General features: G+C 70.9%; 93 protein-coding genes and 14 pseudogenes (1 of these 107 running past the window's edge). 45 read left to right on the top strand and 62 right to left on the bottom strand.

Annotation, left to right across the window (positions count from 1 at the left end):
- Nucleotides 1-72: 72 nt before the first annotated feature.
- Together ACZ68P_RS27035 and ACZ68P_RS27030 are read left to right on the top strand one after the other, a co-directional pair.
- Nucleotides 73-225 (top strand): annotated as a pseudogene (locus ACZ68P_RS27035) (IS5/IS1182 family transposase); the annotation flags it as partial.
- 274 nt (nucleotides 226-499) lie between these two features.
- Nucleotides 500-1,102: an HD domain-containing protein gene (locus tag ACZ68P_RS27030; RefSeq protein ID WP_471010542.1), complete on the top strand. Its 603-nt coding sequence runs from the start codon at nucleotides 500-502 to the stop codon at nucleotides 1,100-1,102.
- A gap of 604 nt (nucleotides 1,103-1,706) precedes the next feature.
- Here the strand turns inward: ACZ68P_RS27030 and ACZ68P_RS27025 are convergent.
- Nucleotides 1,707-1,940 carry a hypothetical protein gene (locus ACZ68P_RS27025; RefSeq protein WP_471010540.1) on the bottom strand — a complete coding sequence of 78 codons (234 nt, stop codon included), beginning with the start codon at nucleotides 1,938-1,940 and terminating at the stop codon, nucleotides 1,707-1,709.
- 137 nt (nucleotides 1,941-2,077) lie between these two features.
- Here ACZ68P_RS27025 and ACZ68P_RS27020 point away from each other — a divergent pair, with 137 nt between their 5' ends.
- From ACZ68P_RS27020 to ACZ68P_RS27005, 4 genes and pseudogenes are all read left to right on the top strand, one after another.
- Nucleotides 2,078-2,941, top strand: coding sequence for an LLM class flavin-dependent oxidoreductase (locus ACZ68P_RS27020; protein WP_471010537.1), 864 nt, complete (start codon nucleotides 2,078-2,080; stop codon nucleotides 2,939-2,941).
- A gap of 75 nt (nucleotides 2,942-3,016) precedes the next feature.
- A pseudogene (locus ACZ68P_RS27015) lies at nucleotides 3,017-4,033 on the top strand (helicase associated domain-containing protein); the annotation flags it as partial.
- A gap of 302 nt (nucleotides 4,034-4,335) precedes the next feature.
- Nucleotides 4,336-5,511 (top strand): ATP-binding protein, encoded by a 1,176-nt coding sequence (locus ACZ68P_RS27010; RefSeq protein WP_471010534.1) that lies wholly within the window; start codon nucleotides 4,336-4,338, stop codon nucleotides 5,509-5,511.
- Between the two features lie 65 nt (nucleotides 5,512-5,576).
- On the top strand, nucleotides 5,577-5,819 hold the full coding sequence (locus ACZ68P_RS27005) for a hypothetical protein (RefSeq protein WP_471010531.1): 243 nt from the start codon (nucleotides 5,577-5,579) through the stop codon (nucleotides 5,817-5,819).
- A gap of 596 nt (nucleotides 5,820-6,415) precedes the next feature.
- Here ACZ68P_RS27005 and ACZ68P_RS27000 read toward each other — a convergent pair.
- A pseudogene (locus tag ACZ68P_RS27000) lies at nucleotides 6,416-6,625 on the bottom strand (helix-turn-helix domain-containing protein); the annotation flags it as partial.
- A gap of 93 nt (nucleotides 6,626-6,718) precedes the next feature.
- Here ACZ68P_RS27000 and ACZ68P_RS26995 point away from each other — a divergent pair.
- Nucleotides 6,719-7,270, top strand: a complete 552-nt coding sequence (locus ACZ68P_RS26995; protein ID WP_471010529.1) for a hypothetical protein — start codon at nucleotides 6,719-6,721, stop codon at nucleotides 7,268-7,270.
- A 258-nt stretch (nucleotides 7,271-7,528) separates the two neighbouring features.
- Here ACZ68P_RS26995 and ACZ68P_RS26990 read toward each other — a convergent pair whose 3' ends face one another.
- Nucleotides 7,529-7,894, bottom strand: coding sequence for a hypothetical protein (locus ACZ68P_RS26990; protein WP_471010526.1), 366 nt, complete (start codon nucleotides 7,892-7,894; stop codon nucleotides 7,529-7,531).
- A 171-nt stretch (nucleotides 7,895-8,065) separates the two neighbouring features.
- Nucleotides 8,066-8,323 (bottom strand): annotated as a pseudogene (locus ACZ68P_RS26985) (IS701 family transposase); the annotation flags it as partial.
- Here ACZ68P_RS26985 and ACZ68P_RS26980 point away from each other — a divergent pair.
- Both ACZ68P_RS26980 and ACZ68P_RS26975 read left to right on the top strand, forming a co-directional pair.
- Nucleotides 8,285-8,746 carry an SMI1/KNR4 family protein gene (locus tag ACZ68P_RS26980; protein ID WP_471010523.1) on the top strand — a complete coding sequence of 154 codons (462 nt, stop codon included), beginning with the start codon at nucleotides 8,285-8,287 and terminating at the stop codon, nucleotides 8,744-8,746. The pseudogene ACZ68P_RS26985 and the gene ACZ68P_RS26980 overlap by 39 nt on opposite strands.
- A gap of 268 nt (nucleotides 8,747-9,014) precedes the next feature.
- Complete coding sequence (locus ACZ68P_RS26975; protein ID WP_471010573.1) at nucleotides 9,015-9,317, top strand: hypothetical protein; 303 nt, start codon at nucleotides 9,015-9,017, stop codon at nucleotides 9,315-9,317.
- 71 nt (nucleotides 9,318-9,388) lie between these two features.
- Here the strand turns inward: ACZ68P_RS26975 and ACZ68P_RS26970 are convergent.
- A pseudogene (locus ACZ68P_RS26970) lies at nucleotides 9,389-9,541 on the bottom strand (transposase); the annotation flags it as partial.
- 5 nt (nucleotides 9,542-9,546) lie between these two features.
- On the opposite strand from ACZ68P_RS26970, the pseudogene ACZ68P_RS26965 reads away from it, so the two are divergent.
- Nucleotides 9,547-10,109 (top strand): annotated as a pseudogene (locus tag ACZ68P_RS26965) (IS5 family transposase); the annotation flags it as partial.
- On the opposite strand, the gene ACZ68P_RS26960 reads toward ACZ68P_RS26965, so the two are convergent.
- Nucleotides 10,106-10,441 carry a hypothetical protein gene (locus ACZ68P_RS26960; protein WP_471010520.1) on the bottom strand — a complete coding sequence of 112 codons (336 nt, stop codon included), beginning with the start codon at nucleotides 10,439-10,441 and terminating at the stop codon, nucleotides 10,106-10,108. The pseudogene ACZ68P_RS26965 and the gene ACZ68P_RS26960 sit on opposite strands and share 4 nt — an antisense overlap.
- Before the next feature lie 117 nt (nucleotides 10,442-10,558).
- Between ACZ68P_RS26960 and ACZ68P_RS26955 the strand changes: the two are divergent.
- Nucleotides 10,559-10,875: pseudogene (locus ACZ68P_RS26955) on the top strand (hypothetical protein); the annotation flags it as partial.
- Nucleotides 10,876-11,050: 175 nt separating this feature from the next.
- A complete protein-coding gene (locus tag ACZ68P_RS26950) occupies nucleotides 11,051-11,857 on the top strand; it encodes an SGNH/GDSL hydrolase family protein (RefSeq protein ID WP_471010517.1) in 807 nt (268 codons plus the stop codon).
- A gap of 318 nt (nucleotides 11,858-12,175) precedes the next feature.
- On the opposite strand, the gene ACZ68P_RS26945 is transcribed toward ACZ68P_RS26950, so the two are convergent.
- The 6 genes and pseudogenes from ACZ68P_RS26945 to ACZ68P_RS26920 form a co-directional block, all read right to left on the bottom strand.
- On the bottom strand, nucleotides 12,176-13,003 hold the full coding sequence (locus tag ACZ68P_RS26945) for a hypothetical protein (RefSeq protein WP_471010515.1): 828 nt from the start codon (nucleotides 13,001-13,003) through the stop codon (nucleotides 12,176-12,178).
- A gap of 516 nt (nucleotides 13,004-13,519) precedes the next feature.
- Complete coding sequence (locus tag ACZ68P_RS26940) at nucleotides 13,520-14,008, bottom strand: hypothetical protein (protein ID WP_471010513.1); 489 nt, start codon at nucleotides 14,006-14,008, stop codon at nucleotides 13,520-13,522.
- A gap of 316 nt (nucleotides 14,009-14,324) precedes the next feature.
- Nucleotides 14,325-14,819 (bottom strand): hypothetical protein, encoded by a 495-nt coding sequence (locus ACZ68P_RS26935; protein ID WP_471010512.1) that lies wholly within the window; start codon nucleotides 14,817-14,819, stop codon nucleotides 14,325-14,327.
- Between the two features lie 433 nt (nucleotides 14,820-15,252).
- Nucleotides 15,253-16,014 (bottom strand): metallophosphoesterase family protein, encoded by a 762-nt coding sequence (locus ACZ68P_RS26930; RefSeq protein WP_471010510.1) that lies wholly within the window; start codon nucleotides 16,012-16,014, stop codon nucleotides 15,253-15,255.
- A gap of 505 nt (nucleotides 16,015-16,519) precedes the next feature.
- The gene (locus ACZ68P_RS26925; protein WP_471010508.1) at nucleotides 16,520-17,248 is read right to left on the bottom strand and encodes a replication-relaxation family protein; all 729 of its coding nucleotides are present in this window, start codon (nucleotides 17,246-17,248) and stop codon (nucleotides 16,520-16,522) included.
- A gap of 328 nt (nucleotides 17,249-17,576) precedes the next feature.
- Nucleotides 17,577-17,792 (bottom strand): annotated as a pseudogene (locus ACZ68P_RS26920) (helix-turn-helix domain-containing protein); the annotation flags it as partial.
- A 239-nt stretch (nucleotides 17,793-18,031) separates the two neighbouring features.
- Here ACZ68P_RS26920 and ACZ68P_RS26915 point away from each other — a divergent pair.
- Complete coding sequence (locus tag ACZ68P_RS26915; RefSeq protein WP_471010506.1) at nucleotides 18,032-18,424, top strand: hypothetical protein; 393 nt, start codon at nucleotides 18,032-18,034, stop codon at nucleotides 18,422-18,424.
- Between the two features lie 342 nt (nucleotides 18,425-18,766).
- On the opposite strand, the gene ACZ68P_RS26910 is transcribed toward ACZ68P_RS26915, so the two are convergent.
- The 4 genes from ACZ68P_RS26910 to ACZ68P_RS26895 all read right to left on the bottom strand — a co-directional run bounded on the left by ACZ68P_RS26910 (nucleotide 18,767) and on the right by ACZ68P_RS26895 (nucleotide 22,112).
- The gene (locus ACZ68P_RS26910; RefSeq protein WP_471010503.1) at nucleotides 18,767-19,195 is read right to left on the bottom strand and encodes a DUF7674 family protein; all 429 of its coding nucleotides are present in this window, start codon (nucleotides 19,193-19,195) and stop codon (nucleotides 18,767-18,769) included.
- A 43-nt stretch (nucleotides 19,196-19,238) separates the two neighbouring features.
- Nucleotides 19,239-19,982 carry a 3-keto-5-aminohexanoate cleavage protein gene (locus tag ACZ68P_RS26905; protein ID WP_471010501.1) on the bottom strand — a complete coding sequence of 248 codons (744 nt, stop codon included), beginning with the start codon at nucleotides 19,980-19,982 and terminating at the stop codon, nucleotides 19,239-19,241.
- Between the two features lie 482 nt (nucleotides 19,983-20,464).
- Entirely contained in the window at nucleotides 20,465-21,019 is a 555-nt protein-coding gene (locus ACZ68P_RS26900; RefSeq protein ID WP_471010498.1) for a tellurite resistance TerB family protein, read from the bottom strand.
- 736 nt (nucleotides 21,020-21,755) lie between these two features.
- Nucleotides 21,756-22,112 (bottom strand): hypothetical protein, encoded by a 357-nt coding sequence (locus ACZ68P_RS26895; RefSeq protein WP_471010496.1) that lies wholly within the window; start codon nucleotides 22,110-22,112, stop codon nucleotides 21,756-21,758.
- Between the two features lie 211 nt (nucleotides 22,113-22,323).
- Here ACZ68P_RS26895 and ACZ68P_RS26890 point away from each other — a divergent pair, with 211 nt between their 5' ends.
- On the top strand, nucleotides 22,324-23,232 hold the full coding sequence (locus tag ACZ68P_RS26890; protein WP_471010494.1) for a hypothetical protein: 909 nt from the start codon (nucleotides 22,324-22,326) through the stop codon (nucleotides 23,230-23,232).
- A 228-nt stretch (nucleotides 23,233-23,460) separates the two neighbouring features.
- Here ACZ68P_RS26890 and ACZ68P_RS26885 read toward each other — a convergent pair whose 3' ends face one another.
- Complete coding sequence (locus ACZ68P_RS26885) at nucleotides 23,461-24,267, bottom strand: hypothetical protein (protein ID WP_471010491.1); 807 nt, start codon at nucleotides 24,265-24,267, stop codon at nucleotides 23,461-23,463.
- Nucleotides 24,268-24,282: 15 nt separating this feature from the next.
- Nucleotides 24,283-24,699, bottom strand: coding sequence for a hypothetical protein (locus ACZ68P_RS26880; RefSeq protein WP_471010490.1), 417 nt, complete (start codon nucleotides 24,697-24,699; stop codon nucleotides 24,283-24,285).
- A 234-nt stretch (nucleotides 24,700-24,933) separates the two neighbouring features.
- On the opposite strand from ACZ68P_RS26880, the gene ACZ68P_RS26875 reads away from it, so the two are divergent.
- Nucleotides 24,934-25,926 carry a hypothetical protein gene (locus ACZ68P_RS26875; RefSeq protein WP_471010488.1) on the top strand — a complete coding sequence of 331 codons (993 nt, stop codon included), beginning with the start codon at nucleotides 24,934-24,936 and terminating at the stop codon, nucleotides 25,924-25,926.
- 60 nt (nucleotides 25,927-25,986) lie between these two features.
- On the opposite strand, the gene ACZ68P_RS26870 is transcribed toward ACZ68P_RS26875, so the two are convergent.
- The gene (locus ACZ68P_RS26870) at nucleotides 25,987-26,469 is read right to left on the bottom strand and encodes a DUF6086 family protein (protein WP_471010485.1); all 483 of its coding nucleotides are present in this window, start codon (nucleotides 26,467-26,469) and stop codon (nucleotides 25,987-25,989) included.
- A 128-nt stretch (nucleotides 26,470-26,597) separates the two neighbouring features.
- On the opposite strand from ACZ68P_RS26870, the gene ACZ68P_RS26865 reads away from it, so the two are divergent.
- Nucleotides 26,598-26,936 (top strand): thioredoxin family protein, encoded by a 339-nt coding sequence (locus ACZ68P_RS26865; protein WP_471010483.1) that lies wholly within the window; start codon nucleotides 26,598-26,600, stop codon nucleotides 26,934-26,936.
- 334 nt (nucleotides 26,937-27,270) lie between these two features.
- Here the strand turns inward: ACZ68P_RS26865 and ACZ68P_RS26860 are convergent, their stop codons facing one another.
- The 5 genes from ACZ68P_RS26860 to ACZ68P_RS26840 form a co-directional block, all read right to left on the bottom strand.
- A complete protein-coding gene (locus ACZ68P_RS26860; protein ID WP_471010481.1) occupies nucleotides 27,271-27,756 on the bottom strand; it encodes a hypothetical protein in 486 nt (161 codons plus the stop codon).
- A gap of 26 nt (nucleotides 27,757-27,782) precedes the next feature.
- Entirely contained in the window at nucleotides 27,783-28,277 is a 495-nt protein-coding gene (locus ACZ68P_RS26855; RefSeq protein ID WP_471010479.1) for a hypothetical protein, read from the bottom strand.
- A 29-nt stretch (nucleotides 28,278-28,306) separates the two neighbouring features.
- Nucleotides 28,307-29,656, bottom strand: coding sequence for a hypothetical protein (locus ACZ68P_RS26850; RefSeq protein WP_471010477.1), 1,350 nt, complete (start codon nucleotides 29,654-29,656; stop codon nucleotides 28,307-28,309).
- 9 nt (nucleotides 29,657-29,665) lie between these two features.
- Complete coding sequence (locus ACZ68P_RS26845) at nucleotides 29,666-30,016, bottom strand: hypothetical protein (RefSeq protein WP_471010475.1); 351 nt, start codon at nucleotides 30,014-30,016, stop codon at nucleotides 29,666-29,668.
- A 186-nt stretch (nucleotides 30,017-30,202) separates the two neighbouring features.
- Nucleotides 30,203-30,526 (bottom strand): hypothetical protein, encoded by a 324-nt coding sequence (locus tag ACZ68P_RS26840; RefSeq protein ID WP_471010473.1) that lies wholly within the window; start codon nucleotides 30,524-30,526, stop codon nucleotides 30,203-30,205.
- A 277-nt stretch (nucleotides 30,527-30,803) separates the two neighbouring features.
- Here ACZ68P_RS26840 and ACZ68P_RS26835 point away from each other — a divergent pair, with 277 nt between their 5' ends.
- On the top strand, nucleotides 30,804-31,085 hold the full coding sequence (locus tag ACZ68P_RS26835; protein WP_471010470.1) for a hypothetical protein: 282 nt from the start codon (nucleotides 30,804-30,806) through the stop codon (nucleotides 31,083-31,085).
- 99 nt (nucleotides 31,086-31,184) lie between these two features.
- Here ACZ68P_RS26835 and ACZ68P_RS26830 read toward each other — a convergent pair.
- Nucleotides 31,185-31,535, bottom strand: a pseudogene (locus ACZ68P_RS26830) (dienelactone hydrolase family protein); the annotation flags it as partial.
- Between the two features lie 384 nt (nucleotides 31,536-31,919).
- On the opposite strand from ACZ68P_RS26830, the gene ACZ68P_RS26825 reads away from it, so the two are divergent.
- Together ACZ68P_RS26825 and ACZ68P_RS26820 are read left to right on the top strand one after the other, a co-directional pair.
- Nucleotides 31,920-32,099, top strand: coding sequence for a hypothetical protein (locus ACZ68P_RS26825; protein ID WP_471010467.1), 180 nt, complete (start codon nucleotides 31,920-31,922; stop codon nucleotides 32,097-32,099).
- A gap of 83 nt (nucleotides 32,100-32,182) precedes the next feature.
- A complete protein-coding gene (locus ACZ68P_RS26820; protein WP_471010464.1) occupies nucleotides 32,183-34,330 on the top strand; it encodes a WD40 repeat domain-containing serine/threonine protein kinase in 2,148 nt (715 codons plus the stop codon).
- Between the two features lie 186 nt (nucleotides 34,331-34,516).
- On the opposite strand, the gene ACZ68P_RS26815 is transcribed toward ACZ68P_RS26820, so the two are convergent.
- Entirely contained in the window at nucleotides 34,517-34,780 is a 264-nt protein-coding gene (locus ACZ68P_RS26815; protein WP_471010461.1) for a hypothetical protein, read from the bottom strand.
- On the opposite strand from ACZ68P_RS26815, the pseudogene ACZ68P_RS26810 reads away from it, so the two are divergent.
- Nucleotides 34,779-34,922, top strand: a pseudogene (locus tag ACZ68P_RS26810) (DNA methyltransferase); the annotation flags it as partial. The gene ACZ68P_RS26815 and the pseudogene ACZ68P_RS26810 sit on opposite strands and share 2 nt — an antisense overlap.
- A 46-nt stretch (nucleotides 34,923-34,968) precedes the next feature.
- A complete protein-coding gene (locus tag ACZ68P_RS26805; RefSeq protein ID WP_471010459.1) occupies nucleotides 34,969-35,511 on the top strand; it encodes a 2'-5' RNA ligase family protein in 543 nt (180 codons plus the stop codon).
- Between the two features lie 114 nt (nucleotides 35,512-35,625).
- Here ACZ68P_RS26805 and ACZ68P_RS26800 read toward each other — a convergent pair whose 3' ends face one another.
- Entirely contained in the window at nucleotides 35,626-36,252 is a 627-nt protein-coding gene (locus ACZ68P_RS26800) for a class I SAM-dependent methyltransferase (RefSeq protein ID WP_471010456.1), read from the bottom strand.
- A 415-nt stretch (nucleotides 36,253-36,667) separates the two neighbouring features.
- Here ACZ68P_RS26800 and ACZ68P_RS26795 point away from each other — a divergent pair, with 415 nt between their 5' ends.
- Nucleotides 36,668-36,853, top strand: coding sequence for a hypothetical protein (locus ACZ68P_RS26795; protein ID WP_365721752.1), 186 nt, complete (start codon nucleotides 36,668-36,670; stop codon nucleotides 36,851-36,853).
- Between the two features lie 568 nt (nucleotides 36,854-37,421).
- Here the strand turns inward: ACZ68P_RS26795 and ACZ68P_RS26790 are convergent.
- Nucleotides 37,422-38,093 carry a DUF4097 family beta strand repeat-containing protein gene (locus ACZ68P_RS26790; RefSeq protein ID WP_471010453.1) on the bottom strand — a complete coding sequence of 224 codons (672 nt, stop codon included), beginning with the start codon at nucleotides 38,091-38,093 and terminating at the stop codon, nucleotides 37,422-37,424.
- Nucleotides 38,094-38,485: 392 nt separating this feature from the next.
- Between ACZ68P_RS26790 and ACZ68P_RS26785 the strand changes: the two genes are divergently transcribed.
- A complete protein-coding gene (locus ACZ68P_RS26785) occupies nucleotides 38,486-38,848 on the top strand; it encodes an amphi-Trp domain-containing protein (protein WP_471010452.1) in 363 nt (120 codons plus the stop codon).
- A 214-nt stretch (nucleotides 38,849-39,062) separates the two neighbouring features.
- Nucleotides 39,063-39,575, top strand: coding sequence for a thermonuclease family protein (locus tag ACZ68P_RS26780; RefSeq protein WP_365722584.1), 513 nt, complete (start codon nucleotides 39,063-39,065; stop codon nucleotides 39,573-39,575).
- A gap of 108 nt (nucleotides 39,576-39,683) precedes the next feature.
- Here the strand turns inward: ACZ68P_RS26780 and ACZ68P_RS26775 are convergent, their stop codons facing one another.
- Nucleotides 39,684-39,881 carry a hypothetical protein gene (locus ACZ68P_RS26775; RefSeq protein WP_471010450.1) on the bottom strand — a complete coding sequence of 66 codons (198 nt, stop codon included), beginning with the start codon at nucleotides 39,879-39,881 and terminating at the stop codon, nucleotides 39,684-39,686.
- A 477-nt stretch (nucleotides 39,882-40,358) separates the two neighbouring features.
- Between ACZ68P_RS26775 and ACZ68P_RS26770 the strand changes: the two genes are divergently transcribed.
- Both ACZ68P_RS26770 and ACZ68P_RS26765 read left to right on the top strand, forming a co-directional pair.
- The gene (locus ACZ68P_RS26770) at nucleotides 40,359-41,600 is read left to right on the top strand and encodes a hypothetical protein (RefSeq protein WP_471010449.1); all 1,242 of its coding nucleotides are present in this window, start codon (nucleotides 40,359-40,361) and stop codon (nucleotides 41,598-41,600) included.
- Nucleotides 41,601-41,793: 193 nt separating this feature from the next.
- The gene (locus ACZ68P_RS26765) at nucleotides 41,794-42,156 is read left to right on the top strand and encodes a hypothetical protein (RefSeq protein WP_471010447.1); all 363 of its coding nucleotides are present in this window, start codon (nucleotides 41,794-41,796) and stop codon (nucleotides 42,154-42,156) included.
- Nucleotides 42,157-42,227: 71 nt separating this feature from the next.
- On the opposite strand, the gene ACZ68P_RS26760 is transcribed toward ACZ68P_RS26765, so the two are convergent.
- The 3 genes from ACZ68P_RS26760 to ACZ68P_RS26750 form a co-directional block, all read right to left on the bottom strand.
- On the bottom strand, nucleotides 42,228-42,533 hold the full coding sequence (locus tag ACZ68P_RS26760; RefSeq protein ID WP_471010445.1) for a hypothetical protein: 306 nt from the start codon (nucleotides 42,531-42,533) through the stop codon (nucleotides 42,228-42,230).
- A 55-nt stretch (nucleotides 42,534-42,588) separates the two neighbouring features.
- Nucleotides 42,589-43,011, bottom strand: coding sequence for a hypothetical protein (locus ACZ68P_RS26755; protein ID WP_471010443.1), 423 nt, complete (start codon nucleotides 43,009-43,011; stop codon nucleotides 42,589-42,591).
- 181 nt (nucleotides 43,012-43,192) lie between these two features.
- The gene (locus ACZ68P_RS26750; protein ID WP_471010440.1) at nucleotides 43,193-43,717 is read right to left on the bottom strand and encodes a GtrA domain-containing protein; all 525 of its coding nucleotides are present in this window, start codon (nucleotides 43,715-43,717) and stop codon (nucleotides 43,193-43,195) included.
- A gap of 448 nt (nucleotides 43,718-44,165) precedes the next feature.
- On the opposite strand from ACZ68P_RS26750, the gene ACZ68P_RS26745 reads away from it, so the two are divergent.
- Complete coding sequence (locus tag ACZ68P_RS26745; RefSeq protein ID WP_471010438.1) at nucleotides 44,166-45,206, top strand: vWA domain-containing protein; 1,041 nt, start codon at nucleotides 44,166-44,168, stop codon at nucleotides 45,204-45,206.
- Between the two features lie 303 nt (nucleotides 45,207-45,509).
- On the opposite strand, the gene ACZ68P_RS26740 is transcribed toward ACZ68P_RS26745, so the two are convergent.
- Nucleotides 45,510-45,929, bottom strand: coding sequence for a DUF5959 family protein (locus ACZ68P_RS26740; protein ID WP_471010435.1), 420 nt, complete (start codon nucleotides 45,927-45,929; stop codon nucleotides 45,510-45,512).
- Nucleotides 45,930-46,194: 265 nt separating this feature from the next.
- On the opposite strand from ACZ68P_RS26740, the gene ACZ68P_RS26735 reads away from it, so the two are divergent.
- On the top strand, nucleotides 46,195-46,932 hold the full coding sequence (locus ACZ68P_RS26735; protein ID WP_471010433.1) for a dienelactone hydrolase family protein: 738 nt from the start codon (nucleotides 46,195-46,197) through the stop codon (nucleotides 46,930-46,932).
- 351 nt (nucleotides 46,933-47,283) lie between these two features.
- Here the strand turns inward: ACZ68P_RS26735 and ACZ68P_RS26730 are convergent, their stop codons facing one another.
- Entirely contained in the window at nucleotides 47,284-47,967 is a 684-nt protein-coding gene (locus tag ACZ68P_RS26730) for a hypothetical protein (protein ID WP_471010430.1), read from the bottom strand.
- Between the two features lie 16 nt (nucleotides 47,968-47,983).
- Nucleotides 47,984-48,229 carry a hypothetical protein gene (locus tag ACZ68P_RS26725; RefSeq protein ID WP_471010428.1) on the bottom strand — a complete coding sequence of 82 codons (246 nt, stop codon included), beginning with the start codon at nucleotides 48,227-48,229 and terminating at the stop codon, nucleotides 47,984-47,986.
- 366 nt (nucleotides 48,230-48,595) lie between these two features.
- Between ACZ68P_RS26725 and ACZ68P_RS26720 the strand changes: the two genes are divergently transcribed.
- On the top strand, nucleotides 48,596-49,240 hold the full coding sequence (locus ACZ68P_RS26720; RefSeq protein ID WP_471010426.1) for a hypothetical protein: 645 nt from the start codon (nucleotides 48,596-48,598) through the stop codon (nucleotides 49,238-49,240).
- A gap of 53 nt (nucleotides 49,241-49,293) precedes the next feature.
- Nucleotides 49,294-49,981 (top strand): annotated as a pseudogene (locus ACZ68P_RS26715) (IS5 family transposase); the annotation flags it as partial.
- Between the two features lie 360 nt (nucleotides 49,982-50,341).
- Here ACZ68P_RS26715 and ACZ68P_RS26710 read toward each other — a convergent pair.
- From ACZ68P_RS26710 to ACZ68P_RS26685, 6 genes and pseudogenes are all read right to left on the bottom strand, one after another.
- Nucleotides 50,342-52,084 carry a serine/threonine-protein kinase gene (locus ACZ68P_RS26710; protein ID WP_471010424.1) on the bottom strand — a complete coding sequence of 581 codons (1,743 nt, stop codon included), beginning with the start codon at nucleotides 52,082-52,084 and terminating at the stop codon, nucleotides 50,342-50,344.
- 370 nt (nucleotides 52,085-52,454) lie between these two features.
- Nucleotides 52,455-52,919 (bottom strand): carboxymuconolactone decarboxylase family protein, encoded by a 465-nt coding sequence (locus tag ACZ68P_RS26705; RefSeq protein WP_471010568.1) that lies wholly within the window; start codon nucleotides 52,917-52,919, stop codon nucleotides 52,455-52,457.
- A gap of 304 nt (nucleotides 52,920-53,223) precedes the next feature.
- Nucleotides 53,224-54,423, bottom strand: a complete 1,200-nt coding sequence (locus tag ACZ68P_RS26700) for an NAD(P)/FAD-dependent oxidoreductase (protein ID WP_471010421.1) — start codon at nucleotides 54,421-54,423, stop codon at nucleotides 53,224-53,226.
- Nucleotides 54,424-54,581: 158 nt separating this feature from the next.
- Entirely contained in the window at nucleotides 54,582-55,526 is a 945-nt protein-coding gene (locus ACZ68P_RS26695; protein ID WP_471010418.1) for an RNA polymerase sigma-70 factor, read from the bottom strand.
- A gap of 350 nt (nucleotides 55,527-55,876) precedes the next feature.
- A complete protein-coding gene (locus ACZ68P_RS26690) occupies nucleotides 55,877-56,635 on the bottom strand; it encodes a MerR family transcriptional regulator (protein WP_471010565.1) in 759 nt (252 codons plus the stop codon).
- Nucleotides 56,636-56,866: 231 nt separating this feature from the next.
- Nucleotides 56,867-57,581 (bottom strand): annotated as a pseudogene (locus ACZ68P_RS26685) (DDE-type integrase/transposase/recombinase); the annotation flags it as partial.
- Between the two features lie 284 nt (nucleotides 57,582-57,865).
- On the opposite strand from ACZ68P_RS26685, the gene ACZ68P_RS26680 reads away from it, so the two are divergent.
- The gene (locus tag ACZ68P_RS26680) at nucleotides 57,866-58,876 is read left to right on the top strand and encodes a quinone oxidoreductase family protein (protein WP_471010416.1); all 1,011 of its coding nucleotides are present in this window, start codon (nucleotides 57,866-57,868) and stop codon (nucleotides 58,874-58,876) included.
- A gap of 952 nt (nucleotides 58,877-59,828) precedes the next feature.
- Here the strand turns inward: ACZ68P_RS26680 and ACZ68P_RS26675 are convergent.
- The 7 genes from ACZ68P_RS26675 to ACZ68P_RS26645 all read right to left on the bottom strand — a co-directional run bounded on the left by ACZ68P_RS26675 (nucleotide 59,829) and on the right by ACZ68P_RS26645 (nucleotide 67,060).
- Nucleotides 59,829-60,233, bottom strand: a complete 405-nt coding sequence (locus ACZ68P_RS26675) for an STAS domain-containing protein (protein WP_471010413.1) — start codon at nucleotides 60,231-60,233, stop codon at nucleotides 59,829-59,831.
- Nucleotides 60,230-61,471: a cobalamin B12-binding domain-containing protein gene (locus ACZ68P_RS26670; RefSeq protein WP_471010410.1), complete on the bottom strand. Its 1,242-nt coding sequence runs from the start codon at nucleotides 61,469-61,471 to the stop codon at nucleotides 60,230-60,232. Before ACZ68P_RS26670 ends, ACZ68P_RS26675 begins: the two co-directional genes overlap by 4 nt.
- On the bottom strand, nucleotides 61,468-63,285 hold the full coding sequence (locus ACZ68P_RS26665; RefSeq protein WP_471010408.1) for a PP2C family protein-serine/threonine phosphatase: 1,818 nt from the start codon (nucleotides 63,283-63,285) through the stop codon (nucleotides 61,468-61,470). Before ACZ68P_RS26665 ends, ACZ68P_RS26670 begins: the two co-directional genes overlap by 4 nt.
- Before the next feature lie 198 nt (nucleotides 63,286-63,483).
- The gene (locus tag ACZ68P_RS26660; protein ID WP_471010405.1) at nucleotides 63,484-64,884 is read right to left on the bottom strand and encodes an NAD(P)/FAD-dependent oxidoreductase; all 1,401 of its coding nucleotides are present in this window, start codon (nucleotides 64,882-64,884) and stop codon (nucleotides 63,484-63,486) included.
- Between the two features lie 9 nt (nucleotides 64,885-64,893).
- Entirely contained in the window at nucleotides 64,894-65,082 is a 189-nt protein-coding gene (locus tag ACZ68P_RS26655) for a ferredoxin (protein ID WP_471010562.1), read from the bottom strand.
- Nucleotides 65,083-65,267: 185 nt separating this feature from the next.
- A complete protein-coding gene (locus tag ACZ68P_RS26650; RefSeq protein WP_471010402.1) occupies nucleotides 65,268-66,242 on the bottom strand; it encodes a pyridoxamine 5'-phosphate oxidase family protein in 975 nt (324 codons plus the stop codon).
- Nucleotides 66,243-66,595: 353 nt separating this feature from the next.
- Nucleotides 66,596-67,060: a VOC family protein gene (locus ACZ68P_RS26645; RefSeq protein ID WP_471010401.1), complete on the bottom strand. Its 465-nt coding sequence runs from the start codon at nucleotides 67,058-67,060 to the stop codon at nucleotides 66,596-66,598.
- Between the two features lie 160 nt (nucleotides 67,061-67,220).
- On the opposite strand from ACZ68P_RS26645, the gene ACZ68P_RS26640 reads away from it, so the two are divergent.
- Nucleotides 67,221-67,796, top strand: a complete 576-nt coding sequence (locus tag ACZ68P_RS26640; protein ID WP_471010400.1) for a CGNR zinc finger domain-containing protein — start codon at nucleotides 67,221-67,223, stop codon at nucleotides 67,794-67,796.
- A 354-nt stretch (nucleotides 67,797-68,150) separates the two neighbouring features.
- Here the strand turns inward: ACZ68P_RS26640 and ACZ68P_RS26635 are convergent, their stop codons facing one another.
- The 7 genes and pseudogenes from ACZ68P_RS26635 to ACZ68P_RS26605 form a co-directional block, all read right to left on the bottom strand.
- Nucleotides 68,151-69,938, bottom strand: a complete 1,788-nt coding sequence (locus ACZ68P_RS26635) for an AMP-binding protein (RefSeq protein ID WP_471010397.1) — start codon at nucleotides 69,936-69,938, stop codon at nucleotides 68,151-68,153.
- Nucleotides 69,935-71,899, bottom strand: coding sequence for an FAD/NAD(P)-binding protein (locus ACZ68P_RS26630; RefSeq protein WP_471010394.1), 1,965 nt, complete (start codon nucleotides 71,897-71,899; stop codon nucleotides 69,935-69,937). Before ACZ68P_RS26630 ends, ACZ68P_RS26635 begins: the two co-directional genes overlap by 4 nt.
- Before the next feature lie 499 nt (nucleotides 71,900-72,398).
- A complete protein-coding gene (locus ACZ68P_RS26625) occupies nucleotides 72,399-73,682 on the bottom strand; it encodes a methylaspartate mutase (RefSeq protein ID WP_471010559.1) in 1,284 nt (427 codons plus the stop codon).
- A gap of 131 nt (nucleotides 73,683-73,813) precedes the next feature.
- Nucleotides 73,814-74,287, bottom strand: a complete 474-nt coding sequence (locus ACZ68P_RS26620) for a cobalamin B12-binding domain-containing protein (RefSeq protein WP_471010392.1) — start codon at nucleotides 74,285-74,287, stop codon at nucleotides 73,814-73,816.
- 98 nt (nucleotides 74,288-74,385) lie between these two features.
- Nucleotides 74,386-74,802, bottom strand: a complete 417-nt coding sequence (locus tag ACZ68P_RS26615) for a cupin domain-containing protein (protein WP_365720238.1) — start codon at nucleotides 74,800-74,802, stop codon at nucleotides 74,386-74,388.
- A gap of 1,608 nt (nucleotides 74,803-76,410) precedes the next feature.
- Nucleotides 76,411-77,157: a substrate-binding domain-containing protein gene (locus ACZ68P_RS26610; RefSeq protein ID WP_471010557.1), complete on the bottom strand. Its 747-nt coding sequence runs from the start codon at nucleotides 77,155-77,157 to the stop codon at nucleotides 76,411-76,413.
- 48 nt (nucleotides 77,158-77,205) lie between these two features.
- Nucleotides 77,206-77,391: pseudogene (locus ACZ68P_RS26605) on the bottom strand (LysR family transcriptional regulator); the annotation flags it as partial.
- A gap of 278 nt (nucleotides 77,392-77,669) precedes the next feature.
- On the opposite strand from ACZ68P_RS26605, the gene ACZ68P_RS26600 reads away from it, so the two are divergent.
- The 3 genes from ACZ68P_RS26600 to ACZ68P_RS26590 all read left to right on the top strand — a co-directional run bounded on the left by ACZ68P_RS26600 (nucleotide 77,670) and on the right by ACZ68P_RS26590 (nucleotide 82,102).
- Nucleotides 77,670-78,299: a CGNR zinc finger domain-containing protein gene (locus ACZ68P_RS26600; RefSeq protein ID WP_471010389.1), complete on the top strand. Its 630-nt coding sequence runs from the start codon at nucleotides 77,670-77,672 to the stop codon at nucleotides 78,297-78,299.
- A 1,788-nt stretch (nucleotides 78,300-80,087) separates the two neighbouring features.
- Nucleotides 80,088-81,452 (top strand): vanadium-dependent haloperoxidase, encoded by a 1,365-nt coding sequence (locus tag ACZ68P_RS26595; protein WP_471010387.1) that lies wholly within the window; start codon nucleotides 80,088-80,090, stop codon nucleotides 81,450-81,452.
- Between the two features lie 215 nt (nucleotides 81,453-81,667).
- Nucleotides 81,668-82,102, top strand: coding sequence for a VOC family protein (locus tag ACZ68P_RS26590; RefSeq protein WP_471010385.1), 435 nt, complete (start codon nucleotides 81,668-81,670; stop codon nucleotides 82,100-82,102).
- Nucleotides 82,103-82,442: 340 nt separating this feature from the next.
- On the opposite strand, the gene ACZ68P_RS26585 is transcribed toward ACZ68P_RS26590, so the two are convergent.
- Both ACZ68P_RS26585 and ACZ68P_RS26580 read right to left on the bottom strand, forming a co-directional pair.
- A complete protein-coding gene (locus ACZ68P_RS26585) occupies nucleotides 82,443-82,997 on the bottom strand; it encodes a hypothetical protein (protein ID WP_471010382.1) in 555 nt (184 codons plus the stop codon).
- A gap of 254 nt (nucleotides 82,998-83,251) precedes the next feature.
- Nucleotides 83,252-84,148: an alpha/beta fold hydrolase gene (locus ACZ68P_RS26580; protein ID WP_471010379.1), complete on the bottom strand. Its 897-nt coding sequence runs from the start codon at nucleotides 84,146-84,148 to the stop codon at nucleotides 83,252-83,254.
- A gap of 86 nt (nucleotides 84,149-84,234) precedes the next feature.
- Here ACZ68P_RS26580 and ACZ68P_RS26575 point away from each other — a divergent pair, with 86 nt between their 5' ends.
- The 7 genes from ACZ68P_RS26575 (at nucleotide 84,235) to ACZ68P_RS26545 (ending at nucleotide 90,129) form a co-directional block, all read left to right on the top strand.
- Complete coding sequence (locus tag ACZ68P_RS26575; RefSeq protein WP_471010376.1) at nucleotides 84,235-84,822, top strand: CGNR zinc finger domain-containing protein; 588 nt, start codon at nucleotides 84,235-84,237, stop codon at nucleotides 84,820-84,822.
- Between the two features lie 391 nt (nucleotides 84,823-85,213).
- On the top strand, nucleotides 85,214-86,455 hold the full coding sequence (locus ACZ68P_RS26570) for a globin domain-containing protein (RefSeq protein ID WP_471010375.1): 1,242 nt from the start codon (nucleotides 85,214-85,216) through the stop codon (nucleotides 86,453-86,455).
- A 196-nt stretch (nucleotides 86,456-86,651) separates the two neighbouring features.
- On the top strand, nucleotides 86,652-87,452 hold the full coding sequence (locus ACZ68P_RS26565; protein ID WP_471010373.1) for an SDR family oxidoreductase: 801 nt from the start codon (nucleotides 86,652-86,654) through the stop codon (nucleotides 87,450-87,452).
- 315 nt (nucleotides 87,453-87,767) lie between these two features.
- A complete protein-coding gene (locus ACZ68P_RS26560) occupies nucleotides 87,768-88,265 on the top strand; it encodes a DUF1877 family protein (RefSeq protein ID WP_471010372.1) in 498 nt (165 codons plus the stop codon).
- Between the two features lie 214 nt (nucleotides 88,266-88,479).
- A complete protein-coding gene (locus ACZ68P_RS26555; RefSeq protein WP_471010371.1) occupies nucleotides 88,480-89,418 on the top strand; it encodes an aldo/keto reductase in 939 nt (312 codons plus the stop codon).
- A gap of 23 nt (nucleotides 89,419-89,441) precedes the next feature.
- Entirely contained in the window at nucleotides 89,442-89,789 is a 348-nt protein-coding gene (locus ACZ68P_RS26550; protein WP_471010369.1) for a MerR family transcriptional regulator, read from the top strand.
- A gap of 175 nt (nucleotides 89,790-89,964) precedes the next feature.
- On the top strand, nucleotides 89,965-90,129 hold the full coding sequence (locus tag ACZ68P_RS26545) for a hypothetical protein (protein WP_471010368.1): 165 nt from the start codon (nucleotides 89,965-89,967) through the stop codon (nucleotides 90,127-90,129).
- A 158-nt stretch (nucleotides 90,130-90,287) separates the two neighbouring features.
- Here ACZ68P_RS26545 and ACZ68P_RS26540 read toward each other — a convergent pair.
- From ACZ68P_RS26540 to ACZ68P_RS26530, 3 genes and pseudogenes are all read right to left on the bottom strand, one after another.
- A pseudogene (locus ACZ68P_RS26540) lies at nucleotides 90,288-91,177 on the bottom strand (FAD-dependent oxidoreductase).
- An 89-nt stretch (nucleotides 91,178-91,266) separates the two neighbouring features.
- A complete protein-coding gene (locus tag ACZ68P_RS26535) occupies nucleotides 91,267-91,545 on the bottom strand; it encodes a GlsB/YeaQ/YmgE family stress response membrane protein (protein ID WP_365717136.1) in 279 nt (92 codons plus the stop codon).
- Between the two features lie 381 nt (nucleotides 91,546-91,926).
- A complete protein-coding gene (locus ACZ68P_RS26530; protein WP_471010367.1) occupies nucleotides 91,927-94,146 on the bottom strand; it encodes an MMPL family transporter in 2,220 nt (739 codons plus the stop codon).
- 279 nt (nucleotides 94,147-94,425) lie between these two features.
- On the opposite strand from ACZ68P_RS26530, the gene ACZ68P_RS26525 reads away from it, so the two are divergent.
- Both ACZ68P_RS26525 and ACZ68P_RS26520 read left to right on the top strand, forming a co-directional pair.
- A complete protein-coding gene (locus ACZ68P_RS26525; protein WP_471010364.1) occupies nucleotides 94,426-95,604 on the top strand; it encodes a sensor histidine kinase in 1,179 nt (392 codons plus the stop codon).
- Nucleotides 95,601-96,284, top strand: coding sequence for a response regulator (locus tag ACZ68P_RS26520; RefSeq protein ID WP_471010362.1), 684 nt, complete (start codon nucleotides 95,601-95,603; stop codon nucleotides 96,282-96,284). Before ACZ68P_RS26525 ends, ACZ68P_RS26520 begins: the two co-directional genes overlap by 4 nt.
- 33 nt (nucleotides 96,285-96,317) lie before the next feature.
- On the opposite strand, the gene ACZ68P_RS26515 is transcribed toward ACZ68P_RS26520, so the two are convergent.
- Nucleotides 96,318-97,748 (bottom strand): DUF2252 domain-containing protein, encoded by a 1,431-nt coding sequence (locus ACZ68P_RS26515; protein WP_471010359.1) that lies wholly within the window; start codon nucleotides 97,746-97,748, stop codon nucleotides 96,318-96,320.
- A gap of 202 nt (nucleotides 97,749-97,950) precedes the next feature.
- Here ACZ68P_RS26515 and ACZ68P_RS26510 point away from each other — a divergent pair, with 202 nt between their 5' ends.
- Nucleotides 97,951-98,319, top strand: coding sequence for a VOC family protein (locus ACZ68P_RS26510; protein ID WP_471010357.1), 369 nt, complete (start codon nucleotides 97,951-97,953; stop codon nucleotides 98,317-98,319).
- Nucleotides 98,320-98,489: 170 nt separating this feature from the next.
- Here ACZ68P_RS26510 and ACZ68P_RS26505 read toward each other — a convergent pair whose 3' ends face one another.
- Nucleotides 98,490-99,017, bottom strand: partial view of a bestrophin-like domain gene (locus ACZ68P_RS26505; RefSeq protein ID WP_471010354.1) — the 3' portion only. 234 nt of this gene lie beyond the right edge of the window; the window shows 528 of its 762 coding nt (coding positions 235-762); its start codon lies beyond the right edge, outside the window; its stop codon occupies nucleotides 98,490-98,492.

Here is a 99,017-nt window from a genome sequence, read left to right as displayed (position 1 = left end):
GGCCCGGTCGCCTGATTTCCATGCTGTGGGCAGGGCCCGGCCGGCAGGCCCGGCAACTGGAATGATCTTGCTGTGGCTGGTGTGATCACGACGTCCGAGCCGTCCTGGATAGCCCCGTTCTCCGGGCTGAGCCCTAGCGCCTTCGGCAAGTTGGTGACGGTGCTGCGGCGCCAGGGTGCGGACGCGGTTCGCAGGGGCCGGCCGTGGAGCCTTCCGCTGGAGGACGGCACGGAGGTGAAGCTCGGGGTCTTCCTGAGCAACAGCAAGAGCAGGCGCGCCAAACTCACCGCCGACAAACTCACCGCACTCGCCAACCACGGACTCGACTGGGCAGCCACAGACTGAGTTACTGAAGTGCAGGGGTGGGTAGCGGCCCGGCGTACTGCCCCCAGAGCCGCAGTCAAGCGGCCGCGGGCTCACCGCACTCGACTACGTCGGGACCGAGGTCCTGCCTTCGGAGCTCGCATGACCCGCGCCCGGGACCATTAGTGTCAGCAGGATGACTTCGATACGTTCCGACGTCCTGTCCCGCGCCCTTGACGCCCCAGCGGAGCCGTCCCTGAGGCCGCTGCCGCCCGCAGTGGCGGGACTGCTGCGCTCCCTTGCGGCCCCGCCACGGTTGGCGGCGCACCTGCGCGCGGTCCACGACGTCGCGGTCGAACTGACCGACTGGGTGATAGACCGGTACCCGGCCCTGGGAGTGGACCGCGACGCCGTTCTCTTCGGTGCGGCAACCCATGACGTGGGCAAGACCGTGCACCCAGAGGAGCTCTCCGGGCCGGGATCAGCTCACGAGGCATCCGGCCGAGACCTCCTTCTGCAGCACGGCTTCGCGCCCGGCCTGGCCAGGTTCGCCGCAACCCACGCAAGCTGGGACGGCCCCGACGTGACGATCGAGGACCTCCTCGTCAGCACCGCCGACAAGGTCTGGAAGGACAAACGCGTCCCCGACCTGGAGGACAAGCTCATGCAGACTCTGGCCGCCGCGACGGAACGCGAGCCCTGGGAGGAGTACCTCGCCCTCGATGACCTCCTCACCCGTCTCGGTGCGGACGCCGCCCATCGGCTGGCCTTCCAGGCGGCCTTCCCCGTCGACCAGTGACCCCTCCACACCCGGCCCTCAACCGCTGAAAGCTGCCTCCAGGCCGGCGCCGGTACGTCTGATGACCCTGGCCTCGGCTGCTGACGGTGGTGATCTAGGGAACGGCCGCACGGGAGCTGTTGCGCGCCTGGAAGGCCGAGGCTGCCGAGGGGCAGCACAAGCCGGGTGCTCAAGACGAGGAGGCGCAGGGGTCGTCCGACGGTTCGGGCTCTTCAGGGTGGAGCATGCAGCGAATACAGCGCCGGAGTCCCGGTTCACCGGATCCGGCGGCGGCCTTCACCCACGGCAAGGCGTCCATGGCGTGTACGCGTTCGTCTGTGGCGAAAGTGTTGATGGTCCGGTGGAGAACCTCGAGGGCGGGTTCGTCCGTGAGGCAGAGCCAGCCGATCGCCGCGGCCAGGCGTACTTCGGGCGCCTCTGTCCAGTCCTGCCACCGCTCACGGAGCCACCAGACGGTCGGCGGATGACCGGTGCGCTCAGCGCAGTCGGCGCACGCACATCGTCAGGTCGTCGGTGGGGTGCGCGCCGGCTCCGCCGTCGGGCGCAACGCGTGGCCGTTGCTCGCCCACCTCCACCTGCCAGTCTTGGTCGAATAGCTCCGCGACTATGGCGGGCCAGACGTTGTGAACCACAGGATCTGTCCGTTGCCGCGCAGCTCGTGGACCGCACTGCTGATCTGCGGCCACATGCCGTTGAGGGCTTCACCGAAGCCGTAGTGGATGAAGCCGGTCCTGTTCGGATCGGGCCATGGCGGGGTGGTGGTGTCCGTGAGCCAGTCCCGCATCTCCACAAGCTGGGTGCCACGGAACGCCGTGATGATCATCTGCGGGCTCGCCATCGTGTACGCCTGCGTGTCTGCCAGCGGGAATGGCGGCCGGGAGACACGTGTGGTGCTGCGCTTGGCGGCGGCTTGCTTGCAGCCGCTTGGCCAGGAATCCGATTGCTCCTTCGCGGCAGTCTGCGCATCCTGCTGGGATGCGCTTCTCTATTAACATCCCCAATTTCGGTGACTTCGCGGACCCCCGTAACGTGGCGACCGTGGCCGCCGCCGCCGAACAGGCTGGCTGGGACGGGCTCTTCCTCTGGGACCACGTACTGCATCGGCGACATCAGGGGCGCCCTTTCGCAGACCCCTGGATGCTGTTGACCGCGGCCGCGCTGGCGACCTCCCGGATCCGGCTGGGTACCCTGCTGACGCCGGTCCCCCGTTACCGTCCGCAGCAACTCGCCCGACAAGTGGCCACCCTGGACCACCTCAGCGGCGGCAGGGTGATCTTCGCAGCAGGTTTGGGCGGGCCGATAGAGGACGAGTACCACAGCTTCGGCGACACAGCCGAGCCACGCATCCTCGCCGAGCGGCTGGACGAGGGATTGGAGCTATTGAGGCGCTTTTGGTCCGGGGAGCCGGTGAACCACCACGGCCAGCACTACGAGGCCCGGGACGTGACACTGCTGCCCGCCGCCGTGCAGCGGCCCTGTCCTCCTGTGTGGATCGGCGGATTCTGGCCGCGTCGCCGGCCCATGCGGCGGGCAGCGCGGTGGGACGGGGCGGTGCCGCTCTTCGAGACGGCCCGGCATGGTCATCCGCCGGACGCGGCCGAAGTACGCGATCTGGTCGGATACGTTCGTAAGCACCGTGCGGCCGAGGCTGAACACCCCTTCGAGTTCGTACTCGGCGGCGCCACGCCCCCGGACGCGGCCAAGGCCAGGGACGTCGTCGGTCCGCTGCACGACGTCGGCGCCACCTGGTGGGACGAGCGACAGATCCAGACCGGACCTGACCTGGACCGCCTATCTCCAGTACTGCACCGCATCGAGGCAGGGCCGCCGCTGGTTTGATCAGCCGTTCGCGGGTGTGCCGGGATGTCAATTGGTCACCGGTGCGCGGCGTAGAGCGCGACATGGTAGTCGGCGGCCTCCCTGCTCCACTTCTCCACCCCGCGCGACGCCGCGACCATCGCCGCGTTCCTGCGCACACGGGTGTACCGGCCGGAGTCGCTGGTGTGGCTGGAGGGCTATCAGGCCCTCATTCGGTGGCGGGCGGAGAACGAGGTCACCGGTCTCTACGCCGTTCCGTATGACGTCGAGGTCGAGGTCGGCGTCACCAAGGACTTCCCGCTTGGCCGGTGGGTGCATCAGCAGCGGAAGGCGCTGCGGGCCGGGGAGCTGCGGGAGCGGCGCAACGTGCTGCTGGACGCCCCGGAGGCCGGGATGGTCTGGGAGCCGGGCGAGGAAGCGTGGGAGAACAAGCTCGCCGCGCTCAGGTCCTACCGGCGGGCAATGGGACACCTCGCGCCGCGTCAGGACGCCGTGTGGGGCGAGGGCGAGGCGATGGTGCCGGTCGGCCAGCACATGGCGAATCTGCGACGGAAGGGCGGTCTAGGGAAGGACGCGGAGCGGGCCGCCGTACGCGCGCAGCAGCTGGCCGCGGTCGACGAGGACTGGAACTGCCCGTGGCCGCTGCACTGGCAACGCCGCTACCGCGTCCTCGCCGACCTCGCCACCGACGAACCCGGCGGCGTCCTGCCGACCATCGCCCCCGGAGTGGCGTTCGACGGCGACGACATCGGACGGTGGCTACAGCGGCAGAAGAACCCGGGCACCTGGGCGCAGTTTCTCCCCGAGCAGCAGCAGCGGCTGTCCAAGCTGGGCGTACAACCCGACCAGGCCCCGGCCCCCGCCCCGGCAGCCGCACGTGCGACGAAGGGCCCGCGCAAAGCGCAGGCCGCGTTCCAGCGCGGCGCAGCAGCTCTGGCGCAGTACGTGGCCCGGGAGGGCCGCCTGCCCGCACGCTCCGCGGTCGAGGTGCTTCCCGACGGCGCCGAGCACCGTACCGGGATCTGGTACGGGAATCTGAAGACCCGACGAGACAAACTCACCGAGGAGCAGCTCGCCGCCCTCGCCGCCCACGGCGTGGACTGGGCGCAGTAGCGCGTCGCGTCCTGCCGGAAATCCGAGGGGAAAGGCACCTTAGGCCCAGCCGAGAACGCCCCCCGCGCGCCTCCGGCGGGACCTTCGCGCTGCTCCGCTCCCAGCAGCGGCCCCCCAGAGCGACGGCTGCGTCAAAGCCGCTGACGCGGCCGCCTGGGACCTCGCCGCGCAGGGTCTGACCTGCGGATTTACCCTCAGATACCTAGGATGGGCAGGCACCGTCGACGGCGTGGAAGCAGCTTCGGCTGCTTCGGCGACATCCGCTGACACACATGCTCAGGACGGCCCAGGGAGGGTGTTTCATGAGCGAGTCCGGCAACCCCAGTCAGCCCGAGAACCTGAATGAGTACAACGCCAGTCACATCCAGGTACTCGAGGCCCGCGAGGGGATACGCAGGCGCCCCGGCATGTACATCGGCTCGACCAGCGAGCGCGGCCTGAACCAGATGGTGTTCGAGGTAGTCACGTACGCCGTCGACGAGCACCTTGCCGGCCACGCCGACACCATCGACGTCACGATCACCTTGGACGGTGGCGTCCGCGTCGCCGACAACGGGCGGGGCCTGCCCGTCGAGGTGGAGGAGACCACGGGGATGTCGGCCGTCGAACGCGAGCTGACGGAGCTGTCCTTCCACTCCAGCCCCCACAGCGGCTACGGGGTGTGCGGCGGCATCAGCGGCCTGGGCCTCTGCGTGGTCAACGCGCTGTCGAGCCGGCTCACGGTCGAAGTCCACCGAGACGGCCACCGCTGGACCCAGGAGTACGAGAAGGGCACCCCGATCACTGCCTTGACGAGGCACGAGGAAAGCAGCGGCCACGGGACCACGATTACGTTCCTGCCCGACACAGGGATCTTCGAGACCACCCGGTACTCGTTCGCCGCACTGTCGCAGCGCCTGCAGGAACTGGCCTTCCTCAACGGCGGCCTGGCCATCTCACTCACCGACGAGCGTCCGGAGCGACCGGTCCGCTACCACCACACGGACGGCCTTCGGGCCTACGTCACCCACCTCACGCCCTACCCCCCGAGCCTCGTCCACTCCCCCGCCATCGCCTTCGAGTCAGAAAACCAGGACAAGACCATCTCCGTGCAGGTCGCCATGCAGTGGAACACCTGGTCCACGGGAGGATGCCACTCCTTCGCGAACAGCACCCGCACCCATGAAGGCGGCGCACACGAACAAGGCTTCCGTACCGCACTGACGGACCTCGTCAACGACTACGCACGGCGTCAAGGGCATCTGGGCACGGACGACGAAGACCTCACGATCGAGGCCATCCATCAGGGCCTGACTGCGGTCGTCTCCGTAAAACTCGCCCATCCCGTCTTCGAAGGCTCCACCAGAACCAAACTCGGCAACCCCGAAGCGGACGCCTACGTCCAAGAAGTCGTCCGCGAGCACCTCGCCGACTGGCTGCACCACCACCCCGACGAAGCCGCAGCCATCATCCGACACACCCTCAACGCCTCCACCTGACGTGCCAAGGAGCGACGAAGGATCCAGCCCGGGGGTAAGCCAACGCCACCATCCAGCAGCGCCTGGTGCCGGTCCGATTGTTCTACGACTTCCTCATGGAGGAGGGCCTGCGCGAGTCGAACCCGGTCGGCCGCGGACACTACACCCCTGGGTGCCAGCACCGCGGACTCGTGCCGCGGCTCACGAAGCTGCCATGGATCCCCAGTGAACAGCAGTGGCTGGGAATCCTGCAGGCCGCGCGAGAGGAGTCGGCCCGACACCACGCGACCTGGACCTGCTGGCGACAGCCCGCCTTCTGCCACTCGTAGACGTCCGACAGGGCGGGCAGGCACCGCACCGCGCTGATCTCGGCGACCTGGTCGGGCACCACCACGTGACGTTGAGCGGGTCTTTGCTGTCCCAGGTGGCGGTGAACCGGACTCCGGCCCACGGATGGCCCGGTCCGTCGGCGGAGAGGCGGTCGGCGAGCTGCCGGGCCGCGTCCGGCGTGAGCGGCGTGATGCGGCCGACGGCCCGCAGCCGGGCCGCGGGCGTCGAAGCGGCCCAGGACCAGGAGCTGCGGACGTTCTGGTGAGCTGGTGATGCCTCCGATGACTGCTTCGGTCGTCTCCCGCCGCCACTGGTGAAGTGTCGGTATCTGCAGCGTGCGCAATTCCGCGACACCGGTTGGCGTCGAGCATGGGTAGCGACAGCAGGTGTGCACCGGTTCGGGATGCGCTCAGGTCCGAAGCCGATGTACACGAGAACGGGGGACCCTGGCGTCGGTTCCGGGGCCTGTGAACCACACTGGGCTCAATGCACTCGCGAGGTGCTTCCCCGTCCGCGTACGGTCTGCCCATGACGAGGACCACGCCGACCAGACCTGTGCCCGTGGAGGCTGTGTTTCCAGAGCTCGCCGTCTATCGGCGAGCTGCCGCAACGTCAGATTGGTGCGCCAATATGCCGTGACCAGCAGAACCCTGTCCTCCAGCAGCAGACTCCACGGCCGACCCCGGTGAACCACATCTGCTCTATCGCGCCGCAACGCGGTCAGCAGCTTGCCGAAGCAGCGCGGGCTCAGCCCTGCGAACGGGGCTATCCAGGACGGCTCCGACGCCGTGATCACACTCGCCACTTCATGATCATCACTCAGACCGGCTCCATGCCTCGACAATCCCACAGCTACGCTGATCGGGGCAGTCCACAGTGAGCAAGACCGGGGGAAACCGTGAACCGACCGCTGCTGTTCCTCGACGTGGATGGGCCACTCAACCCCTACGCAGCCAAGCCGGAGAGACGTCCCGACGGCTACACCGCACTCCGAGTTCCCAGGAACGACGCCCACGAGGACGACCGGGGCCTCTCGTCCCGACGGCGCCCCCTGCGGGTCTGGCTCAACCCAGCGCACGGGCGAGCCCTACTCCAACTCGGCTTTGAGCTGTGCTGGGCCACCACATGGATGGACGACGCCAACCGGTGGATCGCACCGGTCCTCAGCCTTCCGGAACTTCCCTTCGTCGACTTCGGCGACGTCCTACTTCAAGAACGCCCCGATGGAGTTCACTGGAAGACCGGACCGCTGGTGAACTACGCACACGGCCGCCCTTTCGCCTGGGTGGACGACGAGCAGAGCGAGCTGGACCAGACGTACGTGACCGCCCACCACCAAGGGACCGGGCTCCTGCACCACGTCAACCCACGGATCGGCCTACGAGAGAACGACTTCCACACGCTCGCCGACTTCGCCCGGTCCCTGAGTACTTCACGAACCACCAGCTGAGCACCCCATCAGCTCTTCAGACTGCTCCGCACCCGGAGCCAAGATCTTTGCGGGACAGCCCTTAGCCAGACACGACACTGGCCCGCACAGCGTTTCGCCATACCCCGCCTACAGGGGCGACATCATGCCCACCCGCCAAACGACATCAATCTTCACCAGCGAAACGACACACAGAAACCACGACATCCCAGCTCAGCACCAGTGAAAACCAATGACGCGTACCTATGAACAACACACGACACCCATCACACAGATTTTTCAGCCACTCGCATATCCTGATGGAGTATCAAGCGGTTGCGGCTGTGGGTGGCGGGCCCGGGTGTCGTCGAGCTCTGCAGCTAGAACAGCCATCGCGCGCAGATGCGAGAAATACTTCGTCGCGTATGCGTCGTCACTGAAAATGGGAAGCACTTCCGCAAGTATCCGGGTTCGGGCCGTCAGGACCTCGCGGCGCCACTCGTCCAGCGGTCCCTCGATTGCTGAGGCGACACAACCGGACACCATCGTGTCCATCATCGCCATGCAGTGACCTCCGGGATCACGAGTGGTGAATCCGGGAGGAAACGGCCAGGGGCCGTACTCGGCGTACAGGCGTGACAGCCGATCTAGTTTCGTTTCCGTCATGTCTTCTATTCTGCTTCATAGCCACCGAGAATTGGACAGTCTCCCCGGGGCCTGGTCAAGCGCCCCTGCCGCTGGCAGAGCCGGCAGGGGCGCGGACCTAGGTCGCGGGGGAACGTCATTACCGAGGAGCCCTTGAAGAAGGGCTAGTACTCCAGCCGTAGATCGTGATCTTCATGGCTGGGTGGCCACTTGCCGCCGGTAGTGGCAGTCGCGGGCGCGGGCCTGGTGCCGTCGTCGCCAGTGTGACCAGCGCAGTCGGTACGCGAGGCCGTGGACCGGGCCGATCAGCGTTGTGAACAGGTGCTGGATCTCGTTGCCGGTCAAGGGAATCAGACCGTCGGGAGCGGGGCGGTCGCGGCGTTCGGTCGCTGCCGTGACGGCGAGGAAGGCGTGGGCGAGCATGGCGAGGGTGACCCATCGGTGCCAGGAGTGGAAAACCTCCTCGGGACCCCTCTTCCTGCCGATTTCAAGCGCCTCGTCGAGGAGTACCCCGGCTTCTGCCTCGACGACTTCCTGGGCGTCGGCATGTCCCCCGGGCAGGAACTCGCCTGGGCCCGAGCGAACCGCGAGAAGCGGCAGTGGTGGGACACCGAAGCGGCAGCTGCGCTGCGCCCTCCGGTACTGGCGCCGGGCAGCCTCATCTACTGGGGTGATTCACAGGAGGGGGACGAATTCCTGTGGAGCACCGTCGGCTCTGGCCCCGAGGACTGGCTGGTCACCGTCTGCTCGAGGAACGGGGCCTGGTGGCACTACGAGGGCGGGATGGTGCAGTTCCTGGCCGAAATCTGTGACGGCACGCTCGAACCATGGGCACTTCCTCCCGTCAGCCCAGAAGTCACCGATTGCGATTGAGTAATTCCCGCAAGCACTCATGACCAGGGAGGGGCCGGACACCTCTCAGCTGGCCCTCCGGTAGGAGGCGGGCCCGGCGAGACGGCGGCCGTACTGATCGTTTCAGAATGAGGTCGCGAGGCGGCGAAGGTGTATAGGGCGCCGCCGGTTGAGGCGAGGACCTACCGGGTCTGCCCCATGCAGTTCTGTCTCGCTGCCTGACCCACGACGGCAAGGCAGCCCCGTACAGGCTTGCCCGGCCAGCCTACGCACCGGACATAGTGTGCTCATGGATCGATTCGTGGGTCAGGGCCGCCTCGAATGGTGGGCCAATCACTCGATTTGCCTGGAGATGTACGACATCGACATCACCGACGCTGTCGACGTGGTCGGCCAGTGGCGAGCAACCGGGCGGCACGCCCACGCCCTTGACACGATCCAACGCGAGGGCTGGGACTTCCTCATGGAGATGGATCCCCACTTCTCCATTGCGTTTCCCGGTGAGGACCGCGGAGGGATCATGGTGCGAGTCGTCGAGGCAAGGGATGGAACCCTCACGCTCACGGAGACACCGGACTGGGACGGCTCGTGAACGTCACCTTCGACCTCACCTGGGGGCAGCTCGCAAGGGCAGGAGACCGACTTCCCTACCGTGCCACCGAGGAGATCCGCGCGTCGTTCGTAACGGATGCGGAGCCGCTTGAACTGGTGCAGCCAGGCGAAGGCGCGCTCGACCACCCAGCGCACATTGCCAAGCCCGGAGCCGTGCGCGACGCCGCGTCGGGCGATCGACGGCTTGATGCCGCGCTGCCGCAGCAGACGGCTTCCGGTCCGGCATGACTTGCTGGCGACGGCTTGCCGCGTGGCACGAGGCCAGTGCCTGGGACCGGCTCCACTCATGCCCGGGCCCTCGCCGGGGCCCAAATGCGGGCCCAGCCCGGTCGACCGCGCACGGCCTGGCAGCAAGCACCACGTCCTCGTCGACGGACAGGGCATCCCGCTCGCCGCGCTGACCGGCGGATACCGCAACGACGTCACCCAACTGATCCCACTGCTCCAGGCCGTGCCGCCCGTGCGGGGTAAGCGCGGCCGGCCCCGGCGCCGCCCGGACATGGTGCTCGCCGACCGCGGCTACGACCACGACAAGTACCGCCGGCTGGTCTGGGACCTCGGAGTGAAACCGCTGATCGCCCAACGCGGCACCGAGCACGGCTCCGGCCTGGGCACCCAGCGGTGGGTCGTGGAACGCGCGTTCGCCCACCTGCACTGGTTCCGCCGGCTGCGGATCCGCTGGGAGATGCGCGACGACATCCACGAAGCCTTCCTCAGCCTCGCCTGCAGTCTCATCTGTTGGCGACGGTTGAAGAGGCTGCCGACGTCCTAGCTCTCGCTGCCCGAGGAACCTCGAAAGCCACGATCTTCAACAACCGGGAAGGCCCGCTCGGCGCCCGCGGCCCATGCATCGATCTGAGCATGGGACGACCGGATGGCGTCGATCAGCGCCTCAAGCGCCGCGAGCTTCTCCTGGCTGACGTTCAGACTCAGATCCCGCATCGACACCTCGCGGTACGACATGCTCAGCTGCCACCAGAACCGCATGAGGAAGCGACACTCCTGCGGGTCGCGGTCGTCTGCCAGGCGATCATGGATGACCGCCTGGACGCGCCGCCTCTGTTCGTGCTCACGGAAGCCGTTGTTGAGGTCAGTCAGGGTCACGCCCGGACACTGGCAACCACACGGACCACCCCTCACGGGGCTATCAAGACGCCCGAGCAGACGTATTCCGTTAGGAGTTCTTAGCCTGGGCGGCCGTCCTGCCCTGAGAGGGCAGGGCGGCTGCGCAAGGCCCGCACCCTGGCCGTGGCCATCGATGAGTACGGCAGCACTGCCGGCGCGGCACGTTGGAGGACCTCGTCGAGGAAGTCGCGGGCGAGGTCCGCGACGAGCACGACCCGGCCGAGGCCCCCGACTTGATCGAGGTCCGGAGGAGGACGGCCGCAAGGTGTGGGAAGCGGACGGAAGCGTCCGCGTCGATGACTGGCCCAGATCGGTTTCGCCGTTCCCGAAGGCCCTTGCGAGACACCGACCGGCCTTCTCGCCAGCCCTCTCGAACGCATCCCCCTCGAGAGGACACCGTCACCGTGGACGGCTGACACCTCACCGTCCTGGACGTAGACCACCACCGCGCCGACCAGGTGACCACGCTTTGCGGGAAGGTGAGCCCACAGCCACCCCTATACTCAACAATGCGACTAGGTGCCTAATTGCCTAAAGATGGCCCTGCGCCACTTCCACCAGCAGCGTTGACGAGAGGCGGTCGGCCCCGTGTCCAGCAGTGGCTATCTGCGCTATGTCGCCCTGGGCGACAGTCATACCGAAGGGCTCGGGGACGGCGACGACGACCGTGGCCTTCGTGGCTGGGCGGACCGGCTCGCCGAGCAGGTCGCCCGCCACAGCCCCGGCCTGCTCTACGCCAACCTCGCGGTGCGCGGCCGTAAGGCCGGTCAGGTGCGCGCCGAACAACTGGCTCCGGCTCTCGCGATGCGGCCCGACCTCGCCACCGTGGTGGCTGGGGTCAACGACGTGTTGCGCCCGGGTTGCGACCTCGACGAGGTGGCCGACCATGTTGAAGCGATGTTCGCCGCCCTCACCGCGCAGGGCGCCACCGTCGCGACCCTCATGTTTCCCGATGTCGGGCGTATCACGCCACTGGCCCGCCCGATCGGTCACCGTGTTCTCGCACTCAACGCGCGCATCCGGGAGGCCGCCGACCGCCACGGCGTGGTGGTGGCGGAGACGGCCGCGTACGCGGCGGCGACCGATCCGCGGTTGTGGAGTGCTGACCGGCTGCACGCCGGCCCGCTGGGACACACGCGCATCGCGGCTGCCGTGGCCCAGGCGCTCGGTCTGCCGGGCAGCGACGACAAGTGGACCCTTCCCCTTCCGGCCGAGGGGACAGGCGCCTCTGTCTGGAGGACCGCGGGTGCCGAACTGCGCTGGGCCGGCACTTTCCTCGGCCCTTGGGTCGGCCGCCGCCTGCGTGGCCGCTCCTCCGGCGACGGCCGCCAGGCCAAGCGGCCGGCGCTGCTTCCGGTGGCCCCGTCCGATGGGAACATCTCCCCATCGGTGTGATGCTCGGGCTTACGACGACGCCACCGGCTCGTCGCGTTGAACTGGTGGACATCACCGGAGAGACCCGTCCGGCCGCTACCGTTCCTGGCCTGGAGCGTCTCCCGGATCAGTGCGGTCGGCCCGCCCGGCCGTATCGATACGCCGCCAGGGCTGTTGCGATCCCGGCCGGCGCCATCACGCAGGCAGCGACCCAGTGCCTGAGCTGCTGGCCTCGATTGGCCGCAGTGTGACCTGCTGGTCTACCTGGCGACGGCGAGGCCGTGCGCCAAAGACATGCTCGACGCGGAATCCGACCTGCTTGTGAGACGTGTAGTAGGGCTATTCGTCGAAGTGCCACCAGGGGAAATCGTAGGCCCGCAGGGGGGCCAGGGTTTCGCGGTGGCGGGCTCCGAAACCGATGGTCGCTTTGGCCTCATGGGCGCTAACGCTGGCCAGCAGCCCGGGGGCTGCATAGAACACGTTGCCTTCGTAGGTGGGCTTGTGGGGGCTGAGGGGGACTGCGTGCAGGAAGCTCCACAGCGGTTCGAGACGTTCGAGGGGCAGGACGAAGGTCCAGGCTTTGAAGGGTGCGTTGCCGCATGCTTGGTCGAGGGTGAACTGGAGAAGGAAGCGGCTGAGGGGTTCCACTTCGATGATCGTCTCCGGGTCGTCGTCGGAGTGCGGGTCCTCGGTGAGCCAGACAGGAGGGTCGGCGTCTTGAGGGCCGGTTTGAGGAGGCCAGGGGATGGACCAGTCCCTGCATCCCTGGTTCTCCACGGCGAAGACCAGCTGGCTGCCGTGCGGCCTTGTGACGTGCTGGGGGCGCAGGAGCATCGGGTGGCAGAAGCGGTAGAGGGCGGGACGTATGCGGGCCAGGTGATGGAAGGCGGCCAGTGCCGGTGGCAGAAGGGCGAGGACGTCGTCCGTGGGTGCATCCAGGTTCGGCGGCGATTCCTCGGCCGGGTACCACCCCAGGACCAGCATCTCCAACGCACGTACGGGGTCCGTGTCAACGTGGTCGATCCAGTCGACGAACAGCGGCGGCCCCTCGGGGGACGTGTCAGGGCACGGCGCGGTCCGGGACACAGAGGTGAAGGCCTTCCTGACCGCGTCGGCCCAGTCCGCTTTCGCGCCGTTGCCGAAAAAGCCGGCTTCCGGGGTACCCATGGTGTGCTCCTTGTGTTCATGCGTTCATCCGGATCCTGGCATGAGGTGCTGACGACGCTCACGGGCCAAGCGGGACGGCGGCCGAAGGCAGTCCAAGACTGCCGCCTCGAGGACAAGGGCGTTCACCATGCCATGCTCGGCATGGCCCACATGCACGACCTCGTCCTGGCCGGATAACGACGACCGCACCCACCGAGCCCGCCCCTGCCACTCGTGACTCAAAGATCATTGACGGGATAACCCTTAGGCGAACATCGGCTCGATAAGCGAGGTGAGAACCACTCGGGGATGGCCTCCGCCACCGCTTACTTCGGGCCTGGCACCCGACAGCCTCCCTCGGCCAGGCATATACGGCGCGCAGATAGGGCCGAAGGACCCTGCCGAGTCAGACTCCGGGTGGGCCGGTTCCTGCTGGGGCTCCCCAAGCCGGGCCCGGCAACTCCTGGCAGAGCGGATTCCACCGACCCCATACCGGCAGCGTGCTCGGTGGCTTCCCTGCACCAACTCGCTTTCGCTTCAGCCGCCACACATGTTCATTCGACGACTTCGACAGAGTCCGGCTTGGGAAACGGCATGACGTCCCAGCCCATCGGCCACCCTTGCCATCGCGGCTCCCCGGGTACAGCTTCGAGAATCCGTGGAAAGCACCCACCACTGGTGCGATTCATCGTCTCGATCGGGCCGCCCGACGGTGGCAGCACGGAACCGAACATCGAGCCCGTCGAGCTCCCGTTGCCGGATCACCCGCACCCGGGAGGGCAGCAGCGGCCAGACTCTGGCCAGTGCTCCTCGGCACCAGAAGGCATCGCCAAACTCCGGCGCACAGCCCGAATAGCCATCCTCCACGTCTTCCACGACACTGCTCCATGCTTCCAGCAGGGAGTTGAGCGTCCAGTGCTGTCCGCCAGCGCGAGGCCCAGCGCCGGCCAGAACGGCCGTGTCTGTCGCCTCGTACTCCTCCACGGTCAGGGGCGCCTCGCCGGCCGCGTTAGGTGTTCGATCCATGCGGCAACTGTCGCAGCTGGTGACGCACGGTCCTGACTGGAAAGGAGCCCAGGTCGCGACCGAGGGGCGGGGTGCGGGGTGCGGGACTACGCATGAGCGGGTTCCTCTAGGCGGGCCGGACTGTAGTGCACCGTTTCGCCGACCCGGCATTCTCGCCGACACACAGCAGCACACGGAGCCACAAGCAGTCACCAGATAACCCTGGGCCTGGGCGGCGAGGGCCCACGATGCTGCAGGACGCTCGCGCAGCGGCAGACCTCTTCCCTCGGCTAGTGCGAGGAAAGACACCGGTCTGCGGACGCCGAACGCTTCATGATCACGTCGAGGTATCAGGTAGGAAGGCATACGTCCGGAGCGGATCGAGGTGCAGCTCGTGCGGGCCCATGCAGTCCGCGGCGAGAGTGGCCACGCGCGCCCCGCACCTGCACTCCATGTTGCCGCCTCCGGTTCCAAGCGGTCCGCAGCACCCATGGTGAATGCCCAGCGAGCTGGTCAGCTGCAGGCTCGGCACGTCCTGCGGATGAACGATTACGGAGTTCCTGGATCCAGCAGGCACCATGCCGGTCATGCCAGGTGGCATGAGAAGCGTGCGGCTGCGCTGCACGTCCGCGGTCTGGATATCCGGGATTCTGAAGGGGGCGCCCCAGGGTTCGGGATCAATGGCATAGCTGCCTCGGGGGACTGTCGATGGCGCGAGCCGTGTCGTGCGGTGGCGGTCCTTGTCGTGCACGGAGACGTCCGGGACACCCGGAAGCTTTTGCAAGTCCGGGGTGAGTTCGGCACTGCACTTCGCGCAGTAGAAGACCGTCATACGAGCCCTTGTATCCCACCAACAACGTCGGTTGCGACTGGCCCGTGGTTGTGGTCGACGGCCACCGCCGACCAACAAGACAACTACACCATTCGATGGCCTCTTCAGCCCGCCTACCTGGGTGAATTGCGGCGCGACCGTGCTCCGCCCGGGCCACGAGTGCACCGCCGCGTTTCTCCCCCCGCCGGCGGCCTAGGCGTGTCGCGGCCAGCCCGAAACCTGGCGGCCGGAGCACGACTCCGCCCCTACCGTGCGGTAAGGGCGGCCTCGGCCCTCCGCGCGGCCCCGCCCGTCACGACCGCGTCGATCACCGCCGTCCAGGACCTCGACATGATCGTGGAGAGCGCGGAGTGCTCCTGCGACGCAGGTGACGACACCCCCCCACTGACCGACACTTCAGGCCCAGGCGCGCTGTCACGGTCGGGAGCGAGTGTCACGGGCTGCGGTCGCGTCCGTCCCGTGGGGCGAAGGCTGCGAGAGCGTCGGCGTCGGTCGCGCGAGCGTGCAGGTTGTAGTCAGCCCAGGCGGCGATGTCAGGGTAGGACGAGTCCTGGCTGAGTAGCGTGGCTGCGGCTTGGAGGTCGAAGTGCGTGGTGCGAAGTTCGACGCCCGGGCCCAAAAGGGCCCAGTGTGCTCCGGTTCTTCCGTAGGGCATGCCGACGCTGCCGGGGTTGATCACGAGTCGGCCGTGGGCGAGGCGGACGAACGGCATGTGAGTGTGGCCGCACACCACGGTGCGGATGTCGGCATCGAGTCCGTCGAAGACCTCCTTCCAGCGGTCGAGGCGGGAGTCGACCAGGACGACTTCCTCGTCGTCGCGAGGGGTGGCATGGCAGAACAGCACCTTCCCCAGGCCGTTCACGGACAGGGAGAGTGATCGTGGAAGTGAGCTGAGAAGGTCGAGATGGTCCTCGCGGAGTTGTTCGGCTGCCCAGGGGGCGATCGGGTCGGGGATCGTGTCGCGTTGTCCCCGGCGGTATTCGAGGAGTTCGCGGTCGGCGTTGCCGCTGATCCAGATGACGCGGTCGCCGAGGCTACTCAGCAGGTCGAGGACCTGCGCCGGCTGCGGGCCGGCGGTGATGTCGCCGGTGAGCACGATGCGATCGGCGGTGCTGATGTCGGGTTCGGCGAGTACTGCCTTCAGAGCCGGCAGGACTCCGTGGATGTCGGACAGGACGGCTACTCGGTTCAGCATGCTCACCACTGTGGGGTGAAGGCAACCGAGTGGTGTGATCTTTCGCCGGACGCGTAGTTCGAGGGGGCCGTCTGCTGCGGCGCTTGCTGTCGATGAGCAGGGCCACCAGGGCGCCCACCTCGGCGACTACCTCTACGAGTACGCCGTGAACGCCGCCGATCCAACGTGTGCGTTCGCCGGATACGTAATTCTGAAGCGGTGGCCGGGGGCGGGTTCAGGAAGCCAGACGCAGGCCGTCGAGGGTAACGGCGACCAGCCGGGTCGCCGCGGACTGGGAGGTGAGGGCGGCCGCTGCAGTCAAGGCGAGAAGGCGCCGCCACCGTGCACGGCCCGTTGATACGACGGCTCAACACTATTGGGGATACGGCGGCCTTCCGAGCCCATCCTGTCCGATTGCTGAGCCGCCTACGCTCTATGCCGTGGCGGACTCGGATGACGACCGGACGGCCCGTATACGGCAAGATCTGGCTGGCTATGCCGCCCGTGGTGACGCAGGGTTGGACAACTACCTCGGGCACATCAGGCACCGCATCGAGACAGCTCGGTCGGTGTCCTTCACCTTCCGTTTGAAGAAACGGGCGTACTTCTCCAGCTTGTCGGCGAGTTCCTCGGCGGTCTCGTGGCAGTTGTCGACCTCGATGAACAGTTGCGGCACCCCGTCCTGCGGGGCAGTGAGCACGATGTCGGCCTGGGCGCCGCCCTTGCCGGGCGCGTTCCACGTGCCGGTCGCCGGGAGAGGGACCTCGGTCCAGAACGAGGCGATCGTGCCGATGCCGTCCGGTGAGTCGACGGCGGCCTGGGCTGCGGCCCGGACTTCGGCCGAGTCCTTGGCGAGCCTGGCCATGTTCGGCTTCGGGCGCAGCATGGCGATCACGGTCTCGTTGACGGCCATCGGGTGGGAGGCCCCGCTGGAGCCCGCGCCGCGCGCAGTGGAGCCCATCTCCGTCACCGGCCGGTTCAGCTCGTAGGAGGCAGCCTGCAGGCCCTTGGAGGTCAGGTTCCGCAGGGCGTCGCCCGTCTCGGTGGAGCCGCCGTTCTCGGACAGGCCGTGCCCCCGCATGTCCGGGTGGCGGAGGGCTGCGTCGATGACGGCGTCGGGCAGTTCACGACCCTCGCACATCAGCAGGCCGGCCTCACCGGCCGCTCGATCCACCAGGCGTATCAGTACATCGGAGGGCGCCGCCGGGTTGAAGGCGATGCCGCGCAACCACGGTTCATGCAGAGAGTCGGACACCGCGTCATCCTGCCACCTCGCCTCCTGAACCGGGCCGCCCGATGGCTACCTCGTCGGCGCCTACCGACGTCTCCGTCCGCAGGACTTCGGACCACGTTGCGAGGGCCTTGCTCATCATGCGCACGCTGACCGTAAGCAGCACACCGCCAGGCTCCGTATCCACCCCGCCGGGGAACGCACGACATCCGGGGCAAGTCAAGCAACCGGGCGTTGCTGAAACTCGGCTACATCGTCTTCTGTGCCCACAGGATGTTCTCGCTCTTGGGCAACAAACGCTCTCGCTGCTGACCGACAAAGCCAATCGTGGCTCGGCGCGCGCTCAGGCCTGTTCGATGTCACAGTTATGCCCCTCCGTGCGGGGCCTGCTGGAGCGGTCGTGCAGGCCCGCGTCGCCTTCGGTCCGCCAGCGACGGCCCCATTTGTGGGCGGTGGGCCGGGATATCCCCATCTCCGCCGCCACATGCGTGACGGGACGGCCCGCCAGGACACGTTCGACCAGGATCCGCCTGCCGTGAACGGTCAGCCGGGCACTACGGTGGGACACGAAGACCTCCGTGCGGTGAGTTCCTAGACAGCTCCCACCACACCGGAGGGCTTCGCCATGTTCAAGACCTACCGAGTGTCAACAACGCTCGTGATCAATACACCTAGCCCCACCGCCCGGTGTGCCAGCGCCTCCACCCGGACAGTGGTCGTAGCCGGCCCGGCTCCCGCCTCGGATACCGTGTTCCTCTACGGGGTGCCATAACGTATGTGACGCCCCCCACCGGAGGTAGTCAGCGTATGAGTTCAAAGCGCAGCAAGAATCCAGCCCTGCCCGTACTTGACGACGCATTCCGACTCGCGTCGGTCAAGGACGCCGAAGAGTCCACCCGTGACTTGGCCGCGCGGCTGGCCACCACCGAGCTGCGCCGCGTTTCCCACCCGGGCCGGGTCACCTGGGAGCCCACCGATCAGGCCGAGCCCGTACCGGTCCCGCCGACTGTGGTCGACGGTGATGGGGACCTGTGGCTGCGGGACCGGGGCACGGGCACCTGGACCATGCCCGAGTTCAATTCGAAGGATTTTCCGGCCCGCTGTGGCGAGGTTCTGACGTGGAACGAGCTTGCCCGCGAGTTCGGCCCGCTTACCGGACTGGCCGACGACCGCCGCATCGGCGACGGCCGGCGTCGCTGACCGCGCGGCCTTCTGGGATGACCGCGCCCCTGAAGCGCCCGTTACGGGTAGCTGGGAGCTCCAGCTCACCGCCGGGCGCGACGATGGCGGCGAGCAGGTGAGCGTGGTGGTTGGTCACGATGTCTCCATGTTGCAGCCGGATACGTCGTCGCTGTCCGTGGGGTCGGGGTGGAAGAAGCGGGTGTAGCGGAGTCCGGGGTCCCGCAGGGCCCCCCGCGGGGCCGCTGCCGGAGCAGAATCCCGTTGATAACGGGCATGACGTGCCGCCTTCACGACAGGGGCGGCGGGTGGGAGCCCGGACGCCGCTTCGGCGTTTTCCTTCCGTATCGCTACCGCTCCTGGTCAGAGGGGCGGCAGGCCGTCCTCGTAGCCCTCGACCTCATAATTCCTGAGCATTTTGGACACGGGCTCCCTGAGGTTCCCCCGCAGGAACGGGACCGCGTTGACCAGGTAGTCCCTGGCGTCGAGGAGGCTCTCCAGCACCTGGAAGTACACCGCGCCGCGGGTGAACTCGGTGTCCACCGCATAGACCTCCTCGACGAAGCCGAAGCACCGCCGCAGCAGGTCCTCGTCCCGCTCCGGCGCCGCCAGAGCGGGCTGGAGGACGGGCCTGACCAGCCCGTCGAGCAGGATCGCGTAGAGGTCCAGATCGGTATCCGCACTCGGCAGCACCTCGATCGGTCCGTCCTCCTCCTCATACACCTCCTCCAGGAAGGGCCTGGTCTCAGGAACCCTGTCGAGCAGCTGTCCGAGGTAGTGGTCCGCGACCATTCCAGATCACCTCATTCCTGTCAGGCGACCAGCTGTCCCGTGATCACGACTCACTACGGCGTGCCCTGCGGTGTGTGTCCTGGACGATCTGGCGTGCTGCGCGGATGAGGGCGGCGTTGCCTGCGGCGGGCGTCCCGTCGGGGAGGTGGAGCACGTCTTCCAAGCCGATACGGGCATCCAGACGGCGGGAGGCCGCAAGTTGCAGGATGGGCCACGCGGCGGTGTCCTCACCGTGCATGAGAATCGGCGCGGCAACCGATTCAAGTTCATCCAGCAGGCCGACTGCGGCATGGAGCGCGTCATGCGGGGTACCCTCGGTGATCTCGGCCAAGACGCGCAGGACTCGGCGGGATCCGGGCCAGTCCAGAAAACGTTGTGCTGCGGGGGTACCAGAGTAGATGCCGGCTTCAATGCCGATCCCCCGGTCCAGCAAGGCCGCAGCAACATCGGTGGCACCGTCCTCGTGCCAGTTTACGGAGGCGTGGTCAGGTAGCACGGTCCAGGCCCGAACCTGCGCGGCACGGGCGTAAGGGTCGGCCGTGGCCCAGGCACCGGTGGTGACCCCAATCGGGATGCCTGGGACAGCAGCCCGCACCGCGCTCACAGCGGCGGCGACGGCGGGGGCTTCCAGCGTGTCCTGACCGGCACGGTCCTTGGGGTGCAGATGGACATCCTCGGCGCCAGCCGCGACAGCCTCACGGGCCGCCACCGCCAGCTCGTCGGCAGTCACCGGCAATTGGGAACATTCGGCACGGCTTCGAGCACCGTTGAGACAAACCTGCAACATGGCGCCATCTTCGCAGGTCGCACCCTAGGTCTCCCTGGCCGGCGACCGGACTCGGGGCGGCATCGACTCTCGCCGATTGATCACGACCCGATACAGGCCCGAGGTGGCGCCTCGGGGCACAGTCATGTCGGCGAACGGATCGGGCAAGCCATCGCGGCCGCAGCGTGCGCGCTGGAACGGTTCCCGGGCGGCCGGATCCTCGTCACCGTGCCCACCCGGACCTCCTCGCCCAGATCGCGCAGGCTTGGCGGGTGGTGGGGCATCGGCCTCGATGGTGGCGGTTCGCTCGCTGGAGAACGACCCCGTGTTGAAGCGAGCTGGGAGTGCGGACCACCGCCGACCCGATCCAGCTTGCCCTGTGGGCCGGGTCAGGGCCCGTCGTCTTCCCTCCCATGCCTCACTGGTCGACCGGGACGACCCGCAGGACCCGAGGGGCGAGCGGAAGGTACACGGCCGCGCGTCTCTTCGCCGGGGTCGGCGGGTCAGATGCCGAACTCCGCCGCCGGCAGGCCAAGCGCAGCGCACGCCTCGCGGATGATCTGCTCCTCGGCGGGCTCGATGAAGCCGTCCGCACCCGCGACAACGATGCCGGTCTGGATGACAGCCCGTGCCTCGGTGGGTTTCTTCGCCACCTTGACGACCTCCTGCAGCACCGCCGCCTTGCCCATGACGAAGCCGGCCGAAAGCTGGTCGACGTGCTTGTTGAAACGCTGGCGGAGCTGGTCGGCGGGGAAGTTCTGAAGGACGTCGTTGGTGAGGATGAGCGACTCGACGTGCTGGCGCTCGGCCGGATCGACCCGTCCGTCAGCGGCCGCCACCAACGCGCACATGGCCATGCTGGCGTCCCGGAAGGCGCCGCTCTTCAGCTCCGTCTTCAGCGACGTGAGCTGCGACTTCAGCGCACTCACGAGCTCGGCCCTGGAACCGCCACCCGACCGTGCACCGGACGGCCCATGGCCGCCGGAACCGCCGCGCGCGCCTTGGGCCTGCTGCAGACCTCTGGTCGCCTGGTCCTTGAGCCGATCCCACATCGCCACTCGTGCCACCTCAGCTTCTGCCACGTCGTCCCTCGTCGGACACGCATCATCGCGCACCACCCTCCTAACGCCTTGCACGCACTGTGAAGTTCCGCCACCACGGCTGATACGACGCCCTCAGCACATGCCAGCCCCACGCAGCGGCAGGACGGAGCGGCGCAGCGCGAAGACGACCGAGCCGGGAGACCGGGCAGGACCGGCGCCCCGCCGAGGAGGCCGAGCACCGTCAGGACGCGGCCGAGGACCACGACCACAGACCCGAAGAACACCACCGGGACGAGGACCGGACCGAGCCACACAGGCGGCCCTCGTCAGGTGGTGCGCGCCGGAACCGCTCACCGACCAGGTCCGTCATCCACGCCGCCACGTCATCGCGGCTCCTGAAGCGGACGCCCTTGGTGGCGAGCCCCCCGGGGCCCGACCGTCGTCCTCCAGGGTGAACGTCCGCGCCGATCTCGCGCCGCGGCGTCGGCTCCGCCTCCCCCATCTGAAGCGGGGACCGGCCCTTTCAACGGCCCGGGGCGGTGGGAGGTGTTCCACCAGGCGGCCACCCAGTCCAACCGGCGCGTGGTGAAGTCCTCGAAGTCCAGGAGCACCTCCCCCCTCGGACGAGGCGGGGCGACGGCTGGATCGGAAGCGGTGCAGCGCGACTTTCACCGAGTCCGCCATACACACCAGAGAGGCTCGAGTGACCCAGATGGCCAGTCAGCTGATGCCTCAAGCACACCATCTCGCGTCACAGCGGCGTCGCCGCTCGCCCGTCCGGTTCGGTTACGCCTGGGGCCTTGTCGTAGCGGGAGAGCCGTACGCGCAGGTCGGTGAGCGTGTCGGTGATCTTCACGGACTGGACGCCCTCGGCGCAGTCGATGAATTCGCTCCACGCGGCGAGGGCTCCGTCGAGGTCACCGTGACGGAGGTGGACCTGGCCGAGGTCGCCGAGGAACGATGGCGCGGGACCGGCGGTGGTCCAGGCGGTGAAAGCGGCCGGGTCGAAGCACGCCGCGCTCGCCGAGGCGACCAGCGGCAACGACGCACCCCGGATGCCCGCGTCGGCTGCGGCCGAGCAGCACGCCTCACCGCTGAAGGCGCTCACGAAGACGTTCTCCCTGTTCCGCGGCCCGAACCGGTAGGGGGCCGGTGGGGACTCCGGTGCCGTCTGCTCGGTCGGTGCAGGTGAGTGCTGCCGGGACGCGGTCCAGTACCGCCGCCGGGAAGGACCACGCGGGCAGGGGCAGGGGCGGGCTTGTGGGAGACGGCCTGGGGCTTGCAGTCCGACGACAAGACCCTCCTGGCAGGATGGAGTCATGATCATCGGCACGTCCCCCTCCCTTCCCGGTCCCGCGGGTGCGGCCGCCCGCGCACGCGACCTGCGCGACCGCCCCGACGCACACCTGGACGCGCCTGCCGTGCTCGTCGCCCCGTACCCGCCCGGGCACGGCCGTGCCGCGCGGCAGGCGGCGCTGCGGCCGGTGTACGAAGCGGTGGCGGCCGAGCTCGGCGAGCCCACCCTGTACGGCGGTTCGGCCGCCGGCCCCAGCGTGCGCTGGCACACCGGCGAGCATGTGGTGCTGCTGGCGGGCGGCCCGCAGGGCGCCACGCTCTCGGTGCACAAGGCATCGGACCTGCACGGGCGCGAGTACACCGTCGTGGAGTCGGGTTCGGTCAGCTGGCAGCCGGGGCAGCCGCACGGCTTCGACGCGCTCCCCTACCTCTGGCTGCTGCACCGGGGGCCGGAGCGCGACTGGCCCGCCTGGCGCTGGGACGGGCACCACACGGCCGCGTCCTGGGAGCACCTGGAGTCCTCGCTCACACTGCTCCTGGACTCGTGGATGGAGCAGCTGCCGGTGCAGGTGCCGGGCGACTGGGCGTCCTTCGTCGTGGGGTGTGCGCGGGACTGGCCGCGGCACCTGCGGGTGGGCTACAGCCAGGACAGCGGGCAGCTGTCGCTGATGGTGGACCACCGGACCACGGCCGAGGAGCCGGGCTGGGAGGAGATGATGCGGGAGCGGGGCTGGCAGGTGCGCGAGCGCGGCTGGTGGCGGGCGGTGTTCGCGGAGGAGGACCCTGGGGCGGCGAGGTCGGCGGCCCGGCTGCTGGTCGCCGACGTCCGCGGCCGCGGGTCGGTCTGCCCGGACGAGCTGGTGGCCTGGGAGCTGACGGTCAACGACCGCGGCCGGCTGTGGCTGCCGGGCATCGGCATGCCGGTCAACTGAACCTGGCAGGGGCCAGGGGCCGGCTTGAGCGTGTGCCTGGGCGGGGCGGCTGTCGCGCGTGACCGTGCCGTGCCCCGTGCCGGGGTGACGGTCGGCCCACGGGAGACGCCCTGGTTCGGTCGGCCGCATCCTCGAAGCCGCCTGGCTTCCCATGCTTTTCACGGCACGTGAGTCAGAAACGCGGGAAGGGGGAAGCCACCTGGTGGCCGCCCCTTCGGTCCGAGTGGGTCAGGGAAACGCGGGGCTGGGCGCGCGGGCCAGTCGTGCTCCGGCAGCGGCCCGTACCTCTGATGTTTCCATCGGGTCGTCGCGGAGCGCTCTGATCCGCTGCAGGGTCCGCGGGTGGTGGGGTGCCCAGGCGATGGCCGTCAGCCGTGAGCGCTCCTCGCAGTCCCAGAGCGACTCGGTGTACGCGTCGTCCAAGCCGGAGGGGTCGATCGCGCCGAGCGCCTGCAGGTAGTCGGCGCGCTCGTAGGAGTGCGGGGTGTGCCGCCAGTAGCGCCACAGGACGGGCACGGCGTCGGCGGCTTCGGGGCCGAAGCGGGCCAGTCTCCTCGCCGTCGTGTCGGGGCCGCACCAGGCGCGCGCCTTCCACTGTTCGGCGAGTTCGTCCACGAGCCCTGGTAGCGCCTCCGGCCCGGGGTGTTCGGCCAGGACGTCCGCTCCCAGCTGGGCCAGCCACTCCCGCCCGTCCGCGGCCCACCCGCGCGCCGCCGGCACGGCGAGGGCTCCCAGGCGGTTGACCGCTCGCCGGAGCAGGGGCAGGGGCCGGCGGCCGTCCGGGGTCCCGAGCGAGGGTACGAGCGGGATCAGTCCCTCGGCCGGCTCCCGCCCGGCCAGCGTACGCAGTGCCTGGATCTTGGTGTTGAACTCCGTGCCGTTGGCGGCCAGCAGAACGAGGAGCTCCTCGTCGCTCAGCCCGCCGAGGCAGGGCCGGGGAGGGAGCCGGCGTCCCGGCACCTCGATCCCGAACCTGCTCCACGGCTCGAGAGACCACGCAAGATCCTCCTCCCCCGCGATCCGGGCGCGCGCCACCTCGCCCAGGTCCTCCTACCACTGGGCCGGCCAGCCGCCCGCGACCGACTCCAGTACGCAGACCCAGTGCTTGCCTTCCCGGATGTACGCACGAAGCCCCTGGCGGGCCTCGTGCGAACCGGCGAGGGCGAGCAGCTTCAGCACACCTGTGGCCCGCGAGCACTCCTCCTCGTCTCCTGCCAGCTGGTCGACCACCGGCGCCGGTGACAGCTGCAAGTCGCGGATCAGGCGCGCTTGGTAGAGGGTGCGGTCGTCGGTCTGGGAATCCCACTTCCAGTCCCGGCGGATCCCGTCGTAGACGAGTGGCGCGGCGGCCCCGGGGTCGCCCTGTGCGCGCTCCGCGCCCAGCCCCCGGCCGCGCTGCAGCAGCCCTTCCAGCGTGTCGTGGCGGGCGTAGGACGGGGCGTGGGACATCTCGTCGTCGAAGCTCATCACGTCACACCCTGCCTGGCATGGGGCGCGGTTGCCAGGGATGACCCACGCTCGCCTTGGAATCCAAGGCGTGGGGGCGCGGTGGTGCCTTCGATAGGCGCAGCGCGCGCCCGTCCGCCGGTGGGCGATGCGGATCGTTCCCCGGCTCCGTGCAGCGGCATCGCCGCCAGCGGGCGATCCGGTGGCCCGTGTTAGCTTGTCGGCCGGCCTTGATCATCCCGGGGGGGACATATCGTGAACCGACGAACCTTGCTGAAGAGCGCTGCCGCGATCGGCCTGGGGGCGCCGCTTGCGTCCGTCGCCGCCGCGACGCCCGCGCACGCGGCGGGCAACTACGACGTGCTCGTGACGGAGCAGGTGAAGAACAAGGTCATGCTGTTTCGCGCCTACAAGGAATGGCGGCCCGAGAACCTGGGATGGTCGTGGGCGGCGCCCGCCGAGAGCGCCTGGGAGCGGCTCGGCGACGCGCGGTTCCGCGAGAGCGACCGCTACGGCTGGGTGTGCCTCGTCGCCGCCGGCGGCGGCAGGGTCGGCATGGTCAACTTCGGTGACGACGACGCCCTGTTGTGGTCCGCGACGCCGTACGGCAACCCGCACGCAGTCGAGTACGTCCGCAGCCACGGTCTGGTGGTGGTGGCCTCGTCGCAGAGCTCGCCCGAGGTGGACTACGAGGGCTTTCTGACCGTGTACGCGCCAACGGACGCGGACGCGCCCGGCACGCTCGCGCCGGTCCAGCGGATCAGCTTCTCGGGCGCGCACGGCCTGTGGTGGGACGGCTCGTACCTGTACGCCCTGGGGTCGTGGACGCTCGCCAAGTACCGCATCACCGGCACGCTGCGGAACTCCAGGATCGAGCTCGTCGACAAGCACGTGTGGGACACCGTCTTCCACGGTCACAGCCTCGACATGGACTTCACCGACGCGGGCCGGCTCATCCTGAACGGCGCCGGCGCCCTGTGGACCGTCGACAAGCAGACCCTCGCCCTGACGAACATCCGGCCGGCCAGCTACGGGGTGAAGTCCTTCTCCCGTGCCGCCGACGGCGAGTTCTTCTGGGTACAGGCCAGGGACGTGACGAACCCGGAGCCGGGCAGGGATCTTTACTGGAACGAGTACGTGCAGTTCTTCGACGCCGCGGGCAGCCCGACCTACCGCCGCGGCCTGGACTACTACGGGTACGAGGGCAGGTTCTACCGCTCCCGGATCGCCAGCGTCAGGCTGTCCTGAGGCCCCGCGGGCCGGCTGCCTCGTCGTGCGGACGAGCGTGCTCTCCCCCGGGGGGTGCGTTCACGCGCCCGAACGGCAGGCTCTAGGTTGCGCCGGGCAGCCCCGGGGCCGGCCAGGAGGGCCGAGCATGACGATCGAGGCCGGCAGGAACCCTCGGAGAAGGTTGTGCGGCATGAAGTTGTCGGTGTTGCAGTAGTCGCCGTACAGCTTCTGGGCGGACCGCTGGAACACCTCCAGGTCCACCTCACTTCCGCCGAGGCGCTCGCTGTGGACCAGGCCGGTGGGCACGCCCAGGAGGTCTCCGGTCTGCTCGGCGCCGGCGGCGTACGTCCTGCCCACCCCGATCCCCGGCTCCCGGCTCCCGGCTCCCGGCTCCCGGCTCCCGGCTCCCGGCTCCCGGCTCCCGGCTCCCGGATGAGCGTGCGGCTGCCGGCCACGTGGAAGGGGTAACTCATCGCTCCCACCTCGTCGGGGCGTCGTCGGCTGGGGTCGTCTCGAGACCGCCGCCGTCGGGGATGCGTGCGCTGGTCGTCGCCTGATCATCCCTGACGTCGTTCCTTCCGGTTCGAGGGGGCTGCGGCGCGGGTGGAGCGCTGGTGTCCGGGCCGTCCCGTCGCATCGCGCGGGGGATGATGAGGGTGGCACGACACCACACGAGGTCAGGAGCCTTCATGGCGAAGCGGGTGCACCAGCCCCGTGAGGACGCGGAGTTCGATTTCATCCTCAAGATGAGCACCGTCCCGGTGCTCGCGTACTTCACCGGGACATGGCCGAAGGCGATCGAGCCCTGCAGGACGATGGACCTCGTCGTGGGCGGCATCGCCGACGAGTACGCGGGCCGCCTGACGGTCGTCCGCGCCGACATCACGCGCTGTCCGGCCGCGACCAAGCGGTACGAGGTCACAGGAGCCCCGTCCTGCGTCCTGATGCAGCAGGGCGAGGCGGTGGCGCACGGCATGGGGGTCATGACCACCGCCGAGGTCAGGGAGTTCGTGAACGGACACCTCTGAGCGGCCGCGGCGGCGCCACGGACGCGTCGTTGTGATGCGGTGAGCCGTTACGGCACCGCCGGCCGCCGCACGTCCGGGCCGCTCCCCCATCATCGGTGAGGCCCAACTGCCCACCGGGCAGGCCGCACCGCCTCTCCCCCGGCCCACACCCTGCCGTCCTTCGCCATCGTTCTCCCGAGCCCCTGCGCGGCACCGCCTGGTGACCTGGGTCAGGGAGAGGTGGGAAGTGCGGGCCAGGGGCCTGGACGCGGCGGTGGGTCCTCGCCCCGCCGTTCTTGTCCACGGCGGGTGGACACGCGCGAGGCGGCTGCTCGGTCCGGGCGCGTCCTTGAGGTCACAGCTTGTAGACCCCGCGCCAGGTCCACCCCGCCGCGAGAACCGTGTTCCGCAGGGGGTCCTTCAGGTCGCGTGAGTCGAAGCTGTACGTCTCGACCCTGCGCCGGCGCCCGTCGGGGCCCTTCTCCAGGGCCCATTCCTTGTGCACGCCTCGGATCGGCCCGCGGCCGTGCGCACGCGTCACGGTCCGGCCGGGTGGGGGGCCCGCTCGCGTCACCTCCCACTGCTCGTCCATGGCCCGCACTTCACGGTCGGCCGGGCACAGACGCATCCACACCTTCAGGGTCCGTTCCACCTGCCGGCGGGTCACACCGGAGCCCGAGGCCGGCTCCAGGAAGCGCCACTGCGCCAGCAGGTCCGCCCCGCCGGTGCCCGCCTCCCGCACACCGAAGGGCACGCCCGTGCCGTTCAGTGCGAGGAGCGCGGCTCGTAGTTCCTGAGTGGGAAGCGCCCTGCTGCCTTCGTCGGCGTGACGGGTCCCCATCCACTTGTCCCACAGGCGGCCCACAGCTATACAGCCTTTCCGGCATCCGGACGCACGCTTCGCAGGAACTCCTGGAAGTCGCCCACCACGCCGTTGTACTGGGTGGCCGTCGCCGTCAGTGCGAGGCGGAGCACCGCACGCCTGCTCGGTTCCCCGACATCGGTAAGGCACAGGTAGACCTGCGTCTGGACGAGGTCGCGGTGTGCATCGCCGGCGGCGGCCGTGAAATCGAGCCGCTGGGTCAAGCCGGGGGTATCGCTGCCGCCGAATTCGCGACGGTCCCTGACCGTCACCGCATCTGCGGCCGCGCCCAGGCGTTCCACGGACTCGGCCGCGAGCTCGGCCAGTGTCCGCTCCTGCGGCGGAAAGCCGCCCTCTAGGGTGATGTTGGCGGCGAATCCGGCGTCGGGCTCGGGATGCACTGCCGCGAACGCGATCTCCGGGTCGCTGCCGTCCGGCCGGGCAGGCAGCCACCCCTCGGGCAGGCGGAATTCGATCGCCATCGGCAGAGATGTGGGCATTCAGGGGCCTCCTTCCGGGAAGAGATGCATCAGCCGGTCAGCCAGTCGACGAAGTCGCCGGTCTTGTCCCCTACCGTATCCACCGTGTCACCGACGAAGTCGGCGGCGTCGCCCGCCGCCTTGGAGAACTTGTCCGGATCCACCGTGATCTCGAGACCCACCGCTCCGCCATAGGCCGGGGAGAGTCCCGCCTTTCCACCGATCTTGTAGGCGCCGGTCTCCTCGTCCTTCTTGTAGCCGAACCATGCTTCAGCGCCGGGGCCGGCCCAGCCCTCCCCGGTCACGCCCACGCCGATCCCGGCCACTTCCGCTCCTCCGGCGGCGGATATCTTGCCTCCCGCGAAGGCTTTGGCTCCGACGGTCACCTCTTCCTTCGTCGCCTTGGCGCTGACGGCCGCCTCGGCTCCGGCGAATCCCTCGAGGCGTCCGTAGCCGCCGACATGCCCGTACTCGGCCCGCCCTTCGACGAGGGACCGGATACCCACGGACGCCTCGCCCTTGGCGACGAATCCCTTGTCGGTGAAGCCCAGGTTTCCGGTGGCGCGGGCTCCCGCGTACATCTCGTCGACTCCGGAGAGAGTCAGACGGCCGTATTTCTCCTCGCCCTTCGCGGTGGCGTGGAAGAGGTCGGCGTACGCCTTGATGGAACCCTCCTTGCCGTACTTGACGCCGCTGACCGTGAAGCCGGCGTCGGGCCCGGTGACGGTGGTGCCGTCGGTCTTCGCCGGGTCCCCCGTCTTGTCGGCCCGTACGGTCTTGGGGGCCTTGTCCAGGTCGCCCACGGGGTGTGCGTTGAAGCCGCTCAGGGCTGCGTCCTTGCCGCTGCCTTGGCCGAAGGCGTCCTTGTTGCTGTCGACGACGGCGGCGCTCAGGGCCGCCTTGACGTGCGCGTCGGTCTCCGAGACGGCTTTCACCCGGTCTTCGATGTGCTGCTGCCACGTGCTGACGGCCTTGCGGACCGAGGACTGGTAGTCCGGGTCGTGGTGGTAGGCGTGACGTTCACCCTCGGTGAGCTTGGAGGAGTCGAAGGTGACGTGTCCCTGTTCCGAGACGGTCATACCGGCGGCTATCGCGTCGTCGCGCGCGCTCTGCAGCTTCTTTTTGAGATCGGTGAACTTCTCGTGCGCGTCCCTCAGCAGGCTCGCGATGGCTTTGGCCTGGGCCTGGGCGGCCGAGTACTCATAGCGGGTGGCCGTGAAATTCGTCTGCGCGGTCCCGGCGCTGACACCCGACCAGTTCGGGCCTATCGTGATCTTCTGGACGGTCTCGCCGTATCGGGTCTCGACCTTCTTGAACTCGCCCGCCATCGAATCCCACTTGGCGGCGGCCGTCGTCAGGAGCCCCAGGTCGGTGGTCATGACTTCGTGATACGTCAGCATCGCAGCTCCTCAGAGTCCGTTCAGCTTCGACGTCGAAGCGCGCAAGTCGTTTCCCAGGCCGGTGTCGTTGCGTGCGATAAGTCCTGAGGCCCCGCGCAGCGCGTTCCTCTCACTTTCCAGACGGGCCATCAGGTTCTTCACCTGCTTCTCCCAGGTTTCGGCGACCGTCTTCATCCCGTCGGCCGTCTCCCAGCCTCCGAAGCCTTTACGCAGAGAGTTCGTGGCCTCATCCGCGTGGTCCGAAGCCTTTCGTGTGTTCGGCTGGAGTTCGGTCTCGATCGTGGTGGCCGCGGCTGTCTTCTGCGCGGGCGCCGAGGCGAAGTCCTGGTTCCCGCCCGCCGGTCCCGGCCCGCCGCTCAACCGCGTGCTCCTGTGCTGGGCCGCGGCGTTCCCGTTCCCGCTTCCTGGCGGCCCGTTCTCTCATCTGACATGTCATGCCTCCCCGTTGGCAGATGTCGATCACACGAGCGACAAACATATCGTCAGGCCGAGGGGCCACGCGAAACCCCGGGCCGGAGGCCGACGGGCACGAGCAACAGAAACGGCCTAGCGTCGCCGGCCGGCGCGGGCGGCCTGAGCGGCCGTCCATGCCGCTCTGAAGAAACACATGATGCCGCCGAGTCCGAGGAGTACCCCCAGGGCGGCGCAGGCCGTGATGACACCGCTGCCGGCCCCCAGGATCCGGGGCAGCGCGTTGAACAGTACGAGCAGCCAGAAGCCGGTCAGGGCCAGGGCAAGCCACCGCGGGTCCGCGAGCCGGCTTCGCAACCCGTCGGGGGAACGCCCCGTCAGGACGAGCAGCGGCAGCGGCAGCAGAATCAGCGTGCTGACGACCAGCCCCGCGGCGTGGAACAGCGAGTTTCCGTTCATGATCCCTCTTCGGTGTGATGATCAGACTAAGGGATGGCCGGTGACTGCGGTGCGGGCCGGAGCCGGCAGCGGACCCGATCGGCCACCGTCTCGGTGGCCCCTGGCCCGTGCCGGTCCGGTCGGCAAAGCCGCAGGTGCTCGGCAGTCGCAGGGGGCGGCGGGCAACTCGGACGGTTCGGAGTGGGTCTTTGTGTGCGGGGACGGGCGGCGTGCGTGGTGTGGTCGTGGGTTGCTGTGGGGGGGATGGATGTATTTCGACGAGAACGAGCCTCAGGACGTGCGGGATCGCAGACTCGCGGCCGAGCGGGCCGAACGGGCGGACCGGCGCAGGTCGGCGGCCCTCGATTTCAGGGCCGCTCATGTCGGCCTGGTCATCGTGGCGGTGGTCCTGGCGGCACTGGTCTGGTTCGGTGAGTTCGTCGCGCTGGGCGTCGTCTCGGGTGTCTTCCTGCTCTGGTTCTGCCTCGCCCTGGTCTGGGTCCACGTTGACGGCGACCGGGGCTCGCACGCGTTCCAGCGCGCCTACAGCGCGGCGTTCGGCTGGGCCGGCAGTCTCTAGTGCCCGGGTATCCGTCGGGGGCTGCGCGTGTCCTGGCCGGGCAGCCGGAGGCGTTGGGTCCCATCAGGTCCGTGGTCGGGATGCCCGGGTCGCTGCGGGTCACTTCGTCAGCGGGAGGCACTCGGCGAGCAGGGCGACGATGTCGTGCCATGCCCGGCGTGCGTGCTGGGGGTGGTAGCCGACACCGGGGAGCACGGTGTGGTCGACCGGCGGGTGGTGGAAGGCGTGCAGGGCTCCGCCGTAGACCATCAGGCGCCAGTCGACGCCTGCGGCCCGCATCTCGGCGGCGAAGGCGTCGCGCTGTGCGGCGGGCATGATCGGGTCCTCCGATCCGACGGCGGCCCACACGGGGCAGCCGATGCGCGCCGCCTCGCCCGGGCGGCCCGTGGTCAGCGCGTTGACGGTCCCGATGGCCCGCAGGTCCGCGCCGTCGCGTCCGAGTTCGACGCTGCCGGGCTGCGGCTGCGGGCGCGAGGGTGCTCGACCGCTTCTGCGCCGAGGACGTGATGCGGCTCTGGGCCGCCATCACGCGGAGGTCGGCTGCTGTCAACGGTCTGGGCAAGCCCTGTCAGTCCGGGGGTAAGGCAGCAGGGTCGACCGCGCCGTGTGCACCGCCGCTCCGGCGCCAGCCGCACCTTCGACAGTAGGGCCGCGCGCATTCGCGGTGGACACACTTGCCGCAGGGGGAAGCAGGAGGCAAGAGGCCGTCCTGGACCGGGGATTACGCCGAACCCGCCACGGGCCCCGTTGCGTGGCGTTAGCATCGGCAGTCCGCCGACCGGCCCCTTGGAGTGCGCCGCTGTGCCGTCGCTGCCGCGTAGCAAGGTGGTCGTCGTGACCCTGGGCACCCACCCACGGGAGCCGGAGACTCTGCTCGCCTCGGTGGAGAAGCAGCACCCCCCGCGGCGCGGGGGTCCCCCCGGGGACGCGACACCTCTCACCGACGTCACGACGAGCACAGCCGGGATCCTGCTGGAGGACCTGGGCTGTCCCGGTGGCCGCAACGTGGCATGATCCGCCTCGGACACCCACCGATCCTCTGACGCCAATTCTCTGAACGCCAACCTCTCGAAACCGAGAAGGACGATGGACTGACGATGGAACTGCTGGGGGAGCCGGAGCGGCCCGTCGTCGGTGCGTTCCGGCTGGTGGCGGAGCTCGGCCGGGGCGGTATGGGGCGCGTGCTTCTCGGGGTGTCGCCGGACGGGCGACTGGTGGCGGTCAAACTGATCCACGAGGAGTTCACCCAGGACGCCGGGTTCCGGGCACGCTTCCGCCGTGAGGTCGGGGCGTCCCGCCGGGTCTCGGGCGCGTACACAGCCGCCGTGGTCGACGCGGACGCCGAGGCACCGCAGCCCTGGCTGGCCTCGGTCTTCGTACCGGGGCCCGCCCTCAGCGAGGCCGTCGAGAAGACGGGACCACTTCCCACCGGGGCACTGGTGCGGCTGGCCTCCGGGCTCGCGGCCGCCCTGACGGAGATCCACCGCGCGGGACTGGTCCACCGGGACTTCAAACCGTCGAACGTCCTGCTCGCGGCCGACGGCCCCCGGGTCATCGACTTTGGCATCGCCCGGGCCACGGACCCCGGCGGCACGGGCACCGCTGGGACGGATATCACCCGGACCGGTCTGGTGGTCGGCTCACCCGCCTTCATGTCGCCGGAGCAGGCGCAGGGACAACAGCTCACGCCCGCGAGCGATGTGTTTTCCCTCGGCGCGGTACTGGTCCGAGCAGGCACCGGGCACAACCCGTTCGCGGGGGAGTCGGCACTCATGACGCTCTACGACGTGGTGCATGGCGAGCCCGACCTGACGGGGATGCCAGATCTGCTGCGGGACTTCACCTTCCGGTGCCTGGCCAAGGACCCGGCGGCCCGGCCCAGTCCAAGCGCGCTCATGGACATGCTGGGGCCGGTCCCGCCGTCCGCACGGCCGTGGCCCGACGCTGTCCACGCCCTGATCGACACACAGCACGCCGAAATCGCCCGTCTGCTCACCCTGCCCGGGGCGGCGGATGTACGGAGCGGGGAGAGCACTGCGCCGCAGACCGGCACGCTGCGGATGCGACCTGCGAACCCGCTTCCCGCACGGCGCCCGGTCCCACGCCCGGACCGGCGGACCCTGCTGCTCGGCGGGCTCGCACTCGGGGGCGCCGGCGCGGCGCTGGCGACGGCACTGGTCGCAGACCGATTCACCAAGGCGTCGTCGAAAAACCCGGGGCGCTCACCGTCGCCGAGCACATCATCACCGTACCCCTCCGAGTCACCGTCCGCGTCGACCGCGGCCGAACGGACACCGGCATACACCCTGGCTGCGGAATTCCCGTCCTATCTCACCGTCGCCCGCTTCAGCCGGGACGGCGCACTGGTTGCTGTCGGAGACCGACAGGGCGTCGTGCTGCTCTGCAACGGCACGACCCTCAACACCGTTTCCCCGCTCGCGGAGCGCTCCTCCGGAACGACTGGCGACCTGGCGTTCTCCCCGGACGGCAGGCTGCTCGCGAGCGTCGACGAGTCCGTGACCATCACGCTGTGGGACGTGGCGGGACGCAAGAAGAGCGCCGAGATCCAGGCCCCCGAGGAACAACAGAACGCCATCGCGTCGTACACCCTCGCGTTCAGCGCGGACGGCGGGACCCTCGCCATGGCCTCGAACCGGACCATCACCCTGTGGGACGTCCGCACCCGCGCCAGGAGCGCCGTCCTACGCCAGCCCCTAGACGACCCCGACCCTGGATGGGGCGACCTCGACGGCGTGGTACTCACCGACGGCGGCCGTACGGCCATCACAGTGACCACGTCGGGCAAACTGCGCTTCTGGGACGTCGGACGGTCCCGGATCACCGCTACTATCCCCGCTTATTCCGATGAGGCCTCACGCGACGTCGTGGCCAGCCCGGACGGCGCCCTGCTGGCGGTCGGCGGCTCGGAGACGGTCGGCCTCTGGAACCCCCGAAGCCACCGACAGGTCGGCGCACTGGACTTCGGCTCCGACGACGTCATCTCCCTGGCGTTCAGCCCGGATGGAAAACTGCTAGCCGCCGGGAACCTGTCCGGCGAGACACAGATCTGGTCCACCCACACGCGCAAGCCCCTGCACACGTTCGACGCAAAGAACGGCAAAGACGCGTCGCAGCTCCGGCAAGCCATCGACGGCTCGTCCATCACATCCCTCGACTTCAGCCCCGACAACACCCGCCTGGCGGTGGCCTACGGCCACCACCTCGTGCTCTGGAATCTGCCCTGACAGCTCCTTCGCGTGTCCAGCACCGCTGCCGGATCCGGCGCAGGGGGCTTCGGGGCGGCGGAATCCAACTCGCGAAGGCGGAGCAATCCGCACAGCGCTGAAGGCGGCGCGCACGCTTTGCCATCACCCTGAAGGACCGCGCGCTGCCGCAAGATCAGAGATGGACGGGTTCCGGCTCCTCTTCTGTCACGTCTCCTCCTCAGCCTTTGCTGCTGTGGTGTGATCGTCTGCGGTCGTCTTGGGGCGCTTGGTGCCGCGGCGCTGATCACGCAGGGCCTGGAGCAGTTCTTCGGGGTCGGGCCGCAGACCGGTGCCGAGGTAGCGGATCCCCTCCCCTTCCGGCGCGGTCTGCGTGGGCCTGCCGATCGGGTGCCGCCGGCTCATCGCGGTGCGCCAGCCGAAGCGGGAGTCCCACACCAGGGCCGGCGCCGGCTGGTCGGTGCCGAGCATGCCCGGCCACTACATCGCCTCCCAGCCCCGCAAGGACCGGATCCACATCACCCAGAAGCCCGTCGAGATCATGCAGCAGCTCGTACAGGTCTGCCCCGAAGGCGGCACCGTCCTCGACCCTTTCACCGGCAGCGGCTCCACGACGCCATGGGCCTGGTAGGCGACCCGCTCGGCCGTAGGCTGCCGGGGTGCACAGTGTGGAGCTGCTGCCGGACGGGGTGACCGAGCGTGCCGTGCGGGACGTGTGGCGGTATCTGGCGGAGCGGGGGCTGCCCAGTCAGGCGGGCCACCGGCATGCGACGAACCGGCCCCATCTCACCCTTGCCACGGCCGGGCGGCTGCCGCCGCGGACGCGCGCCCGGCTGCTGCGCGTCCTGGCGGAGGCCCTGCCCGTGCCGCTGTGTCTCGACGGGCTGGTGCGGTTCTCCGGCCGCGTGCGGGTACTGGCCTGGGCCGTCCGGCCCGACGACGCCCTGCTGCGTCTGCAGGAGAGGGTGTGGCGGATCCTGCGCGACGCGCCGGACAGCGCCAGGCCGAACCCGCTGCTCGACCCGGCGCGCTGGACTCCCCACGTCACGCTCGGCCGGGGGCGCGACGCCTTGTGGAGCGTGTCGGCCCAGGAGGTGTTCTCCCCCACTGCCGGCACGCCGCCGGGTGTCGTGAGCGGGCAGTGGGCATCCGCCCGGCACTACGACTCCCTCACCCGCACCGTGGAGCAGCTGAGCCCCTGACGTGCGCCGCGCCCGCAGGTCCCCGCCTCCCGCGGCCGGCGCCCGCGGGCGTGCCGGCGCGGCCGGTCGGCGGCGGGTGCCCGGGCGGTTCATGAAGGACGGGGTCGCGGGGGCTTATCCGGCGGGGCGGGAGTGCACGCTGACGGCGTAGCCGCCGCCCGCCTGGTAGGGGTCGCCGCTCCAGGTGGCGTAGCGGCTGCGCAGGGTCAGTCCGGCCTGGGTGCACCAGTGGTCGAACTCCTCCAGGGTCACGGTCGGTTCGGGCAGGGGCAGGTGGGCCGCGTCCAGTCCCATACCGGTGACCAGCAGTCCGCCGGGGCGCAGTGCGGTGGCCAGCTGCCGCAGGACGGCCTGTTCGGTGCCGGGGGCCAGCAGGGGGATGACGTTTCCGGCGGCGAGTGCCAGGTCGAAGTCCGGGTTCAGGCCGAGAGTGTCCAGACGGGCGAGGTCGCCGAGGATCCACTCCTGGTCGGGGGCCTGGCGGCGGGCGACGGCGAGCATGGAGGAGTCGACGTCCACGCCGGTGCAGTGGTGGCCCAGTTCGGCGAGCCGGATCGCGATCCGGCCGGTGCCGCAGCCGGCGTCGAGGATTCGGGCGGGGGGCTTCAGCAGTGCGGCGCAGAAGGAGGCTTCGCCGTGGATGTCGTGGCCCGATGCGGCGAGCCGTGCGAAGCGCCGGGCGTATTCCTCTCCGGCTTGTCCGCCGGTCAATTCCGCCCAACGGTCGCGTTGCCCGGTCATGTTCCGCGTGCCTTCCGGTCGGCCTCGCCCGGCGGGGGCGAGGAGGATGCCTTACGGGTTCCATGGTCGCAGGTGGGCAACTCACGCGCCGCGCCGCCGTGGAAGGTGTGCGGGACGGCCGCGGAGTGAGCGGTGGAGCGTGCGAAGCGGCCCGGCCGGGATGCTGCGTACGGACGCCACGTGCGACGGGTGCGGGACGGACGCCTGCGCGCGACACGTACGACGCTGAGGCGCGGAAGGCGCCGGCCGGGGACGGGCCCGTACGGCACCACGACCTGTACTGCCGGCCGTCTGCACCGGCACCGGTGATCACCTTGGGGAGTTGTCCGCTCACGCCCCGCCCCCAGGTCGGGACGTGGCGGATCCCACGGCTGGGGCGTCCGTATCTGTCGGACCCCCCGCCTACCCTGGACGCATGCCCCAGAGACCCACACACAGAGAGCGCCCGGGACCGACTGCCCTCAACAACGCCATTCGCGGCCTGTGGGCCCGTGCGCACGAGGAGCAGCGGTCGCTCACCTCCGATGAGCAGCGGATCTACCAGGCTCTCGTCACGGCCTGGACCAAGGCGATGGACAGCGAGCAGGGGCTCGCGGCGTAGGTCCGGGCGGTTAGATTTTTCACAGGGTCCCGGCGTCGGCAGGTCCGGTAGGCCGGCGGCTCCGGTAAGTCCGGCAGGGCCGGCAGGGACACGGCGAGGGGGCGGGAGGCCGCCTCGCCCGTGTGGTCTGCTGCCGGGAAGCGCGGTACTTCCCGCCACCAGGCAGCTCGCCCGGGCACAGGAGGTCGCCCCGGTGGCGGCCGGACAGAACCTGTACGGGCTCTCGCACCGCCCGGACCCGGCGGTTCCTGGAGGCCTGGAGGCCTGCGCGGGGCAAGGCATCGCCTATGTAGCGCTCTTCTGCCCAATGCGTCTGGGCGGCTGCGACCTGCCGGACCGCTCGCACCGATCGCCCCTCGGCACGGGGCCCTCTCTCGGCGGTATCGCCGGACGCTCAGGTCGCGCGCGGTGCGGAACCGCGGGGACCCCGCCGAGGGGTGGCGGGGTCCCCGCGGGCGGGGGGCTGGTGGCGCAGGAGGCCCGGGCCGTCCGGCCACGACCGGCCCGGTGCGCGGTGCGGGCCTCCTCTCGGGGGGGGGGGGGAACGCAGGGCCCTGGGGTGCTCCTTTCACAGGCTGCGGGCGGTGATGTCGCCGTGGGCGGTGGTGGCGTGGATGGCCAGGTCGGGGGCGGGGCCGTCGGTGTTGCGCAGGGTGTTGTGGATGCGGCCGTAGGTGGTGCCGGCGTCCAGGGATGCGGAGACGCCGCGGGCGGCGCCGATGGTGATGTCGCCCTTCTCGGTGCGCACGGTGAGGGTGCCGCGCAGGGCTTCGGTGATGTGGATGTCGCCCTGCCGGGTGGTGAGGTGGGCGGGTCCGGTCAGGCGGCCGATGCGGGCCTCTCCGGCCAGCAGGGTGAGGTCGGTGGCCGCGCTCTCGTCGAGCTTGACCGTGCCCTGCGCGGCGTCGAAGGAGACGTCGCCGAGCCGTCCCACGCCCCGCAGTTCGGCGGCGGCGGCCTTCGCCTCGACACGGGAGCCGGCCGGCAGCTGGACGGTGACCTCGACGGACCCCGCAGCGCCCAGGATCCGGGGGGCGGCCTCGGGGACCGCGACGCGCAGGACGCCGTCGGCGTAGCTGACCTCGGTCTTCGCCGCCGTCGTGACGTCGCGGCTCTTCGAGGCGTCCGCGGGCAGGACCTCCACCGTGGTGTCGGACCGGTCGGCGGCGATGAGCCGGATACGCCCGGCGGGGATGTCGAGGACGGCCGAGACCGGGGCGGGGGTGTCGAACTTCTGCATGGTGCTCTCCTTGAGGCATCGTGCGCTCCGTCGCCCGGAGCGCTGTTTCCGATAAGGGAAACGCTACGTTGCGTTCAAGGAAGTGGCAACATCCTTGTTGCGCAGATGGACCGTAAATGCAGGTGGGATGAGGTAAATCGTTGCGATGACATCGAGCTAACGCAACACTCCTGGCCGCTGTCCATTGCAATGGAGTGAAGGTGAACGCTCGGGCGGGGTGCTGTTCCCGTCGGCGGCTCGCTCCGTCCGCAGGGACGGCGGGCGCCGGTGTGCGGGGCGGGCCGGGGGTCCGGCCGGCGGGGCTTTCACCCGTGGCGGCCAGGAGGTGTCCGATGCGGCGAATGGCAGCAGCATGGGAGTTGTCTGCTTGCTTCACACGATCGGAGACCGGCATGAAGGACCTCAAGTTCGAGCACAAGCGGTCACTGTCACGCCGTGAGGCCGCCGACCAGCTCACCGCCCTCGCCGCGGCACTCAGGGAAGGCGGGGAGGCCGAACTGGAACTCGGCTCCGGGACGCTGAGCCTGCGGATCCCCGACGAGCTGCACAGCGAGATGGAGATCGAGGTCGGCAACGGGCAGATCGAGCTGGAGATCGAGTTCACCTGGCCGACCGGATCGCACCGGCCGGCGACGGCGAGGAGCGTCGCGGACGGCGCCGAGGAAGCCCCGCGGCAGAAGAGCACGCCCGCCAGCCAGAGCGGCACGGGCAGCAGGAGCAAGAGCACGAAACGATCCCCCACGAAGACCCCCTGATCCCTTCAGCGCAGCGGCCGTACAGGGGCCGACCGCCTCCGTACGACCCCCCACCGCGCCGCACGGCGCGCCGCGACAGGGCTTTGCCCAGCGGCTCATCAGCGCGCCCTCACTGAGGCGGCGGGCCCCGCCCGCGCGGCGCACGAAGCGTTCCCTCGCCCGCCGCATTCCCCTCAGGGGCCGCCGGTGGCCGTACTGATCGAAAGGGCTGGACATGCCTTTCCTGTCCCGCAGCCGTGGCATCGCCCCGGCTCTCGCCACCGCACTGCTGAGCCTGGGCCTCATGGCGCCCGCCACCCCCGCGCATGCCGCCCCGCCCGGGCCCGTCGTCCTCAGAGTCATCGACGGCGACACCCTCGAGGTACGTGGCACCGGCAGGGTCGTTCCGGCCGGCGACGTCGCCCGCGTGCGCCTGCTCGAGATCGACACCCCCGAACGGGGCGCCTGTTTCAGCCGCCAGGCCACGGCTCGGACCGCCGAACTGCTGCCACCGGGCACCACGCTGCGCACGGAGATTGATGTCGAGCTGAAGGACCGCTACGGCCGCTACCTGCTCTACGTCTGGAACGAGCGAGGCGTCTTCGTCAACGAGTCCCTGGTGCGAAGCGGCCACGCCAAGAGCGTGCTGTACGAACCCAACGACAAGCACTGGAAGACGATGACCACGGCCCAGGCCGCCGCACGCCAGGCCGGCGCCGGTCTGTGGTCCGCCTGCCCGGGAGCCTGACGGTTCCCCTCAGCGCGCTGGACGCTCCCCGCGTGCGCCCCTTTCCCTCCCTCTGACCACGGTTCACGGCAGGTTGACAGCACCCCGGTCCGAGAAGTTCTGTCCGGCCTATTGGAGGCTCCATCGGTGCGGGTGTCCGGGCTCGGTGGGACAGGCGAAGATGTTCAGCAGGCCGTCTCGGCCGATCGTGAGCTGCGTCGCGCAGCGGTCCCGTAGGCGCTCGGCGATGTCCCATTCCTCTTGGGGCATCCAGCTGCCGTTGGCGCCGCTCCACTCCCAGCTGTCGAGGGTCAGCGGCAGGATCATCGGTGCGGCGCCCCCCTCGCCGAGGTGGGCCGACTGATGAGGAGGTGGGAGGGGGTCGGAGTGTTTCTGGTATTCGGACGGGCTGATCGTTTGAGTTGCGCAACCGATCGCGTTGGTGACCGCCGGCCTGCCGACCGGCGCGGTCCAGCCGTCGCCAGCACCGCCAACGATGTGACGAGTCGACACTTCGGCTGATCAATGCAGACCACCACCGACTGAGACCGTGCCACGCGGTCTGAGACCGTACAGTTCCTGTTGACGTGCGGCGCAGGTTGCGCGGACACGCCGTTGCACTTTGCGTGATCTCGGCTGTGTCGCTGCGGTCGCGAAAAGCAGGTTGCACACGAACGTCCCGAGCGTCGTCGCCGACAAGCGCCTGCGGGACTACGGACGGGTTGATCAGCCCATAATCGGAGTCAGTAGCGACCCGGCGCACCGCACCCGCCCCGGGTGCACTCACCGCGATCGGAGAGCACCGTGAAGAACAGGGCGTTGTGGCGTGTAGTTGACAACGAGAGTGGTAGCCAGTCCATCGTCAGCACGCCCTCCGAGGCGGTCGTGTTCGTCAACAGCCGGTTCGGCACCGATGACGACGACGAGCCGTTCAGCATCACCGAGGTCGGTCCTCTCCTTCCGAAGCCGCTCGGGGTCATCACCGCATGGGCCGCCGAGAAGGACGGCGAGCGAACCGACGGGCGTACTGCCCCGATCACCATCAGGCCGGTTGTGACGGATAACGCCAGCGAGTGCGATGACGTCGTGCTCTGGGGCGACGTGTACGTCTCCTGGGACCACGATATGTACACCGTCGAGGGGCCGGACGGCTCCGAGTACAGCGAGGCTGACAGCGCAGCCGAGTTGAGCGAGATCCTCGACGAGTACGCCGGCGACTATGAGTACGCGCCCGAAGGGCCCGACAGCCACAGGTGGCCGAAACCGGAAGAGTTGATCACTTACGGCGCCCAGGAGTGTGCCAAGCGGTTCGGGCACCTCGACGACGACGCCCTGCTGTGGCTCGCTGCCACCCGCATCACGCTCGCCGTGTGGCGCAACACACCCGTCGAGAACTGGCATGCCGGGAAGAGTCCGCTGCACGACGGCACGATGATGCGGATTAACACGGCAACCACCCGCCTCGTGCGCTCGATGCTGTCGTTCGACCATGTCGACTGGATCGGTCTCGGTCTCGCGGTCGTCAACCCGTCCCGGGTTCTACCGACCGGGCAGTCCGTGCTCGAGCTCGGGCTGGCCTGCCACGACCCTGACGACCCGGCGCACGAGGTTGATCCGCGCGGAGAACTCGCGGAGATGGCACAGGACGCGATCGCTTGGGGGCGAACGTACCGCCTTCGCGAGAAGGAGTTCGGCCTGCGAACCCTGATCGAATTCTTCTGCGCGTTCGACAACGGCTGGTTCAGAGCTCCGAGTTGGGGGCGCATCGTCGATCGGTTCCTTACGGCTGTCGACGACCGGGAGAATGCGCACTGGCGCGTGCGCCGGGACGAGCCTTGGTTCGACGAGTGGTTCACCAACCGCCCGGCCGACATTGCGGACATCACGGAATTTCGTCGGCTGCTCCATGCCGGGCCCGACCTGCTGTCCGAGGAGGCCGCCGAATGGTGCGTGGAAGGTGCCATCGGCTACATCTGCCAGGATGACCACGCGAACGGCTGCCTGCGGTGCGGTATCCCGCTGGCAACGGAGTCCCCCAACGAGTGAACGTGGGCAGCCTCTCCCCTGCCTCCCCGTGCCGGGCCTACGTCCGTTCCGGACGACGTGCCCGCCGTCGGCACCCGCCCAACGGCTTCGAGCGTGAGTGAGGTCAAGCGGCGGCGAGCCTGGCCGGGGCGTTGCGCATCAGCCGCGAAAAATGGGGCGGCGGCGCGGTGGGGTGCTGCGGTAGGAGTGGGACATGGCCAGAAGCGCTCATCACATGCGCCGCAGCGGTGCCCGCTTCGGGCAGGCGGCCCCGCTTTGCACGAGGCCGTGGCGGGCCGTCGTGGTGCGCGAGCTCCGCTACAGCTCCGCGCGCCTGCGCTCCGCCGCGCTGGAGGGACGGCAGCCCGTACCGCAGGAAGTCCGGCGGTCGGTCGCCGTGTACCGCCTCGCCCGCAGTGACACACGGGGAGGGGATGTGGCGGCTCTGGCCTCCGTCGAGGAGCGGCGCGCCCGTCAGGTGCTGCGGCGTCAGCTGGGCCTGGTGCGCGCGTGGCCCGCGCTGGACGTCGAGGCCGAGCCCGTACGGCACCGGCACAGCGCCCGGTGGCTTGCCTGAGGGCTGCCCCGGGTGCAGGTGCTCTCCCCCGTGCCGGCACGTCGGCCGGTATCGGCCTCGCGCCGGGCGGGTCAGGCGGTTCGGGCGTTCGCGGGGCGGCGGGCTGTCGCACGGCGCGGGGCGGCGTGATGGGCGGGCCTGTGTGCCGGGGTGATGGCCTGGAGGCGCCGCAGCCACAGCCAGGCCGTGCCCAGCAGGCCGGTGAAGACCGCCAGGAGCGCGACGGAGACCCACATCTGCCGGCTGCCGGGATGCGCCCACCCCGTCCAGGCCGCCGCCGCGGCCCACAGCAGGACTCCCGCCGCGTAGAAGGTGCGGACCCGGCGCAGCTGCCGCGTGGCCCGCAAGGACATCAGGTGCTCCGTCTCGGCTGCCATGGCGAGCCGTGTACCCCGGATCGGCGCGATACATCAGGGGAACCGCCGGTACTTCTCAGGCTTCGGGTGCCGGTGTCCACGGCTTCGCGGGCAGCGCCGGGCCCTCCAGGGCGCCGCGGACCTTCTCCTTGAGGGATTTCGGCGGGGCCTGCGTTTCCTCCTGCGCATGGACGAGGCGTGCGGTGCTCACGCGTATGTGGCACTCGCGGTGCCGCTGCCTCAGGCGCACCACCCAGGCGCCGTCCTGGGTGAGGAAGGCGTGCCGGGCCGGTTCGTCGCCGGGCTGGGCGTGGCGGGCGAGGATGCCGGGGAGGTAGTGCAGGGCAGCGTCCTGGGCCGTCGCGGCGGCCTGCGCTTCGCCTCCGCTGACGTGGTGGGTGGCGACGAGCGTCCAGCGGTGCAGTTTGAGGTCGACGCCGTCGGCGCGCCGGCTCACCCGGGTGTCCTCCTCGATGAGGACGTACCACTCGTCGGTCATGGCGAAAGCTTATGCGGCGCGCACGGGGCAGAGCTCAGCCGTTTCCCAACCCGTGTGTGTGGAGGGGGTTTGGGCAGGTCGTGGCCGCCGGCCCGCTGCCGGGCCGCGTGTTCCGCCGGAGGCGGTGAGCCGGGGGCGTGGGGCGGACTCCCCCGGGGTGCGCCGGGGTGCGGGCCGGTGTTCAGGCAGCGCGGCAGAGTTCCGCGGGGCCGGCCGGGGCCGCGGCGCGCGTCATGGCCGCGTGTACGGCGGGGGCGGCGTGGGCGGTGGGCGTGGTGTGGGGGCGGTGGCGTGCGAAGACGACCAGGCGCAGCACGGCGAACCGGGCGGCGCCGGCGAGCGCGCAGGCCGTGAGGTAGACGGTCTGTTCCAGCGCCGCGCCGGAGGCGGGTGCCAGGTGCCGCAGGGCGAGCATCGCCATGCAGGTGGCCGTGTACGCGGCCGTCGCGGAGCCGGCCGACTGCAGGTGCTGGCGCCGGGTCGCGCGCCCGCCCGCGCCGAAGGTGAAACGGGCGTGCAGTTCGGTGGCGAGGAGCGTGGAGATCACGGTGATCGCGGCGTTGGCCAGGGCCCACGGTATCCAGGAGGCCAGGGCTGCCACGGCGAAGCTGGAGCCGAGTCCCACCCCGCCGCCGCAGACGACGAAGCGGGCGAAGGCGGTGACGGCGTTGGGTGTTGCCGGCTGCCGACTCTGCGCCTGTTCCATGATCCGACCCCCTGGTGATGAACCGCCCAACCCGTGGAGCGCGCACCTCGTCGGCCTGCGAAGCCGGACGGTGCGCCACCCATGGCCCCATCATGGCGCATAAATGGCGCCACTTCGAGCTCTTTATGGCACCACTTTGGGGGTGCGGGGTCCTGGAGGCCGGCCGTCGCGGGCGAACGGGCAGGTCAGCGACGGTAGTGGGGCGATCGGAGCCGACGCCGACAGGCCGGGGCGGGCTGTCGAGGGGGCGGGGCCGAGGGAGAGGGTGCCCGGCCGCTGACGCTCCGGGCGCCACCCCGGGCCTGACGTCAGGGCCGGATGGCCCGGTCCGGCGACGTCCCCGCCGGAGGCCGGCCGGGCGGGCGCCGGGTGGGCCAGGGAGCGAAGATCGATTGTCAGTGGCGGGTGAGACGGTAGGAGCATCACGTCGGAACAAGGGGGAGCTGCCATGTCCGGAACTCAGAACTACATCAACCATGTTGCTCTTGTGCTGGATGCCAGCTCGTCCATGTCGCACCTGAGCCGCAAGGTCGTCGAGGTCGCCGACCAGCAGATCGAGTACCTCGCCCGCCGGTCCAGGGAGCTGGAGCAGGAAACCCGCGTCACGGTGTACGTCTTCGCCGACAAGGTGGAGTGCGTCATCTACGACAAGGACGTGCTGCGGATGCCGTCGCTGAAGCAGCTCTACCGGGTCGGCGGCATGACGGCTCTGCTGGCGGCCGCGCTGAAGTCGCAGCGGGAGCTGGCGCAGACCGCGCAGCTGTACGGCGACCACAGTTTCCTGACGTTCGTGCTCACCGACGGTCAGGAGAACGCCAGTCACCGCTGCGCGGACGCGCCTGCCAGGGAGCCGCGGGCGCTGGTGCAGGCCGTGGCCGAGATGATCGAGACGCAGCAGGACAACTGGACGCTGGCCGTGCTGGTCCCGGACCAGATGGGCAAGCGCGAGGCGATGCAGTACGGCTTCCCGAAGGAGAACATCGCGATCTGGGACGCCACGAGCACCCAGGGCCTGGAGGAGGCCGGGCAGGTCATCCAGCAGGCCACCGAGAAGTTCATGGTGGGCCGCACCAAGGGCATCCGGGGATCGCGGGCGGTGTTCACCACGGGCGCGGAGGCGGTCAACAAGGACACCATCAAGGCGGCCGGGCTCACCCCGGTGGATCCCGCGCAGTACCAGCTGATCGCGGTGGCGCGGGACGCGGGCATCCGGGAGTGGGTCCTGGAGAGCGGGCACACCTACCGTACCGGTGGGGCGTTCTACCAGCTGAGCAAGTCCGAGAAGATCCAGGCGCGCAAGCAGATCGCGGTGCTGGAGAAGAAGACGGACCGCGTGTACACCGGGCCCGAGGCCCGCGCTCTGCTCGGTCTGCCGGACGTGGAGGTGCGCGTCAAGCCTGACCACAACGACGACTTCACGATTTTCGTACAGAGCACCAGTGTGAACCGCAAGCTCGTACCGCAGACGCGGCTCCTGCTGATGAGCTGAGGGCCAACAAGCCCCGGGAAGCGCCCCGGCGGGCCCACGCGGGCTCGTCGGCCCGGTGTCCCGGCCAAGCGGCCCGCCGACAGATCGCCGGCCGGCGTGCCGGCCGTTGAGGGCCGATCACGGGCCGGCGCCCGGTTCCTCACCGGAGGCGGGCGTGGGCCTCCTCACCGACACGGAGGCTTGAAGCAAGGGCGGAAAGTGGCGATGGGGACCGCAAGCTCGCCATGTACCGCGAGACGGCACCTGACGTTGTCGCCTTCCGCATCCGGACCCGGCACTGACCCGGTCCACAACGTCGCTTTCTCAGACGAGAAGCGCCTGCACGGCCCGGAGTCGTCGACGTGCTTCCGGGATCCACCCGTCGGCCATATCGAGCGGGACTTGCCCTGAGACCCGCGTCTGGGGCTGGTCATGAACGTCCACCGCATAGGGGTCGTCCGCGATGAAGCGGAGATAGCCGTCCCTGCCTGCGGGTGGCCAGTCGACGGCGAGGACGTCCCCTCCGGCAGGTCGAAGCCCGTCCGCCTCGATGCGGTCCAGGGCTTTGATCCAATGATCCAGGTCATCAACCGTCACCAGGACCCGAAGCTGCGCGTTCACGAAGGCGCTGGTGATGACGATGTCGGCAGCGTGGTAGTCCGGCGCACGATCGGCAAGCCTGACGCTGACGACCTGGTCTGCGTCGGCCAGGCGGATCAGCTCGAGAGCAGTGGCTTCATCCACTGGCCCAGTGTCCCAGAGCCTGCCTCAAAGCCATTGCCATAGAGGATCTACGAGTCGCCTCGGGCGAGGTTGGCCGCAGTGACCTGTGGGCCTATCCGGTGAGGGCGATGTGGGGATGCGACCGCAGTACGCACCCCAAGGGGCAGCGAGATGATCTTGAAGCCCTGAGCGCTCGGCCCCGTGTGTCAGAAGGACACACGCGCACCGTTCCGCCGGCGGCAGAACACCGACCGGACCGGGCTCGACGATCACTACAGTCCAGCCCATGACGACGGTGACGACGCGTACGGTCGAGTACCCGGCCGACGGCTTGACGATGATCGGGCACCTCGCGCTCCCGGCCGGTATCGACCGCCGACCCGCGGTGCTGCTCGGACCGGAGGGCATGGGGCTCAGCAACGTCGAGCGCCGCCGGGCCGATGCTCTGGCCGAGCTGGGATACGTAGCGCTGGCCTTCGACCTTCACGGCGGGCGCTATCTGGGCGACCCTCAGGAGATGCTGGCCCGTTGCGTCCCCCTGCTCGCTGATCCCGACCGGATGCGGGGCATCGGCCATGCGGCGCTCGACGTGTTGCGTACCGAATCGCGGGTCGACCCCGACAGGATCGCCGCCATCGGCTACGGCACCGGGGGCGCCGTCGGGCTGGAACTGGGGCGCGACGGCGTCGACCTGCGCGCGATCGGGACAGTCAACGCAACTACCACGGGCCGACCGGGCGAGGCGGCGCGCATTCGCTGCCCGGTGTGGGCCGGCGTCGGGTCGGAGGACCCGATCATGCCGCCCGCACAACGGAACGCGTTCACCGCCGAGATGCAGGCCGCAGGCGTCGACTGGCGCCTCACGGTCTACGGCGGCGCCTTGCACGCCTTCCACCACCCGCCGGTCGACCACCCCACGGTCGCCGGCGTCGGCTACCACCCACAGCACGCGCAGCGAGCCTGGCGCGACGTCGTCGACCTGCTCGCCGAGTGCCTGCCCGTGACGGAAGATCCGCGGCCATGACCCAGGCAAGCAGGCCGGCGCCAGGCATGCTCCTCGTCGGGCACTCACAGTCTCCTCCCCTCAAGTCCCCAGAGAAGAACCACAGCCGGGCGGGTGCCCGATCGCAGAGCCGCGTTCGCAAACTGCCGCAGTAGGCACCGGATGTACCGCGAAGGGCTCCTGCCGTGATCCTCGCGACCCTGCGGCGGTCCGTTTCGGCCGCCAGGGCGAGGTCTGCACCTTCACTGCGGCCTCACTGTGCTGACCCCGTGCGAAGTCGCATCAAGATCAATTCATTGCCGCTTTGGTTGAAGGCGGGGGGGGTTCGCCAAGGCCTGCCCACTTCGGCTCGAGCCTCGGACCGGCCGGTGCTCAGTCCACGCCGCTGAGGTAGACACGGCTGGTGCGGTCGTCGACCCGGGCCACCGCGACCTTCAGCCAGGTGAGGTTGTCCTCGCACGGCGCGCAAACCTGGCCCTCACGGACGTTCGCCAGTAGAACGGCATCAGCGATCTCTACGGTGTCGTCCTTTCCTCCGGTGACGATGAAACCCTTGTCTCGGGCTTCTGCGGTCACGGCCCTGGCCTTCTGCTGGACGCTTTTAAGCTCGGTATATGCGTCATCAAGGACGCTGAAGATGCTCTGCGCCTCCTTGTGGAGGTCTGCGAACTCCTTCACCGTCTTGCCGACGAAGTCCCGCGTCACGCCCGCGTTAACGCCCTCCCAGCGGGCCTTGTCAGCCCTTGCCTTCATTCCGTCGCGGGCTTCGCCTCCGAGCCGCTGCAACTGTCCGGCCACGCGCTTCCAGTCGGCGACGGCGGTCCCCAGTTCGCCGAAGTCGACTTCCATAAGCTCGGTGTAGTTCATGATGGGCTTTCCCTGCTCGAAGTACTCAGTGAGGCGGGAGACAGCCACGGCCGAGCCGTCCCGGTTCCGGAGGGACGCGCCGATCGCGGCGTCATTGTCGGCGTGGGCCTTCTTCCAGTAGTCCAGGTGGTTCGAGATGTGGGCACAGGCCCGCAGGACGCTTCTGACCTGTGATGTCCATACGGTCACCGTCGTCTCCAGCTCGTCACCGAGTGAGAAGCTGCTGCTCTTCCGGGCTGGCTGCTGCCTGCATTGCGGAGCCGGCGTTCTCCTTGTCGGCCCCGGCGCCGGCGATGTCAGCCTCCTTGTGTAATTGGCTGTGCAGTACGAAGGCTTCATGGCCGACGCCGCCGAGGTCGTCTTGGTACACGACGAGACCAGGCTGTCCACCACCCCCCTGGCCGGCCGGCACTTGGTCAAGCCGCATCGAAGCCTGCCGCTGGGCGGTCACGTCCGATTGTGGCTTTGCACTGTGCAGAGCATGGGCCCGAAAACCTGTGGCCACAGCCGCTGATGCTCTTGTTCCCCGCGGGATTTGCCCCCCCCGCTCGGGCGAGTTCAGCTCAGTTGGCTACAAGCACAGTGGGATGCCTTCTAGACGTGCTCCCCCTGCGGCAGGCTGGCACTTCGGTGCCCTGCCGTGCCTTCTCCATGGCCACTGATTGTTCCGACAAGAACTGAAGTCGCCAGCAAACCCCGCAACAGGCGTACGATGCACGTCCCCACACTCCGCTTTATGCCGGGGAGACGTACCCTGTCGGCATTCGAGGGTTGTCACCTGACATGACGCTGCCCCCCAACCACACAGGAGACTCACGTGCCTTCACCGAGCATCGCTGCGCCCAGCGCCCAAACCACCGTTTCCGAGCTCCAGAATGAGCTTCCCCGGCTCGAACAGCGTCAGCAGGAACTCGAGAAGGACCTGGCCGCGGTCTCCGAGCGGGTGAACACGGTCCGCAACGCCCTGACGGCTCTGCTGGCCCTGGCCGAAACGCCCGCGCCGCTCGCCGTGGAGGAAGAAGCCGCCCCGGCGGTGGAAAGCGACGCCGCGCCGGAGGCCGACTCCGCACCCCAGAACACGGACACGGTCGCGCCGGCTGAGAGCGCCGCACTCCCCGCGCCCCGCAAGGCCACCAAGTCCCGTACCAGCAGCGCGCAGAAGGCACCGAAGACCAGCGCGCGCAAGGAGCGGACCACGGCGAAGCCGTCCCGCGCCAAGGCCGCGGCCCCCAAGAAGCCGGCCGCCGCACCGCAGGACGCCGGAAGCCTCACCGAGCAGGTGGCCGCTGTCCTCCTGCAGAACCCGGACACTCCCCAGCGTGCGCGGGACGTGGCCAAGGCGGTCGGCCGTGACTCCTCCGCGGGCGAGATCAACACCGTCCGCAGCACCCTCGACCGCCTCATCGCCTCCTCCCGCGCCGTTCGCGCCGGCCGTGGCCTCTACCAGGCGCCCGGCAACTAGGCCGTGTCCGATGGGTCGCGTGACGCTCCCGCTGGGAATTCGTTCCGTGGGACATGGGGCGGAGAGATCTTTCGGATGAAGAGTGGGTTCGACTGGAGCCGCACCTGCCGACGAATCACGGTCGGGGTGGACGCCGGCAATCCCACCGCCGTGTGATCAACGGGATTCTGTTCCGGCAGCGGACCGGCCTGCCCTGGCGGACCCTGCTCCGGTAGCTGGAAGACGGTCCACGACCGTCATCGCAGGTGGTCGGCGGACGGCACGTGGGAGAGAATCCTGCGGGCCGTCCAGGCCGATGCCGATGCCGAGGGCCGGATCGACTGGAGCATGGTCAGCGTCGATTCCACGGCCTGCCGCGCTCATCAGCACGCGGCCGGCGCCTCCACCCGCGCCCCGCAGATCCCAGGGCGGCGCAGGAGCCCGGCGCGTCACCGTCCCGATGAGGCCCTGGGCCGCACGCGAGGCAGGCTCACAAGCAAGATCCACCTTGCCGGGGAAAGTGGGCGCCGCCCGCTCGGGTTTGTCATCCCGCCCGGCCAGTGGGGGGACGCACCGCAGATGATTCCCGTCCTGGAAGAAATCCGCGTGCCCCGGCAGGCTGGTGGACGACCGCGCACCCGGCCCGACCACGTCGGAGGCGATAGAGCCTATTCGTCACGCCGCAACCGGCGTCACCTGCGCAGACGCCAGATCACGCACACGATCCCCGAGCCAAGAGACCAGCGGGCCAACCGCCGGCGCCTTCGGAGAAGCTCATGCCTATGGCACGGCCCTGACCAGCTCACACGACTCATCGGACAGCCACTAGACCCGCGCACACGCGCATCGGGCCGCTCGCCGAGCGCCTGCCTTGTTGCCGGTGGCCTTCGGCGCGCTGGCCTCCCGCTCACGCAGCGGGCGCCCGCTGACGCCACGCGCTCATGGTCACCGCGGACCTGCCAGCCCTGCAAAGCCTGCCTCGGCAGGTGGATCGCACCCTTGGGCCTGTTCGTTGTACGGCCGAGGGGTGGGCAGAACTCTGCCCTCATGGCACGGCCGTCGCTGCGCGCATGCTCCGGCTGTGCGCACGCGACAGCCCGTGCAGCAGGCCCGGTCAGGGCGTTACGCGGAGGTCCGGCGGCGGGCGTGGCCGGGCGGAAGGGCGGCGCGGAGGGTGGTGGTGAGGGCCGCGGCCGCCAGCAGGAACAGCAGGACGCGGAACGCGTAGCCCAGGACGCCCGCGTGCAGCAGGCCGTTGAGGGCCACCAGGACGAAGCCGAGCCCTCCCGCGACGACGGGCATGCGGCCCGCCGGATCGCCCACGAGGGTAAGGACGATGCCCATGGCGAGCACCGCGGTGACGAGCGAGAAGAGCACCGTCTGCAGCACTCCCGCCCCATATGTCGTCGCGCCCGCGTCGACGGCTTGAGAGGCGGAGACGGCGAGGGCAGGCGCGGCGAGCAGGGTCAGCAGGGCCGCGGCGACGGCTCCACGCCGCACGACCGGATCCTGCCGCACCCGGGTGCCGTGGCACCAGCGGGCCGTGGAGGGGCGCAGGGCCGCGACGACCGCCGTCGCGGCGGCGAGGGCCATCAGCGGGCCGATGGCGTGGGCGATCACGGCGACGCTCGACGGGCCTTGCGCCACCTGGTACTGGATGAGGGCGCTCAGCCCGTGCAGCGCGGTCGCCGCGCCCGCCACCGCGATCGTGCGGCGGCCGGGCGGCCTGCGGCGCAGCAGCAGCCCCACTCCCCAGCCCAGCGCGGCCAGTTCGGCCAGGCCCAGCAGCAGGTTCGCGGCCAGCAGTGCGGTGGGGGCGCCGCGTTCGGTGAGGTAGGTGGCGCTCTGGGCCAGCAGGTACACCAGGGGCGGCAGGCAGCTCAGGGCTGCCGCCATGGCCACCGCCGCGCTGCGGCGCGCCGTGAGATCGGCTCCGTCCGGCTCCTGGGTGGTGGCCGGGACGGTCGGGGGGATGTCTGGGTCTTGCGGGGACGACGTGGTCGCGGCGGTCGTGGTGGGCGGCGTGTGGTGAAGTCGCCGCAGGTCCGCTGCGAGTTCCGCCGCGCTTCCGTACCGCCGGCCGGGGTCTTTTTCGAGCAGCCGCAGGACGAGGGCGTCCCATGCGGCCGGCAGGCCCGGCGCGAGGGTGCTGGGGGCGGGCGGGGCGTCGGTGAGATGGGCGGTGAGATAGCCCACCGTGTCGGGCGCTTCGAAAGGGAGCCGGCCCGTGAGGAGTTCGAAGAGGACACAGCCCAGGGCGTAGAGGTCGCTGCCCGGTTCGGGGCGGCCGCGGGCCTGCTCGGGGGCCATGTAGGGCGGTGTGCCGACGATGAAGCCGGTCTGTGTGAGCCGGTCCGCGGTGGCGTACGGGTCGGCCGCCCGCGCGATGCCGAAGTCCAGGACCGTGGCGTTGCCGGAGGCGGTGACCATGATGTTGGAGGGTTTGATGTCCCGGTGCATGATGCCGGCCCCGTGTGCCTCGGCCAGCGCGTCGGCCACCTGCGCGCCCCACCGGGCCGCCTGTGCGGGGGTGATGCCGCCCAGGCGCACCAGGACGTCCAGGCCCTGGCCGCGCAGGCATTCCATGACGAGGAAGGGCGTCGTCCGTCCGTCGATGAGTGCCTCGCCGACGTCGTGCAGGGTCACGATGTGGGGGTGCTGGAGCCGGGCGGTGAGCCGCGCCTCGCGCAGGAAGCGGGCGCGGGCGTCGCTGGCGTGGCTGCCGCCGCCGGAGAGCAGGGAGACCAGCTTGACCGCGACCGGCCGCTCCAGCGTCTCGTCCCGCGCCTCCCACACCTGCCCCATACCGCCTTCGCCGAGCGGCTCCACGAGCCGGTAACGGCCCCCCAGCAGCTGCTCCCGCACCGCCACGCCCCCTTCGTCGCGCCCCGGGCCGGAACCGTCCCGGCCTGCACGTCCCTGCCGGATCATGCCGCGCCATGGCGCCGCGTACAGGCGATCTGCCGAAACGCCACCCCCCTCGCCCCGCCCGCGAAGGCGCCCGGGTGGGTGCGCCGGGGTCACGGGCCGGGCGCGGCCGTGACCCGTGGGGGCGGGATGCGGGCCCGGGGGCGCCCGCCGCCGCGGCAGGCGGCGCCCGCCGCGTCGGTGGAGGCGTGGCAGGCCGATCTGGTGGAGGCCGCACGCGCCTGGGTGCGCGCTGTGCGCTCCCGGGGGCGGGCGGCCGGGCGTGGCCGGCCGACGGGGCTTCCTGCCCGGCGGTGCGAGGGGCAGGTCAGCTCCACTGTTCGTCGGCGAGGGAGGTGACGGGGGCCGGTTTGCCGATGACGGCCAGGGCGATGAAGAAGTTGATCTGGCCGATCGCGACGGTCAGGGTGGCCAGTGCCTTGTCGTCGTAGTGCCGGGCCACCTCGGCGTACAGCTCGTCGGTGACCCGCTCGCGGCCGTGCGGGGCCGGCTGGAGCGTCGCCTCCACCAGTGCCAGCGCGGCGCGTTCGGCGTCGGTGAAGTACGGGGCGTCCTGCCAGGAGGAGACCGCCGTGATGCGTTCCTCGGACACGCCGGCCTTGCGCAGGAAGGCGGTGTTCAGGATGGTCAGGTAGGTGTTGGCGACGATCTGCCCGGCGCGCAGGTGCACCAGGCTCATCGTGGTGCGCGGCACCGAGCGGTTGCCCGTGGCCCGGAACAGGGCGGCGCTGACGTCGTTCACCTCGGGGACGAACGCGGCGGGGTCGGGCATCCGGGAGATTGGCGCGCTCGCGGTGGTGGGAGTGGTGGAGGCGGTCGGGGTGGTGGAGGCGGTCGGGGTGGTCGGGGTGGTTGTCATGGTCGGGCTCCTTCACTGCGGCCTGTGCGGTGTCTTCACAGCACTGACGGAGCCGGCCGCGCACATGTGACCGCAGCGGGGAAAGTTTTTCGCTGTCTTGTGCGGTGTGCCCGCGTCGTCGGGTGCCCCGAGGAAACCCCTGGCCCTCCCCCCGGGGAGCGGGCGCCTCTGGGGCGGGCGCCCGCTTTCCTGGGGTGGGTCAGGTTCCTGGGGTGGGTCAGGCCGAGGCGGTGGCGGGGGTGGATGTCGGGGCCGGCTGTCCCGTGGTGCGGTGGCGGCGGACCGGCAGGCCCAGGGTCGGGTGGGCGACGCCCCAGGCGGCGCCCTTGCAGATCAGTTCCTTGTAGAGGGCGGCGAGGCGGCCGGTCAGTGCCTTGCTGACCGCCTGGTCGTCGGCGGTGACGTACTGAATCAGGCCTTCCTTGCGGCCCAGCGAGATGCACTGGTTGAAATACCGGATCGGGGTGCGGGGGACCTTGTTGCCGGTCAGGCGGGCCGCGATGGCGTCGGCGGCCTGCCAGGCGGTGGGGGTGCCCGAGGCGCAGGACATCCGCAGCGGCTTGCCGCCGGGTCCCATCGCCATGGCCGCGTCGCCGATGGCGTACACCTGGGAGTGGGAGAGCGAGCGCATGGTGGCGTCGACCTTGATCTGGCCGGTGTCGGTGACGTCCAGGGTGGTGGCCTGTGCGATCGGGTGGGTGGCGAAGCCGGTCGTCCACACGGTGACGGCGGCCGGCAGGCTGTGGCCGTCGGCGGTGGTGACGTGGTCGGCCTGGACGCCGGTGACGGCGGTGTGCTCGTGGACGGTGATACCGAGCCGGGCGCACACCTCGCGCAGGTGGGCGCGGCCCTTGTCCGAGAGCCACTCCCCCAGGGCGCCGCGGGCGGCGAGGGCGACGGCGAGGTCGGGGCGGGCTTCGGCGATCTCGGTCGCCGCTTCCAGGCCGGTCAGGCCGCCGCCGACGACCAGGACCGGCTGCCCGGGTCCCAGGGCGGCCAGGCGCTCGCGCAGCCGGAGCGCTCCGGGACGGCTCGCGATCTCGTCGGCGTGTTCGGCGGTGCCGGTGGCGCCCTGGTCGTTCCAGCCGCTGCCGAGCGCGTACACGAGGGTGTCGTAGGGCAGTTCGGCCACGGTGCCGTCGGGGTCGGTGACGGTGACGATGGAGCGGTCGGCGTCGACGGCGGTGACCTGGGCGAGCCTGAGGCGGACGCCGGTGCCCGCGAACATCTCGTCGAAGGGCCGGGGGGTGAGGTCCTGGCCGGCGGCGAGCTGGTGCAGCCGGACGCGCTCGACGAAGTCGGGTTCGGCGTTGACGAGGGTGATGGCGACGTCGTCGCGGTGCAGCCGCTTGGCGAGGCGGCCGGCCGCGATCGCTCCGGTGTATCCGGCGCCGAGGACGATGATGCGGTGCTGCATGTGCTGCTCCTGTCTGCGCGGCCCGGCCCCTGTTGGTGCGCGGTCTTGCCCCTTGAACCGGGCAGCCGGCCGTTTCCTGACAGCACTGCGGTGTGAAGCAGCTCACACCCCTGTGCGGGGGGCGCGGGGAGGCTTCGCAGACGCTTTCGCGGCGGGTTTCACAGGGCGTGGAACAGGGGCGGGCCGTGGTCGGCGGCGGCCCAGGTGTGGGTGGCGCGCTGGAGTTTGTCGGGGTTGACCTGGCTGCGGAACGCGGCGATGCCCTCGGCGGTGAGCTCCAGGCACATGATGCCGACGACCCGGCCGTCGATGACCGCGACGACGGCGGGGCCGCCGTTGGCGTTGGTGATGTGGATTTCGGGCGAGCCGCCGATCAGGGCGCGCTTGGCGGGTGCGGGCTTGAACAGGCCGCGCATGAAGGTGGCGACCGCCTTGGCGCCTTCGAACGCCTTGGCACGGGCGGGGACCTTGCCTCCGCCGTCGCCGATCGCCAGGGCGTCGGCGGTGAGCAGCTTCACCAGCGGCTCGGTGCGTCCGCTGGTGGCGGCCGCCAGGAACTCCTCGACGATCCGCCGGGCGGCGGCCTGGTCGATCTCGCTGCGGGCCTTGCCCTGGGCGATGTGCTTGGTGGCGCGGTGGAAGATCTGCTGGGTGGCGGCTTCGGTGAGGTCGAGGATCTGGGCGATCTCCCGGTGCGGGTAGTCGAACGCCTCACGCAGGACGTAGACCGCCCGTTCCCTGGGGGTCAGCCGTTCCATGAGGATCATCACCGCGTAGGAGACCGAGTCGCGCTGCTCGGCGGTGTCGGCCGGGCCGAGCATCGGGTCGCCGTCCAGGAGGGGTTCGGGAAGCCACTGGCCGACGTAGGACTCGCGCCGGGCGCGGGCGGAGGTGAGCTGGTTGAGGCACAGGTTGGTCAGCACCTTGGTCAGCCAGGCCTCGGGGACCTCGATGCGTGCGGTGTCGGCGGCCTGCCAGCGCAGGAACGTCTCCTGCACGGCGTCCTCGGCCTCGGCCGCAGAGCCCAGCAGGCGGTAGGCGACAGCCGCCAGACGGGGCCTGGCTACCTCGAAGCGGTCCACGTCCTTCGTCGTCAGCGGCATGGCCCGGATCCTATCGGGGCCCAGTGACAGGCCAGGTGACCACCCGGCGGCCGCGTGCCTGAGCCGGGGCGGCGGGGCGGCGGGCGGGCGGCTGCCGGGCCTGGCCGCCCGCAGGGGATGAAGCCGCGCAGCAGGGGGTTCCCCACAGTCCGTCGCGGCGGGCGCGTATCTTGCGCTGCCGGCATAGTCGATGCTGTCGGCCCGGGGCCGCCGCACCGGTCTGGTGGCAAGCGGCGTCGTTGTTCACGGCAGGGGGCCGGCCCTCTGCTTCGGGTATTCCTCCCCCGTCGTGCAGGGGGCCGGCGCCCTCGCGGGGTTGCTTTCCCCACGGGGGTGGTGGTGCCGTGGGCTCAGCTGAGCCGGGTGGTGGCGTAGGCCTCGATCGCGTCGCGCTGGTAGGCGGCCAGGCCCGGGGCGATCGCCTCGTAGGCGGTGCGCCAGGCGTCGTTGTCCACGCAGGAGCGTCCGATGGCCTGGTACTCCTCGGCCGAGACGGCACGCAGCCCGGTCAGGGCCCGGTACTGGGCGTCGATCTCTTCCTGTACCGGCGCGGCGCCGGGCGGGTGGCCCTGGGTCATGAGTTCGGCGAGGCGGATCATCTGGGCGGTGCGTTCACGGTGCCCGGCGTCGGCGTCGGCCTGGCTCATCTGCCCGGCGCGCCGGGCGACTTCCTCGGCAAGCTCGGGGAAGTCACGCATGTTCTCCTCGTATTGGGAGGGCTGGACGCCCTCGAAGAGGTTCTCGGGCCGGTTGATGGTCATGGGGTGGCCGTCCTTCCTGGACTGTTCCAGTGCGGCGATCGTGCGGGAGACGGTGCCGGCCAGGGCGTCGAGCCGGTCGCGCTCCGCGAGCAGCCGCTGGTGGTGGCCCCGCAGGGCATCCACCTCGTCTACCTGCGCGGACAGGATCCGGCCGATCTCCGGCAGGCCCAGGCCCAGCGCCCGCAGGACGAGGATCTGCTGCAGCCGCAGGAGCTGGTGTTCCGCGTAGTAGCGGTGCCCGTTGGCGCCGATCCGGGCCGGCGGCAGCAGGCCCCTCTCGTCGTAGTGGCGCAGGGTCCGGGCGGTCACGCCCGACATCCGCGCCACCTGTGAGATCGGCCAGTCCATCGCTGCTCCCGCACGTGTGCCGCCGGGCCGGTGCGTCCGGCCCTGATTTTCGACCGTAGAGGCTGCCGCAGCGGCAGCTTCAACCCCGAGAGCCGTGTTGCCCGCGGCATGGACCGCCCCACCCCGGTCGCGGGGACCTGAAAGCGGGTAGCGGGCCCGCCGCGTCGGCCGTCCGCGGCGCGGCAGGGTGGCCGGGCGCGCCCGGGAGCTGTCGGGCCGACGGGGCGGGCGGCGGTGAAGGCGAGGGCGGTTGCCGTTGGTCTGGGGCCGGTAGGGCCGGGTTCGTTTGTGGGTGATCCCGGCCGCCGCCAGGCTGTGGCGCCAGTCGCGTGAGCGGTAGCAGGATCCGTTGTCGGTCAGAACCCGTTCGACGGTGATCCCGGCGCCGGGGAAGAAGGCGTGGGCCCGTTGCCAGAAGGCGGTGGCGGTCTCCTTCTTCTCGTCCGCGTTGATCTCGCTGTAGGCGAGGCGGGAGTGGTCGTCGACGGCGGCGTGCAGGTAGCTGCAACCGGCGTTCCTGCGGGTCTTGCGGCCCGCTTGCCGGCCCAGGACCTTGTGTTCGCCGCCGTCGGGGATGTTGCCGAGCTTCTTGATGTCGACGTGCACGAGCTCGCCGGGTTTCTCGCGTTCGTAGCGGCGTATGACGTGCCCGGTCACGCGGTCGAGGTGGGTCAGGGGGGGCCAGCCGGTAGCGGGTCAGGACGCGGTGGACGGTCGAGGGGACCAGGCCGAGCAGGTGGGCGATACAGGCCGGTCCCCAGCGGCGCAGGAGGCGGACCTTGCCCGCTTCGCCCAGGGCGCGGTACCGGTCGGCCCATCGATGGGCGGTGGTCGGTGAGACCTGGAAGTGTTCGGCGGCCCGGCGCAGGGGCCAGCCGTCCTCGACTACACAGCGGGCCAGACGCCGTCGGCCGGTCTCGGTCAGGGGTGCATTGCGGTGGGGCACGAGGACCTTTCGCTCAGGTATATGACGTCGTAATCCACACCGAACCGGAGGGCCCTCACCTGTTCAAGCGTGCCGGGGCCGCTGAGGTGTTCCTTTCCTCCTCAGTCGGTGCGGAAGCGGCGGGTGGTGCATTCGTCGACCCTTGACGGCCTCGGTCTCCTGTCCCAGACCCGGGTGCAAAGCAGGCGTCTCGGCTCTCGGCGGGGGCGGCGGGCTGGTCTGGGTTGCCGGGAATCGGATCGCCATCAACGGGGTTGGTGGGGATGAGCCGTTATTGGAGGGCCATGCGAGCGATTCAGGTGTACGAAGTGGGCGGTCCCGAGGTGCTGCAGGAGGCCAAGGTGGACCAGCCGCGGCCGGGTCCGGGCGAGGCGATCGTGGAGGTCGCCGCATCCGGGGTCAACTTCCTCGACGTCTACCACCGCGAAGGCCGGTACAGCCTCCCGCTGCCCTTCACCCCGGGCGCCGAGGGCGCCGGCACGGTCGTCGAAGTTGGACCCGGCGTGGCTGACGTCGCAGTCGGGGACCGGGTCGGTTGGGTGGAGATTCCCGGCACGTATGCCGAGCGGGCCGTCGTGGACTCCTCCCGGCTGGTGCCGCTGCCCGACGATATCGGCTTCGAGACAGCCGCCGCCGTGCTCCTCCAAGGCATGACCGCGCACTATCTCGTCAAGGACGCCTACCCGGTTCAGGGGGGCGACACGGTGCTCGTGCATGCGGCTGCTGGTGGCATGGGGCTGCTTTTGACCCAGCTCATCACCCATCTCGGCGGCAGGGTGATCGGCACGACGTCGACCACGGCGAAGGCCGAGCTGGCGAAGCGTGCCGGGGCCGCTGAGGTGATCCTTTCCTCCGCAGTCGACGATCTCGCAGCCGAGGTGAGGCGGCTCAACGGCGGTCAGGGACTGCCGGTTGTCTTCGACGGCGTCGGCGCGCACACCTTCGATGCGAGCCTCGCCAGCCTGCGGCCCCGCGGCCATCTCGTGCTCTTCGGCGCGGCAAGTGGTGCCGTGCCGCCGTTTGATCCGATTCGGCTCGCCCACGGCGGTTCGCTGACCCTGATCCGGCCCAGCCTCGGGGACTTCATCGCCGATCGGTCCGAACTGCTCCGACGGGCCGCCGATGTGTTCGAGTGGGTGCGTTCCAAGGCGCTTGAGGTCACCGTAACGGGCCGCTACGCATTGTCCGAAGCCGCCCAGGCCCACAGCGATCTGGAGGCTCGGCGCACCACCGGCAAGCTGCTCGTCATACCCGATGCGGCCGCTGTTGGACTCCGCAAGGAGACGCAGAGCTGATCGCGGGTGACGCCCGACAGCGTCAGGCACTCAGCAGGCCAAGATCAAGTTCTGGCGGGTTTCTGGCGTATCTGAGTCGCACACAAGATCCCTCAGCCGAGACCTGGCTCACCCGTCCACAACCTCCCGGGACAAAAACAGCTAGCGCCTGCCGGGCTGGTTTTACCGGTCGCCGGGGGTGATGAGCAGGCCCGACGCTGTCCGGGTACTCGTCGGTAGGGAGCCCGACGGCGAACTTGGGGCGTCCATCGCCCGTGATGCGGTGAGCGCGTTCTGGACCCGCGCTTCGTACCCCGGTGAACCGCACCTGTGTCTCTGGGCTGGTCTGTGCGGCCCTGGTTTCGACCGTAGGGCTGCCGCAGCGGCAGCTTCAGCCCTCAAAGCCGTGCTGCTCGCCGAACCGTTAAGGGCTCACGGTGCCGGCCCCAAGCGCCCGGGCGGGATCGAACCTTGCCGCCCACGCTGTCTGGCCGGGGTGTCCGAATAGGGTGCGGGGGTGTCTACCGAAGCCGAAGCTGTGTGTGCCCCTGTGCCGCAAGGACTGTTCCGGGTTGCGACCCTCGCGAGCTTCAGTGGGCTGCAGGCCCGTCTGACGGTGCACGCAGCATGATGTCGGTGGTCCCCGAGGACGGCAAGGCCGTGGTGAGCAGCGGTATTTGGTGTGTCCGTCAGATGAGGGGCACCCAGGTCTTCGCCTTCTTGCGGAAAGCTGAGGAAGGTGGCGTGAGCGTTCTGGTGGGGTGTCGGCGTTGTGGGGGCTGGCGCCTGCAGCACCTAAAGGCGTTGACCGACCGCCGGCGGCGCCTTTGATGCCGAACGTGGACCGGGCCCTGCCTTAGGCACCGGACGCCGGGAACCCGGGGCGGGGTCCGTCGCCGCGGGCGGGCACCCGCATGGCCACCCCCGGGGCGCGGCCGGGGCAGGGCAGGTGGCCCCGGGGCGGACTGTGGGGTTAGCGGGGGCCGGGCAGTGGCGGGGCGTCGTCCTCGGTGGTGCCGTCGCTCTCGGCGTCGGCGGGCGAGGCGGCGCCGGTGAAGTGCTGGTGGGTGCCGGTGAGATGGAGCAGGCGGTCGAGGAAGTCGGGCCGGGCGTCCAGGTGGAGGCGCACCCCGGCCGCCGTGGTGTCGCGGTGGAGGGTCAGCAGGGTGGACAGGCCCGTCGAGTCGCACAGGGTCAGCCCGGCGCAGTCCAGGTGGATGTCGGCCGGCCGGCGGGCGGGGGCGAGGTGGGTGCGGGCGGCGTCCAGGAGGTCGTCGGCGGTGTCCCAGTCGAGGTCGCCGGTCAGGGTCAGGTGCAGGGTGCCGTCGTCGGCGGTGGCGGCGTCGAGGCGGAAGGGAACGTGGGGGTGGGTGGTCATGCGTGGTTTCCGGGGCCGGGGGCGGTGGGGCGGGTGTTCAGTGCGGTGCGGGCGGCGCTGAGGTGGGTCAGGGCGCGGGGGAAGTCGCCCAGTTCGCCGGCCAGGAGGGCCAGGGCGTGGCTGAGGACGGTGGCGGGGACGCCGCGGGCGGTGAGGATGTCGGCGGTCCAGGTGGTGAAGCCGGTGAACAGGGCGGGGTCGTCGGTGTAGAGGGAGGCGGCGAGGAAGTCGACGATGTGGGCGATGTCCTCGGCGGTGCGTTCGCGCTGTTGTTCGGTGTAGGCCCGCATCTGGGGGATGCGGTCCTCCAGTGCGGCCAGGACGTCGGCGACGAGCCGGGGGGCGGTACGGGTGACCAGGGTGTATTCCTGGTCGGCGAGGTGGGGCAGGTCGCCCGGTGGCCGGTGCGGGGCGTGGGCGGGGCGTTCGAGGCAGGTGGCCAGGACGTCGGCGGCGGCGCGGGCGTCGGGGGCCCAGCCGTCGGCGCCCATGAGGCGGGCGTAGCGGCCCTGGGGGCCGAAGGCGGCGCCGCCGGCCAGGACGGGCAGGCCGATGGCCTGGACGGCGGTGATCGCGGCGTGCGCGGTGGGCAGGCGGGTGGGCAGGGAGGAGGAGAGGGCGACCACGTCGGGGCCGGTCTGGTGCAGGTGGGCGATCAGGTGGGGGGTGGGGACCTGGGCGCCGAGGAAGTCGACGGCGAAGCCGCGGCCGCGCAGGACCTCGGCGAGGATCCGGGCGGGCAGGGCGTGCCACTCCCCCTCGACGCAGGCGACCGTCACCCGCGCCAGGGGGTTTGCGGCCTGGTGGGGTACGCGGTGGGCGACGGCGGCGATCACCCGGTCGTGGATGGCGGTCGCCGCGTGTTCCTGGGCGACGGTGATACGGCCTGCGGCCCATTCCTGGCCGACCTTGGCCTGGACGGGGCCGATCACGTCCAGCAGGACGTCCTCGAGCGGCATCCCGGCGTCCAGGGCCTCGAAGCAGACGGCTGCGGCGGCGTGTTCGCTGCGCGCCTGGACGGCCGTCCACAGCCGCTCACGCGCCCGCTCGCGACGGCCGGGTCCCTCCTCGGCGCCGGCGGCTCCGGCGTGCGGGCCGGCACCAGGGCCGGCGTGCGAGCCGGGGCCCGGGGCGGTGTCCGGGCCGGGGCCGGCGGGAGCGCCCGTGCCGGGGCCGGTTTCAGGGCCGGTCTCTAGGCGGGTGGGGGCCGATGGGCCGGTGGTGGTGTGTGAGGTCATCCGGTGTACCTGCCCCGGGTGTGTCCGTTCACCGCCGTCAGGTGGGTGGTGTGCGGGGCGGTGATGGCCACCAGGGCCATGTCGTCGTGGGGTCCGCTGCCCACCCATTGCGCGGCGAGCATCTGGATGCGTTCGACGACCGCTTCGGCCGGCAGTCCCACGCACTCGCTGAACGCGGCCTTCAGCCGCTTCTCGCCGAACATGGCGGAGGCCAGCGGCCCGCCGCGGGCCTCGGTGATGCCGTCGGTGTAGAGCAGGCAGGTCTCCCCCGGCGCCAGGTGCACGGTCGCCGAGCGGGAGGTCACCTGCGGCAGCGCGCCCACCAGGGTGCCGGCGGTGTCGGCCTCCTCCACCTCGCCGGTGGTGCGCAGCAGCAGCGGGCGGGGGTGTCCGGCGCTGGTCAGGCGCAGGCGGACCTGTGCGCCGACGCGTTTGACGGAGGCCAGCACGAGGGTGGCGAAGCGGGTGTGGTGGGACGTCAGCAGGGCGTCGTTGAGGAGGGCCAGGACGTTTTGGTGGTCGCCTGCGAGCGGGACCATCGCCTGCAGGGTGTTGCGGATCTTGCCTGTCAGGACGGCGGCGTCCAGGCCCTTGCCGCACACGTCGCCCAGGATCGCGAGGGGTTCCTGGCCGGCGTCGGGGCCGGGGTGGACGTCGTAGAAGTCGCCGCCGACGCGTTCGCTGTCCTGGGAGGCGCGGTAGCCGCCGGCGAACTCCACGCCGTGCACCTGGTGCAGCCGCGGCGGGAGGAGTTCGGCCATCAGGGTGCGGGTGATGCGGGCCTGTTCGCCGTAGAGGCGGGCGGCCGACAGGGCGGCGCCGGCGCGGGCGGCGAACAGCCGGGCGAAGAGTTCCTCGGAGGTGTCGAAGGCCGCCTGCCCGCCGCGGCGCAGCAGGATCAGCGCGCCGGCCGGGACTCCGTGGCCGGGCAGCGGGATGACGGCGACCGAGCCGGGGGTGGTGCCGAAGTCGTCCGGGTACGCCCAGGAGGGCAGCGCCGCGGGGTCGATCCAGCGGGAGGGCACCGGCGGGAAGCCCTGCAGGGCCTCGGCCAGGCCGGGCAGGTCGGCCGGGTTCACCGCCTCGTTGCGGCGCTGGGTGTGCGCTCCGGCGGCGTGGACCAGGGGGTAGCGGCGGCCGGCGGGCGGGGCGACGACCACGGCGGCGTCCGCGAGGTGTTCGGCGGCCAGCAGCGCGGTCATCTCCAGGCAGCGTTCGGTGTTCAGGGACGCCAGCAGCCGGGTGGAGGCCTCCGCCAGGAACGTGGTGCGCCGGCGTTCGCTGTCCAGAGCCTGCTCGAGGGTGTACCGGTCGGTGTCGTCGGCCAGCCACCACGCCACATCACCGTGCTCGCCCAAGGTGGCGTAGGCCCGCAGGAGCCGGCCGGCGTGCCGGCCCTGTACCGGCTCCGGACGGGCCGTGTCCCGGGCGGGACGGGCAGGGTCCTGGGCGGGGCGGGGCGGGGCGGCCTGCCCGGAGGGCGCCGGGCCCTGCGGGTGGGCGGCGCCCTGCGGATGCCGCGGGTGGGCGGAGTCGTGGGCGTGCTGCTGGGGGCGGGCGGGGGGCGGTGCGGTGCGGGGCCGGGGCGGGCGGGCCAGGCGCCGGTGGGCGTCGGCCAGCCAGGCCGGGGCGACATCGGCGAGCCACGCGCCGCTGATCATGTCGGGGAACAGGGCCGCCGCCGCCTCGTTGACCTCGACCACACCGCCGTCCCGGCAGGCCACCAGCGCCGGGTAGGGCGCGCGCAGCCAGGAGGTGCTCACACTGGAGGCGACACCTTGCGACCGGCCGAAAGCGCTCTGGGAAACAGTCATACGCGGGGGCCCGCGGGGCGGGACCCACCACCTTCCACCTGGAAAACAGATCCGCTCTCCACCATTCCGCACTGTCTCGCGGCGCATCAAGCGAACCGGCCCGCTCCGCCCGGCTATACATGCCGCACGGCAACACTCACACATTCCGGGTACACCGGCTTCACACAAAAGTCACCTGGCGTGGAGGTGTCGCGGGGCTCACGCCGCCCGTGATGTGCCGGGTGCGGGACGGGCCGGCGAGGCGGCGGAGCGATCGGCCCCATCCTGGGCCGGGTTCGCGGCCAGGTCCTGCGCCGTGTCCTGCGCCGTGCCTTCGGCGAGGCCTCGGGCGAGGTCCTGGGCGAGTGCGGTCCGGTAGGCGGTGATCCGGGCGGCGCGGTTGGCGGTGAGGGCTCCGATCAGGCGGCCGCGGCGGTAGTAGGCGACGTCGAGGCGCTTGGTCTCCGGGTCGAGTTCGCGTACCTCGTGGTGGTCGGCGTAGCGGGGCAGGCCCACGGCGCGGAAGCGGACGCCGTACTGGGTGGACCAGAAGGAGGCGACGGGCCGGTAGGCGGCCGGAGCGTCGGGATGGAGCAGGGTGTGGGCGGCGGCCTGGGCCTGTTCGACGGCGTTGCTCCAGTGGCCCAGGCTGAGGAGCTGGGGGGCGTGGGGGTGGGGGAAGCGGGTGACGTCGCCGGCGGCGACGATGCGGGGGTCGGGGCGGCCGTCGGTGGTCAGGACGCGGGTGTAGGCGTCGGTGAGCACGCCGTCGTCGAGGGCGAGTCCGGAGTGCTCGAGCCAGTGGGTGTGGGGGGTGGCGCCGAGCGCGAGGAGCACGGTGTCGGCGGCCAGGCGCCGGCTGTCACCGGCGGGACCGGCGCCGGTGCCGTTGCCAGTGGCGGTGCCGGTGGTGGTGTCGGTGGAGCCCGTGCCGGTGTGGGTGGTGGTGCGGGTGAGGGTGGCGTGGGTGATGCGGGGGTCGCCGTGGAGGGCGTTGACGGTGGTACGGGTGAGGATTTCGACGCCGGCGTCGTGGTGGAGGCGGGTGAGGAAGGCGGCCGCTTCGGGGCCGATGGCGGCCTGCAGGGGCAGGGGTTCGGGGGCGACGAGGGTGACTTCGTGGTCCAGCGCGCGGGCCACGGAGGCCACTTCGCAGCCGATGAACCCTCCTCCGGCGATCAGGAGCCTGCGGGGGGTGGCGGTGAGGTCGCTCTTGAGGGCGTGGGCGTCGGCGAGGGTGCGCAGGGTGTGGACGCCTGCGGGGGTGGGGGCGGGCCAGGGGCGGGCGGCGGCGCCGGTGGCGATGACGAGCCCGTCGTAGGGCACGCGGGTGCCGTCGGCGAGGTGGACTTCGCGGGCGGTGGTGTCGAGGTGGAGGGCCGGGGAGCCGTAGCGTTCGCTGACGCCCAGGGCGGCGGGGTCCTCCAGGGTGAGGCCCGGGGTGGTGGTGTGGCCGGTGAGGAAGTCCTTGGACAGCGGCGGCCGGTCGTAGGGCGGGTGGTCCTCGGCTCCGATGAGGGTCAGGGGGCCCTGGTGGCCGGCGGTGCGCAGTGCCTGGGCCGCGCGCAGGCCGGCGAGGGAGGCTCCGACGATGACGATGTGGGCGGGGCGTGCGGGCATGGCGGTGGGCTATCCCTCGATGCGGATGGCGCGGACGGGGCAGACGGCGGCGGCCTTGAGGACGCTGTCGCGCAGGGCTTCGCCGGGTTCGGCGGTGTAGAGGAGGTAGTCGTCGTCGTCGAAGGAGAACACCTCGGGGGCGGCGAAGACGCACTGGCCGTGGCTGTCGCACAGGTCCCTGTCGACGGTGATCTTCATGGTCATGCGGGTGCTCCTTCGAGGGCTGGGAGGTGTCCGGGCGGTGCCGGCGTCCCCGACGGGCCGGGGCCGCGGCGCTTGGTGCGTACGGTCGCCAGGCGCGAGGGGAAGGCGCGGGGCCCGGGCGGGCGGCGGCGCACGCGGGGCGGAGATGCCTGCCGCGCGTGAGAGGGCTGCCCCGGGGGTTAGGTGAGGCGCACGCGGGGCGTCGCGGTGGGGGCCAGTGGTGACAGGCCCGGCCTGGACACGGCCGGGGGCGCGGGGGGGTTGAAGCGGGAGTACTGGGGGGCGCTCCAGCGCAGCGGGGAGGCCTGGTCGCTCTGCACGGCGTGTTCGACGGTGAATTCGACGATGCGCTGGGCGCCGGGCACGGCGGCGGCGTGGCCGGGGTCCCAGTCCACGGTGGCGGTGCCGGTGAGCTGCAGCAGGGTGCCGGTGGACCAGTCGGGCAGCAGGAGGCCGGCGCGGTGGTCGACCTCGAGGTTGCCCAGGGTGCCGAACATGGCGTTGCCGACGTAGTCGGGCCAGCGCAGGCGGGTGGGGCTGAGGGCCTGGAGGAAGCCGGGGTGGCCGCCGCGGTGGGAGGCGTCGGCGTTGCCCTCGCGGTCGGTGGTGGCGATGAAGAAGGTGTCGGCCGCCTCGACGAGGGCCATCTGCGCGGGGGTGAGTTCGCCGGAGTGCAGCCGGGGCGGGGCGGGTACGGCGGGTGGGGCCAGGGTGGTGAGGGGCTGCCTTTTCTGAATGTACTTGGGGCAGTTGGCGTAGACCTGGTCGAGGTCGGCGTGCAGGCCGCCGGCGGTGGGGCGGGCGGTGCCGTTCATCCGCATGCGGCGCCGGGTGGCCGGTTCGATGGCGATCATGCCGAGTCGGGCGGGGCGGGTGAGCGCCTGGTGCAGGGGGTCACCGGCCGGCGGGGCGGCGTCGATGGTCAGGGAGGCCGGCCCGGAGGCGGTGAGGAATCCCGGGGCGCCGGTGAGCAGGGAGGCCCACATGGCGCCGTCGTCGCCGGCGGCGCCGATGACGAGCATGGGCTGCTGGGCGAGGAAGTCGACGGCGATGTCGGGGATTTCGTCCTTGATGGCCGCGGAGGAGAACCCGGCGTGGTCGAGCAGACCCGCTCGTTCCTGCACGCTGCGTTCGCCCTGGTGGTAGACGCCCATGTCCGGCTCCTTCCGAGGCGGTGACGCGGGGAGTTGAAGAAAGATTGCCGCCCGCCTGCGTACCGGGCCCCAGGGGCCGGCGGGGCGGCGCGCCCGGGCGCGGTGTGTCCCTGAAGACGGTGTGCCGGGGAGGCGGTGTGCCCGGGCTGTGCGCCCGGGCGGTGTGGTACGGCGGGGTGTTGTGCCGCGGCGGGGCCGGTGCGGTGTCGTGCAGTGGGTTGTGCGGTGGGACGTCGCACAGTGGGTTGTGCGGTGGGACGTCGCACAGTGGGTTGTGCGGTGGGTGCGATGAGTGCGGTGCGGTGGGGGTTGGGGGGCGGGCTGCCTGGGGTGGCAGCCCGCGGTCCCTGTTTTTAGAAGAAGCCGCAGGTCGGCGCGGCACCAGTGGGGGCGGGGGCGTTCTCCGCGCCGGTGGGGGCGTAGATCTCCAGGCGGATGCCGTCGGGGTCGGCGAAGAAGATGCCGCCGGAGCCGGCGCCCTCGCCGTGGGAGACGACGCCCTCGTGGGCGAAGTCGGCGCCCAGCTCGCGCAGGACGGCCTCGGCGGCCTTGACGTCCTCGATGGAGTCGACCTGGAAGGAGAGGTGGTGCAGGCCGGCGGCGCCCACGGAGAAGGACTCCTGGCTCTGCTGCCACAGGGTGAGCATCAGGCGGCCGTCACGGGCGAGGAAGGCCCAGCGCTGGCTGTCGTCCTTGCCCTCGGCCAGGATCTCGAAGCCGAAGACCCGGATGTAGAAGGGGAGCGACTTCTCCAGGTTGGTGACGTTCAGGCCGACGTGGCCGGTCTGCAGGGGCTTGTCGGCGATGGACTGCGTCATGGGAGTGCCTTCCTCGATACCGGCGCCGGGCCGTTCCCGGCTAACCGTTGATCTGGACTTTAGTGGTTGACTCATCACCGAGTCAACCGCTGAAATGTTGTTCAGTGGTTAGAATTTGGCCATGTGGTCAGATGCACCGCCGACACGAAAGGGCAGCCTCATGCGTACGAACCCGGCCCGCGGTCCTGCCGCGGATCCGCGCCCCCTGACCGGGGAGCCTTTGCCGCTCGATCTGCTCAACACCCGCTGGATAGACGGCGGAACCCACCACGACCTGCTGCGATACCCCGACGGGCTGTCGATCTGGCTGCAGTCCGCCGGCCTGGACGACGACGTGCCCGCCGGCGGCCGGACCCTGCGGGCGCTGCTGGCCACCCGCTCCGCGCTGGCCTCGCTCGTGGACAGCGGGGCCGACGGCCCGGCCGCGGCCGAAGACCTGAATGAGACCCTCCGCCACGGGCGGATCCGGCGCCTGCTGGACCAGGACGGCCCCCGGACAATCGTCGAGACCGACTCCCCCGACTGGCTCGCCGCCTGGACGGCCGCGGAGATCTACCTGCGGCTGCTCGAGGAGAACCCCGGCCGCATCCGCAAGTGCGCCAACCCCGAATGCATCCTGCACTTCTACGACGTCTCCAAGAACGGCGGCCGCCGCTGGTGCTCCATGGTCGGATGCGGCAACCGGGCCAAGGCCCACCGCCACTACTCCCGCCGTAAACAGGCCGCCGGCAGCTGAGAGGAGACCACCGGCCGGGCGGGCGCACGCCGTGCGCGGGCACCCGCCCGGCCGGCCCCCGAGGGGGGAAGGGGGGACGCGGCACCAGCGGGCCGGCCGGCAGGCGCGGCTTCCGGCCCGCGGAAGGTACGCCCTCTGGCCGGCCGGTGCCGCACGGCCCGGCCGGGCTGAACAGCCCCTCCCCGTACGCCGGTACGCCGTACGCCGGTCCGGTGTGCCGCTCCCCGTACGCCGCTCCACCGGTCCCGTACACCGGTCCGGGTACGCCGGTCCGACGGGCGGGCGGCCGGTGGCATGGGAGGGCGGGCACCGGCCTTTTGGGGGCCGGTGCCCGCCCTTGCTCCTGCGCGCGGTTCAGGCCAGGGGTGCGGCGGTGAACTCCTGCCCGGGTTGCTGCTCCTTGAGCGCGGCCCGGCGTACCTTGCCGGAGGCGGTGCGGGGCAGTGCGGAGGCGAATTCGAGCACCCGTACCCGTTTTTCCGGCGGCAGCTCGGCGTCGGCGGCCTCCAGGAGGAGCTCGGCGGTCAGCGGGCCGGGGTCGAAGCCCGCTGCGGGCACCACGTATGCCTTGGGCACCCACATGCCCACCGGGTCGGGCACCGGTACCACAGCGGCGTCGGCGACGGCCGGCTGGCGCAGCAGGACCTGCTCCAGCTCGAGCGGGGAGATGCGGTGGTCGAAGGACTTGAACATGTCGTCGGCGCGGCTGAGGTAGGACAGGCTGCCGTCCTCGTGGCGCATGGCGAGGTCGCCGGTGCGGTACAGGCCGCCGGCGAACGCGCGGGCGGTGCGCTGCGGATCGCCGCTGTAGCCGCGCATCACTCCTGCCGGGCGGTGGCCGGCCAGGTCCAGGCACAGCTCGCCGGGCCGGCCGTCGGGCACGGGCCGGCCGGTGTCGGGGTCGAGGAGGACGACGCGGTAGCCGGGCAGCGGGCGGCCCATGCGGCCGGGGACGGCCCGGGCGCCGGGGGTGGTCCCGATCTGTGCGGTGGTCTCGGTCTGGCCGAAGCCGTCGCGCAGTTCGATCCCCCAGCGTTCGCGGACCGTCCCGATCAGCTCGGCGTCCAGCGGTTCGCCCGCCGAGACCGCTTCGCGCAGCCCGGGCGGGGCGGAGCCGAGGCCGGCGGCCAGCAGGCCCCGCCAGACGGTGGGCGGTGCGCAGAACGTGGTGGGCCGGCGGGTGCGCAGCACGTCGAGGATCCGCGGTGCGGTGGCGTCCTGGGCGGGCAGGGCGAGGACGGTGGCCTCGGCGTTGAAGGGGACGAAGAACGAGCTCCAGGCGTGCTTGGCCCAGCCCGGCAGGGAGATGTTGAGGTGCAGGTCGCCCGGGGTGACACCGTTCCAGTACATGCCCGACAGGTGGCCGACGGGGTAGCTGGTGTGGGTGTGTTCGACCATCTTGGGCGCGGAGGTGGTGCCGGAGGTGAAGTAGCGGAACAGCGGGGCGTCGGCGTCGGTGGGGCCGTCGGGGGTGAAGCGGGCGGGGGTGTGGTGGGAGTCGTCGTAGTCGAGCCAGCCCTCGACGGCGCCGCCGACGCTGATGGCGGTCCATCGGCCGTCCGGGGTGAAGCGGCCGGTGACGGCGGCTTCGGCCACCACGTGGCGGACCTGTCCGCGGGTGATGCGGTCGGCGAGTTCGGCCGGGGTGGCGGTGGTGTAGGTGGGGATGACGACGGCGCCGAGTTTGATGGCGGCGAGCATCGTCTCCCAGACCGCTTCGCGGTTGGACAGGGCCAGCAGGACCGCCTCGCCGCGGCGTACGCCCTGCTCGCGCAGCCAGGCGGCGACCTGGTCGGAGCGGGCGGCGAGCTGCGCGTAGGTGAGGATCCGGTCGCTCTGCGGGCCGCCGGGGCCGATCAGGTGCAGGGCGGGGCGCGGGTTGTCGCGGGCGATGACGTCGAACCAGTCCAGCGCCCAGTTGAACTGGGTCAGTTCGGGCCAGCGGAACGCGGCGTGGGCGGCGTCGAGGTCCTCGCGGTGTGCCAGGAGCGTGTCGCGGGCGTGGCGGAAGGCCGCGGTGGCGGGCGACTCGACACCAGCACCAGTGGCCGGGGCGGCAGGAGCGGCCGGGCCGGTGGTGGTGGGTGCCGGGCCGGCAGTGGTGGTGGCGGTGGTGGTGGTGGTGGCCGGGGGGTAGGTCATGAGGTGCTCCGTGCCTGGCCGGCGGTGGCGAGGGGCCGCGGGGTGGTGGTGGGGTCGAGCAGGGCGAGGGCGAGTGCGTCGGCGTCCCGGTAGAACAGGGTGCGGCCGGTGCCGGGGCGGCTGGAGCCGACCTGGGTGAACCAGCGGGTGTGTTCGGTGGGGATGCCGAGGGCGAACAGGCCGGGCCGGGGGGTGCCGTGGGTGTCGCGGACGTGGAAGGGGGCGGGGGTGACGTCCAGGCCGCCGGTCTCGTAGGTGCTGTCGGGGCCGTGGATGGTGAAGGAGCGCACCAGGCCCTCGCTCACGAGCTGGCGGGTCAGCACCGAGGTGTCGCGGTGCAGGTCCGGGGTGGGGATGCGGGCGTCGATGAGGACGGTGGCCAGGCGGCCGGAGCCGGTGACCTGCGCGGAGGACACCGAGAACGCCGCGCGCTCGTGGTCGGGGGTGAACACGGTGCCCGGTCCGGCGACCTCGACGACGCCCTGGGCGATCAGGGCGTAGAGCTGCTCGACCCTCTCCAGCGGCGGGCCGGCCGACAGCAGGGCGTTCATCGGCAGGAATCCCCGCTCGAAGTCGCCGGTGTGGGAGGCGGGCAGCAGGCCGGCGAAGTCGACGGCTTCGCGGACGGTGTTGCGGATGTCGCGCAGGACGTCGAGGGCGGCCTTGAGGGGGCCGTCGAAGTTGCCGAGCGCGGCCTGGTCGAGGTCGTGGCGCATGACCTGGAGCAGGACGCGGCGGAAGTGGTCCGGGCCGGTGAACCGGGCCCCCTCGAAGGGGCGGGCCAGGCGCTTGAGGTCCAGCGGCTCCAGGTCCCCCAGCCCCGCCTCGCGCAGCAGGCCGCCGACATCGTGCCCGCGGTGCAGCACGTCGGCCAGCGCCCGGGCGAACACCTCACCCTCACCGGCGCCGTCACCGGCGGGGGTGAGGCGGGTGCGGTGGGCGGTGGTGTAGTAGACGTAGGCCACTTCGGACAGCAGCAGGGGCAGGACGTCCTCGGCGAAGTCGAGCTGGCTGCTGCCGGTGGTGGCCGCGCGGGCGGCGCGGGCGGCGGTGAGGGCCGCGGAGGTGAGGAAGAGCGGCCGGTGGCTGTGGTCGGCCGGCTTCTGGTTACGGCCCCGCGCGGGGATCGGCAGCCCGCTGCGGGAGCCGGCCACGATGTGGGGCTCGCGGCCGGAGGGCACGTACGCGTAGGTGCCGTCGGCGGCCGCCTTGAACACCCCGCCGCGGCCCACGGTCAGCGAGAGCATCACGTCGTAGAAGGACAGGCCCAGTCCGCGGATGGCGACGGTGCTGCCCGCGGGAATGGTCTCCTCCCCCAGCGGCATGTCCGCGGCCGAGTCGCCGCGCAGGTAGTGCACGCCGTGGTGGCGGGCGGCGAAGTGTTCCATGGTGGCGTCGAAGGAGTCGGCGGCGTTGCGCGGGTGTCCCGTCGTCAGCGCCACGCGGTCCACCGCGAGCCTTCCGGCGTCGCCGTCCAGTTCCAGCAGGAAGGTGCCGTCGGGCTGCGGGCGCAGGGAGGTCACGGCCGCCTTGCGGGCGATGAGTTCCACGCCCGCGGGCAGCGCCGCCACGATGGAGTGGTAGACGGCCTTGAGGTAGTGGCCGTACTGCGCGCGGGTGGCGTAGTCGTTGGGCCCGGGCGGTACCTGTCCCGGGGCGGCGGTGGCCGCCAGCCACTGGCCCAGCGACGGGCCGGCGCCCGGCCGGGCCGGGCCGCCGTCACTGTCGCCGGAGTACATCGTGATCTGGCTGACGACGGTGTTCATCGTGAACCACGGATCCTGGTCGGTGCGCCAGACCCGGCCCGCGCCTATCTCGGTGTTGTCGATGAGATGGATACGCACCCGGCGCTCGTCCCCGCGCTCCTGGACGAGGCGGCAGGCCAGGCGCTCGAGGACGGACAGGCCGCGGGGGCCGCTGCCGATGACGGCGATGTCGAGGGGGGCGGGGCTGGAGAGCACAGGCAGTCCTTGAGGTCGCGGATTCGAACGGGCCGGGCACACGGCACCGGGCAGGCGGGCACTGCGACTGCGCAGCACCGCGATGTCACGTCACAACAGGCACAACAGGCACAACAAACAGGTCAGACAGGTCGAACAGGTCGTTCGGGCGGAGCTGGTCGGGCAGGTCGTACGGGCGGAGCTGGTCGTACGGGTGGGGCGGGTCGGGCAGGTCGTAGGGGCGGGGCGCGGGCGGTGCGCGAAGGCGGGCAGCCGGGCCGGGGCACCCCTCGCATGCCGGGGGCCGGCGGTGCGGGCCGTACGTAGGGCGCCCCGTCGGTCTGGAGGGGGGCGGCGCGGTGGGGGCCTGCCCGCGGTGGGGCCGGCCGCCGGCACGGGAGGCGGGTTCACCTGGCGCGGGCGCGCCGCGTCCTTCAGGGTTCATCCCGGGCGGGGGTGGGCTGGAGAGTCGGCGGGTGTGCGGCGTTGCTTCACAGGGCCCGGGCGGGGTGGGGCGGGGTCAGAGCGCCCGGGCGGTGGTGGTGGTCAGGGCGGCCTGGTCGTAGGTGTTCTGGACGTGGCCGAGCATGTGGAGCAGGTCCTCCGCGCGCAGGCTCGAGGGGCCGCCTGCGTTGCGGGCGACGGTGACGGGCATGGCCCCGGCCCGCAGCCACTGCAGGCTGCCGCGGGCGTCGATGAAGCTGCGGGCCCGCTGGGCGTTGTCGGCGTGCAGGCAGTACGGCACGTCCAGGACACCGCGGGCGAACGCCTTCACCAGGGCCTGCCCGGCATCGGGATGCAGCTCCAGGACGGCCTCCACCAGGGCGCGGGCTTCGGCCAGGACACCGAACTCGCCGTCGGGCGGGCCGGCCGGCGGCGCGGTGTGCGCGGCGTGGGCGGCTTCCTGAAGGGCGGTGATGTTGTCGGCGATCGTGGGGATGCGGTGGGCCTCGGCCGGTGTCTTGACGATCATCCGCTCGGTGCCGGTGACCGCGGCCAGCCGGGCGCTGTCGCGCAGCAGTTCCAGCGCGCCCTCCACGGTGCGCGGGAAGACTCCCATGTAGCTGTAGAGGACGACGTGCCAGTCGATGCCGTGAAGGTGTTCGCCGGCCAGCGTCCGCAGCGCGTGCAGGGCCTCGATGTCCTGGGCGCGGCTGGTCTGCTGGGCGTAGCTGAGGGAGACGCTGCTCAGTCCGCGCTGGCGGAAGAAGACGCATTCCAGGACCGACAGGGCCACCAGCAGGCTCGGGGGGCACAGCTGGCCGAGCATGCAGCCGCCGAAGCTTTCCAGATGGCTTCCCGGGCGGGAGGCCAGCAGGTCGCAGCTGCGGGCCCAGTTGTCGACCGACTCGGCCAGCGGGGTACGGCTGTAGGGCAGGCAGTAGGAGACGGGGCCGCCCTCGGTGGCGTCCAGGCCCGCGTCCAGGAGTGTTCGGATGATGTCGTAGGGCCGGGCCGATCCGTGGCGGATCTGGACGGCGAAGCCGTCACCGGGCGGGGCGTAGGTGCGCAGGAGTTCCCGTGTCACCGCCGGGCCGTGGGCGACGATCGGGAAGCCGTTGAGGTCGGCGCCGCCGGCCAGGGCGCGGCGGGCCGAGGCGTGGTCCCCCACACGGGTGTAGCTGTCCAGGGTGATGGTGCCCACGACCCGGGCCCGGGCCTGGCGGACCGCGGCGAGCCCTTGGCCCATCTCCTGAACGGTGGGCATGCCCATCCGGGGCTGGACCACCAGGACACCGTCCCGGCGTGCCCGGCCCACCGCGGAGGCGAACGCACCCAGCGGCGCCGGAGCCGACGACGGCACCAGAGGGCCGGCAGGCGGCGCCCCACGGCCGGCAGGCGGCGCCGGAGCGGACGACGGCACACCGGCGGCGGCGGGCCGCGGCGTTCCGGCCGGGGACGGCAGCGGCAGGGCGGGGGTGGGGGGCTGCGGGTTCACCGCGCACCAGCTCCTTCGAGGATGGCGGCGCCGGCGAGGTAGTGGCGGAAGGGTGCGATGCCGGCGGCGTCTTCGAAGACGGCGTCGAAACCGGCCTCCACCAACGCGGCGCTGTGGGACTCGCCCTCGGCACCGCGGATGCCGAGCTTTCCTCCGATGACGACCTTCAGGTCGCTGAGGTCGGGCTCTTCCCGCAGGCGCCTGATCAGACGGCTGCCGTCCAGCGCCCCGTGTCCGTTGACGCTGGAGACGACGACCATGTCCGGCCGCAGACGGCGGCACTCGGCGATCAGCAGCTCGTCGGGCACGCAGGCGCCGATGTTGGTGACCTGGTGGCCGAGGTCTTCCAGGAGCAGCTGGAGGAAGACGAGGTTCCAGGTGTGGGAGTCGGAGGAGACGCTGGAGACCAGGACGCGCCGGGAGCCGGAGCGGGCCGGCGTGGCCGTCGGGGAGGGTGCGGGCACAGACATGGTGTTCTTTCCGGTGGCGTGGACGCGGACGGGAAGGAGAGGAAGGGACGGGGCCGGCCAGTCAGGGCATGGCATCGCGCGGCCCCGTCACCTTCCGGTCACACGGCGGCGCTCACGCCGACGGGGCGGATCTCCCTGCCCGGCACCCGGGCCTCGGCCGGCCTGGTACGGATCGCCAGTACGGTGCAGCCGGTACGGCTGGACATCTGGTGCTCGGTCCCGGGGCCCTCGACGATCAGGTCGCCCTTGACGTAGGAGGGGCCGTCACTGTGGTCGAGTACTCCGTCAAGTACGAGCATCAGCTCGTAGCCCAGGTGCTCGTGGAAGTCACCGTGGGCACCGGGCGGGAAGCGCAGCAGCAGACCGACGGAGTCTTCGTTCTTCTCCTGGTCCGGGGCCCACAGAACGGCGTGCTCCACGCTCACTCGGCCCGGCTCGCTCCAGGTGGTCCACTCCAGCTCGTTCAGGTCGAACCCGCTGCGGAACACGTTCTGGACGTAGAGGACGTTATCCATGATCTCCCTCACGCTCTCCTTCGACACGGCTGAAATCCGGCCGCACTGAAAGGCTATGAGCAGCAAATCAATTCGATTCGAATGTTTCCGATAGGAGATATCGGGGTAACAGATGGACCCCCGGCGGGACTTGACAGACTATTCGCACCGCAGCACAAAGAGACACGGGCCTGTGCGTGGAAATCGGCGATACCGAAAAACCGGGACCACGCCCTGGCCGCGATTCCCGCCCCCTCTTTCTGGCCGGGGCTGAGGACGTACCCGCCCTTTAGGGCCCGGGCGGCCCCGGCCCCCCACGCCCGGCGGCCAGGACCCCTTGCCGTACCGGACGGCACGACCCGGCCCGCCACGCGCCACCCCCGGCCCCCCGGGGCGGGGCGGGACCAGGGGCCGCTCCCGGCGGGCCTGTACCGCGGACACGCCGTGCAGAGGGCACGCCGTGCGGTCGTGCCCGCGCAGACGGCGCGCCGCGCAGCTGCCGGGTACCGATGCCGGCCGCGCAAGGACCCGCCGCCCGCGCGGTACGAGTAGCCCCCCCGCACACGGTACGAGGAGCCACCCGCCGGAGCCGAAGGCCGCGGGCAGGGCGGCGGGTTGGCCGGCTGCCGGAGGTCCTGCCCTGCCGGGAGGGTGCCCGGCCCCCGGCAGGGCACGGGATACAGAGGCAGGGCGAGCCGAAAAACGCAGGCCGGCCGGCCGGTTACCCGACAAGCGGGCGGCGCGGACGGCCTCTGCCCGGCTGGCGAAGCCCGGGCTGCCCGGATACCCCCCTGGCCTGAAGGCTGGTGGACCCGGTAACCCGCAAGCTGGGGATACCGGAGGGGGTGTGCCCGGCGGCCCGTGCCGGATGCCGCAGGCCCAAGGCCGCAACGCAGCCGGCCGGCCGCCTGGACCAGCCCGCGGCCGGGGACAAGAAACAGGGCTTGCCCCAAGAAACCCAGGCGAGCAGGCCCGCGGCCCTGGCACCGGCCGGCAGGGCACCCCACCCTCGCGAAGCACCGAAGTCGCCGGTCCAGAAGGCTGGTTGACCCGGCGCGCCCGCGACTCCGGCAACCGAAGTCTCCGTGCCGGTGGCCGGTGCCGGACGCCGCAGGTCCGGAGCCGCAGGCTACCGGCCGGCTGCCCGGCTACCGGCGGGGCGGGAAAAGGCAGGCACAGCTACCCGCAGGACCCCAGCCGAGCCCGTCCGGTGCCCCGCGCACCGCGGGCCGGGCCGAGCTGCCCGGGTGCCGGCGGCCGGGTGCCGGCTGCTTCGAAAGCCCCGCCCCAAGGCCGTCACGTTGCCCCGCGTACCGCAGACAGCCGGCCGCCCCGAATACCGCAGGCCCGACAGGCCCGGAGACCCGAAGGGCCCCGGCCGGGCGGCTGATGAGGCGCGGCGCACGCAAGCGCGGCTACCGCAGGCGGGCCGGCTGCCCCGCGGGCGCCTGGCCGAAGGCCCGGGCCTGCCGTAGGCCGGGTGCTTGTCCGGGCGTCCGGGGCCCGCGCATCGGAGGGGCCGGGAGGCGGCCCCGGCCGGCGGACCGGAAGCCGGGGCCTGAAGGCCAACAGCGCTGCCCGGGCAGCCGGGTTCGCGGGCGTGGCGGCGGGGTGGGGGCCGGGGTGTGGTTATGAGGCGATCTGGCGCAGGGGGCGGCCGTCTGCCGGGTGGTTGTTGAGGACGCTGAGGGAGGTGACGGCGGCGATGCGGTCGGTGCCGGCCGCGGGTAACGGCAGGCGGCGCATGAGTTCCAGGACCGAGCGGGCGGCGCGGCTGAGGTGTTCGGGCTGGGCGTAGAGGACCCGTACGTCCAGTTCGCAGGAGGGCAGGGTCGGGATGACGGCCAAGTGCTGGGCGGCCAGGGAGGGTTCGGGCGGCAGCATCGCCACGCCGTAGCCGGAGCGGGCCAGTTCGCGTACGCCGCCGACCGAGCCGGCCTCGATGACCGGTGCGTCGATGCCGTAGCGGCTGCGCAGGGCGGCGAGCAGCGGCAGGTGGCAGGTGCATTCGGCGTTGATGGTCAGCACGCGGACGCTGCGCAGGGCGCGGGCGAGGTCGCCGGCGGCCGCCAGGGAAGGGGAGCCGACCGGTACCAGCGGCAGGGAGGGCAGCTTCTCGGCGGTCACCTCCGCCGGCAGGGGCGGCGCGCCTTCCTCCAGCGCCACCAAAGCCAGGGGCAGTTCGCCGCGCAGGACGGCCTCGGCGACGTTCAGGACGCTGGTGGCGCGCGGGGAGACCTGGACTTTGGGGTAGCGGTAGCGGGTTTCGCGGATGAGGTGGCCCACGCGCTGTTCCATGAGCAGCGGGTCCGCCCCCAGCGGTACCCGGCCCTCGGCCTCGGCGCCCGGGTGCAGCGCCCCGGACAGTTCGTTCACGGTCTGGAAAATACGTTCGGTGTATTCTTTGACGATCTCACCGTGCGGGGTGAGACGGACGCCGTGCGGAAGCCGGCGGAACAATGGGTAACCGAGTTTCGTTTCCAGTGCTTTGATGTGGCTCGTGACGCTCGACTGGGCATATCCGAGGTTACGGGCCGCTTTCGAGACGTTGCCCTGCTGGGCGACTTCTCTGAATGTCCGCAGGTGGTTAAATGCGAGATCCAATACCATTGCTGTCCCCAAGAGTGAGAGATCTTGCGTCCAAAACGCGCCGCGGGCGGCTGATGCAGCCGCCCTGGGCGCAGTTCGCCGGTCTGTTCTGCGAGAACGCTCCTCCGGGCCGTGCCGGTTCTCCTGCCACTCGCCCCCGAGCACCAGCACGCCGTACCCTGCCGCTAAGCGCTGCCCTAACGCATCGCTGCGGATACCCCCGTTAGTCATGGGATCCTGGCATGCCGTCGCGTCGATCGGCAAGTCGTCCCCGCATCAACGACGTCGAAGGAACCTGGATGTCCCCCCACGCTCCCCTCGCCCCTCACCCGCCCGCCGAAGGACCGCCGCTGCTGGGCGAGCCGCTGGCCCTGGAGTTCGTCAACACCCACTACGCCGTACGCGGCTGCCTGCGTGACGGGCTGGCCGGCACCCGGGAACTGGCATGGTGGCTGTGGGCGTGTCGCGAACGGTTCGCGACAGCTCTGAGCGAGGAACACCTGGCGAGGATCGGCCCCTCGGACGTGATGTGCTTCCAGCAGCTGCGCGACGCCGCCCGCCGCCTGATCGAGGCACAGACCCTGGGCCAGGCCCCCGATACGCGGGACATCGCCCAGGTCAACCGGGCCGGCGGACTGGGCCGTTCCTGGCCCGTCCTGGTCTGGGAAAACGACGGCCGGCCCCACGCCGTACCCACCGGCGCGTGCGGTCCGCTCCTGGAACTGCAGGCCGAACTCGCCCACGAGACCGTCCGCCTGATCACCTCCCCCACCCTCACCGTCAAACCCTGCCTCGCCCCCGGCTGCGTCCTGTACTTCGAACGCACCCCACCCCGCCGTGAATGGTGCTCACCCGGCTGCGGCAACCGCGCCCGCGCCGCCCGCCACTACAACCGCCACCGCACCCCCACCCCGCACCCACGCCCCTGACCCCCCACCCCCAGCCCCCGGCCCCGGTCCCGGCCCACCGGCAGCCCCGCCAGGCCCGACACGGCAACGCCAGCCCCACCAGGCCCCGCCCGCCCGCCGGCCGACCGCCGTCAGCGCCGGCCGCGGGCACACACCGCCACCACCCACGGCCGGCACGCCACCACCACCGGCCGCGGACCCACCACGACAGCCACCCCCGCCCAGCACGGCAGCCGTGCCCACGACACGCCCCGCCCAGGCCGGCACGGCCGCCCCACCCCGCATCCAGCCCACCCCGCCCGGCCGCCGCAGACCATCACCCTTCCCCCGGCGGCAGCCCTGCCCCACCTCAGCCCCCCCCTGCCCCCACTGCCGTTCACACCGCCAGGCCGACCCCGGCGGCCCCCCGACCAGCCGCGGACACACCCCAAGCCCCGCCACCCGCCCGCACACCCCCGCCGCAGCCAGGACCCGAACACCACCAGAGCAAACCCCAAGCACCCAGCACCCCCAGACCCCGCATCAGGACAACGCCGGGGCACCAGGACAGCAGGGCAGGACGACACCAGGGCACCAGGACGAGCGCAGGACCGCACAACCGGACACGCAGGCCAAAGAGCCCTGACGGCGCGGAGCACCGAGACCGCCCCCAGGAACCACAGCCCGCCCCCAAACGGGACAAGAACACCCGGCAATCACGCAACGAAAACTTCACACACCACCCAGCCCGCCACACCCGCCACCCCGGCACGAGCAACCCGCCACCCCCACCCCACCCCCACCCCCACCCGACCGCAGAGCACCCGGCCGGGCGCGCGTCGCCACACCGGCATACGAAAGACACAACCGGCAAGGCCGGCGGGATGCCGACCTGCAGCCAGCCGACTGCCGGCCGACTGCCGGCCGGTCAAATGCCCTGACAGGAGCCCCTGCCAGACGAGATCCCCAAGCCGCCGGCACTGAGCCGGACAACCACCCAACCGCCCCCTCCCCCCAGCCGGCGGCCGGGCGGCACACCCAGGAACGGAAGCAAGACCCCCGAAGCCATCCGAGAACTGCGAGTTCCCGGCACCAGCCGACCAGCACCGGTCGACAACCGCGGACCTGAGGCCGACGGCACCGGCCGGGCAGCACCGGTCGACAACCGCGGACCTGGAACTCACGGCGCCGGCCGGGCACCTCCGACAGCCGAGGACCTGGAACTCACGGCGCCGGCCGGGCACCTCCCATCGAAGGCCGAGCACCCGGGGCCGACGGCGCCGGCCGGGCAGCTCCCATCGAGGGCCGAAGACCCGTGCCGGTTCACCCGGTTTCCCGCACCCGGCAACGACCGGATACCCCATGCCTCCCGCCAGGAGATACCGACACCGGCGGTGCCGCCCCGCGCCCGGCGACACGGGACGGCCACGCCCCGCGGCGAGTACCTGGTGCACGAGAGCGCCGCGCCGCACCCGCCAGCCGCCCAGCCCCGCCCCGCCCCCTCCCTGGCCCGTCCGCCGGCCACCCCGTCTCCTCACCCCCCGGCCTCTAACGGTTCATCCCCACCCACCCGTTACAACCGGTTGACGTGCCGGTATCGGATTCCCGTATATCAGCCATCTGAGACGTGATCAGGAACAAGCCCCGCCCGGCCCTAACGTCATCACCACCGGGCCGGCCGGCCAACCAGCCGCCGGCCCCCGCCCCCACCCGGCCCACCCGGCACCCGCCCACAGCGCCCGGGATACGCGACCGACACCCCCGGCACACCCCCAGGGGCACACCGCGTACAACGGGGGCGGCCCGCCGTCAGACAGACAAGGACCCTTGATGCACTCCACACACCCGAGCCGCCGCCGCCTGGCCAAGACCGCCGCCGCCGGCCTCGTCCTCGCCGCCGCCCTGGCCACCACCCCCGCCGGCGCCGCCTCCCTGGACACCGACACCCCCGAAGCCCGCTCGACCCCCGACCGCGTCCTGTACTGGAACAACGCCATCCTCGACGCCTTCCGCAAGGTCGGCGGCACCCCGGGCCCCCTCACCCGCGGCGGAGCGATGATGAACATCGCCATCTACGACGCCGTCAACTCCATCAACACCATCGGCAAGCCCTACCTCACCAAGGACACCACCGCCGCCGGCAAGTACGGAGCCCTCGACTCCGCCGTCGACCACGCCGCCTACACCGCACTGAAGAACGCCTTCCCCGCCGTCGACTTCACCACCGCGTTCAACAACGCCCGCGCCCTGCCCGACCGCGGCACCCCCGCCGACCGCCAGTACGGCCAGCAACTCGGCACCAAGACCGCCCAGGCGATCATCGCCCACCGCACCGGCGACGGCTCCACCGACACCACCCCCTACACCCCCACCACCGGCCCCGGCCACTGGATACCCGCCCCCGGCAAGCCCGTCGGCGCCCCCAACTGGGGCAACGTCAAGCCCTTCGCCCTCACCAGCGGATCCCAGCTCCGCCCCGCCAAGCCCGCCGGCTTCACCACCCCCCAAGACATGCTCAAGAGCCCCCAATACGCCGCCCAGGTCAACGAAATCAAGGCCATCGGCGGCAAGAACTCCACCCAGCGCACCCCCGAACAGACCCAGATCGCCCACTACTGGGCCAACGACGTCGACGGCACCTACAAGCCCGTCGGCCAGCAGTACGACCACACCCTCGCCATCTACAAGAAATACCGCCCCTACGGCCAGTCCTACGACTCCGCCAAACTCTTCACCAAAATGTCCGTCTCCCTCGCCGACGCCGCCATCGCCATCTGGGACTCCAAGTTCAACACCGACTGGGACCTCTGGCGCCCCCAGCACGCCATCAACCACGCCGACCAGGTCCCCAACCCCGACCTCACCGCCGACCCCACCTGGCAACCCCTCGAAAAAGACACCACCGGCAACAGCTTCAGCCCCAACTTCCCCACCTACGTCTCCGGCCACTCCGGCATCGCCGCCGCCTGGGCCGGCGCACTGAAAAACCACTTCGGCCGCGACGACCTCACCTTCACCGCCGGCACCGACGACCCCTACGCCAAGGGCATCACCCGCACCTTCACCTCCCTCACCGCCGCCGCCCAGGAAAAAGCCGACAGCCGCAAATACATCGGCGTCCACTTCGACTGGGACAACACCACCGCCCTCACCCTCGGCTACAACGTAGCCACCCACACCACCACCCGCTTCTAACCACCGCACACACCACACCCCCACACACCCCCAACCACCACACACCCGGTACGCCAGACCACCCCCAACACACCCACCCACCCCAACCCCCAGGAACACACCCATGACCAACACTGGCAGGCCCTCTGTCGGAGGGCGGTGCGAGGATGGCAGTGTGCTCCGGAACGCACGCGGGGCAAGCGGGGCAAGGTTAGGTTCGAGCGGTTGGAGGCAGCATGGCCAAGGAATTCCAGGTGACTTACGACTGCGCCGACCCCGGTGCGCAGGCGGCGTTCTGGGCTCAGGCGCTGGGCTATCGCATCCAGCCGCCGCCCGAGGGGTTCCCCGACTGGTCGGCTGCGCTGACGGCGTGGGGCGTCCCGCCTGAGCACCACAACGACCGGTCGGCCATCGCGGATCCGGACGGCAAGGGGCCGCGGGTCTTCTTTCAGAAGGTCCCGGAGGGAAAGACCGCGAAGAACCGCTTGCACTTGGATGTGCGCGCGGCACCCGGTCTGACCGGCAGCGAGCGGATGGCCGCTCTGGAGGTGGAGGCCGACAGGCTGGAGGGGCTGGGAGCGAAGCGGTTGTACCGGCTCGAGCCCAACGGCATCGACGAGGGGATCATCGCGATGACCGACCCTGAAGGGAACGAGTTCTGCCTGGATTGAGGGCAGGACGTCGGCTCTGGACGGCTTCCACTTGCCGATCGGTGCACCTGCTCGGTCGAATCAGGTGATCGCCGCAGTGCCGGCACATGAAGCCAGGGCCCCCTCGGTAGCTCGGAGTTGCAAAGCTCGCGAGCACCGAGGGGGCCTCTTTGTCGCGGTGTAGCGCGACCGGCACGACCGGAACGACCCAGCGTCGACGAGCCGCTTCGCCTCGCTGTGCTCCCACCCCGTGAAGGAGAGAAACCACCCGCGTACCGTCGTCCGCAGGGTGACCAGCCGGGGCCTCCGCCCGCTGCACGCGTCAGGGCACGCTACTGCTCCGGCTCCCAGGCGTCGCGACCTAACCACGCACCGTCGCCAGGAGCCAAGCCACCGGGAAGGTGAGGATGCCGAGGGCGATGGCTCCGACCAGGGAGGCGAGCCAGACGAAGACGTAGCCCTCGCCGTCGCGGAGGCGTCCTCGGCGGGCGGAGGTGAGCAGCCAGTGGCCGGGCAGGCCGAGGGTGGCGGCCGTCCAAGCGGTGAAGGTGACGTACTCGGCGGCGGCGAGCGGTGAGGGTTCGAAGACCTCGTCGCCGACCAGTCGGACATCGCGCCGGGTGCCCGGCAGGAAGTCATCGGAGGCGGAGAGGAGCCGTATCGGGCGCGCCGCCGTCGCATCGGCGGACGAAGACGCGGAGGACGGCGTGTACGTGCCCCGGCAGTGGACGTCGGTGTCCTCCACCCCCTCGTGACAGCCGGCGACCACGAACGTGCCCGTCGGCCCGGCTATGCCCGTCAGCGCACCCAGGCGGGCGCCGAACAGCAACCAGATCACGGCCAGGCATCCCAAGAGCCACAGCACGGCGAGCGCGCCGACCGTCCGCCAGAGCCACGTCCGGCCCGTCCGCCCCATGGAGCCCCCCGTTACACGCTCATCGGTCCGAGGCCGCCTTACCCGGCAGCGGCACACGGGAACCGCACAGGCTTCCGAGAATGTGCCGGCTGGGGTTCCGAGAGCCGGGAGCGCGCACGGCCCGCCTGGGATCCGCCCCGGACGAAGGGACCGCGGGCCGGGCCTGCCCACCGGTGCGGCCGCACCAGGCCGGACCGGACGTCGCCTGCCCTCCACCGAAGGCCGTTCGTGCAGCGGCGATTCCGGTCAGCCCTTCACTCCCCCAGGCGGTCGAGGAAGTCGGCGATGAGCGGGGCGATGTCGGGGAGGTGGTCTTCCAGGGCGAAGTGACCCGTGGGGAAGAGGTGGAGTTCGGCGTCGGGTACGTCGCGCAGGTAGGCGCGGGCGCCGGGTGGGGTGAAGAAGGGGTCGCCGGTGCCCCAGGTGATGAGGGTGGGCGGGCGGTGTTCGCGCAGCCATGCCTGCCAGTTGGGGTAGGCGACGACGTTGGTCTTGTAGTCGTAGGCAAGGCCGAGTTGGGCCTCCTTACGGCCGGGCTGGTCGAGGAAGTACTGGTCGAGCAGCCATCCTTCCGGTGCGACCAGCGTGGGGTCGGCGGTACCGCCTTCGTACTGTCCTCGGGTGGCCGCCAGTGTGAACAGGTCGAGGATCGTGCTCTCGGCGCCGGGGGTGTCCGGGGTGAGCGCGGTGAAGTCGCGGGCGGCGTCGGACAGGCCGTCCGTGTAGGCGTTGCCGTTCTGCACGATGAGGCCGGTGACCCGCTCGGGATGGCGCAGGGCCAGACGGAAGCCGACCGGGGCGCCGAAGTCGAAGAGGTACATCGCGTAGCGGGTCAGTCCGAGCCGCTGGGTGAAGCCTTCGACGATGTCGGCCAGGCGCTCGAAGGAGTAGGTGAAACCGTCAGGGGTGCGCGTGTGCCCGAACCCGGGGTAGTCGGGGGCGATCAGCCGGTAGTGCATGCCCAGGCTGTCGATCAGGCGCCGGAACTGGTGCGAGGCGGACGGGAAACCGTGCAGGAGCAGCAGAACCGGGGCGTTGGGGCGTTCCGGCAGCGACTCCCGATAGAAGACCTCCACGCCGTCGACCTCGACGGAGCGGTGGGTGACGCGGGCCGGAACCGACACCCGCGAGAGGGCAACAGAACCCGTCATTTCACATGCCTCCTTGGAAGGTTTATGCATTAGACACTGCCCCATGGGGTTCTAATGTGTCAAGCAGGTCATGTACCGTTAGCCGTATGCGTGAGAGTGAACCGCTGACCGGCGAGCCACTGGCCCTGGACCTCGTCAACACCCGCCCCCTGAGCGCCCACGGCCCCACCGACCTGCTCGACACGCCGCACAGACTGGCCCTCTGGCTCGCTCTGCAGGAGGCCCGGCTCGGTCAGGAAACGGATGGCGACGCGCCCACGGAGACCGACCTCGCCGCCGTTCATGCCGTACGGACCCACGTCGAGGCCGCCGTCCAGGCCGTGCTCCACGGACAGGAGCCCTCTGCCGCCCACCTGCGCGCCCTCACCGACGCGCAGCGGGCCGCGCCCGCCGTACGCGAACCGGTCTGGGATGGCGAGAGGGTGACGGCGCCATACCGTCGCACCGGCCCGCTCGGCCTCCGACTCGCCGCCCGACTCGCCGAAGCCACCGCCGAGCTCCTCGCCGACTCGAACATCGCGAAGCTCCGACAGTGCGAGGCCGACGACTGCGTGATGCTCTTCCTTCCCGCCCACCCGCGCCGCCGCTGGTGCTCGCCCGACCGCTGCGGCAACCGTGCTCGCGTCGCCCGGTACTACCACCGCCACAAGCAGCCCACCGAACCGCACCAGTGAAACGGAGGCTGCCGACGGCGATCCGCCTGCCCGCCGGGGCCTGGAGCTTCGAGGCGGTGAGCGATCGGAAGCCGAAGCGCAGAAGCTGGAGTCACGAGTAGGTCCGGTCCGAGCGGGTAGGAGTGGGCGACCCCGCCACCTCCGGCAGACGCGCGCGGACAGACGACCCCACGGGCCTTCACGCCCCTTGGCTACTTCTGAGTCACCCACTCGATCGGGTAGCGTCCGGAGCCGACTAATCCGCTTCCTTGCTTCCCTCTCGAGGACCTATGCCTGCCAGTGAAGTCGCCGCTCACCGCGTCCGTCCCGGGCGCTGCTCCGTCCACGCGTCCATGCAACGGTGCACCCGGGCGCGACCATCGCGCATACCCGGCGCCGGAGCTCTGGCCCCTTGAGATTCCGGATCAGACGCCCGGACCCCACGCCCGCAGACCCCTACCGGGACGAGCCGGCGACCACCCCCGCCGCGCAGACTGCGGGGCCAGAGGTCACCCAGGCGCCTCTGTCCGCCCACGAGACGGCGCTCATACGCGCCTCCGTGTCGGTGGTCGAGCCACTCGCCGCGGACATGACGGTCTACTTCTACGCGATCCTCTTCACGCGCTATCCCGAGGTACGGCCGATGTTCCCGCAGGGGATGGACGCCCAGCGCGACCGCCTGTTGCGTGCTCTGCTGCGCATCGTCGACCTGGTGGACGATCCGGAGAACCTGGTCCGCTTCTGCGGACACCTCGGGCGTGACCACCGTAAATACGGCACCCTCCGGGCGCATTTCCCCGCCGTGGGCGAATGCCTCCTCGCCTCTCTGGCCCGTTACGCCGGCCCCGCCTGGACCGACGACATCGCCGCCGCGTGGACCAAGGCGTACGGAGTGGTCGCCGACGTCATGATCAGTGCCGCCGAGCAGGACGCGGAGGTACGGCCCGCCGTCTGGCCCGCCACGATCGTGCACCGCGCCCCTCGTGGACCTGGCATCGCCGAGGTCACTCTTCAGCCCCACGTGCCGTACGAGCACGCCGCCGGTCAGTACGCGAGCATCGAGACCCCCTGGCATCCCAAGCAATGGCGCCACTACTCCCCCGCCAACGCGCCACGCGCGGACGGCACCCTCACCTTCCACGTACGGGCGGTGCCGGGTGGCTCGGTCAGCAACGCACTGGTGCACCGGGCCGCGGTGGGTGACGTGGTCCACCTCGGCGCACCGATGGGCGACATGGTGCTGGACGCCGCCGTCCACAGCGACTTGCTCTTCGTGGCCGGCGGCACGGGCGTCGCCCCCATCCGTGCACTCATCGAGGAGGTCGCTCGGCGCGGCGGCCGGCACCAGGTGAACCTCTTCCTCGGGGCTCGCACCGGTGCCGAGTTGTACGGCGTGGACGACATGCTGCGCATGGCTCAGCGGCACCACTGGCTGACCGTCAGGGGCGCGGTGTCCGACGAGTACGTCCCCGGGATCCGGGGGTCTCTGCCGGAAGTGCTGGCCGAGTACGGACCGTGGTACCAGCACGACGTCTTCCTCAGCGGCCCGGCCGCCATGGTCGCGTCGGCCAGGCAGTCGCTCACCCACCACGGCACAGCGCCGGATCGCATCCACCACGACCCGTTCGACACTCCCGTCCTGGCCACATCCTGAGACACGGCGGGCGCTTCCGCTGCCGCCGCGTGCGCTCTCACCGGCCCGTAGTCGAGGCAGAGTTGGTCGTCCCCAGGCCGTTCGCGGCTTGGGGGCGGCAGCGGGACCGCGGCCGTGGCGATCCGGGCGCATGTGCTCCGGGGCCCCTGGGAAAAGCAGTTGACGCTCCGGCGCCGGTCGTGAACGATCCCGGACCGTGACGAGCAGCGATCGGAAGCACCCCTCCCCTGGTCGGCCCTCCCCCGGCACCCGCCCGATCGCCCTGGTCACCGGTGCAGGGCGGACCGTCGGCATCGGCGCCGGTATCGCCCGCCGGCTGGCGGCCTCAGGCTGGGACATCGCCTTCACCTACTGGTCCCCCTACGACGACCGCATGACCTGGGGCAGGGAGTCCGGCGCGACCGAGGCGATCAGCCGATCCCTGTCCGACCATGGTGCCTCCACCGCGGCCATCGAGGCGGATCTGGCTGACCTGGACACCCCGGAACGCGTCTTCGAAGAGGTCGAACAGCGGCTGGGAAGCGTCACCGCTCTGGTGATGTGCCACTGCGAGTCCGTCGACTCCGGACTGTTCGACACCTCCGTCGAGAGTTTCGACCGGCACTTCGCCGTCAATGCCCGCGCCCCCTGGCTGCTCATCCGCGAATTCGGACGTCGCTTCGCCGCGGACCCGGGAACCGGTCGGATCATCAGCCTCACCAGCGATCACACCGCCGGCAACCTGCCCTACGGAGCGAGTAAGGGGGCGCTGGACCGCATCACCCTGGCCGCCGCGCGCGAACTGGCCCATCTCGGTGTGACAGCGAACGCCATCAATCCCGGACCGATCGACACGGGCTGGATGCCCGAGGACGTACGGGAGCACTGCCTCCGCCAGACCCCCCTCGGCCGCCTGGGCACTCCGCAGGACACCGCGCACCTCGTGGACTTCCTGTGCTCCAGGGAAGGCGGATGGATCAATGGCCAGCTACTCATGAGCAACGGCGGCATCGCCTAGCGACGTTCCCCGTCTCGAGCGCCGAGCACCCTTACAGCCGCATTCGCGGCTGGGACCACGACGCCGCGGCCCGCCGAGACCCCCCGTCACCGGTGCCGACGTATCGCTCTGCCGAGCAGCATCGATCCGCCGGCGGCATGGAACCCGTGCCCACTCGACGCGGCAGCCGAGCCACCTGCGTACCGGCCGCCACTCCGCGACAACGACTCGGCCCGTCGCCGACACCAGCAGACCGTCGTACAAGATCGAGTCAGCCAGTCAGTCGTCAGTCAGTCAGTCAGTCAGTCAGTCAGTCAGTCACGAGGAGAGCAGAACATGAGCTTTCACCTTCACCTTCGAGCTGTGGCGGAAGATGAGGTCCGAGACGACCACGCCTCGCTGAAGGAGTTCATGAGCGCGGCCTGGGACGACCACGAAACCGAGTATGCGGCAGGCATCGCAGAATCCATAGCCAAGGACTTCGACCCCCTCAACGACCTCTACCTGGCGGGTCCCACGCTCGTCGGCGGGACTTCGTCATGGGACCTGCCGATCTACGGGGGCAGGATCGTCCCCACCCCCATCGACCACCAACCGCCGTTCGTCATCCTCTCCCCTGCTCAGGTCACCACGGTCGCGGACTTGCTCGCGGGAGCCTCCTTCGAAGCTCTATGGCAGGTGGAGGGGCGCAAACTCAGTGCACCGTACGCTCAGTGGGAGGATCCGGAAAATGCGGCCAAGCAGGACTTCCTTGCCCACCACACCGGCCTGCGGGACTTCTACGGCCGCGCGGCCCACGCACACCGCGCCGTCGTCAAGGCCTTCTGGTATTAGCCTCGCGCTCGCCCGTGAGGGCCGTCCGACGGTGAGCGCGTCAGAGGAGAGCGCCTTTGGTCAGCGAGCCTGCGGAGCGCCCGGAAGCATCTCGCGACCACGGTCACGGCAGTACTTGAGGAACGGGTGCCCGTTCGCCGGTCCTCAGCCGGAGACAGATCTTTCGCCGCACTCCCTTGATCTGGAGCGCGCTCCAGGTTCGAGCATGGGCGGCATGAACATCACTGACCCTCAGATCGTCCTCGGGACGATGGGCTTCGGCACCCACGTCGACCGCGACGCATCCTTCGCGATCCTCGACTCCTTCGTCGCCGCCGGCGGTGTCTGGCTCGACACCGCCAACTGCTACTCCTTCTGGGCCGACCCCAGTGGCGTCGGCGGCGCCAGCGAGCGCATCATCGGGGCGTGGCTCCGGGCACGCCCGGGCGCACGTGACATGGTCCGGATCGCGACGAAGGTCCGGCAGAATCCGCTCGTCCCGCACTCCTGGCCGGCCAGCGCCGAAGGGCTGTCCGCCCACGCCATCCAGGCCGGCGTCAAGGAGAGTCTGGACCGTCTGGGCGTCGATCACATCGACCTGCTCTGGGCCCACGCAGAGGACCGCACGGTGCCGCTGGAGGAAACGGTCGGAGCCTTCGGCGAGCTGGTCGCACAGGGAGTGGCCCTGCGGGTCGGGGCCGCGAACCATGCCGCCTGGCGCGTCGAGCGCGCCCGGTCGCTCGCCCGGGAGCGGCGCGTGGAACCGTGGACGGCCCTGCAACTGCGCCACTCCCTCGTCCAACCTCGCCCGGACACCCCCCTCGCGGAGGCCGGCCACCGCATGCTCACCGCCGAGGACGTGGACCTCGCGCGTTCGGAGGGGCTCGCCGTGTGGTCGTACAGCTCGCTGATGTGGGGTTCGTACGTGCGCGCGGACAAGCCGCTTCCGCGGACCTATGATCACCCGGGGACCACCCGGGTGCTCTCGGTCCTGGACGAGGTCGCCGGTCAGGTCGCGGCCACGAGGAATCAGGTCGTCCTCGCATGGCTGATGCGGCAGGGGATCGATCCCATCGTCGGGGTGAGCCGGGTGGAACAGATCGAGCAGGCACTCGCCGCACGGCGTGTGCGGCTCGGTGACGAGCACATGGCGCGCTTCGCCGAAGCGCGGTAGCGGTGGTGACGCGAAGGAGCACCATGACCACCCTCACTCCGGCAGCGGCCGCCGACCGCACCGGTGTCTCCATCGACACGCTGCGCTATTACGAACGCGAGGGGCTCATCGGCCCGATACGGCGCTCCGCCGGCGGGCGCAGGGAGTACACCGAGGACGACGTCTTCTGGATCGGCCTGGTCACGTGCTTCCGCAAGGCCGGCCTGGGTATCGCGGACCTGCGGGATTTCGTCGCCATTCTGCGCGCCGATCACCCTCCGCAGGACCGGGTGGCCTTCCTCCGCGAGCGGCGTGCCGGCCTGGAGGAGCGGGTGGCAGCGTTGTGCCGGGCCATGAAGGTCCTCGACGAGAAGATCGACTACTACAGCTGAGAAGGCTCTCACCGGCTGTGTGCGGGCGGGTCGGCAAACACGGCACCATGGCCGGGTGCCGTGCGCCGGCCGGCCCGGCGGCGGGGGTCTGTTCCGTACGACCAACCCGCACCGCGGAGGCGCGCCCGGGGCCCGTAGACTCGCTAGCCGATTCCGCCACAGGGAGGACCACGCAGTGAACCAGTACGACCATACGGGCCGGGCGACAGGCGACGCTCCGATCTACGCGACACTCGTCCGGGAGCGCGGGGACGTGCCCGCGGAGGTCAAGCGGGTGGCCGCACAGGTGCTGGAGGAAGCGGACCGGGCGGTCGACTTCGGCTCGATACGCACTGTCTGAGCGAACGGGCCGAGGGACCGGCTCGATCGTGCTGTGGTGCACGAACGGGCCGAGGGCTCGTCCCGGTGTTCCGCCGGCCGCCAGGGACATGCGTGGCCCCCGTCGCCCGGACCGGACGGGCCGCAGTGGTCCCCGGCGTGCAGCGAGGTGCGGCCGGCTCAGGGCCGTACCACCGCCTGCTGCTGCTCGGGCGCACCTTTGAAGAAGTCGATGAAGCCGGACGGTGAGCGGTCGCCGAGGCACAGGTCCAGGATCTCGTCGGCGTCGGCGTAGAAGGCCTCGCTGCGAGGGAACAGTGCCTCTTCGTAGGCGGTGAGTGCCGCCTCGGTGTCGTCGGGATGCGCGGCGATCGCCTTGGCGAGTTCGGCGCCGTCGAACATCACGAGGTTCGCGCCGTCGCCGGACGGCGGCATCAGGTGTGCGCCGACCCACTCGGTGGACCGGTTCAGCTCGACGTACGTGTGCAGGATGTCGCCCGCCTCGCGGTGGGCCACTCCGCCCTTTCCCGGAGGTGAGCGCGTACATGGCGCCCTTGCCGACCGCCTCGACCGTCACGGGGTGCCGCTGGTCGACGTCGTGGAGGTAGGTCTCGACGAACGTCGTGCCCGTGTACGTCGGCCTGGCGTCGGACAGCAGCGGCCTGACCTTCGACCAGGCACCGTCCGCGCCGACGAGAAGGCCGCTGGTCACGGTCGAACCGTCGCTGAAGGTCAGCTCGTGCCGACCGTCGCCGAGGGGCTGGACTCCGGTGACCTTGTGCCCCCACCGGGATGGTCCCCTCGGGCAGGGAGTCGAGCAGGATGCGGCGCAGATCGTCGCGGAGCACCTCCGGGCGGGCGGCCGTGCCGTCGTCGGGGAGGTCGAGCAGCATCGCGCCGTGCTGGTCGAGGACGCGCGCCGCCTCGGCGCCCTCATGGATGATCGCGTGGAACTCGTCGGTGCTTCGCACGGCGGCCCGACTGCCTCGCGCCGCGGGCTCCGTGCCCCGCGATGCGCGTCGGAGGGCGCCGTCGAGGCCGGCGGAGACCGCGGGAACGACGGGCGGTATGAGCGCCTCCACCGCCTGTGACACCACGGCGGAACGGCTCCGCCCTCGGGGAGGGGGAGCCGTTTCCGTTTGCGAGCGGACTGCGTGGGTCAGGCGTGTCGGTGGTGGCGCTTGTTGCCCGTGACCAGCCGGTAGACGGCGAGGAGGATGACGGAACCGATGATGGCGGCGACCCAGGTGGAGATGTCGAAGAAGCCGTCGATCGAGTCGACGCCGAAGATCACCTTGCCGAGCCAGCCGCCGAGCAGGCCGCCGGCGATGCCGATGAGCATGGTGATGATGATGCCGCCGGGGTCCTTGCCCGGCATGAGCGCCTTGGCGATGAGACCCGCGATCAGACCTATGAGAATCCAGGCCAGAATGCCCATGATGTGCCTCCTACCTCGATGGATAAAGTCCTTGTTAACGATCGTCTTCACCCTGTGGACGTTTCCAAACGTCCCGAGTCCCTGATCATTGCGTCGCGGCGGTGCTGGGCGGCGTTGCACCCGCCGACCCGCCGGACGGGAGAGCCAGGTGGCGGCGCTCGCGGCCGACGAGGACGTCCGGACCCGGCCCCGCCCGCTCCACACCCGGCTCCACCCCGGCAGCAGCGCCTGGCAGGCGGAGTGCCAGGCCCTGGCGACCGGGCCGGAGGCGGTAGGACGCGTCGCATCGAAGGAGGCCCCTGCCGCGCCGAAAGGCTGAGCGGATACCCCGAGCGGCCGGACCCGACGGACATGCGGGTCCCGCGGGCCTGCCGAAGGGTCCTAGCCCACGGAGACGTGCTCCTCCTGCGGGCGGGAGGCCGGGGATACGGCCTGGTGGCGGTCCCGCGCGCCGCCGGGGCGGACCGGCCACCACGTGCTCCGGCCGAGAAGCGCGGCCAGCGCGGGCACCAGCACGATGGACAGGACGAACGCGGAGAGCATGATGCCGAGCGCCGTCGCGAAGCCGATCTGTTGGGTGGAGGGATTCGTGTTGACGGCGAGGCTGCCGAAGGAGGCCGCCAGGACGACACCCGCCGTGGCGATCGCGGGTGCGGTGTGCCGTACGGCCCGGGCGACGGCCGCGCGGGCCGGGCCGGGGCGCTCCATCTCCTCGCGTATGCGGTCGCTGATCAGGATGTTGTAGTCGGTGCCGAGAGCAACGACGAAGAGGAACAGGACCAGCGGGAGGGTGAAGTCGACGCCCGGCTCGTCGAGCAGGTGCTGGAAGAACAGGGCCGAGGCGCCCAGGGTGGCGGCGAACCCGAGGCCGACGGCGGTCATGAGGATCGCGGGGGCGAGCAGGCTGCGCAGCAGGACGAGCAGGATGAGGGCGATCAGCACCGCCGCGACCGGGAAGACGATGCGCAGGTCGTGGTCGACGGCGGTGGAGATGTCGGCGAAGATCGCGGCCGTGCCGCCGACATGGGCGTCGGTTCCCGCGGGGGCGACGTCGGCGATCGTGTCGCGGACGGGTCCGGAGACGAGATCGCGGGCTTGCTGTGTCTGGGCCTCGTAAGTGAGGTACAGGTCGAACCGCGCGGCCGTGCGGTCCTCGTTGATGGTCGTCGCGCCGACCCTGCCGACGCCGTCGACGGCGCCCAGGGCGCGAGGGAGCGCCTCGACGGTCTCGGCCGTCAGAGTGCGGCCGTCCTTCGTGGTGACGTAGACGGTGGCCGGGTCGGACACCCCGGCGGGAAGGGCACGGGAGATCTCGGCAGCGGTGGCGGCGGCCGGCGTGTCCGGATTGCCGCCGCTCTGGCCGAAGTCCATCCGGATGCCCACGAGTCCGGCCGAGAGTGCGGCCAGCAGGGCGACGCAGACGAGGGCGAGGCTCACCGGGCGGCGGGCGACCAGGGCTCCGAAGCGGCCGGCCGCTCCTTCGGCGGGCTGCCGCTTCAGGGCGCGGGACGGCCAGAACATCGCGCGTCCGCAGGCCGCGAGCAGCGCCGGCATCAGCGTGAGACTGGCCAGGAGCATGACCAGGACCGACACGGCGATGGCCGGCCCGAGGACGCGGAACTGTCCGAAGGTCGCGATGGCGAGGGTGGCGAAGGCGGCCACGATGGTCAGGGCGGCCGACGTGATGGCCGTGCCGATGCGGGCGCTGACCTCGGCCGCCGCCTCGCGGGCGGGCTGCTCCGGCCGGGAGCGGAGCTGTTCGCGGAATCGGAAGAGGAGGAAGAGGAAGTAGTCGACGCCGATGCCGACCAGCACGACGCCGATGAGGCTCGGCGTGGAGGGGTCCAGCCTGATGCCGCTGAGCGCCGCGCCGCCGACCACGACACCCGCCGCCGCGCCGCCGATGACGGCCACGGCGAACAGTGGTACGAAGGCGGCCAGGACGCTGCGGAAGACCAGGATGTTGATCAGTACGATCAGGCCGGTCATGGCGATGCCGACGGCGGTCTGGGTGGTCTTCTCGGCGTCCGCGGTGTCCGTGAGGTCGGCCAGGCCGCCGGTGAAGCCGGTGCGCATCCCGGCCTCCTCGAACGCCGCCTCGGCCTGGTCGCGGAAGACGCGGTACACGCTCTGGAGGCCGGGATCCATGGAGTTGCCGGTCAGCCTGACGGACAGCAGCTCGAAGCTGCGGCCCGGCGCGGTCATCGCGGGAATGACGCCGGGAGTCTGGGAGTAGTCCTCGCTCAGCAGTGCGGGCGGGTCCTCCTCCCTCGGCGCGGGCATCTCGACGCGCCGGCTGCCCAGCGCCTGTGCGACGGCGCCGACGCGCCGCTCATCCGCCTCGGAGAGGGCCTTGCCGTCGGCCCGGCCGACGAGCACGGTCACCGCGTTGCTGTCGGGCTTCGCCCCGAACTTCTCCTCGGCGATCCTCAGGGCGGCGGCCGAGTCGTACTGCGCGGGCAGGAACTCTCCGCTCTGGGGTTCGGTCACGCGGTAGACGAGGGCCTGACCGAGAACGGTCAGGAAGAGGCCCAGCACCGCCCAGGCGGCGATGACCTTCCACGGGTTGCGGGTGGAGAACCCGGTCAGGGCGCGGATCACGTGTCGTCCTCCGATGGTGGGTGGTTCGCCGGGGTCCCCCGGCTGCTCTCCAGCTCATCAGCGGAACGCGGCGGAATCGTCCGAGCGCAGGACGAGACGGTGCCCGGGAGCGGGGGCCGGGGCGGACCGCCGACCAGGACCCTGGTCCTGGGTCGCGATCGGCTCCGGGTACCGGGGAGGGTGGCGTCGACCGGTGCCAGAATGGGGCTTGGGACGACAGTCGGTCGTGGGCACCGGCAGCCGTCGGTGGGGGCGCCCGCAGGGGGGAAGGGTCACGGCATGCCGAAGACGACGACGAGGCGGGGGCGTTCCGGCGGCGCCGGGACGGGGCCGGGCAGCGACGCCCTGCCGTGGACGCGCAACGACGCGCTGGTCACCGTCGGCGCGGCCATCGTGGACCTGCTCAGCTTCTCGCTCGGCAGCCAGATCGACCACGGGTACGTCCCGCCGGCCGGCTGCGTGCTGCTGGTGGTGGCCGCACTGCCGTTGCTGGCCCGTCGGCGCGCCCCGGTGTGGACGCTCGCGGCCGTCCTGCTGTTCGACCTGGCGCTCAATCTGAGCGTGCCGGTGGGTCAGCACTTCACGGCGACGACCGTGGTCGCGCTCTACACGGTCGCCCGGTCCCGGAGCGCGGCCGTGGTGGCGCCGGCGGCGTTCGTCTCCGCGGTGATGCCGCTGGTGGGGCGGTCCCCATGGCCGGTGACCGTGGGGGTGATCGGCAGTGTGGCCAACGTGCTGTTCGTGCTCGTCACCGCGGCCGCGATGAACCGCTGGGACCGCGAGAACGAGACCAACCGCCGCCTGCTCGCCGACCGTGCGGTGGCGGACGAACGGCGCCGCATCGCCCGGGAGCTGCACGACATCGTCGCCCACCACATCACCACCATGCAGCTGATGGCCGGGGGTGCCCGGGCCAACCTGGCGAGCGACCCCGAGGTGGCCCGGGAGGCGCTGGTCACCCTGGAGGGGTCCGGGCGGATGGCGTTGCGCGAGATGCGCCAGCTGCTGGACGTGCTGCGAGCGGGGGACGACGCCGACGAGGCGCCCACCGCACCGCAGCCCGGGGTCGGGGACCTCGCGAGGATCGTCGGCGAGACCTGCCGGGCCGGGCTGTCCGTCGACCTCGACGTGCGGGGCGAGGAGCGCCCGCTGCCGCCGAGCGTGGGCCTGACCGTGTTCCGCATCGTGCAGGAGGCGCTGACGAACGCGCGCAAGTACGCCGGCCGGGCACGGGCTTCCGTGCGGCTGACGTACGGGACGGACGGGCTGGCCGTGGAGGTGTCGGACGACGGGGCCGGGGTGGCGGCCGCGCCCTCCGGGTCCGGCTACGGCCTGATGGGGATGCGGGAGAGGGTCGCCCTGCACGGCGGCACGCTGGAGGCCGGACCGCTGGACGGGGGCGGGTTCCGGGTGGCGGCCCGGCTGCCGCTGAAGGCCGAGGAGGGGGCGCTGCGATGAGCGTACGGACGACGGAGGCGATCAGGGTGCTGATCGCGGACGACCAGCCGCTGGTGCGGCGCGGACTGGCCCTGATCCTGGCCCCCGACCCGGGCTTCGAGGTGGTGGGCGAGGCGGGTGACGGCGAGGAAGCGGTGCTTCTCGCGCACCGGCTGCGCCCCGACGTCGTGGTGATGGACATCCGGATGCCGGTGCTGGACGGGGTCGGTGCGACCGAACGGCTCGCGCGGACGCTGCCCGAATGCCGGGTGCTGGCACTGAGCACCTTCGACATGGACGAGTACGTGGTGGCGGCGCTGCGCGCCGGCGCCTGCGGCTTCCTGCCCAAGGACATCTCGCCGGAGGAACTGGTCGCGGCGGTACGGGTGGTCCACACCGGGGAGGCCGCGGTCGCGCCCCGGCTGCTGACCCGGCTGATCTCCGCCTACGTCGTGGCTCCCAGCCGTCCGCAGCCGCCCGAGGTCGCGCTGGTCGATCTCACGCCGCGCGAGCAGGAGGTGTGGCGGCTGATGGCCACGGGGCTCGACAACGCGGAGATCGCGCACGCCCTGGACATCAGCGTGTCCACCGTGAAGAACCACATCACCAGCCTCTTCGCCAAGCTCGCGGTCCGCGACCGAGCCCAGGCGGTGATCGCCGCGTACGAAACGGGGCTGATCAAGGCGGGCACCCGGAGGTAGCGGGCGGCCGGAGGCACGGCAGGCGCTCTCGGGTCAGGCGGCCCCGAGTTCCTCCGCCGGCAGCCGGCCCGCGCGCACCGCGTCCACCAGGGCCTGGTGGTCGCGCTCGTTCTGGTCGGCGTACGCCTCCGCGAAGAGGGCGAGGGCGCGGTCGAAGACGTCTCCGGTGCCCAGATAGGCGGCGATGGCGATCCGGTCGCCCGAACGCGCATGCGCGCGAGCCAGCGTGACGCCGCACAGTTCGCCGAACGCCTCCATGCGCCTCGGGCTCATCGTCTCCGGCATGGCGATGCCCTTCCAGTCGCGCAACTGCCGGACGTAGAAGTCGCGTTTCCTGCCGTCGATCCCGTCCACGCGTTCCCAGCCGAGGAAGATGTCGCTCGCGGCCTGCATCAGCCGCTGGCCCGAGACGACCCGCTCGCCCTGGTTGCGGTACCGGCTCGCGCCGACGTGTGCGGCGAGCACGGAGGTGTCGGCCTCCTTGGCCTGCAGGAAGAGCGGATCCTGATCGTCCCGGCCGAGGAGGAGGAAGATCCAGCAGCGGGTGCCGACACTGCCGACGCCGACCACCTTGCGGGCGACGTCCGCGAGTCGGTAGTCCTCGAGCAGCGTGCGCCGGTCGGAAGCCAGAGTGCGGCTGTACCGCTCGATCAGGCCGCGGAACAGGTGCTCGAGCGCGCTGCGTTCGACATCCGGAAGAAGGTCGCCGATCGGGACGAGCAGCGGGGGATCCGCCGCGATCACGGGCTTGCCGTCGACCGTGGCGGCGACCTTGGCGAAGGCCTGCAGGCTGTCGCGTGTGCGGGCCTTCGCCATGGCGCGGGCCAGTCGCTTCCGACCACCCTTGTGGAGCCGGTCCGCGGCCAGGGACTCGAGGCGGTGCGCGTCGATCTTCGCGTACCAGACGTCGATGTTGCGCATCCCCGCGAACCGGATCATCGCCTCGCGATACGAACGGACCGTGGACCGGACGATGCGGGCGCGTCGGGCCTCGTCGAAGCCGTTCGCCCGGCCCGCGATGACGAAACTCGTCGAGAGCCGCTTGACGTCCCACTCCCAAGGGCCCGGAAGGGTCTCGTCGAAATCGTTGATGTCGAACAGCAACGACCGCTCGGGCGAGGCGAGCAGCCGGAAGTTGAGCATGTGGGCGTCGCCGCACAGCTGGGCCGTGAGTCCGGATCGCGGGGTACCCGCCAGGTCTGAGGCCATGATCGCGGCGGCCCCGCGGTAGAACCGGAACGGGGACTCGGTCATCCTGCCGTAGCGGATCGGTACGAGTTCGGGCACCCGCGCCGCGGACTGCGACTCCAGGATCGCCAGGGGGTCGGGCCTCTCCGGAGACGGCTCGTACTCGGCGTGGCCCATCCGCGGCGAGCGGCGCCGGGCCTCCTTGCCGAGGCGTGCGCGCTTCTCCGGGACGGCGTGGGGTGCCGCTCGCATCCCCGTGGTCGCGTGGTGGGACATACGAGCCTCCTGCCTGGCCCTGCGGCATGCCCTTCAACCGTAGGTCCCATCCGGTTCTCCCGCACGGGCATGGGTCACGAGGGCGGGGGCGGCCGGGCGCCGCCCAGTGGGGGGCAGGGTTCGACTCGGGGCGGTTCTGCCGATGAGTTCACCGTTCGGGGACGGTCTACCCAGCGACACGACCGTTCTCGACAGGAGTGCCATGTCCACGATCCAGCCAGTGATCATCACCGCCGACCCGGACGTCCTGCTCGGCTTCTACACGACCTTGTTCGGCGCCGAGGAGACCTTCCGGGTACCGGAGGAGGGCCCGGTCTTCTACCTCGGCCTGCGCGTCGGCGACTCCGACCTCGGGCTGGTGGCCGAGGCGGACCCGGGGAACCGGGCGGCGCCGCGGATCCTGCTCAGCATCGAGGTCGACGACGTCGACGAGACGCTCGGCCGGGTCACGGCACTGGGCGGCTCGGTCGGCGGCGGCGCCAACGACATGCCGTGGGGACAGCGCGTGGCCCACATCCGGGACCCGGACGGCAACCCGGTGAACCTCACCCAGCCGATCCCGGCTCAGTAGCGCCGTCCGGGCCAAGGAAGCACGAGCCGGCCGGAAACACCACGGCCGCCCGTCTGCACGTCTACCGGATTGCGGTGACGGCGTCGGGCGGCGGTGATGTCGCCGGTGCGGCCGGGTCGGGCGGCCCGGCCCCGGATCGCGGCGCGTCCGGGGCTTCGGCAGGTGGGTGATCAGGCCGCGGTGGTGAGCAGGTCACTCAGGGGCTGGGCCGAGTCCGTTCCGGAGTGGCCGAGGGGCGCGTCGAAGCTCCAGACGAGGAAGAGCAGGAAGACCACGAGAGCGCTGAAGGTGGTGGCGAGCAGCAGTTCGCGCGCGGAGCGGCGGATCTGCAGGGTGTAGAGCAGGCCGAGGGTGACCAGGGCGCCGGCGACGAGACCGAACCAGAGCGCGGCGGGCAGGGTGGTGCCGGAGGTGTCCAGGCGTTGGTGACGGGCGTCGTCCGCGGCGGCCACCTGGTCGAGGAGCGGCTGGTAGGCCTGTGCCTGGAGCTCGTCGGCCGGGGTGCGGTGGGCGATGTCGCTGCGGATGCGGCCCAGCAGCTCGGCACCGGTGTCGTCGACGGGCGTGCCGTCCTTCAGGGCGGGCCATTCGGCGGTGACGGCGTGCCGGGCGTAGGCGTCGATGTGTTCCTTGATCTGCGTCCGGAAGGCGGCCGGGTAGACGTCCAGGCGTTGGTCGATCTCGTACAGGGCCTGGGC

Source organism: Streptomyces sp. NPDC036822 (assembly GCF_055609145.1).
Note: the sequence above shows the minus strand (reverse complement) of the source record. Positions and strands in the feature narration are given on the sequence as shown.

Excerpts from the sequence above, each read along its gene's own strand:
- ACZ68P_RS27030 (WP_471010542.1), top strand. The coding sequence starts at position 500 with ATGACTTCGATACGTTCCGACGTCCTGTCCCGCGCCCTTGACGCCCCA.
- ACZ68P_RS27025 (WP_471010540.1), bottom strand. The coding sequence starts at position 1,940 with ATGGCGAGCCCGCAGATGATCATCACGGCGTTCCGTGGCACCCAGCTT.
- ACZ68P_RS27020 (WP_471010537.1), top strand. The coding sequence starts at position 2,078 with ATGCGCTTCTCTATTAACATCCCCAATTTCGGTGACTTCGCGGACCCC.
- ACZ68P_RS27010 (WP_471010534.1), top strand. The coding sequence starts at position 4,336 with ATGAGCGAGTCCGGCAACCCCAGTCAGCCCGAGAACCTGAATGAGTAC.
- ACZ68P_RS26990 (WP_471010526.1), bottom strand. The coding sequence starts at position 7,894 with ATGACGGAAACGAAACTAGATCGGCTGTCACGCCTGTACGCCGAGTAC.
- ACZ68P_RS26975 (WP_471010573.1), top strand. The coding sequence starts at position 9,015 with ATGGATCGATTCGTGGGTCAGGGCCGCCTCGAATGGTGGGCCAATCAC.
- ACZ68P_RS26945 (WP_471010515.1), bottom strand. The coding sequence starts at position 13,003 with ATGGGTACCCCGGAAGCCGGCTTTTTCGGCAACGGCGCGAAAGCGGAC.
- ACZ68P_RS26940 (WP_471010513.1), bottom strand. The coding sequence starts at position 14,008 with ATGGATCGAACACCTAACGCGGCCGGCGAGGCGCCCCTGACCGTGGAG.
- ACZ68P_RS26935 (WP_471010512.1), bottom strand. The coding sequence starts at position 14,819 with ATGACGGTCTTCTACTGCGCGAAGTGCAGTGCCGAACTCACCCCGGAC.
- ACZ68P_RS26930 (WP_471010510.1), bottom strand. The coding sequence starts at position 16,014 with ATGCTGAACCGAGTAGCCGTCCTGTCCGACATCCACGGAGTCCTGCCG.
- ACZ68P_RS26915 (WP_471010506.1), top strand. The coding sequence starts at position 18,032 with ATGAGTTCAAAGCGCAGCAAGAATCCAGCCCTGCCCGTACTTGACGAC.
- ACZ68P_RS26910 (WP_471010503.1), bottom strand. The coding sequence starts at position 19,195 with ATGGTCGCGGACCACTACCTCGGACAGCTGCTCGACAGGGTTCCTGAG.
- ACZ68P_RS26905 (WP_471010501.1), bottom strand. The coding sequence starts at position 19,982 with ATGTTGCAGGTTTGTCTCAACGGTGCTCGAAGCCGTGCCGAATGTTCC.
- ACZ68P_RS26890 (WP_471010494.1), top strand. The coding sequence starts at position 22,324 with ATGATCATCGGCACGTCCCCCTCCCTTCCCGGTCCCGCGGGTGCGGCC.
- ACZ68P_RS26880 (WP_471010490.1), bottom strand. The coding sequence starts at position 24,699 with ATGAGCTTCGACGACGAGATGTCCCACGCCCCGTCCTACGCCCGCCAC.
- ACZ68P_RS26870 (WP_471010485.1), bottom strand. The coding sequence starts at position 26,469 with ATGATCAGGCGACGACCAGCGCACGCATCCCCGACGGCGGCGGTCTCG.
- ACZ68P_RS26865 (WP_471010483.1), top strand. The coding sequence starts at position 26,598 with ATGGCGAAGCGGGTGCACCAGCCCCGTGAGGACGCGGAGTTCGATTTC.
- ACZ68P_RS26860 (WP_471010481.1), bottom strand. The coding sequence starts at position 27,756 with ATGGGGACCCGTCACGCCGACGAAGGCAGCAGGGCGCTTCCCACTCAG.
- ACZ68P_RS26855 (WP_471010479.1), bottom strand. The coding sequence starts at position 28,277 with ATGCCCACATCTCTGCCGATGGCGATCGAATTCCGCCTGCCCGAGGGG.
- ACZ68P_RS26850 (WP_471010477.1), bottom strand. The coding sequence starts at position 29,656 with ATGCTGACGTATCACGAAGTCATGACCACCGACCTGGGGCTCCTGACG.
- ACZ68P_RS26840 (WP_471010473.1), bottom strand. The coding sequence starts at position 30,526 with ATGAACGGAAACTCGCTGTTCCACGCCGCGGGGCTGGTCGTCAGCACG.
- ACZ68P_RS26820 (WP_471010464.1), top strand. The coding sequence starts at position 32,183 with ATGGAACTGCTGGGGGAGCCGGAGCGGCCCGTCGTCGGTGCGTTCCGG.
- ACZ68P_RS26815 (WP_471010461.1), bottom strand. The coding sequence starts at position 34,780 with ATGCTCGGCACCGACCAGCCGGCGCCGGCCCTGGTGTGGGACTCCCGC.
- ACZ68P_RS26800 (WP_471010456.1), bottom strand. The coding sequence starts at position 36,252 with ATGACCGGGCAACGCGACCGTTGGGCGGAATTGACCGGCGGACAAGCC.
- ACZ68P_RS26795 (WP_365721752.1), top strand. The coding sequence starts at position 36,668 with ATGCCCCAGAGACCCACACACAGAGAGCGCCCGGGACCGACTGCCCTC.
- ACZ68P_RS26790 (WP_471010453.1), bottom strand. The coding sequence starts at position 38,093 with ATGCAGAAGTTCGACACCCCCGCCCCGGTCTCGGCCGTCCTCGACATC.
- ACZ68P_RS26785 (WP_471010452.1), top strand. The coding sequence starts at position 38,486 with ATGAAGGACCTCAAGTTCGAGCACAAGCGGTCACTGTCACGCCGTGAG.
- ACZ68P_RS26780 (WP_365722584.1), top strand. The coding sequence starts at position 39,063 with ATGCCTTTCCTGTCCCGCAGCCGTGGCATCGCCCCGGCTCTCGCCACC.
- ACZ68P_RS26775 (WP_471010450.1), bottom strand. The coding sequence starts at position 39,881 with ATGATCCTGCCGCTGACCCTCGACAGCTGGGAGTGGAGCGGCGCCAAC.
- ACZ68P_RS26765 (WP_471010447.1), top strand. The coding sequence starts at position 41,794 with ATGGCCAGAAGCGCTCATCACATGCGCCGCAGCGGTGCCCGCTTCGGG.
- ACZ68P_RS26760 (WP_471010445.1), bottom strand. The coding sequence starts at position 42,533 with ATGGCAGCCGAGACGGAGCACCTGATGTCCTTGCGGGCCACGCGGCAG.
- ACZ68P_RS26755 (WP_471010443.1), bottom strand. The coding sequence starts at position 43,011 with ATGACCGACGAGTGGTACGTCCTCATCGAGGAGGACACCCGGGTGAGC.
- ACZ68P_RS26750 (WP_471010440.1), bottom strand. The coding sequence starts at position 43,717 with ATGGAACAGGCGCAGAGTCGGCAGCCGGCAACACCCAACGCCGTCACC.
- ACZ68P_RS26745 (WP_471010438.1), top strand. The coding sequence starts at position 44,166 with ATGTCCGGAACTCAGAACTACATCAACCATGTTGCTCTTGTGCTGGAT.
- ACZ68P_RS26735 (WP_471010433.1), top strand. The coding sequence starts at position 46,195 with ATGACGACGGTGACGACGCGTACGGTCGAGTACCCGGCCGACGGCTTG.
- ACZ68P_RS26705 (WP_471010568.1), bottom strand. The coding sequence starts at position 52,919 with ATGCCCGACCCCGCCGCGTTCGTCCCCGAGGTGAACGACGTCAGCGCC.
- ACZ68P_RS26700 (WP_471010421.1), bottom strand. The coding sequence starts at position 54,423 with ATGCAGCACCGCATCATCGTCCTCGGCGCCGGATACACCGGAGCGATC.
- ACZ68P_RS26695 (WP_471010418.1), bottom strand. The coding sequence starts at position 55,526 with ATGCCGCTGACGACGAAGGACGTGGACCGCTTCGAGGTAGCCAGGCCC.
- ACZ68P_RS26690 (WP_471010565.1), bottom strand. The coding sequence starts at position 56,635 with ATGGACTGGCCGATCTCACAGGTGGCGCGGATGTCGGGCGTGACCGCC.
- ACZ68P_RS26680 (WP_471010416.1), top strand. The coding sequence starts at position 57,866 with ATGCGAGCGATTCAGGTGTACGAAGTGGGCGGTCCCGAGGTGCTGCAG.
- ACZ68P_RS26675 (WP_471010413.1), bottom strand. The coding sequence starts at position 60,233 with ATGACCACCCACCCCCACGTTCCCTTCCGCCTCGACGCCGCCACCGCC.
- ACZ68P_RS26670 (WP_471010410.1), bottom strand. The coding sequence starts at position 61,471 with ATGACCTCACACACCACCACCGGCCCATCGGCCCCCACCCGCCTAGAG.
- ACZ68P_RS26665 (WP_471010408.1), bottom strand. The coding sequence starts at position 63,285 with ATGACTGTTTCCCAGAGCGCTTTCGGCCGGTCGCAAGGTGTCGCCTCC.
- ACZ68P_RS26660 (WP_471010405.1), bottom strand. The coding sequence starts at position 64,884 with ATGCCCGCACGCCCCGCCCACATCGTCATCGTCGGAGCCTCCCTCGCC.
- ACZ68P_RS26655 (WP_471010562.1), bottom strand. The coding sequence starts at position 65,082 with ATGAAGATCACCGTCGACAGGGACCTGTGCGACAGCCACGGCCAGTGC.
- ACZ68P_RS26650 (WP_471010402.1), bottom strand. The coding sequence starts at position 66,242 with ATGGGCGTCTACCACCAGGGCGAACGCAGCGTGCAGGAACGAGCGGGT.
- ACZ68P_RS26645 (WP_471010401.1), bottom strand. The coding sequence starts at position 67,060 with ATGACGCAGTCCATCGCCGACAAGCCCCTGCAGACCGGCCACGTCGGC.
- ACZ68P_RS26640 (WP_471010400.1), top strand. The coding sequence starts at position 67,221 with ATGCGTACGAACCCGGCCCGCGGTCCTGCCGCGGATCCGCGCCCCCTG.
- ACZ68P_RS26635 (WP_471010397.1), bottom strand. The coding sequence starts at position 69,938 with ATGACCTACCCCCCGGCCACCACCACCACCACCGCCACCACCACTGCC.
- ACZ68P_RS26620 (WP_471010392.1), bottom strand. The coding sequence starts at position 74,287 with ATGTCTGTGCCCGCACCCTCCCCGACGGCCACGCCGGCCCGCTCCGGC.
- ACZ68P_RS26615 (WP_365720238.1), bottom strand. The coding sequence starts at position 74,802 with ATGGATAACGTCCTCTACGTCCAGAACGTGTTCCGCAGCGGGTTCGAC.
- ACZ68P_RS26600 (WP_471010389.1), top strand. The coding sequence starts at position 77,670 with ATGTCCCCCCACGCTCCCCTCGCCCCTCACCCGCCCGCCGAAGGACCG.
- ACZ68P_RS26595 (WP_471010387.1), top strand. The coding sequence starts at position 80,088 with ATGCACTCCACACACCCGAGCCGCCGCCGCCTGGCCAAGACCGCCGCC.
- ACZ68P_RS26590 (WP_471010385.1), top strand. The coding sequence starts at position 81,668 with ATGGCCAAGGAATTCCAGGTGACTTACGACTGCGCCGACCCCGGTGCG.
- ACZ68P_RS26585 (WP_471010382.1), bottom strand. The coding sequence starts at position 82,997 with ATGGGGCGGACGGGCCGGACGTGGCTCTGGCGGACGGTCGGCGCGCTC.
- ACZ68P_RS26580 (WP_471010379.1), bottom strand. The coding sequence starts at position 84,148 with ATGACGGGTTCTGTTGCCCTCTCGCGGGTGTCGGTTCCGGCCCGCGTC.
- ACZ68P_RS26575 (WP_471010376.1), top strand. The coding sequence starts at position 84,235 with ATGCGTGAGAGTGAACCGCTGACCGGCGAGCCACTGGCCCTGGACCTC.
- ACZ68P_RS26560 (WP_471010372.1), top strand. The coding sequence starts at position 87,768 with ATGAGCTTTCACCTTCACCTTCGAGCTGTGGCGGAAGATGAGGTCCGA.
- ACZ68P_RS26555 (WP_471010371.1), top strand. The coding sequence starts at position 88,480 with ATGAACATCACTGACCCTCAGATCGTCCTCGGGACGATGGGCTTCGGC.
- ACZ68P_RS26550 (WP_471010369.1), top strand. The coding sequence starts at position 89,442 with ATGACCACCCTCACTCCGGCAGCGGCCGCCGACCGCACCGGTGTCTCC.
- ACZ68P_RS26535 (WP_365717136.1), bottom strand. The coding sequence starts at position 91,545 with ATGGGCATTCTGGCCTGGATTCTCATAGGTCTGATCGCGGGTCTCATC.
- ACZ68P_RS26525 (WP_471010364.1), top strand. The coding sequence starts at position 94,426 with ATGCCGAAGACGACGACGAGGCGGGGGCGTTCCGGCGGCGCCGGGACG.
- ACZ68P_RS26520 (WP_471010362.1), top strand. The coding sequence starts at position 95,601 with ATGAGCGTACGGACGACGGAGGCGATCAGGGTGCTGATCGCGGACGAC.
- ACZ68P_RS26515 (WP_471010359.1), bottom strand. The coding sequence starts at position 97,748 with ATGTCCCACCACGCGACCACGGGGATGCGAGCGGCACCCCACGCCGTC.
- ACZ68P_RS26510 (WP_471010357.1), top strand. The coding sequence starts at position 97,951 with ATGTCCACGATCCAGCCAGTGATCATCACCGCCGACCCGGACGTCCTG.